Source organism: Pseudomonas abietaniphila, assembly GCF_900100795.1.
GTDB lineage: Bacteria > Pseudomonadota > Gammaproteobacteria > Pseudomonadales > Pseudomonadaceae > Aquipseudomonas > Aquipseudomonas abietaniphila.
Window position 1 is genome coordinate 622,202 of record NZ_FNCO01000002.1, and the last position, 115,343, is coordinate 737,544.

The window sequence follows — 115,343 nt, forward strand, 5'->3', positions numbered from 1 at the left end:
CGCTTGGGAGGCCGACGAGACGTTGGCGACACACAGAATGATTTCGCTCTTGCCGTCAGGGCCGGTGTACTCACGGGTGTACGCCAGAATCCGGCGGTTGCTCGGCGAAAGCATTTTCAGCGTGCCACGGCCAAAGGCCTTCTGCTGCTTGCGCACGGCAAGCATGCGACGCGTCCAGTTCAGCAACGAATGCGGGTCGTGGTCCTGCGCTTCGACGTTGACCGACTGAAACCCGTAGAGCGGGTCCATGATCGGCGGGAGCACCAGGCTCGCGGGATTGGCGCGCGAAAACCCGCCGTTGCGGTCGATGGACCACTGCATGGGCGTGCGCACACCGTCACGGTCGCCCAGGTAAATGTTGTCACCCATGCCGATTTCGTCACCGTAATACAGGGTCGGTGTACCTGGCATGGACAACAACATGCTGTTGAGGAGCTCTACGCGACGACGGTCGCGTTCCAGCAAAGGCGCCAGACGGCGCCGGATGCCGAGGTTGATCCGCGCGCGGCGATCGGAGGCGTAGTAGTTCCACAGATAGTCACGCTCACGGTCGGTGACCATTTCGAGGGTCAGCTCATCGTGGTTGCGCAGGAAAATCGCCCACTGGCAGTTTTCCGGGATTTCCGGGGTCTGACGCAGGATGTCGGTGATCGGGAAACGGTCCTCCTGGGCCACGGCCATGTACATCCGAGGCATCAAGGGGAAGTGAAACGCCATGTGGCATTCATCGCCGTCCTTGCCCTTGCGATCACCGAAATACAGCTGGGTGTCCTCAGGCCACTGATTGGCCTCAGCCAGCAGCATGCGGTCAGGGTAATTGGCATCGATTTCGGCACGAATCTGCTTGAGCACGTTGTGCGTCTCTTGCAGGTTTTCGTTGTTCGTCCCGTCACGCTCGATCAGGTAAGGGATCGCGTCCAGCCGCAGACCATCAATGCCCATGTCCAGCCAGTAGCGCATCACTTCGAGCACCGCTTTCATGACCTGCGGATTGTCGAAGTTCAGGTCCGGCTGGTGGGAGTAAAAACGGTGCCAGAAATACTGACCGGCCACGGGATCCCAGGTCCAGTTGGATTTCTCGGTGTCGAGAAAGATGATTCGCGTGCCGTCGTACTTTTGATCGTCATCGGACCAGACATAAAAATCGCGAGCCTTGGAGCCTTTCTTTGCATGGCGGGCGCGCTGAAACCACGGATGCTGGTCGGAGGTGTGGTTGATGACCAGTTCGGTGATCACCCGCAACCCACGGTCGTGCGCTTCGGCGATGAATTTCTTCGCGTCGGCCATGGTTCCGTAATCGGTGTGCACGCCGCGGTAGTCGGCAATGTCATAGCCGTCATCGCGGCGCGGTGACGGGTAAAACGGCAGCAGCCAGATGGTGTTGACGCCCAATTGGGCGATGTAATCCAGTTTGGCAATCAGGCCCGGGAAATCGCCGATGCCATCGTCGTTGGAATCGAAATACGACTTCACATGAACCTGGTAGATCACCGCATCCTTGTACCAGAGCGGGTCATCGATAAAGGCAGCGTTGCGAGGCTTTTTTGCCATGACCACATCCTTCGAATTATGGGTTTGTGGTTCTGATCCGCCAGATACCAAACGGCTGGTAGGACGGATCGATGCGCATAAACTGCGTCTTGCCGTACCAGGTCCAGCTGTGCCCGGTCATCAGATCTTCGCCCAGTGTCGCGGCATCGTCTGGCAGGCCCATTTCCCACAGTGGCAACTCGAAACTCGCTTCCTGAACGTTGTGCGGATCGAGGCTGACGGCAACCAACACGAAGTTGCTGCCATCGGCGGTGCGTTTGCCGAAATACAGGATGTTGTCGTTCCACGCGTTATAGATGCGCAGGCCCAGATGGGTCTGCAAGGCCGGGTTTTGCCGACGGATCCGGTTCAACTGCGCGATCTCGGCGATGATGTTGCCCGGTTGGGTGAAATCACGCGGACGAATCTCGTATTTCTCCGAATCCAGGTATTCCTCCTTGCCAGGCACAGGCGCCGACTCGCAGAGCTCGAAGCCCGAATACATGCCCCACAACCCCGAACCCATGGTCGCCAAGGCAGCCCGAATCAGAAAACCGGCACGGCCCGAGTCGTGCAGGAAATGCGGATTGATGTCGGGTGTGTTGACGAAGAAGTTCGGCCGGTAGCAGTCGCGCCATGGTGTCTGGTTGAGCTGGGTGAAGTACTCAGCCAGTTCTGCCTTGGTGTTGCGCCAGGTGAAGTAGGTGTAGCTCTGCGAATAACCGACCTTGCCCAATCGGGCCATCATGGCCGGTTTGGTGAACGCCTCGGCGAGGAACATCACGTCGGGATGCTGAGCGCGGACATCAGCGATCATCCACTGCCAGAACGGCAGAGGTTTGGTGTGTGGGTTGTCGACGCGAAAGATCTTCACACCCTCCTCGACCCAGCCCAGCACCACATCGCGCAGTTCCAGCCACAGGCTGGGAATGGCGTCCGGCGCGTAGAAATCGACGTTGACGATGTCCTGATATTTCTTCGGCGGGTTTTCCGCGTAACGAATGGTGCCGTCCGGCCGCCAAGAGAACCAGCCCGGGTGCTCTTTGAGCCACAAGTGGTCCTGGGAGCACTGAATGGCGAAGTCCAGGGCGATTTCCAGCCCATGCTCGGCCGCAGCAGCCACCAGGTTACGGAAATCTTCACGGGTGCCCAACTGCGGGTGAATGGCATCGTGACCGCCCTCAGCGCTGCCGATGGCATAAGGGCTGCCCGGATCGTCGGGCCCTGCCGTCAGCGAGTTGTTCGGGCCTTTACGGTGCGCGCGACCGATAGGGTGAATCGGCGGGAAATACAGCACGTCAAAGCCCATGTCGCGAATCATCGGCAAGCGGCTGTGGACGTCATTGAAGGTGCCATGACGGCTCTTGTCGTCGGTGATCGAGCGCGGGAACAGTTCGTACCAGCTGGCGAACTGAGCCCGTTCACGCTCGACATCCAACGGGTATTCGAAGCTGCGACTCAGGAATGCGTGATTATCGGCGTGCGACATGATCGTCGCCGTCTCGCTGCTCAAGAGCAACGCCACCTGTGGCTCATGCTCCGTGTTCTGACCCAGGCGCTGCAGCACGCTGTCGATCTGCCCGCGAAGCTCATGCTGACTGCGCTCGGACGCGTGAACGAGATGAAGACGCCCTTCTTCCAGCTCAAGGCCAATGTCGACCCCGGCGGCGTATTTCTTTTCGAGCTCGTAGCGATAACTGGCGAACTGGTCGATCCAGGCTTCAAGGCGGAAAACATAGCGGCTCACCGACGTCGGCGTGAACTCGCCGATCCAGCTGTCGTTACCCAGGTCGCGCATGGGCGCCTTGTGCCATTGCTGCTCGTCGGCAGCGCGATAGCAAATGCGCACGGCCATCTTGTCGTGGCCGTCCGCGAACACCTTGCTGGTGACCGTCACTGGCTGCTCGATGATGGCCTTGGCCGCAAGCTGCCCGCCCTCGATCACCGGTTGCGTGTCTTCGATGACAATACGCGGCAATTGCAAGGCTTGAGTGAGGGGTAAAGGTTGGCTTGGGTGCGGTACATCGGTGGCCAGGGAATCAGGGCCGTATGGCTGATCAGCAGTCACATTCATCGAGCATCACTCCTCACGCCCCAGGGACGCTCCTTGTTGAGCGTCCGTTGCAAAACGTCTTATCCATAAAAAAGGGAGCCACCGGACTGAACATATCCCGACGTGGCCGCATAGGTTCCGAAGGCTAGCGCACACAAAAGTTCAAAGATTTGTTGGTTCGGTTTACTAGGTTGCCTACACCAACGGTCAAGTCAACGCAAAACGTGGGCGACATGGCGGATTCGCGGCGCCTGACAATTGATCGATCCGCAGATGCGTAAAACTACAGATTTTGCTAAAAAACTCACATTCTGGCCTCGTCAGGAAATGCCCTACATGACAATCAGATGATTGGCGATGGTGTCTTACAGACATTTCAACCACCAGAATAATTTATTTGATTTAAACAACATCTACGGAACTCTCCTACATATATAAAGGAAAACAAATGTAGGATGCGAATTGCAATTTCAAGCCCGTCACTACTCGCCACCCATAAGTAACCTCCGCAATCAAGAGATCAGGGACTCATGCGATTGACGGGAAAACTTACTAGGACTAAAAGATAACTACCGCAATGTCTTCGGCTTATGAAAATGAACTAAACATGAACCTGAATGACCTTGGTGAAGTACTTGTAACCTTTGAAGGTGACTATGGCGTCGATACTAACCCTCTAGCGACCGGCGGTTCGGGTGGTTGTGGCGGTTGCGGTGGCAGCGGTGGATGTGGCGGTGGTGGAGGCTGCAGTGGAGGTAGCGGAGGACATAGCAGCGTTAAAGACTTCGAAGAATATTAACAACTAAAAATAAGGCGTGTCTTTATCCTTGATAAAGACACGCCTTACAAGGAGCTAAAAATGACCATCAGAATTTGCAACTACGAAATAATGAGTTTTACAGATAGTACGATATTGATTTCAGAAAAAGGCATGAGCTCCATTAAATCACCTCCACTTGCCGAGGCCCTGGAAGAACTCAAGCCTCTAATAGGCAAAGACATTCCAGAAAGCACACTAAAAAAATATTGAAAGGGAAAAAGATTGACGCAGCTGACGGACTGACTTTTCTCGACGGCACGCTTAATATAATTAAGCGACCGAAAGCCTTGCCATATGAAAAAGTAATTATCATTCACGATCATCTTGAGACAGCATTCTTAAAGATAATTAGAAGCGAGGTGGCGCGCGAAACGGAGATCATAAATGCACACGACTTTTCCGAGCGAACAATTACTCAAAAGAGAAACTTTATCGTCCTGATGTGCGAAAACTACGATTATCCCGTATTGAAAGCCCTTTACTATAAAATTGCAAATTCGGCGCCGCAGAGCGGAATTGTTGTGGCACACCATATGCCTGATGCCTATTACTTCAGCCAGCCTTTTTTCGCGGAGATCGGGAATCCTTGCCACTTCTGCCACGCCGATAGATTGCTAAGCTATGAAGAGAAAAAAAACAGCAAATGCAACTGGGCTCAGCTGCTGAAGTTTTCTAAGCAGAGAGGCGTAAAAATTCCGAGGACCAACAATAATCTGAGTTTGCTACACGAGTCAATGATCGCAGATTTCCTGACAAGTAGAATTAAGCTATTTACATGCAATACTGGCGCGAAGCGCCATCAAGATGCTGCACTTTCCTCAGCGAGCATCAATCCAATTACAGGAAAAATAGAAGAAGAAATAGTACCACACTGGACTTTGTGCCAATGTTTGAGGACAGTCACATGACGACATTACCCCATGATTATTATTTGAAATTCGTTGATAGCGAGATGTTGCAGCAAATCACAGATTTTCACGCAAAAACGAATTACACCATACATGAATGTGTAGAACACCTTTCATACCTCCATAGATTCTCGGCTGAAATGCTTAAGACGATGGCAGGCAATGAGCTGCTTCTTTACCCAGATATGAACCTGACACTGTTAGACAACCCTATTCAGACAGGAGATCGCGCCAGCCCAGTAGGTCGCGACGAATCCTGTGAACGCTTCGTAGACATTGACCTTCCATTTAAATTAGTTGAGTCGCCATTTTCACCAACGACAACACTAGAAGACACCTCGCACAAGCGCGGATATGCAAGCGCAGGTGCGCTGTACCCAATTGAACTTTTTGCGTGCTCGCTTTCATCCTCAAACTCTAACTGGCCCTGCGAAGAGAAGGTTCTGCACATACTTCCAAAATCCAGAAAATTTGAGATTGCTCAGAATACAAGTGACCTGTCGACGTTGAAACGAGCATTATTGCCGCCAGGAAGTGATATAGGAAGCCCCAATCTAGCGGTAATTTATATGGCGTATCTGCCTAAAGTTATATTTAAATACCGGTTTAGGGGGTATCGAATGGCACATATGGAAACTGGATCTTTATCCATGTTGCTAGACCTGCCCGCGAAGAACTTAGGATTGAGAAATAGAGTTTGGTCGGGATATTGCGACAATATGGTGTCCAAAAGCCTTGGGCTAAATCCAGCACTGTTTAATCCTCTTTGCGTCCAATTCTTCGGGGGAGCAGAATGAATATTTTACCTTCCACTCAGTCTGGCGCCCTGCCCAGCTACCTATTTCATCAGCCGCCATGTGCAAAACCATTCCCACATGTTGTGGAGGTGGGTGATGCTTGGGGAAAAATCGGATCGGGAATAGGCAACGAGTGCTCTTCGGAGCTGACTGCCTTAGGAGAGTATTTTGAACGCCGCCATTTTTATATGGAGGTGTCTTCGGACAATCGCGGGCGACTCGCTGACGCCTTGGGCGCAACTGAATCCTTAGCATTTAAAGACGCTTTCCTTCAGACTGCCCAAGGAATGGCTAGTCCGTCGGAGCTGGATGAGCATATATTCGCGCTTACAACGGCAAATCGAATATCCGATTTCTCGTCTTGCCAAATCCCAACGATCACACTGAATCTAACGCACAGCAAAGTTGACCCTGATAACCGTTTCTATCCTGAGAGAGACACCTGTGGTTGCAGCTTCCACATTTCAAGCCAATCTTCAATTTTTGGTGCGATCAAAGAGAGTTTGGAGCGCCAGTTTTTAACACGTTTCTGGCTAACCAAACAATGCAACAGAAAATGGCAGGCCTCAGAACTTAGAGCGCTGTTACATGGTCGATCAACCCTGGGACTGTTAGAACTTCTATCTAAAGCAGGAAAAGTACATGCTTTTGATATTTCTGACCAAAGATTCCCCGGAAGATGCGTTATTTTAATTTATGGCAATGAGAATATATCAAGTCATGTAAAGTATTGCGCAGGCATGTCTTACGCCTCCACTCTTGCAGACTCAATAGAGAAATCATTACATGAACTGTGGCAAACATTTAGATTTATGCAACTCTTTGGCGCATTAAAAAGAAGCCCTAGGGACATCGAAGATCCTTATCTTCGGCACTTTTTAAACGCCAACAGTATTGATACTTTCAATGAGATTTCAAATATCTCCACAGGCTCACCTAACTTAAACCCTCTCTCGCCCTACAAAAACAACATGACCATTGACGGGCTTATTTCCACGCTCAAATGCCTAAAAATAGAGGGTTATTTGTATACAAAAAAAATAAATTTCTTCGGAAACTATTATACGTTTAGCAAATTTTTATCACCCTCGTTATTTTTACATATGAATAATTCGAAGAACATCAATATCAGAAACCTTTATTCCAGTACTTTCCTTGATAAAATAATTCCATCACGACAATCCGTGATGGTTCCATTTCCATAAGCGAGGCTTCTATGCAATCAACAACCGTGAAGGTGTTTGAGCTTTCCATCATCTTAATTAAAGAACAACTCAAGGAGCCTATTGCGTTTATTTGGATTTTGTTGTCACCAAGCCTAATGTTTTATTTTATTTTTTTAACAAAGGGACTGAACGAAAAACCTACCATTGACTACCTTGACCATTCCGCTTACTACTACTCATACGTAGCTTCATCCGTCGCTTTCTTTGGTTTTGCATTTTATCTCGTGGGCCGTAGAGAAAGTGGATTCATCCGCTCGTTTGCCTATTCACTAAAAGCAAGGGGTATTTTGTTAACAGCGCAATTACTTTCCTACTCGATAATTTCCCTGACATATTGCACGTTTCTTTACTTGCTTACCCGACCATTGTTCGGAGAGTACCAATTACTAGAATTCACTGCACTCCTCTTGCGATTCTACATCTGCTTTTTAATGTTTTGTTGCGGAGGCTTGCTGCTTTCTCAATTGAGGCTAAGCTTTCAAAATGCAAACACCTTATTCTCCGCATTATTGTTCATGATGTTAATGATGCTGATCGCGGCTCGAGTCACCACCTCCACCATTATCAGATTCATCAACGACATTAACCCGATGACATTAGGCAGCAGCATCATGCTGATGAATGATTTGCAGCTTGCGCGCGCAAGTTTAATTATTGGCGCCTTATTGCTTTCAATTACTTTTATGACCATAAAACTGATGCCTATTAATCCTGTATGGAGCCGCTATTGATGCTGAGCTTAGACGTCACCAATATGAGCTTTTCGTACGGATCGACCGTTATTTTTGAAAACACCTCTATGACTGTTGCTCCTTCCAAAGTCACAGGGATCCTCGGAGGCAACGGATCAGGAAAAACCACTCTTTTCGATTTAATATGTGAGCTTCATCTCCCCACATCAGGAACGATTCAATGCACCTCCAAAAACTTACTCTATCTTTCTCAGATTTTGAATATTCCAGCAGTGCTAACTATGCGCGATATAGCGAAAATGACTATCGCATTAGCAGCCTTTAAAACTGCAAAGTTTGATGATATCCTCAACAAAATATCCGATTGGGGCGCTGCTACCCTAGAGCGCTACTCCAGACTACTAAAAAAGAAAGCATCATTGTGTAGTTACGGGGAGAAGCGTTGGTTTTTTACGCTTACTTTGCTCGCGTTAGAACCAGACATCCTGATTCTAGATGAGCCTACAGCGGGTGTTGATCCCGAGAATCGTTATTATATTTGGAACGCGTTACGGAGTGCTGCATCGAAAGGGACAGCAGTTATCGTTTCCTCCCATGACACTAGTGAAATTGCACAATATTGCCATCAGTTCTACATGATAAGTCAATTTAAGCTGGTTCGATTTGAATCGGGAGAAGAATATATGAAATCTTATAACGCCCAGAGTTTAGACCAAGCGTTTATACGCGCGGTTAGAAAATAATTAGGAATCTTTCAAACCGCCTCGCTGTCGAAGCCTGCGAGCGCGTTGAAATGCGGCACTAATGCCTGTTCGAACCTGCGCTGAAGGAAGGTGAAGCAATGAACATTCCCATTCCCGCAGAAACGCCCGATCCGAATATCGACGACCCGGAATTGCCGGTCCCCAAACCCGAAGAGCCGCCTCCACCGACCATGCCGCCGGTGATTGAGCCACCCAAGGGCGACCCGCCTTCACAGGAACCACCGGCCATTCTCGGTGAGGATTTTCCTGAGTAACCATGCCGAGCAGTGACCATGGACGAAATGGGCGCGCCGAGGGTATCGGCGTGCTCAGGGTGGGTGCGAGTCGCCTCCGGTGTTGCGCTCCGGGTCTTTTTCCTTTTCTTGCGGTGAATCGAAACGTTCGACGATCAATGGCACGAGGCTGAAAATTCCGAGCGCCAGAATCGTACTGAGTACGGCGGTCGTTTCCCGTCCCATTCCTGCCGCAATACCGATCGCGGCGGTCATCCACAATCCCGCTGCCGTGGTCAGTCCTTTGACTTGATGGGTACTGAGCTTGTCGCCTTTGAGGATGGTGCCTGCACCGAGAAAGCCGATTCCCGCAACGATCCCCTGCACCACCCGGCTCAACGCCGCATCGTCGGCGCCTGCCAGTCGCGGAACCAGCACAAACAATGCCGCGCCCATGCACACCAGCATGTGCGTCCGCACCCCGGCCGCCTTGCCTTTGTGCTCGCGCTCGAACCCCAGGATGCCACCCAGCACTGCCGCAATGACCAAACGAACGGTCACCCGGGTCAATTGGGAGGCATCGGTGATGTCTGAAAATTCTGAGCGCAGGGTCTCGACGACTTCTTGCCACCAGGCATTCATTGGCAGTTCCTATAGGCTCAGTGCCTCTTCGCGGGCACATCGTTCAATGGACCGCACGGCCGTCGGCTCGTTCGCCGTAGCCCCGCCTTGTTCGGCTTGCTCGTGAAGGCGGCAGGTCAGACACGGCAGCTGTGGCTGACCCACCGCATTCGCTGCCGTCGTAACCTCCGACGTCTCCTACAGGTTTTTGGGCGTCACTCGGATTCGTGGCTGACACAGACTCTGTAGGAGCCGGCTTGCTGGCGAAGGCGTCAGGCCAGTCGACATCACCATTGGCTAACCTATCGCATTCGCTGCCGTCGTAACTCCGACGTCTCCTACAGGTTTTTCGGCGTCGCTCAGATTCGTGGCTGACACAGACTTTGTAGGAGCCGGCTTGCTGGCGAATGCGTCAGGCCAGCCGACGTCACCCTTGGCCGACCCACCGCATTCGCTGCCGTCGTAACTCCGACGTCTCCTACAGGTTTTTCGGCGTCGCTCAGATTCGTGGCTGACACAGACTCTGTAGGAGCCGGCTTGCTGGCGAAGGCGTCAGGCCAGTCGACATCACCATTGGCTGACCCATCGCATTCGCTGCCGTCGTAACCTCCGACGTCTCCTACAGTTTATTTGGCGTCACTCGGATTCGCGCCTGACACAGACTCTGTAGGAGCCGGCTTGCTGGCGAATGCGGTGGGTCATCTGACGTGTTCATCACTGACCCACCGCATTCACGGCCGTCGTAAACTCCGACGGCTCCTGCAGAGCTTTCAGCGCTCTTGAGGTTTGCGCAGGCTCGCCACAGGCCTACCCACTGTCGGAACGGGGAAACGATTCGCTTGTCTTCGCAGTCACAGCTTCACACCCCGTGAAGGAGTACGACCATGCCTCTGGAATTCGACAGCAGCCATCAACACTGCTCAGCGATGGTGGACGGCACGACCTGCCGCAGCGCTGTCATCGACGTGGTGATCACCACCAATGACGCGACCCATATGTCCGAAGCGGACATCGGCGGCCGGAAGGTCCCGATCACCGAAGCAGAAGCCGATGCCTTGACCGTCTATAAGGCAAAGGACATGCGTCATCACACCATTGGCGTAGAACCCGGTGAAGACTCTCCGGTGATCTGATCTGCTGTTTATGGAAAAATCTGCACCTGTACTGAAACGGCATTCGCGCGCATAGTCCGGTCATTCCCGCCCGGTGGAGCATTGCTGCACCGCAGGCCTGACCGTCCAGCCGCGAGCCCCTTAATGAAGCGTTATGAAAAGTTTGCCGACGATATCGCCGAGCTGATCCGCTCGGGTGTGCTTGCGGCGGGTCAACGCGTGCCGTCAGTGCGCTACGCGAGTCAGACCCACGGCATCAGCCCTTCCACTGTTTTTCAAGCCTATTACCTGCTCGAGCGGCGCGGCCTGATCCGGGCCCGCCCGAGGTCAGGCTATTTCGTCAATGACAGCTTCGCCAGCGAGACCTTCGCTGCGCAGCGCTTCGAGCTTGCCCCCGTCCTCGAACCGTCGCAGGAACCACAGGTCAGCGAGTCCACGGAAGTCGATGTCAGTGAACTGGTGTTCTCGGTATTGGAGTCCATCAAGGACCCCAATACGGTGCCGTTTGGTTCGGCGTTCCCCAGCGCTGGCCTGTTCCCGCTGCAACGCCTGGCGCGCTCATTGGCCAGTGCCACCCGCGACATGGACCCGAGGATGGTGGTCAGCGACCTGTCCCCGGGCAACCCGACGCTGCGCCGACAAATTGCCTTGCGTTACATGGTGGCGGGTCAGATGCTGCCCATGGACGAACTGCTGATCACCAATGGCGCACTGGAAGCCCTGAATCTGTGCCTGCAGGCCGTGACCGAGCCCGGCGATCTGGTGGCCATCGAAGCGCCCGCGTTCTACGCCTGCCTGCAGGTGCTGGAACGGCTGAAACTCAAGGCGGTTGAAATACCGGTGCACCCGCAAACCGGCATCGACCTGGCCGTCCTTGAGCAAACGCTGGAACGTTATCCGGTCAAGGCCTGCTGGAGCATGACCAGCTTTCAGAACCCGACCGGGGCGACGGTTTCGGAATCACGCAAGCGCGAACTTGTCGAACTGCTGCGCAAGCATGACGTGCCGCTGATCGAAGACGACGTCTACGCCGAGCTGTATTACGGGCAGCATGCCCCAAAACCGGCGAAGGCATTCGATACGGAAGGGCTGGTTTTGCACTGCGGCTCCTTTGCCAAGAGCCTGGCACCGGGTTACCGCGTGGGCTGGGTGGCGGCGGGACGCTACGCGCAGAAAGTCGAGCGACTGAAACTGATGACATCGCTGTGCGCATCAATGCCCGCACAAGCCGCCATCGCCGACTACCTGCAGCACGGCGGCTATGACCGTCATCTGCGTAAACTGCGCAACAGCCTGGAAGACCAGTTGCGGGCCATGCTGGGCGCGGTCGCGCGTTATTTCCCCCCGCAGACCCGCGTCAGCCAGCCGTCAGGCGGTTACTTCCTGTGGCTGGAGCTGCCTGAGCAGATCGATTCGTTGAAGGTGTTTAACGTGGCGCTTGCCCAAGGTATCAGCATTGCGCCAGGCCCGATGTTCTCGCCCACCCGACGCTTCAAGAACTGCATCCGCCTCAACTACGGCAGCCCATGGAGCGACACTTCGGAACGGGCGATGGAGACGCTGGGGAAGATCATTCGCTCGATGCTGGGTTAGCCGATGGTGGTTGCAGCGCCGATGTCTGGATCGGGTCGAAGGCCGAGCGTTTCTCAACCCGGGAAATGCAGACATCCGCACAACCGGCCTGTCAGCGACCGCCGCCCAAATCAATGAACGAACCCGTCGAATACGAGGCCTTGTCCGACAGCAGCCACAAAATCGCCTCAGCCACTTCATCGGCCAATCCGCCGCGCCCCATCGGAATGGTCGGTTCGAGCTTGCTCACGCGCTGGGGATCCCCGCTCAACGCATGGAACTCGGTGAAGATGTAACCCGGACGCACGGCATTCACACGAACACCCTCGCCCGCGACTTCCTTGGCCAAGCCAATGGTGAAAGTGTCCAGCGCGCCTTTGGAGGCGGCGTAATCGACGTATTCACCCGGCGAACCCAGTCGCGCGGCCACCGATGACACGTTGACGATGCTGCCACCGTGGCCGCCGTGTCGCGGCAACATGCGCAGCAATGCGTGCTTGCTGCACAGCATCGGCCCCACCACGTTGCTCATCATGATCTTGAGCATACGGAATTCGGACATGGCGTCGACCCGCGAGGCCTCGCCCACTGTCCCGGCATTGTTGACCAAGGCAGTCAGACGCCCCATTTCAGAATCCACGCGGGAAAACAGTCGAATGATTTCGTCTTCGTTGCTGACATCGGCCTGAACCGCGATGGCGTAACCGCCCGCCTCGCGAATCTGCCCGCAGATGCGCTCGGCCGAAGCATGGTCAGAAAGATAATTGATGCAGACGCGATATCCCTGCGATGCCGCCAGAACTGCCGTGGCTGCGCCAATACCTCTGGAGCCGCCAGTGATGAGGAGGTTTTTATCCATGGGTGTTTCCGACTCTATGCTCTTGCTTTTAGTGTTGTGCAAAGCGTGAAACGTCAAAGCGTGCTCTCGGATACGCGGTTCTGCGCCGCGCTAATATCCGCCATGAAGCGGTCCGCTGGCAATGGATGCCCCAGTAGATAACCCTGCAACGAGTCGCAGCCCAAGTGGGTCAGGAAACTTTGCTGACTGCTGGTCTCCACGCCCTCTGCCACGATGCGCAAATTCAGCGCCTGCCCCAGCGCCACGATGGCCGAGACAATGGCGGCATCGTCGCTGTCATTCTCCAGATCGCGGACAAACCCACGGTCGATTTTCAGTTCATTGGCGGGCAAGCGCTTGAGGTACATCAGGCTGGAGTAACCGGTGCCAAAATCGTCGATCGACAAATCCACGCCCATGTCCGACAGCTGCTGGAGCACCATCATGCTCGCATCGGCATCGCTCATGGCCGTGGTTTCAGTAATCTCCAACGTGAGGCAATTGGCGGGCAAACCATGCGCCGCAAGCGATTGCGCGACGTTTTTCACCAGCCCTGCGTGGGAGAACTGCAACGCCGACAGGTTCACTGCAATGCGCCAGTGCGTGTAGCCGGCGTCGAACCAGACGCGCATTTGTCGACAGGCTTCGTTGAGCACCCACTCGCCGAGGTTGATAATCAGACCGGTCTTTTCCGCCAGCCCGATGAATTTATCTGGCATCAACAGGCCGTGCTCCGGGTGATTCCAGCGCACCAGCGCCTCTGCACCGACGGGCTCTCCCGTACCGGCGGCGAACTTGGGCTGGTAGTGCAGGCAGAACTGGCCTTCACGCAGCCCGACGCGAAGGTCCTGAAGCAATTGCAACTGGTTACGCGCGTTGGTGTTCATCGACGCATCAAAGAAGCTGTAGCCGTTCTTGCCGGCACTTTTGGCGTGGTACATCGCCGCATCCGCGTTCATCAACAGCTCCTGCTGTGTACGCCCGTTGCCAGGATACAGACTGATGCCGATGCTGACCGTCACCTGGAGATCATGGTCCTGGACGGTGAACGGCTTGCCCACCAAGGCGACTTGACGCGAAGCGACGGTCGTTGCATCGTCGATCTCCTCGAGTTCGACCAGCAAGACGAATTCGTCGCCGCCGATGCGCGCCAGGGTGTCATGGCGATGGAAGTTATCGCGCATGCGCAACGCGACTTCCCGCAGCAGTTGATCCCCGACATGGTGGCCGAAGGCATCGTTGACCGGTTTGAAGCCGTCCAGGTCCATGAACATCAAGGCGAACAGGCCGCCTTGGGAATCGACCTTGCGCATCGCTTGTTCGATACGGTCGGCCAGCAGAATCCGGTTGGGCAATCCGGTCAGGGTGTCGTGCAAGGCCAGTTGGGTCAGCTCCCTATTCGCCTCGCTCAGCGACTCCGCCAGTTGCGCGGTGCGGGCTTCCAGGCGGGCGTCCAGAACCGACGTGAGCAAGGTGATGGTCAGCACGGCAAGGGTGGTGACCAGGACCAGTTTATCCAGCCCGTCCGTGCGCAGGCCGTTCACGGCGGCACCGCAGAAGCTGCCTTGAGGGAAATTCGCGGCGGCCATGCCGGTGTAATGCATGCCGACGATGGCGAACCCCATGATCACCGCAGCCCCGCCACGGGCCAGCCGCACGTACGGCGTTTCCTTGCGCAGACGCAACGCGATACACAGCGCCGCGGCCGACGCCGTGACCGCGATGACCAGGGACAGACCAAACAGCGTCGGGTCGTAATCAATACCCGGTTGCATGCGCAGTGCAGCCATGCCGGTGTAATGCATGGTGCTGATGCCCGTGCCCATCGCGAAAGCGCCGAACAGGACATGCAGCAAAGGGACATGTCGGTGGCTGACCAGCCACAGGGCGAAGCCTGATGACAGAATGGCAACTGCCAGCGACATCAGCGTGAGGCTGAGATCGAAACCGAGGTCAATGGGTAACTTGAACGCCAGCATGCCGATGAAGTGCATGGACCAGATGCCAATGCCCATCGACAGCGCGCCGCCGCAGATCCACATGATCTTCGCCCGGCCGAGGGCCGTGGCCACTCTTCCCGCCAGATCAAGCGCGGTGTAGGAAGCAAGCATGGCCACCAGAATGGAAACCAGGACCAGCGACAACGTGTAGTGTCCAATCAGCATGGGGCGCGACTCATGACTCAACCAGATAAGGCTTCACAGCCCTGGAATAGGGCGGCGATTGTACCCAATCCGCCAAGAATGTTCGCGGCAGCCCGTCGAAATTATGGCAAATAGCCTTTATTCATGATCAGCGTCTGGATATCTCGGGTTCATGCGTCAGGCCGGTTTCGGCATTCCAGCCACCCCCCAATGCCGCGATCAACTGAACGCTGGCAATCAGCCGGCTTTGCAGCAATGTCAGCACACTGCGCTCATTACTCAACGCTGTGGTTTGCACGTTGACGACATCTAGATAGCCAATCAAACCGGCCTTGTACTGATTACTGGTCAGACGCAGGGAATCGCGGGCGGCGTCCAGTGCCTCTTTGCGCACCCCGGCTTCCTGCTCATAGACGCGCAATTGCGCCATGTAGTCTTCCACTTCCTTGAAACCGTCCAGGACGGTCTGACGGTATTGCGCAACGGTTTGGTCATAGAACGCTTCGGTGCGATCCACTTCGGCCGCGCGCTGACCGCCATCGAACAGGGTCATGGCCAGTTGCGGCCCAACCGACCAGAACCGGTTCGGCAGGCTGATCCAGTTGCTGAAGGTACTGCTGCTGTAACCACCATTCATGCTCAGCGTCAGGTCCGGGTAATACGCCGCTTTCGCCACGCCGATATTGGCATTTGCGGCCATCACCGACCGCTCTGCTGCTGCAATGTCCGGACGGCGCTCAAGCAACTGCGAGGGCAACTGCACCGGAATCTGCGGCAAGGCCGGGACGCTGGTGGTGGGCGCCAGACTGAAGTCGGCAGGCGCCTGCCCCATCAGCACCGCAATCGCGCTTTCAAACTGCGCGCGCTGCCACGCCAGGTCGATCAGGTCGGCTTGCGTGCTTTTCAACTGGGTTTGCGCCTGAGCCACCGCATCGCGCCCGGAAACGCCCGCCCGGTACTGGTTTTGGGTCAATTTGAGCGAGCGCTCATAGGTATCGACCGTGGCTTCCAGCAAACGCTTTTGCTCGTCGATGACACGCAGTTGCAAGTAGTTTTGCACCAGTTGCGATTGCAGACTCAGCTGCATCGAGGCGAGGTCCGCCAGGCTTGCCTGAGCACTGGCCTTGTCCGCCTCCAGTCCGCGTCGCAGCTTGCCCCAGATGTCCGCCTCCCAGCTGACGCCCAGTTGCGCGTTGTAGGTGTCACGAATCCCGCTGCTGGAGCTGCTGAGGCTGGAACTGCTGCTGCCGGTGCCCTGGCTTGAGCGATTCTTGCTGGTGGTCAGGTCCAGCGTCGGGAAGAACGCGCCCCGTGCACTGCGCACCAGCGCCGCCGCCTGACGGTATTGCGCTTCGTACTGCGCGACCGTCTGGTTTGAGGTGTTGAGTTTCTCCACCAGACCGTTCAGTTGCGCATCGCCATAGATCTCCCACCACGCGCCGCGTGCAATCGCGTCACTCGGATTGGCCTGGGTCCAGCCTTCGGCTTGCTTGAAGTGCGCGGGCGTCGGCATGTCCGGCTTTTTATAGTCCGGGCCCACCGCACACGCGCTGAGCAGCAGCGCGCACAAGGCCACCGCGAAGGTGCGCTGCAAAGGCAGCAATCGCTGGGGTACAGAAACGTTCGGACGATGGGTCATAGCGGAGTTTCCAGGGCAGCATCCGTTCGCACGCCGCGCCATTTATTGACGCGATGCCGCAAACGGTCGAGATAAAGGTAAACCACAGGCGTGGTGTAGAGCGTCAGAATCTGGCTGAGGATCAAGCCGCCGATGATGGTCAGGCCCAGAGGACGGCGCATTTCCGCGCCTTCGGCACTGCTCAGCAGCAATGGCACGGCACCGAGGATCGCCGCCAGCGTGGTCATCAGAATCGGCCGCAGCCGCTGCAGGCAGGCATTGCGGATGGATTCCAGTGGCGACATGCCGCTGCCTCGCTCCAGCTGCAAGGCCAGGTCGATCATCAGAATGGCGTTCTTTTTCACCACGCCGATCAGCAGAAACAGGCCCAACAGCGAGATCAGGCTGAACTGCCCGCCGGTAAGATAGATGCTTAGCAGCGCACCGACCCCGGCCGACGGCAGCGTCGACAGAATGGTCAGCGGGTGCACATAGCTCTCGTAAAGAATGCCAAGGACCAGGTAGACCGCCACCAATGCCCCGAGGATCATCCACGGCTGGCTTTTCTGCGTGGCGGCAAAGGCATCGGCGGTGCCCGCCATTTTCGCAATCACATCTTCGGGCAACCCTACCGCAGCCACGGCACGCTCGATGGCCGCCGTGGCTTGATCCAGCGTCACGCCATCGGCGAGGTCGAAGGAGATGTTGTCCGAGGCGAACTGCCCGTCGTGGTTGACCCGGTCATCCTCAAGACTGCGTTCGTAGTGGGCGATGGTCGACAGCGGTACGCGCGCGCCGTCTGCGGTGATCACCTGAACCTGCTCCAGCGTGACCGGGTCGAGCGCGTACTTGGGATTGACCTCCATCACCACCTGATACTGGTTCAGCGGGTCATAGATGGTGGACACCTGACGCTGGCTGTAGGCGTTGTTCAGCACCGTGGTGACCATGTTCATGTCGATGCCCAAGCGCTTGGCTGCGTCGCGGTCGACCATCAATGTCACCTGCTGCGTACCGCCGCCGTCATGGGCATCAATGGCCGTCAGTTCCTTGAGCGACTTCAATGCGGTGACCACTTTCGGGTACCACAGGCGTAGGCTCTCCAGATCGCCGCTCTGCAGGATGTATTGGTACTGCGAAGAGGTCTGCTCGCGCCCGCCGCCCAGTTGCAAGTCCTGGTCCGGCTGCAGGAACAGGCGTCCGCCCGGAACCTGAGGCATCTCCTTGCGCAGACGCTCGACCACTTGCTCGGCGCCGATCTTGCGCTCGGCGATCGGCTTCAGCCGCACGATGATGAACGCATTGCCCGTGCCGCCGTTGCCGCCGATGAAACCGGCGACGCTTTCCACCGCCGGGTCCTTGAGGATCGCGTTGCGAAACACATCCATTTTTGGCTGCATGACCGAAAACGACAGGCCGTCGTCTCCGCGCACGAAGCCCATCAACTGGCCGGTGTCCTGCTGCGGCAGAAATGTCTTCGGCACGACCACGTACAACACGATGTTCACGCCGATGGTAAGCAGCAGGGTCAGCAGGGTCAGGCGGCGATGACGCAGCGCCCAGCCGAGGCTGCGGTCGTAGCCGGCGACCATGCGATCGTTGACGCGCTGGCTCCAGCGCTGCAAGCGGTTTTCCGTGCCGGGCACATGGGGCTTGAGCCAGCGGGCGCAGAGCATGGGCGTCAGGGTCAGCGAGACGATCAGCGACACCACGATCGACGCTGACAGCGTGATCGAGAACTCACGGAACAGGCTTTCCACCAAGCCGCCCATAAACAGAATCGAGATGAACACCGCCACCAGCGACACGTTCATCGACAGCAGCGTAAAACCGACTTCCTGCGCGCCGAGGTACGCCGCTTTCATGGGCGGCACGCCCTCGTCGATGTGGCGGGAGATGTTCTCCAGCACCACGATGGCATCGTCCACCACCAAGCCCGTGGCGAGGATCAGCGCCATCAGCGACAGGTTGTTCAGCGAAAAGCCGCACAGGTACATGATCGCGAACGTGCCGACCAGGGACACCGGTACGGCCAGCGTCGGAATCAGCGACGCGCGGAAGTTACCCAGGAACAGGAACACCACGATGATCACCAGCACCACGGCAATGAGCAGCGTCATTTCGGCTTCGTGCAACGTGGCCTTGATCACCGGTGAGCGGTCCATGGCCAGGTCCAGCTTGACGCTGGACGGCAGCACCGCCTGCAACGCGGGCAACTGAGCCTTGATCGCTGCGACGGTCTCGATGATGTTGGCACCCGCCTGACGGTTGATGACCAGCAGCACCGCCGAATTTTTGTTGAAGAAGCCGCTGTTGTAACGGTCCTCGACCGAATCCTTGACCTTCGCCACGTCTTTGAGCCGCAGTGCGGCACCGTTCTGATAGCGAATGATCAGCGGCTCGTAATCCTTGGCTTTTTCCAGCTGATCGTTGGCCTGCACCTGCCAGTTATGGTCGGCGTTCTCGACGAACCCTTTGGGCCGACGCACATTGGAGCCGGAAATCGTCGTGCGCACCTCGTCCAGCGATACGCCGTACTGATCGAGCAACTTGGGTTCGAGCTCGACCCGCACCGCGGGCAACGAACTGCCGCCAATCTGCACTTCGCCGACGCCGTTCACCTGCGATAGGCTCTGCGACAGAATCGTCGATGCCAGGTCATACAGCTGGCCTTTCTCCAGCACGTCCGAGGTCAACGACAGCACCATGATCGGCGCCTGGGACGGGTTGACCTTTTTGTAGGTCGGCATGCTGCGCATCCCGCTCGGCAGCAGGTTGCGCGAGGCATTGATTGCCGCCTGCACTTCACGGGCCGCACCGTTGATGTCGCGGTCCATGTCAAATTGCAGAATCACCCGCGTTGTGCCCTGACTCGACCGGCTGCTCATGGTGTTGACCCCGGCAATGGTGCCCAGGGATCGCTCCAACGGTGTCGCCACGCTGGACGCCATGATTTCCGGGCTGGCACCGGGCAACGATGCCGTGACCACGATCACCGGAAAGTCCATGTTCGGCAGCGGCGACACCGGCAGCAGCCCGAAACTCATGCCGCCCAGCAGCATGATCGCCAGGCTCAGCAACATCGTCGCCACCGGCCTGCGGATGAAAGGGGCCGAGAGGTTCATGAGCGACCGTTCCAGGCCGCAAGCTTCAAGCTGCAAGCAAGAGCAAACGCCCACGCGTGCGCAGTTCTGCGTCTCGCTTGCTGCTTGACGTTTGAAACGTGCAACCGACCGGTCATACCGCCACCTCGGTCTTGCCCGAACGGCGGAACCGGCGCCCCATGCGATCGAAGTACAGGTAAATGACCGGCGTGGTGAACAGCGTCAGCACCTGACTGACCAGCAAGCCACCGACCATAACCAGGCCCAGGGGCTGGCGCAACTCGGCACCGGACCCGGTGGCGAACATCAGTGGAATCGCGCCGAACAGCGCTGCCAAGGTGGTCATCAGGATCGGCCGGAATCGCAGCAGGGCCGCTTCGTAAATGGCGGTCTGCGGATCAACGCCGCGGTTGCGCTCAGCGTCCAGCGCAAAGTCGATCATCATGATCGCGTTTTTCTTCACGATGCCGATCAACAGGATGATGCCGATGATCGCGATCATGCCCAAATCATTGCCGCTGAGGATCAACGCCAGCAAGGCACCAATCGCCGCCGACGGCAGGGTCGAGAGAATGGTGATCGGATGGATGTAGCTCTCGTACAGCACGCCCAGCACGATGTACATGGTCACCACGGCGGCCAGCACCAGCAACAAGGTGCTGGACAGCGAGGCCTGGAAGGCTTCGGCAGCACCCTGGAATTCAGTCTGCACGCCGATCGGCATGCCGATGTCTTTCTGCACCTGCTCGATCACCTCAACCGCCTGCCCCAGCGCCACGCCGGGCGCCAGGTTGAACGACATCATCACCGCCGGGAACTGGCCGATGTGAGTGATGGCGAGCTGCGCCTGACGCTGCTCGACCTTCGCCAGGCTCGACAGTTTGACCTGCCCCCCATCGGTGGTCTTGACGTGGATCTGGTCCAGCGCCTGCGGACCCAGGTCGCTCGCTGCAGCGGCCTGCAGCACGACACGGTACTGGCTAGCCTGGGTGTAGATGGTGGAGATCTGCCGCTGGCCGAACGCGTCGTACAACGCGTCGGTGATGTTGGCCACCGTCACGCCCAGACGACTGGCGGCGTCACGGTCGATGTTCAGGTACACCTGCAAGCCCTTGTCCTGAAGGTCACTGGCGACATCTGTCAGTTCGGTACGCGCGGCCAGCGCCTCCACCAGCTTGTTGCTCCAGAGACTCAGCAGTTCGGCGTCCGGCGACGACATGCTGAACTGATACTGCGTACGACTGACGCGGTCCTCGATCGTCAGGTCCTGCACCGGCTGCATGAACAAGCGGATGTCGGACAATTGATCGACCTGCGGCTGAATGCGTTGAATCACCTGGGTGGCGGTCAGGTCGCGCTGATTGTGAGGCTTGAGGTTGATCAGCATGCGACCGCTGTTCAGCGTTGCGTTATCGCCGTCGACCCCGATGTAAGAAGACAGGCTCGCCACCGCCGGGTCTTGCAGGATGATGTTCGCCAGCGCTTGCTGCCGCTCGCTCATGGAAGCAAACGACACCGATTGCGGCGCCTCGGAAATCCCCTGAATGACGCCCGTGTCCTGCACCGGAAAGAAGCCCTTCGGCACGGCCAGGTACAGCAACACGGTAATGCCCAGGGTGGCGATGGCGACCAGCAGGGTCAGCGGTTGATGCTTGAGCACCCATTGCAACTTGCGACCGTAGGCGCCGATCAGCCAGTCGATCCAGACACCGCTGGCGCGATAGAACCGTCCCTGCTCCTCTTCCCTGGGTTCACGCTTGAGCAGCCGGGCACACATCATCGGCGTCAGCGTCAGCGAAACCACCAGCGAAATCAGGATCGCTACCGCCAGGGTGATGGCGAACTCACGGAACAACCGCCCGACCACATCCGCCATGAACAACAACGGGATCAAAACCGCGATCAAGGAGATGGTCAGCGAAATCAAGGTAAACCCGATCTGCCGCGCGCCTTTGAGCGCCGCCTGCAACGGGGTTTCACCCTCCTCCAGGTGCCGGGAAATGTTTTCCAGCATCACGATGGCATCGTCGACCACGAAACCGGTGGCGACGGTCATGGCCATCAAGGTCAGGTTGTTGACCGAAAAACCGGCGAGGTACATGACGCCGAAGGTGCCCACCAGCGACAGCGGCACGGCCACGGAAGGAATGATGGTGGCGCTCAGGCGCCGCAGAAACAGGAAGGTGACCAGCACGACCAGAACGATGGAAATCAGCAGTTCGTGCTGCACATCGCTGACCGAGGCGCGGATGGTTTGGGTACGGTCGGTCAACACCACCACGTCCAGCCCGGCAGGCAGGTTATCGGTGATGCTCGGCAACAAGGCCTTGATCCGGTCGACCACTTCAATCACGTTGGCGCCGGGCTGACGCTGGATATTGAGCAGGACCGCCTGATTCTGGTTTGCCCACGCGGCAAGCCGTTCGTTTTCCGCGCCGTCGACAATCTGTGCGACGTCCTTGAGCCGCAGCGGGCCGCCGTTGTTGTAGGCCAGGATCAGGTTGGCGTATTCCTCGGGGGATTTGAGCTGGTCGTTGGCATCGAGCATCGACACCCGGGTCGGACCATCGAAATTACCTTTGGGCGTATTGACGTTGGACGCCGTGACCAGCGTGCGCACGTCCGACAGGTTCAGACCGTTGGCCGCCAAGGCATCCGGGTTGACCTTGATCCGCACCGCCTGACGCTGGCCGCCGGCGATGCTGACCATGCCGACGCCGCTGATCTGCGCGATCTTCTGCGCCATGCGCGTATCGACCAGATCATTGAGTTTGGGCAGCAGCATGGTTTTGGAGGTAATCGCCAGGGTGAGCACGGGCGTGTCGGCCGGGTTGACCTTGTTATAGGTCGGCGGTGCCGGTAAATCGTTCGGCAACAGGTTGGTGGCACCGTTGATGGCGGCCTGCACTTCCTGCTCGGCGACATCCATGTTGATGTCCAGGCTGAAGCGCAAGGTAATCACCGAAGCCCCGCCGGAACTGGTGGACGCCATCTGCGTGAGGCCTGGCATCTGCCCGAACTGGCGCTCCAACGGCGCGGTCACGGCACTGGTCATCACCTGCGGGCTGGCGCCGGGATACAACGTCATCACCCGGATGGTCGGATAGTCCACCTGGGGCAACGCCGACACCGGCAGCAAGGTGTAAGCGATCAGGCCGGCCAGCACGATGGCCAGCATGCTCAGCGTGGTCGCGACGGGCCTGAGAATGAACAGGCGTGACAGGTTCATACGTTGCCTTTTTTCGCGGTCGCGGCGTTGGCCGACTCACCGGACGCCTTGTCCTTGGACGGCTGGCCCTGCAGTTTCTGCCCAGGCGTCACCGGCACGTCCTTGCTGTCGTTGACCACGTCCACGTCGCTGCCGTCCTTCAGGCGGTCGGTACCTTCCAGCACCACGCGATCGCCAGCGACCAGGCCTTCGGTCACGACCGTGGTGTTTTCATCGCTTGGCCCGGTTTTCAGCGAGCGAATGCGGACTTTCTTGTCGCCCTCCATCACGTACACGAAGGTGCCGTTGACGCCGAACTGAACCGCTGCCGAAGGCACCAGCACCACGTTTTTCAGGGTGGTCGCCAGCAGCCGCGCGTTGACGAACTGATTAGGGAACAGCGCTTCGTTGTCGTTATCAAAGCGCGCCTTGAACTTCAGCGTGCCGGTGGTGATATCGATCTGGTTGTCGATGCTTGCCAGCACACCCTTGGCCTGCAATTTCACGTCACCACGGTCCCACGCCTCGACAGGCAGCTTGTCGCCGCTGCGGTAATGGCCGATCACGTCCGCGAGGTCTTTCTCCGGCAACGTGAAGTTGACGGTGATGGGCTTGGTTTGGGTGATGACCGCCAGGGCGGTGGTGTCGTTGGCGGCGACCAGGTTACCGACGTCCAGCTGACGGAGACCGATGCGGCCCGAGATCGGCGCCCGGATTTGCGTGAAGTCGAGGTTAAGCTTGGCGTCACCCACAGCCGCCTGATTGGTCTTGATGGTGCCTTGGTACTGTCCGACCAAGGACTCCGCGGTGTCGAGGGTCTGCTTGGCAATGCTGTCTTCTTTGTACAGGTCCCGATAACGCTGTACGTCGATTTGAGCATTCTTCAGCAACGCCTGGTTCTGCATCAGCGTGCCTTCGGCCTGTTGCAACGCAATCTGGTAGCTGCGTGGATCGATCACTGCCAGCAGATCCCCCGCTTTGACCTGCTGACCTTCCTGGAAGTTGATCTTCATCAACTCACCGGCGACCCGACTGCGCACGTTGATGGTGTTCATCGCAGTCACGGTGCCCAGGGCCTTGTAGTAGATCGGGAAGTCACCGGTCGTTGCCGGCGCCACGCGGACCGGAACCGGGCCGGTGGAGCCGCCGAAACCCGGGCGCTGGCCCGTCACTTTCCCCGCGCCGCCACTGCGGCTGGCGCCCTTGTGGGCCTGACCGGATTGCTGCGCGCTGGCATCCGTCTTGGCTGACGAGCCCGGCCAGTACCGCCAACAGACGCCTGCGACAATCAATAGGACCAGCAGGCTGATCAGCCAGCGGCGGGAGTTACGGGAACCAGACGATTGCATGAATAAGTCAACCAGTGTGCGCGTGAGCGTCTTCGGGAGGCTGAACAATAAGCATAGTTAGGTGCCAAGCAAAGGGCCTTTACCGGCAATTTACCGAGTGCTTACTTAGGTAAGGTGTTGACCTGCAAATAAAAACGGCCTGATCGAGTCAGGCCGCTTTGTGTTGCGAAGTATTGCCGTGTGTTATCCGGCAATACGCAACGAACGACTTACTTGAGCACGGCCAGTGCGGCGTCGTAGTTCGGCTCCTGACCGATCTCTGGCACCAGTTCGCTGTGCAGGACGTTGTCGTTTTCGTCCAGCACAACGACAGCGCGGGTGGTCAGGCCAACCATCGGGCCGTCAGCGATTGCCACACCGTAGGCTTGCATGAAGTCAGCGCCCCGCATGGTGGACAGGTTTTTAACGTTTTCCAGGCCTTCGGCACCGCAGAAACGCGCTTGCGCGAAGGGCAGGTCGGCCGAGATGCACAGCACCACAGCGTTGTTCAGTTGGTTTGCCTGGGCGTTGAACTTGCGCACCGAGGTGGCACAGGTCGGCGTGTCGACGCTTGGGAAGATGTTCAGCACTTTGCGCTTGCCGGCAAAGGTTTCCAGGGTCACATCAGACAGATCGCCACCGACCAGTTTGAAAGCAGGCGCCTTGCTGCCGACCTTTGGCAGTTCGCCGCTGATCTGAACCGGGGAGCCTCTACGAGTCACTTGAGCCATGAGCTGAGTCCTTATTTTGAGGTTGCGGGAAAGACAGGAAGTTAACCACGATTCGGCCTGACGACCTACTGGCAGGCATCACTTTGTTGTCGTTGATGCCTTCGCCCTTTAAAAATCCCGTTTATAGAAAATATCCAGCGAACTGGCGACACCGCTCGCCGCCTCCACGTACACCTTCTTGCTCAACAGGTAGCGCAGGGCGATCGTGTTCGCCGGTTCGAACACCCCTACCCCGTACCGCAAACTGAGTTTGTCGGTGATCTTGCCGCTGGCAACCACCGCGGTGGTGTCGCCGCTGCCGGAGGTGTCCAGATCGAAGTCTTTGATCCCGAGATCGGAGGCCAGTTTGCCCGCTGTCGACGAACTGCCGGCCAACCCAAGGGCCAGCGCGGCCTGAGCCATCAGGTTGTTGTCTTCGCCATTGGTGGCCAACGGGCGGCCGAGCACCAGATAGGACAACGCCTGTTCCTGGCTCATCGCAGGCTCGGAAAATACCGTGGTCGTTGGCTGTTCGGCGCTGCCACTCAGGCGAATACCGGCAATCACGTCATCGGTCTGGCGGATCGCTTCGATGTCCAGATACGGTTGATCCACCGGCCCCGCGAACAACAGCCGCGCTTTGCGAATGGTCAGGCGCTGGCCATAGGCGCGATAACGGCCATCATTGAGGTTCAGTTCGCCGCGGGTGTCCAGGTTGTCGCCAATGTGCACGTGTCCCGCAAGGTTGGCCGTCAGACCAAAACCGGTGAAGCTCAACTTCTCCTGACCGACTTCGACGTTGATGTCCATGGCGATGGCCATCGGCGGTTTGCCCGCTTCGGTCTGCGCGCCAACGATCACCGTATCATCGGACACTTTGACAGTGGATGGCGGCAGTTGGCGCACGGTGATCTCGCCTTTGGGGATCAGTACCTTGCCTGACACCGCCAGCCGATCGCCCTGCAGGCTGATCTTCAGATCGGGTGTCGCTTCGAGCTTGGCGTAGGGCTCGACGGTGATGGGCAGACGCGAACCCTGCAGGTTGACATTCACGTCCAGCGCGTCAGCCCAGGCGATGTGCCCGCCAAGGCTGCCTTGACCTGTCGCACCGCTGCGCCAGTTGCCCTTCAACTGAACGTTTTCGCCCGCGATCAAGGCTTGCACGTTGAGTTTTTCAAGGGTGATCGGCAATTCCGGCCCGGACACCTCGCCGTCGCTCAGCACCACACTGCCGTTGACCTGCGGTGCCAACAGACCACCCGAGATGCGTCCGCTGCCGTTCAGCTTGCCGTTGAGCTTTTCAACCATTGTGACGAAGGGCCGCGCCACGGACACATCCAGCCCCGTCAGATTGAACTCGCCATTGACTGGTTTGTTCTTCGCAACGGGATCAATGCTCAAGCGTGCCAGCAGGTCACCCAGCTTGCCTCCCCGAAAATCCAGCGTCGTGTCGACTTTCTTGGGCGTCAGGCTGCTCGTAAGCCTAAGCGTCTGGTAAGGAAAATCCAGCCACTGGTTTTTTTCCTTGACGCGCAACGTGCCGCCACTGGCGTCGATCACCACCTGACCGTTGGGCCCGGACGCCGGCAGGTCCAGTTGGACATCGGCGTTCAAGGCACCTTTCCACGCAAAGTCCTTGGGCAACCACTGCGCCAGACTGTCCAGCGGGAACTGTTTGAGGTGATAGCGCAAGCGCGGATCAGGCATCAGGCGCTGATCTTCGCCACAGAGGCTGGCAGGGCCCGACAGCCAGCAATGCGCACCAAAATTGATTTTGCCGTCAGCCAGACGCTCAAGTTTCGCCGGTTGCTGGAGCTTCCAGTCCTGCCCGCCCGTTTGCACATCACCACTGGCAAGGCGGCCCCGCCAATTGCCTTGGTCGAGCGTGCCGTCCAGCCCCAACGCGAGCTTGAGCAATGGCCCTTGCAGGTCAAGCTTGACCTGTTGACGCTTGATGTCGCCCTGGCCGTTCACAACGAGCGTGCCCAGTGCGGTGTCACCCACCTGAATGCCGCTGGTTTTCAGATCGAGGGTTGCGCGTTGCGTAGCGTCCAGCTTCGCCGACAGGTTCAGGCTTTGCAGCTTGCTATCCTCGTACGCCAGTTGCGTACCTTGCAAACCCAGTTGGCCCTGCGGCGCCTGTAGCGTGCCAGCCAGATCGACCCGGCCCTTGACCTGCCCCTGCAAACGCGGCCAGAGCTGACCGAGGCGCGGCAAGTTCAGGTCCAGTTGCGCGCTCAGCTTCTGTTGCAGGCTACCGGTGCCCTGAATACGGTTGTCACCCAGGCGAATGTCCAACGCGCTGACGTTCCACCTGTCCCCTGCTCCGTCCGCCTTGGCCTGCATCACCGCAGGCTGCCCGCGCAGGCGCCCCTTGAGGTCAAGGTCGGCATTCAGAGTCAGCCGCTCATCCCTGAAGGATCCCTTGCTGCGCAGCGGACCCGCCAGGGATCCCGGCAGCTGCGCCACCCAGAACGAAGGGTCGATGGCGCTCAAATCGAGAGCCGTGTCCCAGGCGACTCCGTCGGCGAACTGCACGTCAAGGTGACCATTGGCCTTGCCTTGCCCCGCCACCAACTCAAGCTGCGGCAGGAAAATCTGCTGTAGATCACCGCTGAACGGACTTTTCAGGCTGAAAGGACCCGCCGGGCCTTTGAAGTCACCGACGAAGTTGCCCAAGTACTTGCCGTCGGTGTAGGAAATCTCGCCATTAAAGGTATGAACACTGACTTGTGGCTCGTCGATCACCGGATACAGGCGGTGCCAGGGGAAATCCAGCCAGTCGACCTTTGCGTCTGCACTCAAGCCCTTCTGCCAATCCAGCGATCCGCTGAGCTTCAGCCGCTGCTCGTCACTGGCGGTCAGGTCCAGGGTATTGATTTGCGCACCTTTGGCATCGACCCGTCCCTGCAATGCCAGCGTCACCGGTCCCTGCTCGGCAGGCAGGCTCGCATTGCCGACAATGGCGTACCCCTGCGCCAGATCACCCTTGGCGTTGAGCGTCACCTGGTTGAGTTGCAGCGTATCGGGCAAATCTTTGCTGGCTTTGAAACCGTCACTGGTGATCGCCACGTCCGCCGGCAGATTCTCCACCAGCGGTTGCAACTGCCCCACCAGCTTCGCCTCGATGTAGCCGCTCGTCTGGGCGTTCACATTGAGGGTTTTGAGCAGGTCGCCGGCCACATTCAACGCCAACGACAGTGGCTGACCACTGACAGCAGGCAGCTTGATTTGGCCTTGTGCAGTCAGCGGCCAGTCACCCATGGGTTTCAGCAAACCCGTGAGGTCCAGCACGATGTCGTCGCGCTGCGCGTGCACGGAATCGATCTTCAGACCGTCTGCCGTCCAATGGGCGGCGAGCTGGACGTCGCGCACCTGCTCGGTGCCGTCCAGGTGCAGGCTGCCGATCTGAACCTCGCCCAGTTCGATGGCCACCGGCAACTTGAGCGAAGGCAGCGTCATCGGGCCGCTGCTGCCTTCGTCGTTGGAGGGTGCAAAGTGCAGGCGGATATCCGCGGTCTTCAGGGTGTCGATGCACAAGGTCATTCGCATCAGACACGACGGCGACCAGTCGAACGCCGGCGCGTCGACCTCGACCTTGCTCTCGCCTTGCTGCCAGACCAGCGAGTCGGCCTGCCACGCGCCACCCAGGTGGCCGGAGAAATGCTGGACCTGCAAGCCCGGCACCCACGTCAACACCCAACGACTTCCGGCTTGTGTCCCAAGCAACAGCCCCAATGCGCTCACGACCAGAACCATCAGGGTCAGAACACTTGCCACGAAAATAAGTGAAACACGCTTCAACAGTGCCGCCTTTGTCACAGTTCAGGCCCCATCGAGAAATGCAGGCGAATGCCGCCGTCATCATCCAGCGCGTGCGCGAGATCCAGACGCAGCGGTCCTACCGGTGAAACCCAACGAATACCGATACCGACACCGGTTTTGAGGCTCGGTAAATCCAGCGAGTTGAACGAGTTGCCCTGGTCGACAAAGGCCGCAATGCGCCACTTTTCAGCGATGGAGTACTGGTATTCGGCACTGCCGGCAATCATGTAGCGGCCGCCGATCTTGTCGCCGTCGGAGTTTTCCGGGGACAGTGACTGATAGTCGTAACCCCGAACGCTCTGGTCGCCACCGGCAAAGAATCGCAACGAAGGCGGAATGGACTTGTAACCGTTGGTGGCTGTACCGCCCACTTGTACGCGGCCCAAAAATCGGTGGTTCTGCGCAACCGTGGTCAGCCCTTTGATCAGTGCCGTGCCGTGCAGCACGTTGGCGTCCGAGCCCAGGCCTTCCTTCGCCACCTCGGTTTCGAACTGCAGACGGTAACCATTGTGCGGGTCAATCCGGTTATCGCTGCGCAGATAGGAATAGCTGATGCCGGGCATCAACAAGGTGCTCAATCCTTCATCGTTGCCCAGACGGTACTCTTCACGCTGCCATTTGAGGGAAATGACCCGTTCCCAGCCGCTGGGCAATTTGCTGTGCCACTCAGGACCTACCGTCAGCAGTTTGCTGAGGCTGTCGGTGTCGGCGATTTCTTCGTATTGATAGCCGCCGGCGAATCGCAGTTTATCGGTCAGCGGCGGATCCAGCGGGATGTCATAAAACAGACCGACGTTCTGGCGTGGCGCCGACAATTCGGATTCGAAGCCGTAGCTGTGGCCCTGCGCATTGGCCCAGTGACGGGTCCAGTTGGCTTTTACCCGTGGCCCGACGTCAGTCGAATAGCCCACACCCAGCCCCAGGGTGCGAGGCTTGCGGGTCTGCAACTGGACATCGACCGGGATCACCCGACCTTGTGCATCGGTGGGTGAAGCATCGACACGAACGCCTTCGAAGTATCCGCTCGATTGCATGGCCTGGTTGAGCTCGGCGATCAACTCGGAATCGTACGGCGTGTCCTCCTTGAAGGGCACCATGCGTTTGAGCAGGTCTTCATCGAACGGCGCATCACCGCTGAACGTCACTTTACCCAGCGAGAACCGGGGTCCGCTGTCGTAAACCAGCTCGATGTCGGCAACACCCGCCCGCGGGTCAACGGACAGGCGCTGAACCACAAATCGCCCCTTGAAAAAACCGTAACGGGCGGCCTGATTCTGGATCAGACGCTTGGCGTCTTCGTAACGACCATGGTTGAGCACGGCCCCCGACCTGAGCGCTTCGCTCTTGGGGACTTTGAAGGCCTTGAGCTGACGCGCGTCGCCTTCGATCCGAACCGTGACGTTACGCAAGTGCACCGGCTCGCCGGGCTCTACCGTGAGAACAAGGTGCAGGTCCTTATCGGTCCGCTTGACCTCGGTGTCGATCTGCGCCTGGTAATAACCCAGCGCCTGGGCCGCTTTCTGCGCCTGCTCGACAGCGCCCACGCTGAACCGCTCGAGCGCCTGTTCATCACGCTCGCCGAGGCTGCCCACGTACCCTTCAATGTTGGATTTGAGCTCGGAATTGGACGGTTTGATCCGCACATCCAGCTGAGCATCGGCGAACGCCGCACAGCTGGAAAACATCAGGATAAAACCACTGGTGAATCGACCGGGAAACTTCATAGGCGCGGATGCTAACACGAGCGGCGGGTGCTTCTGGAACCCGCAGGGGTGAACAAAAGATCCGCGGTCAGACCATGGAACCCATTGAAACCTGAGGACTTGGGTGAAAAAAGACGTGCTCTCGGATGGGTCCTACAGCCACCTCTCCAATCTCCTCATAACCCTGTCGTTTATAGAACTCCAGATAATGCTCATTGCCGGTGTCCAGCACGATGCCTTTTGAATGATCGTCCACGGCGCACCAGTCGTGCAGCGCTTGCAGCAACTGCTCACCGTAGTGTTTGCCCTGAAAATCGGGATGGATGCCCAGCAGCGGAAGGACGTGGACTTGATCGGAAGGCAGGCACGCCAATACGGCCTGGTAATACTCCAGATACCGTTGGGTACAACGAAGTCCGGTGCTCATCACCATGCGCAACCGCCACGCCCAGCTTTCGGTAATGCCCAAACGCCGTTGCGGCGGCGCGATAAGGGCAACGCCCACCAGCCGGTCCTCGACAAACAGCCCAAGCGCCGGCATGTCTTGCAGGAAGTGCTGCTTCACTAGTTCGCGAACCGTTGCGCGTACTCGATGCTCATAACCGGACCGGCCCGACTCGAACAAATAGCCGAAGCTCGGCTCATGCCGATACGCCTGGTACAGCAACGACCGAGCTTCGCGGGAGTAACCGCTGTCCAGTTGACGGATGTCGGCCGGTGCATTCGCTGATTCAGGCATGTGATCGTGTCCCTTTCGATAACCCGACTCGTTCGGACGGGTTGATGGTGTCAAGCGTTCGAGTGGCGGGCCTTGACGACAGTTCCGATGAGTTTCCCAAGCATTTCCCACAGCGTAGCAGCCGGTCGATGACCGAGATTGCCCTTGAGGCTGGCCGTTGGCAGGAAGGTCGGCTAGCATCGCGGTTTGTTTTTGCCAGGACTGCCGTCTATGAAAATTGTGTCTTTCAACATCAACGGCCTGCGCGCCCGCCCGCATCAATTGGCGGCGCTGATTGAAAAACACCAGCCTGACGTCATCGGCCTTCAGGAAACCAAGGTCTCGGACGAACAGTTCCCGCAGGCTGAAATCGAAGCGCTGGGCTATCACGTGCACTTCCACGGGCAGAAAGGTCACTACGGCGTTGCCCTACTCTCTCGCCAGGCACCACTTTCGCTGCACAAAGGCTTTGACAGCGACGACGAAGAGGCTCAGCGGCGGTTTATCTGGGGCACCTTTGCCGACCGCAATGGCCTGCCGGTCACGATCATGAACGGCTACTTCCCGCAAGGCGAAAGTCGTGACCACCCCACCAAATTCCCGGCCAAAACCAAGTTCTACGCCGACCTTCAGCAACTGTTGGAAACCCGGTTCTCCAACGACCAGCCGTTGGTGGTCATGGGCGACGTCAACATTTCGCCGGAAGACAGCGACATCGGCATCGGTCCGGACAACGCCAAGCGCTGGCTGAAAACCGGCAAGTGCAGCTTCCTTCCGGAAGAGCGCGAGTGGATGGCCAAACTCAAGAACTGGGGGCTGGTGGACAGCTTCCGTCATCTGTACCCGGAAGTGGTTGATCAGTTCAGCTGGTTCGATTACCGCAGCCGCGGCTTCGAAGACCAGCCCAAACGCGGCCTGCGCATCGACCTGATCCTGACCTCCCATGGTCTGCAGCCAAGCATCCTCGCTGCGGGCGTGGATTACGATCTGCGCGGGATGGAAAAGCCCTCGGATCACGCGCCGATCTGGCTTGAATTGAGCTGATCCACGGCGGCTGCGCTGCCGCCAGCTGCCATTGTGAACAGCCACTGACGAACCCCTGTGGCTGTCACATCGCCGTCATGCATCTGTCTTATTCTCCGGCATCTCTCGCCCATAAGAAGATGCCGCACATGCAGCGCACTCGCTTTTTTTTACACGCCATCGCGGTCTGCCTGCTGCCAGCGCTTGTGCTCCACGCGCGCGCGTCCACCCTGCCCGTCCCTGCAGATGGCACGCCCGCGCTGCGCATTCAGGGCTCCAACACCATCGGCGCGCAACTGGGCCCTGCGTTGGTCATCGGGCTGCTCAACCAGCAAGGCGCGCAGGCCATCCAGCAGCAACCCGGGATCAGACCCAACGAATCGCGGATTGTCGGCCAACTGCCTTCAGGCCAGGCGGTCGCTATTGATATCGCTGCTCATGGCTCAAGCACGGGATTCACCGCTCTCAAAAACGGTCAGGCGGACCTCGCCGCTTCCTCACGTCCCATCAAGGACGCTGAATTCAACGAGCTGTCCGGCCTCGGCGATCTGCGCAGTCATGATGCCGAACAGGTGATCGCCATCGACGGCGTTGCGGTCATACTGCACCCGGCCAATCCGTTGCGCGAACTGAGCACTGCGCAACTGGCGAAAGTCTTCTCCGGCGAGATTCATGACTGGGAGCAACTGGGCAGCACCGGCGGCCCCATCCATGTGTACGCCCGAGACCAGCAATCCGGTACCTTCGATACCTTCAATGAGCTGATACTGGCGAAATTCGGTAAGACACTGGCGCGTGACACCCGGCGTTTCGAATCCAGCGAAGCGCTGTCCGACGAGGTCAGTCATGACCGGCAAGGGATCGGCTTTATCGGCCTGCCCTATGTCCGGCAGGCCAAGGTGGTGGCGATCAGCGACGGGACGTCGAAGCCCATGCTGCCCAGCATCAGTCTGATCGCGACCGAGGACTACCCGTTGTCACGCCGGTTGTATTTCTACCTGCCGCCCGACGCCAGGCAGCGATGGGCCAAAGCGCTGGTGCGTTTCGCTCAAAGTCCGCAGGGGCAGTCCATCGTCGCGCAGAACGGTTTTGTCGCGCAGACCGTGCAGGCGGTGAAAGTACGGGCCACTTCGGAAATGCCCGCGGAGTACCAGAATCTGACCCGTGAAGCGGAACGGCTGTCGGTTAATTTCCGCTTCGCGCAGGGCAGCGCGACCCTCGACAACAAGGCTCGCCTGGACCTGAAACGGGTCGCCGACTACCTGAAAGTCCACGACCTGCTCAACCAGAAGGTCACGCTGGTCGGGTTTGGCGACTCAAAGAGCGACCCGGTACGGGCCCAGTTGCTCTCCAGACTCAGGGCCATGGCAGTGCGCCGGGAGTTGCTGAAAAGCGGCGTGATCCTGCGCGATGTGCGCGGTTTCGGCGACGAAATGCCCGTCGCTGCAAATGACGCCGATGAAGGCCGGATCAAGAACCGCCGCGTTGAGGTGTGGGTCGAGTGAACCGATCCTGAGGCGGGATCCCTGGATTACCACGCGAGCCGATGCTTGCGCAGGTTCCATGGAGAGGATCGGGTGCACCGCAGCCTTGGCGAACAGGCTGCTGGTGCTCAAGCGCTCCCTGGATCATCGAGTCTGAACACTCAGCGCTGCTCGCTGCGCATCATCTCTTTGGGCACGTACTTGCCCACTTCGTATTTGCCGATGGCTGCGCGGTGCACTTCATCCGGGCCGTCGGCCAATCGCAGGGTGCGCTGCATCGCGTACATGTAGGCCAGCGGAAAATCGCCGGAAACCCCTGCTCCGCCGTGGATCTGGATCGCCCGATCGATGACCCGCAACGCCACGTTCGGCGCGACCACCTTGATCTGCGCGATTTCGCTTTTGGCCACCTTATTGCCGACCGTGTCCATCATGTACGCCGCTTTCAGCGTCAGCAGGCGTGCCATGTCGATTTCCATGCGCGAGTCGGCAATCTTGTCGATGTTACCGCCCAGGCGCGCCAAAGGTCGGCCGAACGCAGTGCGCTGTACCGAACGCTTGCACATCAGCTCCAGCGCACGCTCCGCCATCCCGATCGAACGCATGCAGTGGTGGATACGGCCAGGGCCAAGACGCCCTTGCGCGATCTCGAAACCACGGCCTTCGCCCAGGAGTACGTTTTCGTAGGGCACGCGTACGTTATCGAACAGCACTTCAGCGTGACCGTGAGGGGCATCGTCGTAGCCAAATACCGGCAGCGGCCGCACGATCTTAACGCCCGGCGCGTCGGTCGGCACCAGGATCATTGAGTGCTGTTGGTGACGCGGTCCGTCAGGGTTGCTCAAGCCCATGAAGATCATGATTTTGCAGCGCGGGTCACAGGCGCCTGACGTCCACCATTTGCGGCCATTGATGACCCACTCATCGCCACCGCGCACCGCACGGGCAGCCATGTTGGTGGCGTCCGATGAGGCGACGTCCGGCTCGGTCATCGCGAAGGCAGAACGGATTTCGCCGCGCAGCAAAGGCTCCAGCCATTGCTGCTTCTGCGCTTCGCTGGCATAGCGCACCAACACTTCCATGTTGCCGGTATCGGGCGCCGAACAGTTGAACGGCTCCGGCCCTAACAAGGAGCGGCCCATGATTTCCGCCAGCGGCGCGTATTCGAGGTTGGTCAGGCCGGCGCCGAGCTCCGATTCGGGCAGAAACAGGTTCCACAATCCCTCGGCTTTGGCCCGCGCCTTGAGTTCCTCCATGATCGCCGTCGGCTGCCAACGATCCCCCTCTGCCACCTGCCGCTCAAACACGGGTTCGGCCGGGTACACGTAAGCATCCATGAACGCGGTCACGCGCTCGCGCAGTTCCTGGACCTTGGGGGAGTAAGCGAAATCCATGGGCAGCTACCTTCTGATGAGGTGGTTTCAAGTCATGGCACGATGCTAGAACAGGCCTTTCCATTTATCTAACCTATTCTCGGCGTGTATTAACATTCATAACCGATATATGATCAGGCCAGTTCCTGAACGACAGTACCAAGTCGGGCCGGACAACAGCCCTAATAACAAAAGCAGCGTGAGGCGCACAGCAATGAACCTGAGCAAGGTCGATCTCAATCTCTTTATTGTGTTTGACGCCATCTACACGGAAGCCAACCTGACCCGCGCCGGTCAGATCGTCGGCATCACCCAACCTGCGGTCTCCAACGCGCTGGCCCGTCTGCGGGAAACCTTCAACGACCCGCTGTTTGTCCGCACGGCTCAAGGCATGGTGCCCACGCCGATGGCGCAGAACATCATCGGCCCGGTGCGTAACGCACTCTCGCTGTTGCGCGTCTCGGTGCAGGAGAGTCGGATTTTCAACCCGCTCCAGGCCAACAAGAACTACCGCATCAGCATGACCGACCTGACCGAGGCCATTATTTTGCCGGCGCTGTTTCAACGGCTTCGCCGACTGGCGCCGGCAGTGACCATCGAAAGCTTCCTGTCCAAACGCAGGGAAACCACTAAAGAGCTGGCCGCTGGGCGGCTTGATTTTGCCGTGGACGCGCCGCTCAACACCGACCCTCAAGTGCGGCACGTGAAGTTGATGGAAGACAACTACGTGTGCGCCATGCGCCGGGGCCATCCGCTCGCCAACAAAGCCGCCATCAGCCTGGACGACTATTTGTCAGTGGCTCACATTCATATCTCCAGCCGCCGCAGCGGTTTGGGTTATGTGGACCTGGCGCTGGGGAAAATGGGCATTCAACGTAAAATCGCCCTGCGCTCGCAGCATTACCTGATGGCTTCACAAGTGCTGCAGCAGACCGACATGGTCATGACCGTCCCGGAACGCTTCGCGCGCCGCAACGACCTGCATTTCGTGTACCTGCCTGTCAACGATGTCCCCACCGTGGAGACCCACCTGTATTGGCATGAAAGCACCGACCAGGATCCAGCCAATCGCTGGATGCGCGAGCAGATCATTGAGCTCTGCCAACTGGTCACCGCTCAAGAACGCAAACTTGAGAAAGAACTTGAAGCGGCGGTTAAGTAATACAGATCAATAGGTTGTAACCCATCATTAAGACCGATTCGAGAAGATTGACGGTGGGAATTGCCTGGCTCGCGAATGCGTCAGATCAGTGAGGTCAACGGTCCAGACCTGACGCCTGCGCCAGCCAATCGGCTCCTGCAGATCGAAGCGCGTCGCTCAGGCCAGCTTGACGTTTACGTCAAGGTCGCCGTACGTTAGCTCGACGCCTTCTCGCACGAGCCTTTTCATGACGAATCCGACTTACAGTATTTCCGACCTCGCACGCGAGCTGGACATCACCACGCGCACCATCCGCTTTTACGAAGAGCAAGGCATGCTGTGTCCTGAGCGTCGCGGCCTGGAGCGTGTCTATTCGGCCCGGGACAAAGTCACCCTCAAGCTGATCCTGCGCGGCAAGCGCATCGGCTTTTCCTTGGCTGAGTGCCGGGACTTGATCGGCCTTTACGACCCGACCGGTGATAACCAGAAACAACTCACCACGATGCTTACGAAGATTGCAGAGCGCCGCGCGCAGCTCGATCAACAGCTGCTGGACATCGAGCAAATGCAACTGGAGCTCGATACGGCTGAAGAGCGTTGCAAGGCTGCGCTGAGCAAATCCCTTTGATGACAGTGTGTTAAACGCTGTTTCTAGAAACTCGTTGATACAGGAATGCCTGCCATGTCCCTCCCCCAACGCGTACGCCTGGTAGAAGTCGGCCCACGAGACGGCCTGCAGAACGAAGCCCGCCCGATTGACGTTGCTGATAAAATCCGCCTGGTGGATGACTTAACCCACGCTGGCTTGGGCTACATCGAGGTCGGCAGCTTCGTCTCCCCCAAATGGGTGCCGCAAATGGCAGGTTCGGCAGAAGTGTTCGCCGGCATCCAGCGTAAGAAGGGTGTCACCTACGCGGCACTCGCGCCGAACCTTCGCGGCTTTGAAGACGCCTTGACCGCCGGGGTCAAGGAGGTCGCGGTGTTCGCCGCCGCTTCGGAATCGTTTTCCCAACGCAATATCAATTGCTCGATCAGCGAGAGCCTTGACCGGTTCCTGCCGATCATGGAGGCCGCTCGCCTGCACGGCATCCAGGTGCGCGGGTATGTCTCCTGTGTGCTGGGTTGCCCGTATGAAGGCGCGGTGTCGCCCAAACAGGTGGCGGCAGTGGCCAATGAACTGTTCGCCATGGGCTGTTACGAAGTGTCATTCGGCGACACCATCGGCACGGGCACGCCTGGCGCGACGCGCGAATTGTTCAATGAGGTGGCTGGCCAGATACCGCGCAGCAAACTGGCCGGGCACTTCCACGACACCTACGGCCAGGCGTTGGCCAATATCTATGCGGGCCTGCTGGAAGGCATCCAGGTCTTCGACAGCTCGGTCGCCGGGCTGGGTGGCTGCCCTTATGCCAAAGGCGCGACGGGCAATGTCGCCACTGAAGATGTGCTCTACATGCTGATGGGCCTTGGCATCGACACCGGCGTGGATCTGGACGCGTTGGTTGCCGCCGGGCAACGCATCAGCGATGTGCTCGGCCGGGCCAACGGCTCGCGAGTGGCAAAAGCACGTTTGTCGGGCTAATGTGCGACAACTTGTCACACAGTGTTACCCTCACCGGCATTGAGACACAGAAAACGGGTAACACGGAAACACCGAGTCACGATTTTCATGACCCCTTGTTTTCAAGCTTTTCTGCGAAGCCCCGTTTTTCGCGGGCCTGCGCAAGATTCGAAAAAGTTGGCATGGCTTCTGCTATGTCTTACGTACAACAAAAATAACAAATAGCAGCAAACCAATAAAAACAAGACGTAACGGCTCTGACATAACAAGAACAACACGGACAGAGGCGTAGCTAACTGATTTTTTTGGAGTGGATCGCTTTGTGAGGCTTGTCCTCTCGACCGTACAGAGAACAATAAAACTACCTTCAGGTAGCGACCGAACGGGTTGAATCGCAAGATCGAAGCAGTATCAGCGCTCAAAAAAATACGTTTGCTCTTGACCCCGTATGGGGGTCGCTCAAAAAAGCAAAAAAGGTCTGGCCACCAAAAACAACAACAGGCCGCCTAAAAACAAAAAAGAGCATGCAACTGAACTTGGAGGGGAGCCTAGGCTCCCCTTCGTGCTGTCTGGCGTTTGAAAAACGCCCTGCCCCCTATCTCGCTAAGGCTCCTACTGAAACCTGAAGCCCTTCATCAGCCGCGTTGACATCGGCCTACCCAGAGGTTTACGTTAACGTAAAGGTGATACTGAATATTGCTATCTGACAGCCCCTCCAAAGACAGCCCCTCCAAAAACAATAAGGGAACGCAGGCTCATGAATTACCCCACGCTCAATTTCGGCCTCGGCGAGACGCTGGACATGCTGCGCGATCAGGTGCAGGCATTCGTTGCCGCAGAACTCTCGCCTCGCGCCGCCCAGATCGACAAAGACAACCTGTTCCCGGCCGACATGTGGCGCAAGTTCGGAGACATGGGCCTGCTCGGCATCACCGTCGATGAACAGTACGGCGGCGCCGGACTGGGTTACCTGGCTCACGTCATTGCCATGGAAGAAATCAGCCGCGGCTCTGCGTCCGTCGCTCTTTCCTACGGCGCGCATTCGAATCTGTGCGTCAATCAGATCAATCGCAACGGCAATTCCGAACAGAAGGCCCGTTATCTTCCCAAGTTGATCAGCGGCGAACACATCGGCGCGCTCGCAATGAGCGAGCCCAACGCCGGTTCCGATGTGGTGTCGATGAAGCTGCGTGCCGACAAACGCGGCGATCGCTTCGTGCTCAACGGCAGCAAGACCTGGATCACCAACGGCCCGGACGCCAACACGTACGTGATTTACGCCAAGACCGACCTTGAGAAAGGGGCGCATGGCATCAGCGCCTTCATCGTCGAGCGCGACTGGAAAGGTTTCTCTCGCAGCAACAAGTTCGACAAATTGGGCATGCGCGGTTCTAACACCTGCGAGCTGTTCTTCGACGACGTCGAAGTACCGGAAGAAAACCTGCTGGGTGCACTGAACGGTGGCGTCAAAGTGCTCATGAGCGGACTGGATTACGAGCGCGTCGTGCTCTCCGGCGGCCCGACAGGGATCATGCAGGCGTGCATGGATGTGGTGCTGCCTTACATCCATGACCGCAAACAGTTTGGCCAGAGCATCGGCGAGTTCCAGTTGATTCAAGGCAAGGTCGCCGATATGTACACCCAACTCAACGCCAGCCGCGCGTACCTGTACGCCGTGGCCCAGGCGTGTGAACGCGGGGAAACCACGCGCAAGGACGCTGCCGGGGTGATTCTCTACAGCGCGGAGCGCGCCACACAGATGGCGCTGGACACGATTCAGATCCTCGGGGGGAACGGCTACATCAACGAATTCCCCGCCGGTCGCCTGCTGCGTGACGCCAAGCTGTACGAAATCGGCGCCGGGACCAGCGAGATCCGTCGAATGCTGATCGGTCGCGAATTGTTCAACGAAACCCGCTGACAGCGCCGGAGGCAGCATGGCAATCCTGCACACCCGCATCAATCCGCGCTCGGCAGAGTTTTCCGCTAACCGCACGAGCCTGCAAAAACAGGTCGACGACTTGCGCCAGTTGCTGGCGCAGGTCCACGAAGGCGGTGGCGCCAAAGCGCAAGAGCGTCATACCTCACGGGGCAAGCTGTTGCCCCGCGACCGCATCGACCGACTGCTGGACACCGGCTCGGCGTTTCTTGAGATCAGCCAACTGGCCGCGTACGACGTCTACGGCGAAGAGGTGCCTTGCGCAGGCGTGATCGCTGGCATCGGCCGTGTCGAAGGCGTCGAGTGCATGATCATCGCCAACGACGCGACGGTCAAAGGCGGCTCGTACTACCCGCTGACCGTCAAAAAACACCTGCGAGCACAGGCCATCGCCCAGCAGAACCGTTTGCCGTGCATCTATCTGGTCGATTCCGGTGGCGCCAACCTGCCCCGCCAGGACGAAGTGTTCCCGGACCGCGAGCATTTCGGCCGTATCTTCTTCAATCAGGCCAACATGAGCGCCCAGGGAATCCCGCAGATCGCGGTGGTTATGGGTTCCTGTACCGCTGGCGGCGCGTACGTACCCGCCATGGCCGATGAAGCCATCATGGTTCGCCAACAGGCGACCATCTTTCTGGCGGGACCACCGCTGGTGAAAGCGGCCACCGGCGAAGTGGTGAGCGCCGAAGACCTGGGCGGTGCCGACGTGCACTGCAAGGTCTCCGGCGTCGCGGATCACTATGCCGACAGCGATGAACACGCGCTGGAACTGGCGCGCCGCAGCATCGCTCACCTCAACTGGCGCAAACAGGGTGACCTGCAACGGCAAACGCCACTGGCGCCGCTGTATGCCGGTGACGAACTGTACGGCGTGATTTCCGCCGATCCCAAACAGCCATTCGACGTGCGTGAAGTGATCGCCAGACTGGTCGACGGCTCGGTGTTCGATGAGTTCAAGGCCCTGTTCGGCACCACGCTGGTCTGTGGTTTCGCACACTTGAATGGCTACCCGATCGCGATTCTTGCCAACAACGGCATTCTGTTCGCCGAAGCGGCGCAGAAAGGCGCGCACTTCATCGAACTGGCCTGCCAACGCGGCATTCCCCTGCTCTTCCTGCAGAACATCACCGGATTCATGGTCGGCCAGAAATACGAAGCGGGCGGCATCGCCAAGCACGGGGCCAAGCTGGTCACGGCAGTAGCGTGCGCCAGGGTCCCCAAGTTCACCGTCATCATCGGCGGCAGCTTCGGCGCCGGGAACTACGGCATGTGCGGTCGTGCCTACGACCCGCGTTTCCTGTGGATGTGGCCCAACGCGCGGATCGGCGTCATGGGTGGCGAACAGGCCGCGGGCGTCCTGGTGCAGGTCAAGCGAGAGCAGGCGCAGCGCAGTGGCCAGACGTTCAGCGCCGAGCAGGAAGCCGAGTTGAAACAACCGATTCTTGACCAGTACGAACATCAGGGACACCCCTACTACTCCAGCGCCCGACTGTGGGACGACGGCGTGATCGATCCGGCGCAAACCCGCGAGATTCTGGCCCTGGCGATCAGCGCTGCACTCAACGCACCCATCGAGGCCACACGCTTCGGCGTGTTCCGCATGTGACCGAGGATGACGCCTTCCATGAACGTCAATGATTTCGACACGCTGGAACTTGAATTCGACCCCCGGGGTTTCGCCATGCTGTGGCTCAATCGGCCGGAAAAGAACAATGCCTTTAACGCGCAGATGATTCGCGAGCTGATCATCGCGCTCGAGCGGGTGCAGGGTGATGCCAGCGTGCGCTTCCTGGTGCTGCGGGCGCGGGGCAAACACTTCAGCGCCGGGGCTGACCTTGCCTGGATGCAGGAATCCGCCAACCTGGACTACAACACCAACCTGGGGGACGCCCGCGAACTCGGCGAGCTGATGTACAACCTGGCCAAGTTGAAACTGCCGTCGTTGGCCGTGGTGCAAGGCGCAGCCTATGGCGGGGCCCTGGGCCTGATCAGTTGCTGTGACATGGCAATCGGTGCCGATGATGCCCAGTTTTGCCTGTCGGAAGTGAAAATCGGCCTGGCGCCTGCGGTCATCAGCCCGTTTGTGATTCAAGCCATCGGTGAACGCCACGCCCGTCGCTACGCACTCACCGCCGAACGCTTCGACGGTTTGCGCGCGCGCGAGATCGGGCTCCTCGCCGAATCTTATCCTGCGTCAGAACTCGAACAGCAGGTTCAGCGCTGGATCGACAACCTGCTGCTCAACAGCCCACAGGCCATGCGCGTCAGCAAGGACCTGCTTCGCGAAGTCGGTCATGGTGAGCTAACGCCAGCACTGCGCCGTTACTGCGAAAACGCTATCGCCAGAATCAGGGTCAGCCCGGAGGGCCAGGAAGGCCTGCGCGCCTTCCTGCAAAAGCGTGAGCCTGCCTGGCGCGATGACAACAATAAGAACGGAGAGTCACGCTGATGGACGCAAATAAACGCATCGCTTTGACCTCGGTGCTGGTCGCCAATCGGGGTGAAATTGCCTGCCGGATCATGCGCACCGCCAAGGCCATGGGCTTGACCACGGTCGCGGTTCACAGCGAGATCGACCGTCTTGCCCGGCATGTGCGTGAAGCCGACGTTGCCGTGAACCTGGGCGGCAGCAAAGCAGCCGACAGCTACCTGCAGATCGACGCGTTGATTGCGGCAGCCAGAAGCAGCGGCGCGCAAGCGATACACCCCGGTTATGGATTCCTCTCGGAAAACGCAGGGTTTGCGCGCGCTGTCGAGCAGGCCGGCCTGGTGTTTCTGGGACCGCCGGCGTCGGCCATCGATGCCATGGGCAGCAAATCAGCGGCTAAATCGCTGATGGAAGCCGCAGGCGTTCCCCTCGTCCCCGGCTATCACGGCGAAGCACAAGACGCGGCAACCTTCCGCGAAGCGGCCGCACGCATCGGCTACCCCGTGCTGCTCAAAGCCACGGCGGGGGGCGGCGGTAAAGGCATGAAGGTCGTGGAGCGTGACGAAGACCTGGCCGACGCACTGGCGTCCGCGCAACGAGAGGCACAATCGTCGTTTGGCGACTCGCGCATGCTGGTGGAGAAATATGTACTCCAGCCTCGCCATGTCGAAATCCAGGTGTTTGCCGATCAGCACGGTCACTGCCTGTACCTCAACGAACGGGATTGCTCGATCCAGCGCCGCCACCAAAAGGTGGTCGAAGAAGCGCCTGCGCCGGGACTCAGCCCGGCATTGCGGCGCGCGATGGGGCAAGCCGCCGTGCGGGCCGCGCAGGCCATCGGGTATGTCGGGGCTGGCACGGTGGAATTCCTGCTCGACGCCCGTGGCGAGTTCTTCTTCATGGAGATGAACACCCGTTTGCAGGTCGAGCACCCGGTGACCGAAGCCATCACGGGGCTGGACCTGGTTGCCTGGCAGCTCCGCGTCGCCCAAGGCGAGCCGCTGCCCATGACGCAGGATCAGGTGCCGTTGAATGGACATGCGATCGAGGTACGGCTGTACGCCGAAGACCCGGCCAATGACTTTCTTCCCGCCACCGGCACGCTGACGCTGTACCGGGAATCGGCGCCAGGTCCGGGACGCCGCGTGGACAGCGGCGTCAGCGAAGGCGATGACGTATCGCCCTTCTACGACCCGATGCTGGGCAAACTGATTGCCTGGGGCGAGGACCGCGAACAGGCGCGCTTGCGGCTGTTGTCGATGCTTGACGCGTTTGCCGTCGGCGGGGTACGCACCAACCTCGCGTTTCTGCGCCGGATCATTGCGCACCCGGCATTCGCCGACGCTGAACTGGACACCGGCTTCATTCCCCGCTACCAGACCGACCTGTTGCCACCTTCGGAGCCGTTGTCAGCCGAGTTCTGGCAAGCCGCCGCGCTTGCCTGGCACCTCAGCACGCCGGCCAGGGTGCGCCATGACGATCCGGATTCGCCTTGGTCGGGCGCAAGCGGCCTGCGTCTGGGGCTGCCCAGCGCGGTGGTCCTGCACCTGAGCTGCGCCGCAGAACACCGCGTGATTCGCCTGCGGGACGATGACCTGTGCAACGTTCAGTGGCTCGGCGAGCAACTCGTCAGCGAACAGCATGGCCTGCGGCGTCAAACGCGCGCGATCCGTCGCGACGACACGCTGTACCTCAGCTGGCAAGGCGAGCTGCACGCGATCAGACGCTACGATCCCATCGCAGCCGTGGAAGCCAGCCACACCCATCAAGGCGGGCTGACCGCCCCCATGAACGGCAGTATCGTTCGGGTCCTGGTCGAGGTCGGTCAGGCGGTCGAGGCAGGGACACCTCTGGTGGTGCTCGAAGCCATGAAAATGGAACACAGCATCCGTGCGAGCACGGCCGGAACGGTATCGGCGTTGTACTGCACAGAGGGTGAAATGGTCAGCGAAGGGACGGTGCTGGTGGCGTTGACCGAGGTGACAGCCGTCACTGCCAAGGCGTCTTGAATCCCTTCGGGGATTGCCGCCTGAACACAAAATGCCGGTGGGAGCACAGGTATTGGCTCCCACCGGCATGGATGCTTCATCACCAAAGCAGCGCGGGCAAATGCCCCGCGCCACCCTGATTCCTTATGCCGCGACTTCAAACAGCTTCGGTAACTCCACTTCCCCGCTGATCAGGCTTTGACGCATCCGCGCAGCCTGCAACGCCGCTGCTTTCATCGCGGCCTCCTTGACGTGACCATACCCACGAATACGCTCGGGGAGACGCGCCAGGCTCAACGCCGTGTGGCGATTCCCGGCATTCAAATGCGTCAGAATCAATTCAACGTCGCTCACATAGTGGTCGATCAATTCCCGCTCCTGACGACGCTCCACGCTGCGACCGAACGGATCAAACGCGGTGCCCCGCAGGAATTTGAACGTCGCCAGCACCTCGAACGCTTTCAACATCCAGGGCCCGAAGCTGCGCTTGCGCGGCGCCCCGCTGTTGGGGTCGCGTTTGGCAAGCCACGACGGTGCCAGATGAAACTCCAGCCGGTAGTCGCCTTCGAATTGCGCCTGCAATTGCCGCGTGAACTCGCCATTGCTGTAAAGCCGTGCGACTTCGTATTCGTCTTTGTAGGCCAACAGTTTGAAGTAATTGAACGCAACGGCTTCGGTCAGCACAGGAGGCTCACCCGGGAACAACCGCGCTTCGGTGTCACGCACCTTGTGGACCAACGCCAGATAGCGCTCCCCATAGGCACGGTTCTGGTAGTCGCCCAAGGTCTTCGCGTGATTGGCCAGGCGCTCGTCCAGACTCAACGCTTCCGGCGCCTGAACCGGCGCAACGTCCGGGTTGGCCGCCGACCGCACTGCGGGCAGATCGAACGCGGCACGACGGCCCCACAGGAACGCCTGCTGGTTCAAATTGACCGCCACACCGTTCAGCTCGATGGCTTTTTCAATGGCCGCAGAGGTCAGCGGAATCAGACCCAGCTGGAACGCATACCCCAGCATGAACAGGTTGCTGGCAATGCTGTCGCCCATCAGTTTGGTGGCCAGATCCGTTGCCTGAACAAAATGGGTTTTCCCTTCACCCACGGCTTCGATGATGGTCTGCATCATGGCGTCGGCCGGGAATTCGGCGTCCGGGTTGCGGGTGAATTCGGCCGTCGGCGTCTGCTGACTGTTGACCACCGCGTAGGACTTGGCGCTGTTGAGTTTGGCAATCGCATCAGGCCCCGACGACACCAGCAGATCGCACCCGAGCAACAGATTGGCTTCACCGGCGGCGATACGCACGGCGAACAGGTCTTCCTGCCGCGCCGCGATACGGATATGACTGACCACGGGCCCGAATTTCTGCGCCAGGCCGGCCTGGTCGAGCACGCTGCAGCCCTTGCCTTCCAGGTTGGCCGCGTAACCGAGCATCGCACCCACAGTGGTGACGCCCGTGCCGCCGACACCCGGCAACAGGATGTTGAACGGCTGATCGAGGCTCGGCAGCGTCGGCTCAGGGAGCTCGGCAAACGCCTGCGCCTGCTTGGGCAGTTGTGGCTTGCGCAACTTGCCACCATGGACCGTTACGAAGCTTGGGCAAAAGCCTTCCACGCAGCTGAAATCCTTGTTACATGCGCTCTGATCGATCTCGCGCTTGCGCCCTTCGGCGGTTTCCTTCGGCAGAATCGACAGACAACCCGACTTCGCACCGCAATCGCCACAGCCTTCGCAGACGGCAGGGTTGATGATGGCGCGCTTGTCCAGGTCCAGCATCGTGCCACGCTTGCGACGACGACGTTTCTCGGTCGCGCAGGTCTGGTCGTAAATGATCACCGAAACCCCTTTGAATTCGCGCAACTCCCGCTGCACGCTGTCCAGGTCGCGGCGATGGTGAAAGGTGGTGATCGGCGCGAACTGTTCACGGCTCGGGTATTTGTCCGGATCGTCCGACACCAGCGCAATGCGTTGCACGCCTTCGTTGAACACCTGACGGCTGAGCTGATCGACGCGCAGCACGCCATCGATCGGTTGGCCGCCGGTCATGGCCACGGCGTCGTTGTAGAGAATCTTGTAGGTGATGTTGACCTTGGAAGCCACCGCCGCACGCAGTGCCAGATGCCCCGAATGAAAATAGGTGCCATCGCCCAGGTTCTGGAACACGTGCGGGGTTTCAGTGAACGGCGCCTGACCGATCCAGGTTACGCCCTCACCGCCCATCTGGGTAAAGGTGTCGGTTTCGCGGTCCATCCAGATGGTCATGTAATGGCAGCCAATGCCCGCCAGTGCGCGGCTGCCTTCGGGGACCTTGGTGGAGGTGTTGTGCGGGCAACCCGAGCAGAAATGCGGTGTGCGCTGGGTTTTGAACAACGGCGCGGCCAACGCTTTTTCCTTGTCTTGCAGAAACTGCAGGCGCGCTTCAATTTTTGGGCTGCTGTAGATCGGCGCGAGCCGTTTGGCGATGACACGGGCAATCATCGCCGGAGTCAATTCAGCCAGGTTTGGTAGCAGTGAGCGCCCTTCTTCGTCGAATTCGCCCACCACGCGCGGCCGCTGATCCACGGGCCAGTTGTACAACTGACCGGTCAGTTGGTCTTCGATCACGCTGCGTTTTTCTTCGACAACCAGAATCTCGTCGAGCCCTTCGGCGAAGTCATGCACCGACACCGGCTCCAGCGGCCAGCTCATGCCGACCTTGAGTACCCGAATGCCGACCGAGGCACACAGCGCCTCGTCGATGCCCAGCTCCTCAAGAGCCTGACGAACGTCCAGGTAGGACTTGCCCGTGGTGATGATGCCCAGACGCGGCTGTGGCGAATCAATCACCACTTTGTTCAGGTGATTGGCGCGGGCGAAAGCGCGTGCTGCATAAATCTTGTAGGTGTTCAGGCGGGCTTCCTGCGCCAGTGGTGGGTCCGGCCAGCGGATGTGCAAACCGTCCTTGGGCAACTGGAAATCGTCGGGGATACGGGTCTGGATGCGCAGCGGATCGACTTCCACCACGGCAGAAGAATCAACGTTTTCAGCGATGGTTTTCATCGCCACCCAGCACCCGCTGTAGCGTGACAGCTCCCAGCCGATAATGCCGTAGTCGAGAATTTCCTGAACGTTGCTGGGGTTGAGCACCGGAATCATCGAGGCGATAAACGCATGCTCGCTCTGGTGGGCGATGGTTGACGATTTGCAACCGTGATCGTCGCCCGCGAGGATCAGCACCCCGCCATTTTCCGCCACGCCGGCCGAGTTACCGTGCTTGAACACGTCACCACAGCGGTCGACACCCGGGCCCTTTCCGTACCAGAGCGCGAACACGCCGGCGTACTTGCCATGGGGGAACAGATTGACCTGCTGACTGCCCCACACCGCAGTGGCGGCCAGTTCTTCGTTGACGCCGGGCTGGAAGTGAATGGCGTTTTGCTGAAGATAATCCTTCGCGTCCCACAGGCTTTTGTCCAGATTCCCCAGCGGCGAGCCGCGGTATCCGGAAATGAACCCTGCGGTGTTCAAGCCGCGGGCCTCATCACGTTGCTTTTGCAGCATGGGCAGACGGGTCAACGCCTGGGTTCCGGTCAGGTACAGATTGCCGGTTGCGAGTCGGTATTTATCATCCAGACGAATATCAGCCAAAGACATTCAGGCACTCCTTTGTTTTTATTAGTGCGTTTTGAATGTGGCGAGCAATGGCATCAGCGGCCTCGTGAGCCAAGGGCCAACTGCTCGGTCGTCGGGACGGTTCAACCCGACGCTCACACGCCAAATACTGCCTGTGCCGCGCAGGCTTTTTCTTTCTAAATTGGCTGAAATCTGCTCATATCCTGCATGCCTGTTTCATTTAAAGAATAAAAAAGGGTCAATTCATGCAGGTCAAACTCAGCCCCATCGATCGCAAAATTCTTCGCCTGTTGCAACATGATGCCGACCTCTCCGCCGCCGAGATTGCCGAGCGGGTGGAGTTGTCGCAGTCGCCGTGCTGGCGCCGGATCAACCGTCTGGAGGAGGAAGGCGTGATCGAGCGCAAGGTCGCCCTGCTCAACCCGGCCAAACTCGGGTTAACGATGACAGTGTTCGTCGACGTGAAATTGTCCGGGCATGGTCGGCGTTATCTGACCGAGTTCGAAGGGGCAATCATCGGTTACCCCGAGGTACTGGAGTGCTACACAATGGCGGGCGACATGGATTTCATGCTCAAGGTGGTGGTGCAGGACATCGCCAGCTACGAGCGTTTTCTGCGCGATCACCTGTTGCAGAGCCCACACGTTCAGGAGGCGCACTCGAACATCGCCATGAGCGTGGTCAAGCGCACAACCGAGTTGCCGATTGACTAGGGAATAGCAGGCGAACAGAAAAACTTCGCGAGAATGCGAAATAACATTTGACGTGCGAATGATAATGATTATTATTGAGCGCAACCGGTCGCGAGACCGGTGGGTAACCCAGAAGCCTTAGGTCGGCTTCCGGATTATCTCCTCATCAGGCTAATCACGGTTTTTGACCCGGCTTTTTGCCGGGTCTTTTTTTTCTTGCCCTTGAAGGGTCTGGTTCGGTCGGGTGTTGCGTCTTCAGGCTAATGAAGAGGGTGTCCCGTGTTCGAGACTTGATGATGGCGCGCATCATACCAAAACAGAATGAGCGTAGGCCACGCTGCGCGGTCAAATGCGACACATTTGGTAAAAAACATCGCAAGACCCACTTAATAATTGAGAATGAATCTCACAAGCACTAACATCGAGCGGCATCATGGAGGATGCCCCCACTCCTTCCTCAAAGGACCACACGGATGACTCGCGAGTGAACATGCCATGACGAATCAGCTCACGTCTCTATTCTCGCTTTCGATGCGCCAACCCGACGAACCTGTCAGCCAGGAAACCGACGGATACCGCCGTCGCATCCAGAAGCTGCCACGCAGAACTCAACAAATCTTTTTGCTCAGCCGCCTCGACCAGATGAACTACGCCGATATCGCGCAGTTACTCGAACTCGAGGTCAAGGCCGTCGAACGTTGCATGGTCCGTCTTCTCGACCAATGTAGTGAGGGTCTTGTGGACTCGCAGGCGATGAATGCGGTCAACCTGCAAGCGCACCGCTGGTACGTTCATTTGCAAAGCCCTCAGGCCACGGCAAGCCAGCGTATTGAGTTCCGCCACTGGCTCGACGCCGATGCTAACCACCTCCGCGCATTCCAGGAGACCGAGCGACTCTGGTGTCGCCTCCAAGCCCCGGCAGCCATTCTGGGTGCCAACGGCTGGCATCGTCGCAAACGTCGGGTCTATCTGGGCTGGCTTTTGCTGACGGCTTTTCTGTGCAGCGTGCTGGTGACAGCCGAAGCCTTTACCTGAAGACCTGCGTCCCGCTGAGCATGGCCCAAAGACAGAACAATCTGTCGCTGTCCGCGCACCTGATCCGTGTAAAGTACCTGTCATAACAGCCCAGCGCGGCCGTCGGGTTTGCCCGCGACTGCCGCCCGATGGCCTCGAGTTGGCATTAACGTACGCAGGACTTCTCCGTGACTCAGACCGCCCTTTCCATCACCTCTGATTTCGACAGCGGCAACATCGTCGTGCTCGACGCGAGCAACCCACAGAACGTGCAACTGGCTATCCGCCCCGATACCCGAAGCCCGCATTTTCAATGGTTCCACTTCAAGGTCGATGGCATGCAGCCTGGGCAGCCACACGCGTTCAGCCTGAACAACGCCAGTGAATCCAGCTACAACCGCGCGTGGACCGGTTATAACGCCGCGGCGTCTTACGATCAGAAAACCTGGTTCCGCGTGCCCAGCAGCTTTGACGGCAAGGCACTGAACTTCAGCCTGTCGCCTGAACACCCACAGATCTGGTTCGCCTATTTCGAACCCTACAGCCGCGAACGGCATGACTGGCTGATCGATCGAGCGCTGAACAAGGCCGGGACCGAATTGCTGGCCATGGGGAAAAGCGTCGAAGGTCGAGACATTCCACTGCTGCGCAAAGGTGACGGTGCGCAGGGCAAGCGCAAGATCTGGGTCATCGCGCAGCAGCATCCCGGGGAGCACATGGCCGAATGGTTCATGGAAGGTGTGATCGAGCGCCTGCAAGCCAACGATGCCGAGTTGCAAGCGCTCCTCGCCTCGGCCGACCTCTATCTGGTGCCGCACATGAACCCGGACGGTTCGTTCCACGGCCACCTGCGCACCAACGCACAAGGCAAGGACCTCAACCGTGCCTGGCAGGACTCCACGCCGGAGTTGAGCCCCGAAGTGTTCTTCGTCAAGGAGCAGATGGATAAGTACGGCGTGGACATGTTTCTTGACGTGCACGGCGACGAGGAAATTCCTTACGTGTTCACGGCGGCGTGCGAAGGCAACCCTGGGTACACCGATAAACAAAAGGAACTGGAAACTGACTTCCGCGCCCGGTTGAGCGGCATGACCCAGGATTTCCAGACCCGCTACGGCTACCCGAAAGCGGCACCGGGCCAGGCCAATATGAATCTGGCGTGCAACAGCGTCGGCGAGCGTTACAAATGCCTGGCATTGACACTGGAAATGCCGTTCAAGGATAACGACGACGCACCGGACGCCCTCACCGGCTGGTCGGGCAAGCGCTCCATGCAACTGGCGCACGATGTCCTGACGACGTTGGGGCAGATGGTGTCGGTGCTGCGCTGATTAATAGATAAAACCTGATCGGCTGGTTCACCGCCGATGGACCGCAACGGATGCGGTGAGTCAATGACGATTGAGGTCAGGACCCACCGCATCCCCTTCAGCTATTTGCCCCGCAGCATGCTGTCCAGCACCTCGTCCCTTCTGACCCATCCATGAAACAGTGCCGCCGCCAGGTGCATGAGAATGGTCAGGAAAAACAGATACGCTAGATACCGATGCGCCTTGCGCAAGAACGCGAAGGTTTCTGCGTGCGCGGCCACAATCGACGGCAGGCGCACTGAACTGCCGAGCATTACCGGATCCCCTGCCGCGGAAATCATCGCCCAGCCAATCAACGGCATCGCCAGCATCAAGGCGTACAGCAGATAGTGCGAGAGCTTGGCCGCGAGCGCCTGCCAACCCGGCAGATCCGCTGGCAACGGCGGCGTCTGTGTGCTGAAACGCACGATCAATCGCACGATGACCAACACAAGGATCGCAATGCCCAGCGGTTTATGCAGGTTCAACAACCATTCGTGCCGCTCAGAGATTGAGGCGACCATGCCAGCGCCGATGAACAGCATCGCGATGACCATCACCGCCATCAACCAGTGAAGCGCGCGGGCCAGAGGCGCGAAATGGGAAGTGGGCGTACTCATGGCTGTTTCTCCTGTGCGGGCGCTGCTTTCAACTGATCGACTTCACTGGTGCGACGCATGTACGAAGACGCGTACGCCGCCGAGCGTGCGGCCAGCAAGGGATCGTCGGAGCCTTCTATGCCGCTGGGCAGGATCAATGGGTCGAAGTTGATGTCCCGACAGTTGCCATCGAGCTGCGAGCTGTCGCCGTCAATGACCAGAGTCCCCGCATTGACCGTCTTGTGATCGCCTGTCCAGGCTTTCGAGGCGTCGTTGGTCGGGTCTTGAGCGTTAGCCAGCGTCAACACCAGATTCCAGCGCTGAGGACCGCTCGCCAGTTTCTGACTCAGGTCCTGTTGCAGATAGTCCTTGGCATCCGGCGCGGGTGCATCGCCCTTGGCCTCCGGCACCAGGCTCCAACGCACTGCCTGACGCTTGCCGGCGGCGTCCACCAGCACGAACGCGTTCACGCTGTTGTAGGTTTCGGTCACAAAGCTCGCCGACGGTTTTGCTGTCTTGACCCACGCCAGGAAGGGTTGGGCTTCGGGGTGAGCGGCGAAAAATGCCGGAGGCTTCGCGGGATCCGGCTTGCCGGTCTTCGGATCGGGCGAGGTGGCTTTCAACAGATCGACAAAGGCCTCAGGCGTGCCCACCGGAAACACCGGCATGCTGTTCATGCCGGTGCGCCATTGCTGGCCATCGGGCTGCGTGAACTGCACGGCGAAACTGCGAATGGGTGCCGCGCTGTCCGGCGAATAGGGATTGCCGGTGGGCAGCGCCAGACGGCCGATCACCGGCGTGCGGCCACTGGCGAAGACCTGCGCTCTGGACAGCGCGGCCGCTGCGCCATTGCTTTCAAAGTAACCCGCGACGCAAACCCCTTTTGGGTGGTTGCGGCGATAACCCGGGTGTACGCCATTGCTCTGTTCGAACACGTTAACGACGCGAGCCGGGGTCAGGCGCTGGGGATCCAGGCTGCCATTGACGTAGGCAAACGCGCCAGCGGCGATCAACACCACGAGGCCGATACCGGCCATGCGGGCGAGTTTCTCGGCGTTGCTCAATGGTGGTTTTCGGGGATACGGTGGCTCACGGTCAATCATCGGTCACACTCCGGGCCTTGGGCCTCTATAAATTGCAGATGGACAAGCGGTACGGTCCGACGCATCTGGCGCGGGTTTATTCCACAGAACAATATTTATTTTTCAGGCAGTGGAATAACCTGCACTGGCATGCGTCTGTCTGGTCACACGATCTGAAACGATCCCGCTGATCGATCTGGAAGCCCCCCATGAATGATGTCGACGACCAATTACGAGAGTTGCTGCCGCGAATGCGTCGATTTGCGGTGTCGCTGACCCGTGATTACAGCAGCGCTGATGACCTCGTGCAGTCAACGCTGGAAAAGGCCCTGTCGGCCTGGTCCAGCAAACGACCAGAGGGCGACCTGCGCGCCTGGCTGTTCTCCATTCTTTATAGGCAATTTTTGGACGCTCATCGACGTTCGCGTCGCTACAGCCGAATGCTTGAACTGTTCACCGGTGGGAAAGAGGATCACTTCGAACCTTCCGTGGAGCGCACAGTGGTGGCGCAAACCACCTTGCAGTCGTTCGAACGCCTGAATCCCGAGCAACGCGCCTTGCTGCTGTGGGTGTCGGTCGAGGGCCTGAGTTACAACGAAGTGGCGGCCATTCTCGATGTCCCCGTGGGCACCGTCATGTCCCGCTTGTCGCGCGCGCGTCAGGCTTTACGCCTGCTCAGCGAAGGCGAAATCACCACCCCTGCCTTGCGGATACTGAAATGATTACCTTGCCTCCCAGCGAACGTGATGTACACGCCTACGTCGACGGCCAGCTCAACGACGCCGATCAGCAGACGATGGAAACCTATCTGGCCGCCAACCCTGAACTGGCAAAACAGGTGCTGGCCTGGCAACTTGACGTGCAGAACCTGCGCGCCGGTCTGAGCGGCGATCTGCACCGCCCCATGAACCCGGAACTGGACCCTGCTTATGTTCGCCAGCGTCTGCGCCGTAACCGCACCCGTCATTTCGCGACCGCAGCGGTGTTGCTGATTGCCGTCAGCATCGGTGGTCTGAGCGGTTGGCAAGCCCGCGAGATGACCCTGGCCAGCGGCGCACCCCCGATGGCTGACGCCGTCCAGGCTTACCGGATGTTTGCGGTCAACGACAACATGGCCAGCGACTGGAACACTGGCAAACCGAATAACGTACAAGTGTGGCTGGACAAGAACTTTGCCCAGGCCAATCGCCTGCCGGACCTCGAATCCGCCGGGTTCAAACCGGTCAGCGGCCGTTTGACCAGCACCGAACAGGGCGCTGCGGCCATGGTGGTGTACAAGGATGAGCAGGGACGCACCCTGAGTTTCTATATCCGGCCACCGGCCGAGCGCAATCATCTGCTGCCACGCGGCACCCGCCGTGACGGCGAATTGCAGGCCGATTACTGGTCAGGCGCGGGTTACAACTACGCCATGGTCGGCCCGGCAGACGACCCGGCGGCGCAGGCAGCACGACAGGCGTTGAAGCAGCCCATTTGAGCCTGGGCTCGATTGGGACGCCTCGGTTGCTCGCGAATGTGGTGGGTCAGCGACATCAATGCTGAATGACACGCCGCATTCGCTGCCCTCGTAACCTCGGACGTCTTACAGGGATCGAGTCAATACGCACATCGAGGGGCAATCCCATCTGTAGGCGAGAGCTTGGTCTGGGCGGCATTCCGACGAATTTGGTGGGACAGCGACATCGAGGGTGAATGTGATTCTGCATTCGTCAGCAAGCTGAGTCCCACCGGTTTTATGTTCAGCCAGCCAGGGTTGTGTTGAACCCAACAAAACCTGTAGGAGCGAGCTTGCTCGCGAATGCGGTGGGTCAGCGACATCAATGCTGAATGACACGCCGCGTTCGCTGCCCTCGCAACCTCGGACGTCTCTTACACCGACCGAGTCAATGCGCACATCGAGGGGCAGTTCAATCTGTAGGCGCGAGCTCGGTCTGGGCGGCATTCCGACGAATGCGGTGGGTCAGCGACATCGAAGTCGAATGACACTCCGCATTCGTTAGCAAGCTGACGCCCGCAGGATTCAGGCCAAGCCGGCCAAAACTGTCAGCTTCTCAGCCTGGCCGGATCGCTTTGCAGCAACACTTTGTCCTGAATGCTGGACAGCGTGTCTTTCAGCCAGGAAACGCCGCGGCCCAGCTTCGCTTGCTTGTCCTGCTGCAGTGCCTGATTCAGTGTGCCGAGCAAATTCTGCGTTTTGGAGGATTTGAGCGGTGTGGTTTTGTCCTCTTCCAGATGACCCAGCACGTATTTGGAAATGCGCGTGGACTGGCTCGCCGACTGGCTGATCGACGCGTTAACCAGTGCGCCCTTCTCATACCCGATGCTGGTCTTGCTGCTTGCCTGATCATTGACCTGGTAATACTGGTAATTCTGCGATTTCGGGTCAGTCGTCAGGTCCAGCTTCTGGCCTGCGTTCAAGGGCTTGTGGTAGCTGGCGACCAGGTGCGATTGCTGGTCCTGCACGAGGGTGCGGTTGAGCGGGTCGCGGCCTTTGGATTGTGTCGACTGCGACACGTCATACGCGAAAGAATCCAGTTCGCCCGGACGCGCCGGGTTGCCTTCCTTGCTTTTCTCGCTGACCGACGCACTGAAATCGGCAAGGCCGGTGAGCAGGCTGTGGTCGGTGTCAGTCAGTTTGATTGAATTGACGGTCTCGGGTGCCATCGCCGCGCGCGCCCCGGGATAGTGACTGTGTAGCGTTGTGAAGGCGTCCTCGAACAGTGACAGCAATTGCTGATCGCCGTCGCCGCGTTTGCGCGCCGCTTCGATCTGGTTCATGTAATTCTTGAGTGCCTTGGCCTGCTGATTGCTGTCGCCAAGGATCGCCGCGTTCTTGAGGTCGACGGACATGTTCAGATCGCCTGCCGCGCCGCTCATGCGCACCGAGCGCCCGTCGGCGTCGGCGTGCAGCTCCAGGGTCTGCGTGCTGTCATCATTGAGCTTCAGACGCGTGCTCAGGTCGACCGAAGCAAATACGTTGGAGTCGAACTGGGTCAGGGCGTCGAGTTTGAGTGTTGGCGGGTTCTGGGTCAGGCCGTCGATCGCAGATTGAAAACCGTCGGCCATCTTGCCAAGCGCCGCAAGTTCATCATTGCTGAGCTCACCACCGCTTACCTGCGCCTGCACCGCGAGCCCGTTGTCCTGACTGGTCAGGGTCAGCTGCACGGTTTTCCCACTGGCGGTTTTCAGCGTCAGGCTGATCGAGTTGTCCGCCGCGGTGCTGTGCAGTTTCGCCTGCGCCGCCGCCAATGCAGCGGGTTCGAGGGCCCGGCCGGTGGTCGATCGGATCACTGACTGGGAAATGCCCTGGTTGGTCTGCGCCAACTGATTCAGCAGCGATGCGCCCAAGCCCTGAAAACGACTGGCACTGGAGGAACTGCCGAAATTGCCCGTCATGTTCAGCGACACATTGTCCTGCTGCGTGTATTCCCAGACCGGCGCAATATCAGGGTCGGCAATCAGGCCGCGTGCGGTATAGGTCTGTGCATCGATAACACTCGCGTCTTGCCCCAGCGACACGACCGATGACGGGGAAGACGGGATGTTGATCGAGTCGGCTACGTTGCTGATGGCCTGTGTGCTGGTCACCGCTTTGGCAACCACCAGCGGCTGCGTGGCCGAAACCGAAGAAATCGCTGTCATGGCAGCTCCATGCTCAAGTGGGTCATAGTGTCCTACCACCTGTGTCGGCTGCCGCAATTGTAACTTTAGCGATACAAAGCAGAGCACCCTCACGGCGCCCTGCCCTTATGCCTCCTATCGACTTTTGTTCAGCTCAGCCTTTCAGCAATTTCAGCCAGAATCGAGGGATCATCAATGGTCGCCGGCATGCTGTAGGGCTCGGCATCGGCAATCTTGCGTAACACCGCGCGCAAGGTTTTGCCGGAGCGGGTCTTGGGCAGGCGTTTGACCACCACCACTCGATTGAAACAGGCCAATGCGCCGATGTGCTCACGAACGCGCGCGATCAATTCGCGCTGAACCTGTTCAGTGCCTTGCTGAACCCCGTCCTTGAGGACGACGAGTGCCAGTGGCACCTGTCCTTTGATCTCGTCATGCACACCAATGACCGCACTTTCCGCCACGGCCGGATGCTGGCCGACCAGGTCCTCCATTTCGCCGGTCGACAGTCGATGACCGGACACGTTAATCACGTCGTCCGTACGACCCATGATGTAAACGAAGCCCTCCTCGTCGACATAACCGCCGTCGCCGGTGTTGTAGTAGCCGGGAAAGGTCTGCAGATACGCCTGCAGGTAACGCCCGTGATCGCCCCACAAGGTCTGGCTGCACCCCGGCGGCAGCGGCAACGCGATCACAATCGAACCCTGCTCGCCGGGTTTGAGCAGATGCCCTTCTTCGTCCATGACATGGACCGCATAACCGGGAACGCCGCGATTACTTGAACCTGGCGCGGGATGATGACCCGCAAGCCCCAGGCACGGCGCGGTGACCGGCCAACCGGTCTCGGTCTGCCACCAGTGGTCAAGCACCGGTTTGCCGGTCAGGCGTTCCAGCCACTGGTGGGTACTGGAATCGAGTTTTTCGCCCGCCAGAAACAACTGCCGGATAGAGCTCAGGTCGCGGCCCTTCAGCAGCAGGCCTTCAGGGTCTTCCTTGCGAATCGCGCGGATGGCCGTCGGGGCGCAAAACAGCGCATTCACCCGGTATTGCTCGACGATACGCCAGTACGCCCCGGCGTCGGGTGTCCGAATCGGCTTGCCTTCATAGAACACCGTCGTGCACCCGGCCATCAGCGGGCCGTAGACGATGAGCGTGTGCCCCACCACCCAACCGACATCGGAAATACCCCACCACACATCGCCTGCCCGCATGCCATACACCTGATTCATGGTGTAAAGCATTGCCACGGCATGGCCACCGTTTTCTCGAACGATGCCCTTGGGTTTTCCGGTCGTGCCGGAGGTGTAGAGGATATAAAGCGGATCAAGGCTCGACACCGGGACCGGCTCGACCGCCTCAACACCTTGCAGCGCGACCTCCCAGTCCAGATCGCGCCCTTCGTGCAGCGACGCGACCGCCTGCGGCCGTTGCCAGACCAGCACCTGCTCGGGCTGGTGTTGAGCCAGCGCGAGGGCTTTGTCCACCAAGGGTTTGTAGGGAATGACCCGGTCGAACTCCAGGCCGCAAGACGCCGTCAGCAGCAGCCTTGGCTTCACGTCGTCGATCCGCAACGCCAGCTCGTGGGGCGCGAAGCCCCCGAAGACCACCGAATGCACCGCGCCGATCCGCGCGCAGGCCAGCATCGCCATGGCCGCTTGCGGGACCATCGGCATGTAAATGATCACGCCATCGCCCTTCCTGACATCCAACTGGCGCAGCAAGCCGGCGAGGCGAGCCACCTCGTCACGCAACTGATTGAAGGTGTAGATCGCCTGTTGGCCTGTGACGGGAGAATCGTAAATCAGCGCTCGTTGCTCGCCCCGTCCCCGTTCAATCTGGTAATCCAGCGCCAGATAACAGGTATTGAGCTGGCCATCGGCAAACCAGCGGTGGGTGCCGTCGGACAAGGTTTGAAGCGCGTTTTCCGGCGGGCGAAACCAGGCCACCTGTTGCGCCTGCTCCGCCCAATACTGCGCAGGTTCGGCGATGGAACGCCGATGATGTTCGGTGTAGTGCGCACTCGCGCAGCTGCCTTGACTGTCATTCATCCGTGGATCCCTGTGATTGTTCTTATGAGGGCTGACACACAGGAATGAAATTAGCAGAAGCGCGAAGGGTCGCCATCAGGGCCTACGCTCCCACGGGATAAAACACGTCAGGCCGCGTTGGCTTTACCCGCCCGCTGTACTAAAAGCCCCGCCAGCGCCAGCAATGCGAGCACCACCACCATCGAGCCGTATACATTCGTGGTGACGATCAGGCCCTCGGTTTTGACCGCAAGCCCCGCAATCAACGACGGCACGCAGAACGCCAGGTAACTGAGGGCGAGAAAGGCCGACATCAAACCTGCCCGCTCATGGGCGTGGGCCAACGGCAGCAACAAACGTAAGGCGCCGAGAAAACTCGCACCGAAGCCAATGCCCGCCACCACGGCACCGGTGAAAAACAGCCAGAGCCAGCCCAGGTTCACCGCGAGCAAAATGACCGACACGCCCACCGCCAGGAAGCTGCAACCCACCAGCAACGCCAGCTGAGGCGCTCTCAAGCGCAGGTTCAGAATTGAAACCGCACCGCTGATGGTCAATGCAGCCACCGCCAGCCCGCCGTTGATCACCGACGTTGATCCGGTGGCCGCCGCCAGCAGCGACGGCGCCAGTGACAGGAAAAACCCGCCCAGCGCCCACGCCGCGATGTCCGCCGGCAATACCAGCAGCAACGTCCCGCGCGCTCGCTGAGGCACAAACAACGTCGGCCTGAGCGTCTTGAGCACACCCGGCTGCGGCGTCACCGTTTCCCCGACACGCAGCAAATACACCGCCTGAGCCACGAATGCCGCGAGCAGCAGCGCGTACGCCAATAACAGCGGCATCGGCGCGAATTCGACCAGCACACTGGTTCCCAACGCTCCCAGCGCCATGCCAAATATTGGCGCGATACTGTTGATCAGGGGGCCTTGATTCTGGTTGGTGTCGAGCATGGCGGCACCCAGCGCACTGGTGGCGATACCGGTCGCGATGCCCTGTAGTATTCGCGCGGCGATCAGCCAGCCGACATCACCGGCGCCCATGAACAGCAGCATCGACACACTTTCCAGCAGCAACGCGACGAAGATCACCGGGCGACGCCCGAGGTAGTCCGACAGCGAGCCAAACACCAGCAGTGTGCCGAGCAAACTCAGGGCATACACGGCAAAAATCAGCGTCAGCAACGCGGAGGAAAACCCCCAGGCTTGCTGATACACGTGGTACAGCGGCGTCGGCGCGCTGGACGCGGCGAAAAAGCACAGCATCACAAAGGCGAGGTAACCCAAGTGTCCCTGCTTCCGACCATCGACTTGCGGGTTCTGCAAAGAATCAGACACGGGTACACTCTCCCCAAAAAGCACGCCACAAAAGCTACGAGTTAGCGTTAGTGAGTGTGCGAGCAGAATCCGCTTAAAGCAAATACTTTGTGTTAAGGTCCGCTCCATGGCTATCAAAGAAGGCATTCGCACCGGCGGCCGCAGTGCCCGGGTGCAGACATCGATTCACGCAGCGGTTCGCGACCTGCTGCAAGAACAGGAACGCTCTGCGCTGAGCGTGCCGATGATCGCAGCACGCGCCGGTGTCACACCCTCGACCATCTACCGTCGCTGGGGCGACCTCACGTCCCTGCTGGCTGACGCTGCGGTGGAGCGTTTGCGCCCGGATGAGCCCGTAGACTGCGGCAACCTGCGTGACGATCTGCGCACGTGGGTCGAGGTCTATCTGGAGGAAACCAACTCGGCCCCCGGTCGCGAGATGATGCGCGACGTGGTCGCCAGCAGCGCGACGCTATGCTCCGGCAAATGCCTGAACATCGTGCGCGATCAGTTGCAGATCATCATTGATCGTGCGCAGGCTCGCGGCGAACGTAGCCCCGATGCGGACGAACTGATCGACGCGGTCGTCGCACCGATGGTCTATCGCATCCTCTACGCCGAATCAGCGCCGACCCTTGCACGCATGCATCAATTGCTGGATCGCTGTCTGGGATAAGCATCCCGCGCGGCAAATCGTTATGATGGCGGGCCCTCGGTCATTGGTGTCTTACCTCCATGCACACTCTTGCAGACCTGCGCGCCGGCAAGCTGGCGGGCATCAAGCGGCTGGACCTCAGCTGCGGCCTCACTGAATTTCCCGATGACATTTTCAGCCTCAGCAATTCGCTTGAGGTGCTGAACCTCTCCGGCAACCAGTTGAGCGAGCTGCCAGCGGACCTGTACCGACTCAAGCACCTGAAAATCCTGTTCTGCTCCGACAACCTCTTCACCCGGTTGCCCGAAGCACTGGGTCAGTGCCAGCAGTTGTTCTTCGTGGGTTTCAAAGCCTGTCGCATTCGCGACGTGGCGCCACGTTCGTTGCCCCCTCACCTGCGTTCGCTGGTGCTGACCGGCAACTGCATCGAGTCGTTGCCCGAGGAACTGGGCCAGCATCCGCACCTGCAAAAGCTGATGCTGGCCGGCAATCGCCTGCAAAGCCTGCCTGCCTCGCTGGCGGCGTGCCAGCGCCTGGAACTGGTGCGTCTGGCCGCCAACGACCTTCACCAGCTGCCCGCGTGGCTGCTGCAGATGCCCAAACTGGCATGGCTGGCCTTTTCCGGAAATCCACTGAGCGACATCCATGTCGAGGAACCGATCCGCCCGATTCCATGGCACCAGTTGACGCTGCATCACGTGCTGGGCGAAGGCGCATCGGGGGTGATCCAGCAGGCTGAATGGCGCGATGAAGACGGGACCGTCCACGATGTCGCGGTCAAACTGTACAAAGGCGACTTGACCAGCGATGGCTCGCCGCTGAAAGAAATGGCGGCCTGTATCGCGGCAGGCCAGCACCCCAACCTGATTCCCGTGCTGGGGCAGATCTGCGGTCATCCGCAGCAGGCACACGGGCTGGTAATGAAGCTGATCTCCCCGCGTTTCAGCACCCTCGCCCGCCCGCCGAGCCTTGAATCCTGCACCCGCGACGTCTACAACGGAACGCGACTGGCCTTGAATACCCTGACGCGCATGGCGGCTGGCATCGCCTCTGCGTGCCGCCACTTGCACGCCCGCGGGATCAACCACGGCGACCTGTACGCGCATAACATCCTCTGGGACGAAGACGGCAACAGTTTGCTGGGCGACTTTGGCGCTGCCGCGTTTTATCCGGACGAACGGACCGGCGATCGGCTCGAACGCATCGAAGTTCAGGCCTTCGGGATATTACTCGGGGAGTTATTGGCACGTTGCGATGCGGGGGCTGAACACACCGCCGAATTGAGCGCACTGCAAATGCGTTGTGTACAGACCGAGCTGAGCCTTCGCCCTGATTTTGCAGAAATCGAGCGATGCCTTCAGGCCTGAGGATTCATCCGGGTGTGAGTCAGCCCTCATTCAAGCCTGCGGGAGCGGAGCCGTTCGCGATACAGCATTTCAAACGACACGAGATATCGCCTGAAATACCCTCTCGCGAATGAATTCGCTCACACACGCGTCAGAGGCAAATCGATAATTAACCCGCCAACCCGACGTACACGTTCTGCACGTCGTCATGGCTGTCGATCGCTTCCAGGAACGCTTCGACTTCTGCCATTTGCTCGTCGCTCAGGCCTTCCACCGGGTTTTTCGGGCGATAGCCGATCTTCGCCGACTCGACGGTGAAACCGTATTCCGGAAGCTTCTTGCACACGGCGTCCAGGTCGGTCGGCTCGGTGTAGAACAGGGTGACGCCTTCATCGCCGGCCTCGACGTCCTGCGCATCCGCCTCGATGGCGGCCTCTTCAGGGTCGGCCTTGCCATCGCCCGCGGCCTCAATCATGCCCAGATGATCGAAGTCCCAGGTGATCGAACCTGCAGCGCCCATCTGGCCTTTGCGAAAAAGTACACGGATCTCGGCGACGGTGCGGTTGACGTTGTCGGTCAGGCATTCGACGATCACCGGCACCTTGTGCGGTGCGAAACCTTCGTACGTCACCTTCTCGAAATGCACGTGTTCACCGGTCAGACCGGCGCCTTTCTTGATCGCGCGCTCAAGGGTTTCACGGGGCATCGAGGCTTTTTTCGCCTGCTCGACGACCAGGCGCAACCGGGCGTTCATCTCGGGATCAGCGCCGGAACGCGCGGCAATCATGATTTCCTTGGACAGCTTGCCGAAAATACGCCCTTTGGCGTTGGCTGCTGCTTCTTTGTGTTTGACCTTCCACTGTGCGCCCATGATTGCTCTCTTGTTCCGATGGCGATTGACCGTCGCGGTCAGCCCGGCATGGCACGCCGGACCGATAACGGTCAATGCTGAAAAGGGTGACCGATGATGACACGCCGATGCAGGAGCATGGCGACCGGCGCATTTTATACGCGATGGCGACAGATGAAACCCCCGGCGTGCTGCTGTCGATCAAACCAGGGTCAATAAGTTTCAGAGAAAACACCACTACATTCCTCAGGATATTCAAGCGCGGCGTGTAGTCCGCTTCCGAAAATTTGGAAGCCGCCCTGCAGTCACCCTATTGTTCTGCCTGTTTTCGTACCCTCTGCACCTCGAATTTTCAAGGTGACACAGCCGATGCGCGAAGACCCGCACGTGACAATGACCCTGGCCATCGCCAATGGCCCGAGCAATCTGCAGGTCATCGGCGTCAACGGTCGGGACCGGTTGAATGGCCCTTTCTGCTTTGATGTCGACGTGGTCAGCCCTGATCCCGGACTCGACTGCACCGCCCTCCTGCAGAACGACGCCTGGTTGCAACTCGGCCTGATCGCGGGTAATTCCCACGGTGTACACGGGCAGATTCACACGGCTCACCCTCTTTATCGGGGCCAGGCCCTCAGCCTGTATCGCCTGCGCTTGATGCCCGCCATCCAGCGGCTTGAACGCGCAGTCCGTCGCCGGACGTTCAACGGTTTGACCGTGCCGCAGATCATTGCCCGCATACTGGGGAGCCATGGTCTAGGGGACGACCACAGCCGTTTCGATCACCTGCTTGGCGTCTACCCCACCCGCGAGCACTGCGTGCAATACGACGAGAGCGACCTGCACCTCCTGCGCAGGCTCTGCGAGGAAGAAGGCATCAGCTTTCGCTTCGAGCACCACCCGCAGGGGCATAACGTTGTGTTTTCCGATGACCCGGCCGGCTTCCCCGAGTGGCCACGGGCAGTCGAGATCGATGACCTGGCCGAGCAACTGTCCGTGCGCACGTGTTACAGCAGCCAGGCTGGCGAGCTTTACGTCCCTCAAACCTTTCCCGGCGCTGGCGGCCCCATCCAGGCCGACAACCAACCCCTGTGGATGCCCTTCGAGTCAGCCGTATTCCACGGGCAAATCCAGCAGCTCAGTGGCCGCCAACTGGAGCGTGTGCGCTGTGAGCGGCGGGAAATCATGGGGAGCAGTCGTCACCCGTGGTTGCGCAGCGGCGGTGTCATGAGAGTCGATGGGCAGGCAGAAGCCATGCTCAACGACCAATGGTTGATCACGGACGTGCAGCATTCAGGCAAACAGCTGGCCCCTCTGCAGCATTGCCCGACCGGCAACGTCATCCAGATCCTTCATGCCGTCGCCGCCGCGCAGTCTTGCGCCCCCATCAGCGCAGCCCGGATGCGTGAGACAGCCCTGGAGCAGCCGGCGCTCGCCCGGTATTTCAACGCGTTTCAGGTAATTCCCTGGGCCATGCCGTTTCGCCCCTCGCTGGAGCATGACAAACCCTGCCTGATGGGCGCACACCCTGCCACGCAGACCATGGACGGTGCCGACAGGATGGGTCGCGTCAAGGTTCGCTATGACTGGCAACCCAGTGACGTAAAACAGGGCGGCGAGGACAGCTGGGCGCGCATCACCCACGACCTCGGGCTTCTTGCGGCGGGTACGCGGCTGAACGTCATGTTTTTCGACGGCGACCCGGATCAGCCCGTGGTGTGCAGCACCCTCGCCGCTGCCTCACCCGAAACGCAGTTGACCCGAACGCTGCTGTTGGACGGCATCGGCTGTGACAGGCCCGATTCGGTCGTTCAGCTGCGTGCCGATCAACACCTACGGGTTAGCAGTCAAACCTCGCTCATCCTGCGAAGCTCGCACGCGACACTCAGCCTCTCCGAAGCCGGTATCCACCTTGTGCCCCTTGCCGCGACCGATGTCTCGCCCCCGTCCACGTCCGAGGAGCAGATTGAAGTGACCCACGATCTGCGACTGGTGGAGCCCGCCGACCCGATGCGTCCGTTGCCGCACTGTCAGTGGTACATCGTGCGAATGCCGACGCCGGATCTGGCGCACCTGGCACGCATTGCCCCCGAAGACATCCTCTTCGAAGGCACCACCGACCTGAACGGCTGGCTGGGCTTGAGTCCGACCGAGTTCTCGCGCCTGCTGGACCTCTATGGTCAGGCGGACACACCGCTGTGTCTGGTTCATCCAGGGCATTGCCGAACGCTGCGCAGTTGCTTTCATCTAACGCCCACTGCGCAGACGAGCGACGCGGCGCAGGGTCACTCGTAGGGCGTTGCTGGGTCCGTGCTCAGCCGAGAGCCGTTTGACCGTCAGCGATGCTTGAACGTCGGCTCACGTTTTTCAATGAACGCCGCCATGCCTTCCTTCTGATCCTCGCTGGCAAAGGCGGCGTGGAACACCCGCCGCTCGAAGCGAATGCCTTCGGCCAGACTGACTTCAAAGGCGCGGTTTACGCTTTCCTTGACCATCATCGCCACCGGCAATGACTTGGCGGCGATGGTCTGGGCGGCCTTCAATGCCTCTTCGAGCAGTTGCGCTTGCGGCACGATGCGCGCCACCAGCCCTGCACGTTCGGCTTCAACGGCGTCGATCAAACGCCCCGTGAGGCACATCTCCATGGCTTTCGCTTTGCCGACCGCGCGGGTCAGCCGCTGAGTACCGCCCATGCCCGGCAGGACGCCCAACTTGATTTCAGGCTGACCAAACCGAGCATTGTCGGCCGCCAGGATGAAGTCGCACATCAATGCCAGCTCACAGCCCCCACCCAGCGCAAAACCCGCAACGGCCGCGATGATCGGCTTGCGTCGATTGGCCACGCGGTCACTGTCACTGAACAGGTCGTCGAGGTAAATCTGCGGGTATTTGAGCTCGGCCATTTCCTTGATATCAGCGCCCGCCGCGAATGCCTTGGCAGAACCTGTGAGGACAATGCAGCCGATATCCCGGTTGCTCTCCAGCTCGTCCAGCGCATGGTTAAGTTCGCTGATCAACGTTGAATTCAGGGCATTCAACGCCTCAGGGCGGTTAAGCGTGATGAGCGCGACCCGACCTTGAATCTCTTTGAGGATAGCTGTGTAACTCATTGTTATTAATCCACTTTATTATTTTTTCGGGAGCTCGAATCAACCTCATCGAACTTTAAGTATCTTCTACAGGCTATTGATAAATAACGGTTTTATACGATTTCAACCGCCATCGCCGTGGCCTCTCCACCGCCGATGCAAATCGCGGCAACACCGCGCTGCAATCCCCGCTGTTTCAATGCATTAAGCAGCGTCACGAGGATCCTCGCGCCCGAAGCACCGATGGGGTGACCCAATGCACAGGCGCCGCCATTAACGTTGACCTTTTCGTGGGGCAACTCAAGTTTGCTCATGGTGACCAACGCCACCACGGCGAAGGCTTCGTTGATCTCGAACAGATCGACCTCCCCCAATGACCATCCGGTTTTGCTCATGAGCGCTTCAATGGCCCCGATCGGCGCCGTCGGAAACAGTCCCGGCTGGTTCGCGTAACCGGAATGCCCACGGATCACCGCCAACGGCTTCAAGCCCCGGCGCGTGGCTTCAGACTGGCGCATCAGGGTCAACGCCGCTGCGCCATCGGAAATCGAACTGGAGTTGGCGGCAGTGACGGTGCCGCCTTCGCGGAAGGCCGGTTTCAGTTCAGGAATCTTGTCGAGTCGTGCCTTGGGCGGCTGCTCGTCCTGGCTGATGGTCTTCTGCTCTTTGCCGACCGTGACCTGGACGGGAACGATCTCCGCCTCAAAGCGGCCCTGCTTCATGGCGTCCTGAGCGCGCGTCAACGACGCGACGGCAAACGCATCCTGCGCCTGGCGGCTGAACCCTTCGAACGACGCGCACGCTTCGGCGAAGGTGCCCATCAGCCGTCCACGCTCATAGGCGTCTTCGAGGCCGTCGAAAAACATGTGATCGATAATCTGGCCGTGGCCCATGCGGTAGCCGCTTCGGGCTTTGTCCAACAGATACGGCGCGTTGGACATGCTTTCCATGCCGCCTGCGACCACCACGTCGGCGCTGCCCGCGAGCAACAGGTCATGGGCCATGATTGCGGCCTGCATCCCGGACCCGCACATCTTGTTCAGTGTCGTACACAGCGTTCCGTTGCCCAGGCCCGCGCCCAATGCCGCTTGCCTGGCCGGTGCCTGTCCCAGCCCTGCGGGCAACACGCAACCGAAGAGCACCTGCTCGACGTCCGCTGCGCCGATCCCGGCCCGCTCGACCGCCGCGCGGATCGCGGCCGAACCCAGCTGCGGCGCAGTGCGGCTCTTCAAATCACCCTGGAAACCGCCCATGGGCGTACGAACGGCACTGACGATGACCACCGGGTCTTCGATCAGCGTCTGGCGTTTGTTCAGTGACATGGGATATCTCCTCGATTAGCGCGCCGCCATACGCAGGGCGCCGTCAAGACGGATCACCTCGCCATTGAGCATGCTGTTTTCGATGATGTGACGGGCGAGCGCAGCGTATTCATCCGGCCGACCCAGTCGTGGCGGGAATGGAACACCGGCCGACAGGCTTTCACGCACTTGTGGGGTCATGCCCGCCATCATCGGGGTTTCAAAAATACCGGGCGCGATGGTCATGACCCGGATGCCAAACCTCGCCAGTTCCCGCGCGGCGGGCAGTGTCAGGCTGGCGATGGCGCCTTTGGAGGCCGCGTACGCGGCCTGGCCGATCTGCCCGTCGTAGGCCGCCACCGACGCCGTATTGATGATGACGCCGCGTTCTGCCCCCTCGTCAGGAGTGCCTTCGGCAATGGCTGCCGCCGTGAGGCGCAAGAGATTGAAGCTACCGATGAGGTTGACGTTGATGACACGGCTGAAACTGTCGAGACCGTGAGGGCCTTCCTTGCCGAGGATTTTTTCCGCACCGACAATGCCGGCGCAATTGATCAGGCCGTTGACCTGACCGAATTCAGCCATGGCGTTATCGACCGCCGCTTTGGCGGCGCTTTCCTGAGTAATGTCGGTGACACTGGCGCGCGCATTGGCACCCAGTTTCTGGATCTGGCTGTCGAGCGCCTGGGCGTTGATGTCGACCAGCATGACCCTGGCGCCTGCGTCGATCAGCATCTGTGCCGAGGCCGCGCCCAAGCCGGATGCGCCGCCGCTGACCAGAAATACCTTGCCTTCGATCTGCATGATGGTGTCTTCCCTACACTGTTTTTATTTTGGTTTTTAGCCGGAGCAGGGAAATACTCCGCTCTGTCGCCCCGATGGGCAATAGTCAAAGCGCGCAACGGCGGTGGTGCTTTTAGACAGTCGTCCGTGCCGCGCTATGCCTTGCGCTGCAGTACCGCAGCGCCGGACTGTGCCGACAAACGCCGGTTGTCCAGCAATGCCAACAGCGCAATTATCGCCACCCCGATAAAGGTCAGTTGGAAATCCGGCGTGTGCGCCTGCCCTTCGTTCCCGTGCAGGTACATCGCGCCGCGCAGCAACAGTGCGGCAATCGCGACGCCCAAGCCCATGCTCAGCTGAAAGAACATGCTGAACATCGTCGAGGCGTCGCTCATCTGTGCTTTGGGCACGTCGGCAAACCCCAAGGTGTTGAACGCGGTGAACTGCATGGACCGCGACAGCCCGCCCACGAACAGGATCAGCAGGATCAACGGCCAACCCATGTGTTCATCGAGCAGCGCGCAGGCAGCGATGGCCAACACGCCGATCACGCCGTTGATCATCAGCACAGGCCGGAATCCCCAACGCTGCATGATCGCCGTGGTAAACGGCTTCATCGCCAGGTTACCCGCGAACACGCCCAACACCAGCAGGCCGGAATCAAAGGCCGACAAGCCAAACCCGAGCTGAAACATCAGGGGCAGCAGAAACGGCAACGTGCTGATGGCGATGCGGAACAGCGAGCCGCCGAACAGGCTGACGCTGAACGTGCGGATGCCGATCACCGAGACGTTCATCAGCGGTTGTTCGCGCTTGCGCATATGGGCCCACGCTAAAGCGCCGCTGGTGAGCCCCAACGCGGTCACGAGCAGTCCCGGCCATTGGCTGGAACGTCCTTGGCCGAGCATTTCCATACCGTACAGCAAGGCCGTACAGGCGACGCCCAACAACACAAAACCACCGACATCGAAGGTGCGCTGGCTGACCTCGTTGCGCCGGGGAATCAGCACCCACGTGGCGATCAAGGCAAGCACGCCCAGCGGCAGGTTCAGGTAAAAGATCCATGGCCAGGACGCATGGGTCACGATGAAACCGCCCAGCGGCGGACCCAGCACGGGCGCCACCAGACCCGGCCAGGTAATGAGTGAAATGACCCGCACCAGGTCCTTCTTTTCGGTCGCGCGCATTACCGCGAGGCGTCCAACTGGCACCATCATGGCGCCACTGATGCCCTGCAACACGCGCGCCGCGACGAAGCTTTCCAGACCGGTGCTGATGCCGCACAGCAGCGACGACACCGTAAACAACACGATCGCACCACCAAACACCCGTCGGGACCCGAAGCGGTCGGCCAGCCACCCACTGATCGGGATGAATGCGGCAATGGCGAGCATGTAGGCGCTCATGCCGATATTGAGGTCCACCGCCGCTACGCCAAAGGTCCTGGCCATTTCCGGCAACGCGGTGGCGATGACGGTGGCGTCGAGGTTTTCCATGAAAAACGTGACCGCCACCAGCAGAGCGATCAGCGTCGATTGGCGTTGAGACATCAATACGGTCCTCGAATAGCGAAGGCAGGCGGCACCTTAGAGTATCTGCTTCGCCGGCTTTCGCGCAGACCGAAATGACCTTAGATCGACATCACCTCAGACCGTCACGAATCGGTATTGGGCGATTATCGAACGCATTGCTGTGCATGGGACTGTTCAGCACTTCTGCAAAAGTAACTATCTGGTACATTTCGCGTACGCACGCGTCTTCTGACGCACAGCCAATAACAAGAGCGGACTGTCATGACCCCGAACGCTAAACACCCTTCCATCCTCGCAGGCCTCATCGGGGCTGGTATCCAGGCGTCGCGCACGCCGTCGCTGCACGAATGCGAAGGCGATGCGCAAGGCATGCGTTATCTGTACCGGCTTATCGATCTGGACGCACTCGGACTGGACATCACGGCCTTGCCCGAACTGTTGACCGGGGCTCAGCGCAGCGGGTTCACCGGGCTCAACATCACGTTCCCGTGCAAGCAGGCGGTCATACCGTTGCTCGACGCCTTGTCGGACGAAGCGCGCTGCATCGGCGCGGTGAACACCGTGGTGTTCCGCGACGGCCAGCGGATCGGCCACAACACAGACTGCTCAGGATTTGCCGAGGGGTTTCGGCGCGGGTTAGGTGACGTCGAACGGGACTGCGTCGTGCAAATGGGCGCGGGTGGCGCCGGGGCAGCCGTTGCTCATGCACTGTTGAGTGAAGGCGTCCGGCAATTGCGCCTCTTCGATGTGGACCCCGAACGCGCTCAAAGCCTGGTCGATAACCTCACCGCGCATTTTGGTGCCGGGCGCGCACGCGTCGGGCATGACCTGCCCAGCGCCATGGCGCAGGCCGATGGCCTGGTCAACACGACCCCCGTCGGCATGGCCAAGCTGCCGGGCACGCCACTGCCGCTGCAATGGCTGCGCGCAGAACAATGGGTCGCGGAGATCATCTATTTCCCGCTGGAAACCGAGCTGCTGGCTTACGCTCGACGCCTGGGTTGCCGCACGCTGGACGGAAGCGCCATGGCCGTGTTTCAGGCGGTCAAGGCGTTCGAGTTGTTCACCGGCCAGACCGCCGACGTAGGTCGCATGCAAACGGCTTTTCGCTCGCTTGACGCCTGACCCCGCCGCAGCGTCGCGCCCCGACACCTGCTTACGGCATCAGATAACGCGTCACCGAGTCACTGATCATCGCTTTGTGTCGCGCCTTGACGTCCTGATCTTCCAGCTCGATCTGGAAGATCTCCGAAAACGTATGGCGGTTGGACACCCGATAGAAACAGAACGAACTGATCAGCATGTGCAGGTCCACCGCCTGCACGCCTTTGCGGAAAACCCCTTCCTGCTCGCCCCGACGCAGCGTTTCATCCAGCGCCTGCAACACGTGCTGGCTCAACGCACGAATCGTCGATGACTGCTTGACGTTGTCGCCATTGTGAATGTTCTCGATGCACACGATGCGCACGAAGTCGACGTTACGATCATGGTGATCGAAGGTGAATTCCACCAGACGCTGGATCGCCGCCATGGGCTCCAGCACGTCGAGCTCCAGGCTGCTCTCGGTAAGACGGATGTCGCCGTACAGTTTCTCCAATACTTCGGTGTACAGCTGTTCCTTGCTGTTGAAGTAGTAGTAGATCATGCGTTTTGAGGTTTGCGTCCGTTCGGCGATGGCATCAACCCGAGCGCCCGAAAGTCCTTGGGCCACAAACTCGGCGACGGCCGCCTGAAGGATGCCGTCGCGGGTTTTTTCCGGATTGTTTTTGCGGCTCTTGCGTGGGGCCTCTACGGGCGCTTCGGCAAGGATGTCGTCGACAGTTTTCATGCTTGGCTCACGACCACGGTGGAATCGCGCGATTATGAGCCGCACCGCCGCGTTACGGAAGTGGCATATGCCAGCATGCCATCCGAACCCTCACAACCGCGCCTGCCGTGCGCTGCTGCTGCGCGACTTGGCCATGGCCGCCAACCGCACGGCCACGTTGGCTGCGCCGTAACCGACATAGCCGTTTTTGCGTTGCAGGATTTCGAAGAAAAACCGGTCGTCGAACGCCTCGGTGTAGACGTGGAACAGCTCGCCACCGTTGGCATCCCGGTCATAGAGGACGTTGTAGTAGGCCAGTTCGCTCAGGAACTCGTCGTCGAAATCGAAACGGGCCGCCAGATCGTCGTAATAGTTGAGCGGAATGTCCAGCAACTGCACGCCCGCCTCTTTGGCCCGCGCAACCTGCGCAAAGATGTCGTCGCAGGCGAAAGCAATGTGATGCACGCCAGAGCCTCGGTAGCTGGACAGCGCGTGAGAAATCGCGGTGTTGCGATTCTCCGAAATGTTCAACGGCAAGCGCACGCTGCTGCAACGGCTGCGCAACGCGCGGCTCTTCACCAGACCGTACGGGTCAGGCAGCACCACTTCGTCGTCGGCTTCGAAATCCAGCAGGGTTTTATAGAACAGCACCCAGCTGTCGAGGCTGTCGGCGGGCAACGCCATCGCCATGTGATCGATGCGTTGCAGACCGCCTTCGCCCGCTGCCTGGGCGTCGATATTGAAGTCACTGTCGTAGATCGACTGCCCGGCTGCGGCAGGTTCCACCAGATAGATCAGACTGCCGTCCGGTGCGCGCACCGCCGGGATTTCCCGCTCGTTAGGCCCGACCAGACCACGATACGGCTGGCCTTTATACTGCCGCGCGCGTTCGAGCGCCCCATGCCCGTTCTCGACCCGCAAGGCCGTGGCGCACAACGACGGACCATGGGATTCGAAGAAACTGTGCGCGAACGAATAGGGTTCGGCATTCAACACGATCTTGATATCGCCCTGCCCCAGCAAGCTCACCGCTTTGGACCGATGCTGGCCAAGCCTGGCAAAACCGAGCTTTTCCAACCAAACGGCAAGGCGCGCGCCCTGCGCGTCGTCAACGGCGAATTCGAGAAACTCGACACCGTCATACCGGCCAGCCTCAGGCGGACTGAACAACAATTGCGGCGCAACCGGTCGAGCCTCCCGGTCCAGCAACTCACGGGTTTTCTCTTCCAGATACAACAGCGAACGCAGGCCGTCGGCAGCGTTGGCGCGCGGCGGCGCAGCGCGAAAACCGTCGTTGAAAATCTCCAGCGACAGCGGGCCGGTGTAACCACTTTTCAAAATCGGCGCAAGGAACCCCGGCAAGTCGAATTCACCTTGCCCCGGGAAACAGCGGAAGTGGCGACTCCACTCCAGCACGTCCATCGCCAGCACAGGCGCGTCAGCCATCTGCACAAAGAAGATTTTGTCGCCGGGAATCTCGGCGATACCCGCCGGATCGCCCTTGAGCGAGAGCGTATGAAAGCTGTCGAGCAATACGCCGAGGGCGGGATGATCGACCTGACGCACCAGATTCCACACCTGTTGCCAGGTGTTGACGTGACGCCCCCAAGCCAGGGCCTCGTAACCGATTCGCAGGTCGCGGGCGCCAGCGCGATCGGCCAGCAGCGCCAGGTCGTCCAGCAGCATGCGCTCATCGCCCAGCGAATCACTGGCGGTGTTACTGCACACCAGCACCAGGTCGGTGCCGAGCTCTTGCATCAGGTCGAATTTGCGCTCTGCCCGGTCGACGTTACGTTGCAGGCGGTCGCGGCGGCAGCCTTCAAAGTCGCGAAACGGTTGAAACAGCGTGATCGCAATGCCCAGATCAGCGCACATCTGGCGCACGTTGCGCGGGCTGCCGTCGTAGTACAGAAGGTCGTTTTCGAATATCTCAACACCGTCGAAACCCGCGGCGGCAATGGCTTCGAGCTTTTCTGGCAGGGTTCCGCTCAAAGAAACGGTGGCAATCGAGCGCTGCATGTTCTGACTCCTCGGTTATTTCACCTGACGGTCAGTTCTCCAGCCGGTGTTCAGGTGTTAAACCGATTATTCTCCCGGTATCCTGTTACGGCAATTTAAATGTACGGACTGGTTAGTTTTGTGTTCGATAATCGCCCAAAAGAGCCCTCAGTCAATTGACGCTCCTGCCCATGCGCTCCACCATCATCTCCACATTGTCGGACAAGGTTCAGCTTCAACCGATGCCGCGTCACTGCTCTGCCTTGCATCGGCTCAGCGTCACCCAGACAAAACCATAACAATTCCAAGACAGGTTAAATGCTCATGCGCTCATACCCTGCTTCCCCTGCGCCGGTCGCAGCCACACCCGTGCATCCTCATGCCGGGATCGGAGAAAAGATCCGCGGCGCGCTCGCGATTGGCAAAACACGCTGGGGCATGCTGGCCCTGGTCTTCTTCGCAACGACCCTGAATTACATCGACCGCGCGGCGCTCGGGGTCATGCAACCGATCCTGGCCAAACAGATGAGCTGGACGGCGATGGATTACGCCAACATCAACTTCTGGTTCCAGGTCGGTTACGCGATTGGCTTTTTGCTTCAAGGACGGTTCATCGACCGGGTGGGCGTCAAGCGAGCGTTCTTTCTTGCGGTATTGCTCTGGAGCTTCGCGACCGGCGCCCATGGCCTTGCCACTTCCGCTGCGGGCTTCATGGTGTGTCGCTTCATTCTCGGCATGACGGAAGCCGCCAACTACCCGGCGTGCGTCAAGACCACCCGGTTGTGGTTCCCGGCCGGCGAACGCGCGGTCGCCACCGGCATCTTCAATGCCGGCACCAATGTCGGGGCAATGGTCACTCCCGCCCTGTTGCCCCTGATCCTCACCGTGTGGGGCTGGCAGGTGGCGTTTATCTGCATGGGCGCACTGGGGTTGACCTGGGTCGTGATCTGGCGCTTGAAGTACTTCAACCCTGAAGACCACCCCACCGTTCGCCAAAGCGAACTGGATTACATCTGCCAAGGCAGTGAAGCTGAACCCGTTCCCGCCAAAGTGCCTTTCTCGCAGATTCTGAAAATGCGCGGCACCTGGGCGTTCGCGCTGGCCTATGCGCTGACAGCACCGGTGTTCTGGTTTTACCTGTACTGGCTGCCGCCGTTCCTGAATCAGCAATACAACCTGGGCATCAACGTCACCCAGATGGGCATTCCGCTGATCCTCATCTGGCTGACGGCCGACTTCGGCAGCATCGGTGGCGGCATCCTGTCATCGTGGTTGATCGGCCGTGGCATGCGCCCGACGACGTCGCGCCTGCTGTCGATGCTGGTGTTCGCACTGACGATCATCAGTGTGGTGTTCGCTGCCAACGCCAGCGGGTTGTGGGTGGCGGTTCTGGCCATCGCGCTGGCGGTCGGCGCGCATCAGGCCTGGACCGCGAACATCTGGAGCCTGGTGATGGACTACACGCCGAAACACATGATGAGCACGGTGTTTGGCTTTGGCGGCATGTGCGCGGCAATTGGCGGGATGTTCATGACCCAGATCGTCGGCGCCGTGCTGACGGCCACGCACAACAACTACAACGTGCTGTTCACGATGATCCCGGCGATGTATTTCATTGCGCTGGTGTGGATGTACTTCATGGCGCCTCGCACGGTTGAGAACGCGTAGGTTTGGCCTAACGGCCAACTGTTCCGCCTTCGGCGGGTTACTTAAAGACACCAGGTAACCAAGTGTTTTGCTCCTGGTTTGGCCCTCCTGCGTCGGGTTCATTCACTTCGGCGACGCTCCGTGGGCCGAGCGGCATGGATGCCGCGAGAGCGCTGCCAGGACATGGATGTCCGTTCAGCGCGGGCCCAAGGAGCGTCGCCGGAGTGAAGGTACGACGACGAAGGAGTCGCCAAACCAGGAGCACACCCTTGGTTACTTGGGGATGGTGCGGCAACCCGACTTTTCCAAGTAACCCGCCGATGAACGGAACAGTTTGGCCGTTAGGCCGAACCCAAACGTCGGCGCCGACACCTTCTAACGGCCATACGCCCTAACGCAGTGCCCCACCAAAAAAGCTACCCGCCCTTCTTACGCTGCTGCCACGCTGCCGCCAACCCACTCAGACAGATGATCGCGATCCCCGCCTGGGCGGTCAGTGACGGCGCATGGTTGAACACGATAAAGCCCCACAACCCGGCAAACACGATCTGGCAATACCCGAACGGCGCCAGCAAAGCAGGCGCCGCGAAGCGGAACGCCTGGGTCAGCATCAGGTGCGCAACCATCCCGCACGTGCCCAATGCCAGCATGAACGGAATGTGCTTCCACTCCGGCGACTGCCAGAAGAACGGCACGATGGCGCTCATCAACAGGCTGTTGAACAACCCGGCGAAGAAGTTACTGGTGGTCGGGCTGTCATGCGCCGCCACCAGCCGCGTAAGCAACTGGTAGCAGGCAAAGCACAACGCAGACCCCAGCGGCAGCAGCACGGCAGGCGTAAACAATTCCCCGCCGGGGTGCACGATCACCATGACCCCGCTGAAGCCCACCAGCACCGCAATCCACTGTCCGCGGCTGACCTGCTCCTTGAGCAACGGTACCGACAACGCCGTGACCAGCAGCGGCGCAAGAAAGTTGACCGCGGTCGCTTCAGCGATCGGGATGAACATTAACCCACTGGTGAACAACAAACTGGTTCCCAGCAAACAGGCCGCGCGCAGCGCCTGTAAGCCGGGACGCTTGGTGCGCAAGACCCGCAGGCCCGAGGACGGCATGAAGATGCAGGCCATCAGCGCGGTGTGCACCACATAACGCACCCAGACCACCATCATGATCGGGTAAATGCCGGAAAGATATTTGGACAAGGTGTCGTGACTGGAAAACAGGAAAGTCGCCAGGAGAATCAGTGCGATGCCCTTGAGCGGCTGGTTGACGCCGGAGAGCGGCGTGCTGGTGGTACTCATCAGCTTTCCTTTGGCCTTGCGTGAATGCGTGGTCGCGCCGTTGCTGTTCAGAGCATCGGGGTAGACGAGGAAAGAATATAGAAGGCGTCGTCAGATAACCAAACATTCATGAACATTCAGTTGTTTTTTTGAATACGTAGTCGCGTCTGATCCTACGGTGGACGTCAGATGCGTTGAAGGGAAAAACAGCATGACGAATCCGGCGGGCGCCGGACTCGTTTCTCAAAGGCATTTGAGACGCTTCGCAGCTCAGTCCTGCAACGACTCAACGCCCAACTCGCTCCACACCTCTTCCGCCAGGTGAAACGACGCGTTGGCGGCGGGGATGCCGCAGTAGATCGCGCTCTGCATCAGCACTTCCTTGATCTCGTCGCGTGTCACGCCGTTGTTTCTCGCGGCACGCAGGTGCAGGCGCAGTTCGCCTTCGCGGTTCATGCCGATAAGCATGGCGATGGTGATCAGGCTGCGGGTGTGGCGCGGCAAACCCGGCCGGGTCCAGATGTCGCCCCAGGCGTGGCGGGTGATCATTTCCTGAAACTCGCCGTTGAAGGGCGTGAGTTTTTCCAGGCTGCGGTCGACATGCGCGTCGCCCAGCACGGCGCGACGGACGTTCATGCCCGCCTCGTAACGTTGTTTTTCGTCCATTTTGCTCTCGTCGGATTTAACGAAGATTGAAGGCCTGATGCTCAGCCACCGCGCGTTTGACCCAGCGCTTCGATTGCCCCAGGGATTGCGCGGGATTCATCAGATTGTCCAGTGCCTGTGCCGACAGCTGCGCTGTGACCTCAGGTTCGTCGCCCAAGACTGCCCGCAGGTGCCTGCCCTGCTCGACAGCGCGGCGGCAGCAGTGCTCGATCAGATGGTGGGCTGCGTCGCGACCGATCCGCTGTGCGAGCGCAATGCTCACCGCTTCGGCCAGCACCAGCCCGTGGGTCAGGTTCAGGTTCTGGCGCATGCGCCCGGCGTCGACTTCAAGGCCGGGAATCACCGCCAGTGCCTGCTGCAACGACCCCGACACCAGGCAGCACAGCTCCGGCAGGGTTTCCCATTCCGCATGCCACAAGCCCAGGCTGCGTTCGTGCTCCTGTGGCATGGCGCTGAACATGGTGGCGACCAGACCCGGCGCCCGGGTGGCGGCGCCGATCATCACGGCGGCCCCGACCGGATTGCGCTTGTGCGGCATGGTCGATGAACCGCCCTTGCCCGCCGCTGCGGGCTCGAACACCTCACCGGCTTCAGTCTGCATCATCAAGCTGATGTCTCGACCGATCTTGCCCAGCCCTCCGGCCACCAGGCCCAGCCAACTGGCGAACTCCACCAGTCGGTCGCGCTGGGTGTGCCACGGCTGGTCCGGCAGGTTCAGTTTCAACTCCCGCGCCAGCGCTTCGGCAATCGGAAACGCCATTTCACCCAGCGCCGCCAGGCTGCCCGACGCGCCACCGAACTGCAGGCACAGCAGACGAGGCTTGAGTTCCCTGAGCCGTTGCCGATGCCGAGTGATTGCGCCCAGCCACCCGGCGATTTTCGCGCCGAGGGTAATCGGAGTCGCCTGCTGCAACCAGGTGCGGCCCGGCATGGGCACACCGGCATGCCGCTGAGCCTGCTGCGCCAGCGCATCGGCCAGATGCTCCAGGTCCCTGTCCAACAGGGTGATCGCGCTGCGCAGTTGCACCACCAGCCCACTGTCCATGGCGTCCTGGCTGGTCGCGCCCATATGGACGTATCGCTCGGCTTTCTCGTTGCGCGAGGCGATCTGTCGACCGAGGGCCTTGACCAAGGGGATCGCCGAATTGCCGGCATTGCCAATGGCAACCGCCAGCGCATCGAAGTCGTAAAGCGACGCGTCGCATGCCGCGACGATGTCGTTCACCACCTCGGCCGGGATCGCGCCGATGGAAGCCTCGGCACGCGCCAAGGCGGCTTCGAAATCCAGCATGCCCTGCACGCGTCCTCGGTCAGAGAACACCTCCCGCATGCCCTCTTGAGTGAAATAGTGGTCGAAAAGTTGATTGCCGGGTCTGTTCAACGTACTGCTCCTGACGGATCGTCCATACCGCTGATGTCACCGCGATCAGAAATCGAAGAACACGGTTTCGTCTTCGCCCTGTACGCGGATGTCAAAACGATAGGCTAACTGGCCGTCGACGCTGCACCGTTTGGCGATCAATGTCTGGCGCCGCTGCGGTTGCTCGATCAGATTGAGCACCGGATCCGCTGCGTTACTCGGGGCTTCGTCATCAAAGTACAGACGCGTCTGCAGATGGATGTTGATGCCCCTGGCGAACAGGGAAACGTTGACGTGGGGCGCCATCGGTACGCCTGCAGCGTTCAGGACAACGCCAGGTTTAACGGTCTTGACCTGCCATTCACCCTCATCGGTGGTGGCTGTGCGGCCAAAGCTGTTGAACGTTTTGCTCAGGTCGTAATCGCTGTGGTAACGCCCCTCGGCATCGGCCTGCCACAGTTCCAGAAACGAGTCCCGAATCAGGTGGCCATTGCCGTCGTAGACGTGCCCCAGCAACACAATGTGCTCGCCGGTCGCGCCCGGACGGGCCATTTCGTTCCAGATTTCCTGTTCCCGTGCCGGGTTGCCTGCGGCTTCGAGTGCCAGACCGATGTGCACGTAGGGCCCTGCAGTCTGTGATGGGGTTTCCGGCAATATTTGAACGGGCATGGGCAACCCTCCTCAGACGTTTTCGAAGTGTGTCTTGCGCTGACCGCGCAGGACGATATCAAAGCGGTAGGCCAGGCAATCCATCGGATTGGCCATGCTCATGTCGAGTTTGGCAATCAGGCTCTGCACCGCGTCCGCATTGGCGATGGACTTGACGATCGGACACATCCCGATCAGCGGGTCGCCTTCGAAATACAGTTGCGTAATCAGCCGGGTCGAGATCGATGGACCGCTGACGGACACATGGATGTGCGCGGGGCGCCAATCGTTCGGGCCGTTACGCCATGGGTACGGGCCGGGCTTCACGGTGCGAAAGCTGTAGTTGCCCTCGCGGTCGGTCAGGCAGCGACCTACGCCACCGAAATTGGGGTCCAGCGGCGCCAGATACGCGTCTTTTTTGTGCCGATAACGGCCGCCGGCATTGGCTTGCCACATTTCCACCAGCGTGTGAGGCACTGGCTTGCCGTACTGATCGACGACCCGGCCAGCCACGATGATGCGTTCACCGATCGGTAAACCACCGTTGTTGAAATTCAACAACAGGTCCGCGTCATGACGGCCGAATTGCAGGTGGGAGAAATCGGGGCCGCTGGTTTCGGAAATCGATTGCGGAATACTGACCAGAGCCTGGCGTGGCGAACGCAGGATCGAGGTCTTGTAATCAGGGGTCAGGGCTTTCGGGTGCCAATTACGGTCGCGGATGGCGAAGCGGCTGTCGAGTGCGTCGGACATGCCAGTCTCCTGTTTCTAGTTATTGGAGGTCTGCGCCTGCTCGTGCCCACCGGTAAACGGTGCGGCCATGCAGGCGATGACGCAGTGTCCCGCGCCATCGACCTCGGCAACACTGAAAATAACGCCGACATCCATAACCAAAAGGTTATGGATAGGTCCCTTCGCGATAGGCCTGCCCGACTTCCCGCAACGTCTCGACACACCACTGCGCGGGAATCGACAGCGGTAACGCCGGGTTACTGCACAGGCCCACCGAGCCGCCCGGCTCGCGAATTCCGAGCTCGAGCTCGACCAATTCACCCGCTTGCAGATCCTGGCGCACCGCATCGTATGGCGCGATCCAGACCGCATCACTGCATTGCACGTAGCGGCGGCTGAGGGTCAGGGACAGCGTTTCAAGCCGCTGGCGTGGAGGATCGATACCGTGCTGGACAAACAGGCTGTCGGCAAACTGGCGGATGGTGGTCCCCGCCAGCGGCAACACGACCGGGAAGTCTTCAAGCGTCAGCGAACCCTCGCCTGTGGTCAGCAACGGATGCCCCTCGCGCACCACCCACGTCATCGATTCGCTGTACAGGTGCTCGAAACTCAAGCCGAGGATCTGTGGGCTGTCGGTCATGCGCCCCACCACCAGATCCAGTTCGCCCAAGCGCAACTGCGACAGCAGATACGCGCTCGGACCTGTCGCGACGCTGACCACCAATGCCGGGTGTCTGGCATGTAAGCGACAGATGACCTCGGGCACCAGCAGGCTCTCCACGGTCGACAACACCCCGAGTCGCACCGCCACCGGCGCATGCTCCCCCGAACGCAGACTGTTCACCCCTTCGCGCAACGCCTGGACGCAGGGCCCGGCGTACCGCATGAAGGCCACGCCCGACTCGGTGAGTGCCGCCCCGCGCTTGCTGCGCACGAACAGGCTGGCGTTGAGCAGGCCTTCCAGCTCCTTCAGGGTTTTGGACAATGCCGGCTGACTGATCGCCAGTTTGTCCGAGGCTTTGGCCAGGCTGCCTTGGCGCGCCACTTCAAGGAAACACACCAAGTGTCGGAATTTGATCCGCGTATCGATGTTCACGAAGGTTTTGCCACCGGCACGGTAAAACGGAACACGCTGCCCACGCCCAACGCACTGGACGCGGTCAACTCACCGCCATGGGCTTTGACGATCCCCTGCGAGATGTACAGCCCCAAGCCGGTGCCGCTCGGATTGCCTTCCCGTATGCGCCAGTAACGCTCGAAGACATGAGGCAGTTGATCCGGGGCAATGCCAGCACCGGAGTCGACGATGCTCACGGCGACGAAATCGCCCTCCAGGGTCGCCGTCACGCTGATCAATCCTTCCTTTGGGGTGAACTTGATGGCGTTCCCCACCAGATTGGACAGCACCTGAAACATCCGCTCAGGGTCGGCCATGACCTTTAGCTCAGGCTCGCCTGAGAACGTCAAGTCGATGAACTTGTTCAGCGCCAGCGGCGTCAGCAGCGACCAGGCGTCCTCGAAGAGCTGGCTGATCTCCACTGCCTGCGGAGCGATGGAATAACGGCCAGCCTCGATCTTCGCGGTGTCGAGCAGGTCCTCCAGCAGGTTGGTCATGCGCGCCGTGGCTCGCTGCAACGTATCGATTGCCGAGTTCAAGCGTTTGGACGCCGGGCTCACATCGGCAGCGATCAACCGCTGCATCATCCCGCACTGCATGACAATCGCCGTCAACGGACTGCGCAAATCGTGGGACACCACCGCCACCAGTTCGTCCCGGGCGCGCACGGCGTCTTTCTCGCGCAATACCTGCCGCGACAAATCCGATTCCAGTGCAGACCGCCGCAAGTCGGACACCGCATAAACGTCGCCGACATCCCACTGCCGGGCTGTGCCATCGACCTGTTGCTTCCAGACTTCAAACGATTCACGCGGCTGCAAGCGGTTGCCTACCACGACCTTCGACATGTCCGGGTTGCCGCTCCACTGCACGCTTTCCTTCTGCTCGGGGCGAAACCACAAAACCGCGTTGTCCACCGGCTTTGGCAAACTGAACGCCAGCAGACCGCTGGCAACCCGCGAGTACGCCCGGGCAGGCTCATAAAGCGCACCCAGACTGTCCGTGGTCACAACGCTGTCCGACGCCTGCACCCAGGTTTGCAGTGCCTTCACTTGTTCAGCCGATGGGCATTGACCAAACAGATGCACCTGATCCTCGATGACGACCGCCAGGCCACCGGCGTCGACGAGGGCCAGGACGTCTTCAGCTTGCTCGATCAAGCCGTGATACACATCCCCGTCCGCTTCGGCCATCGCGTTGGCGAGCAGGTTGAGCAGACCGCCCTTCGCCTGACGCTGGCGCTGTGCGTTCAGTTCTTCGAGCGCGCTGATCTGCATCGAGAGCACTTGGCCGATGGTCTCGCAGGCCACCCGCAAGGCAGGCGGCACTCGCAACGGCTGGCGATTGCCGCAGCTGATCAGGCCCCACAGCCGATCATCCTTGAGCAGCGAAATGCTCATGGACGAACGCACGTCCATGTTCTGCATGTACTGACAATGGATTGGCGACACGCTGCGCAACACTGCGTACGCCATGTCCAGCGGCTGGCCCGTGTCTGGCCGCAGCGCTGGCACCATGGGCACAGGGACGTAAGCGGCATCGGGAATGATCCGCAGCCAGTTCAGGCGATACAGTTCGCGCGCCTGCTCGGGAATGTCGCTGGCAGGGAAAAACAGGCCTTGATAGGCGTCCAGTTCAGAGGTGGCGGACTCGGCGATGACCTGACCGTGGCCCGCCTCCTGAAAACGGTAGATCAGCACGCGGTCGTAGCCGGTCAGCGCACGAATCTCGGTGACGCTGATCTCGTAGAGTGCCGACAGGGTTTTCGCCGATTGAAGGCGTCGCAGCGTGCGGGTGAGGCGTTGATCAAGCGAGCGCCCGACAGCGGCAGGGTCGGCCTGAACCGGCTCAAGCTCGATGAACAGCAGGCCGTCGTGGCGATGGATCAGCCCGTCGACCGTCTGGTCGCCGATCCGCAGCGACATGGGGTTGATCTCGTCCAGTGACTCGGATAGCAAGCGTTCCCGCAAGCGCTCGGAGGGTTCGTTGCCGAGCCAGCCGGACAGCGGCTGGCCTGACTGCGGCGCGGGAGCATCGGCCAGCAACGATTGAGCGTTGGCGCTGACTTGCTGAACCGTCCACGTGGCTTCGTCCACTGTCAGCAACACGCCATGGGGCTGAATCGCGCCCGGAATCCGGATCGGCTCGTCAGCGCAGTTCTTCAGCAACGTCTGCAAATCGTGTTCAGAGGTCATCGCAGCACTCCTTTGCATTCCAGCCAGCAGGCGAACGAAGCAAACGTGGCGCAGGCCGAATCCACCACTTGCTGGTTGTCGTCGGGATGATCGAAGCCTGCCAACTGTTTGAGGAACGCCTTCCACAAGCGTCCTGTGTCCCGGCCGTAGACATCAAGGAATTCGCCGCCGCTGTCGGCGCCGATCGACAGTCGCTCGGCGATGATGCGGCGCAGGACTTGCCCACCCAGCGTGGCGCCTTCCATGACGTACATCACGCCGAGCAGATCGGCCTCGCCGTTAATAGGCGGCAGGTCGGCGCACAACGGCAACGCCTCGATCTGAGCGTCGTTCAGCCCCAGTGCACGCAGGTCTTTCACCAACGCCGGGACCTTTTGCCGATCGGGCTGAACGAGGTGCGGGGCATGAAACCGCTCGATTTGCCCTTGCAGCGGCGCATGAAAACCGTAATACGCCTGGATAATGCGCTGATAGGCATCCCGATCAAGGTCGGGGTGCGTCAGCGGCAATCGGGCCTCCAGCGCCTTGTGTTGCGCCGCAGTGGCGGCACGCAGCATCTGCAGCACGCAAGGTGCCTGGGTTGCAGCGCTGGAGAGCGTTAATTCGGGGGTAGCTTCAACCAAGGGCGGTGGCGTCCAGTCAGGATGGAAATGGCTTGGAGTACAGCGACATCCGCAGGTTCAAGGCAGATGGCTACCGCGCACACTAAGGGGCGCGGCGCCAAGGTGCAAACCTCTCGATCAAAAGATGTAATCAGTGGTCAGGAAGCTTGATTCGCGGTTGTGAATGATGTCGCTGATCAGTGCCTTGTTACTCTCCTGGAACTTGGTGGCCACCAAGGTCCGGATCGAGAACACACGCAGTGCGTCATGGACCGACAAGGTGCCTTCTGCCGAGTTCTTGCGGCCGTTGAACGGGAAGCTGTCAGGGCCACGCTGGCATTGGGCGTTGATGTTGATCCGGCCGACCTGATTGGCGAACGCATCGACCAGACGTCCGACCTGCTTGGAGTCGTTGCCGAAAATACTCAGTTGCTGGCCGAAGTCCGAGTCGAGCACGTATTCGATGACCGTTTCCAGATCACGGTACGCCACCACGGGCACCACCGGTCCGAACTGCTCTTCGTGGTAAACGCGCATGTCCGGGGTCACCGGGTAGAGCACAGCCGGGTAGAAGAACTGCTGATGGGTCTCGCCACCGCCTTCGTTGACCACTTTTGCGCCTTTGCTCACGGCGTCGTCGACCAGGCCCTGCAGGTAGTCGGTCTTGCCGGGTTCTGGCAGCGGTGTCAGCGAAACGCCCGGTTCCCACGGCATGCCCGGTTTGAGCTGCGCCAGCTTCTCTTCGAATTTCTCGAGGAAGCTGCCAACGACGTTCTCATGCACGAACAGGATCTTCAGCGCGGTGCAGCGCTGGCCGTTGAATGACAGCGAGCCGGTGATGGCTTCACTGACCGCATTGTCCAGGTTGACATCGGGTAAGACGATGCCCGGGTTCTTGGCGTCCAGACCCAAGGCTGCGCGCAGACGGTGAGGTTTTGGGTGCAGCTTCTTCAAGGCGCTGGCGGCCTTGTTGGTGCCGATGAACGCAAACACGTCGATCTTGCCGCTGGCCATCAGCGCGCTCACGGTTTCACGGCCGCTGCCGTAAATCACGTTGATGACGCCCGCCGGGAAGCTGTCGCGGAAGGCTTCGAGCAGCGGACGGATCAGCAATACCCCGAACTTGGCGGGCTTGAACACCACGGTGTTGCCCATGATCAGCGCGGGAATCAGCGTGGTGAAGGTTTCGTTCAACGGGTAGTTGTAGGGACCCATGCACAAGGTGACGCCCAGCGGAACGCGACGGATCTGGCCCAGCGTGTCCTGTTCGAGCTCGAAACGGCTGGAACGGCGGTCCAGCTCCTTCAGTGCGTTGATGGTGTCGACGATGTAATCGCAGGTGCGGTCGAACTCTTTCTGCGAGTCCTTGAGGTTCTTGCCGATCTCCCACATCAGCAGGGTGACCACGGCATCGCGCTGTTCGCGCATGCGCTTGAGGAAGGTTTCGACATGATGGATGCGGTCAACGACGCGCATCGTCGGCCAGGCGCCCTGCCCGCGATCATAGGCTTTGACGGCAGCGTCCAGCGCGGTCATCGAGGTGTCCGCGTCCATCAGCGGTGTGCTGCCCAGCACCACGGACTCAAGGCCCGCGTCGGTTTTCAACGACACCGGACTGAGCACCGGTGCCAGCGGTCCTTGCCACTGACGCAGCTCGCCATCCACCAGGTACTCACGCTGCTCGATGGCAGGCCCTGCGCGGAACTGCTCAGGAATCTCATCGGCCCTTGGGTACAGGTTGTCCAGGCGATTTTGCAGGGTCATCTCTCTCTACCTCTTCCAGTCGGTAATCGTGCGAAACACACTACGCCACAGGTCGAAGGGAATGAAAAGACTTGCGACGAATGTCACGGTGGCGTGACAGAGGATGCGACCTTTAGAAACAGCCGTTCATCCGCGGACGGGGCTTGCCAGAGCTGGTATCGCAGCGTCAGAGCAAAGTGCGTCAGACACCGTACTGGTGGGAGCCGGCTTGGTGCGGGCCGCGTTCGCTGCCCTCGTAACCTCGGACGTCTCCTACCGGTATGGTGGCGTCGGAGGAAAGTGCGTCAGACACCGTATGGGTGGGAACCGGGTTGGTGCGGGCCGCGTTCGGACGAATGCGGTGGGTCCTCTGACATTTACGCCACTGACCCACTCGGACGTCTCCTACCGGTATGGCGGCGGTTCAGGCCACCGCGGTCTGGTTCCGACCCTGCGCCTTGGCCCGGAACAATGCTTTATCAGCATCGTTGAGCAGCATGTTCACGTCACGGTCAGCGCCGTTCATCGAAGCGACCCCGATGCTGGCGGTGATGCCTTCGACGTGCTCGCATGCCAGCTTCGCGATGGCCTGACGCAGCTGCTCGGCCGTGGCCTCGGCGTCGTCGATTGAGGTGTCGGTGAGCAGTATCGCGAACTCTTCGCCGCCCAGTCGACCGCAGAGGTCGACATCGCGGATGGACTCGCAAATGACGCCGCCGATCTGTCGCAGCACCTTGTCGCCCGCCTGATGGCCGTACGAGTCGTTGATGCGTTTGAAATGATCGATGTCCAACATCAATACCGACAGCGGCACCCGGTTGCGCTTGCAGTGCTCGTAGGTCTGCTCGGCCTGTCTGAAGAACGCCCGACGGTTCTTCAACCCGGTCAGTTCATCGGTTTGCGCGGCATGGTTGGCGATGCTGTGCGCGTATTCCATTTCCCGCGTCAGACGAAACGCCGTTTCCATGGCCTCGGACAGTTTGCGGGTTGCGCTGATCACGAACGAGACAAACACCAGTGTGGCAGCGGCCATACCAATCTGCGTCGGCGCGGGCTGGAACAGCAGCCAAAACGAACAGGGCAACAACACCAGCGAGATCGACACGATGGTCATCGAACGGTAAGCGGAATAGCAGGACACTGCGCTCACTGACATCCCCACCGTAAACAGCAACACCAGACTCTGCGTCACCAGGTCATTCAGATGCATCAGTGCCAGCGCGCCACCACCCCAGATGGCAGCCGACAGTGCCAGTGTCAGCCAGTAGCGGCGCTCCCAGCGTTGCGGCGTGCGGGTTTCGACCGGGCTTCGAAAATACGTCACCAACAACACGATGCGCAGCGAGGTCGACGCACACAGCAGGCCCAGCCAGACCAGAATCACCTCGTGACCGACACGATTCCAACACAGCCAGCTCAACATCAGCGCAGCCAGAAAGCTTCCCAACACAGAGAAAAACGTCTGGCGAAACAATAAGTGCAGACGATCGGTTCGCACCTGCGCCCGTATCAGGGCATCGCGTTCGTGCTGATGCTCAAAGAGGTACATCGGATGTGCCTGCCCAACCCACGGTGACATGGCCGGATTGTGGCACCCGGCCATGAGGCAGCACAACTCACGCTCGCCTAAACGGTGGAGAATTCCAGCCTGCGCACTGAAAAACAGTGGGCATTGACCAAAACGGCCAGTCCAGAGCCGTTAATCGGTCCGGGACCGAACGTTCAGTTCCAGTCAACGAATCGGTTTGCCGACCGTGACACCCGACATGGAGCCTGAGAGGTCGCTCGCCTGATCGGGCGATTCGGCAGGACGATCAAGCGGGTGTGCTTGCATGGCCCGACGACCCGCGAGCACACTGGGCGCGAGATCGATATCAACGCACTGTTTTAAACAGGAAGGATGAATAATGACCACGCACACCGAAACCGCTCTGCTGGCTGGCGGCTGCTTCTGGGGCATGCAGGATCTGCTGCGCCGCTACCCTGGCGTCCTGTCCACGCGCGTGGGCTACTCGGGCGGCGACGTTGAGAACGCCACGTACCGCAACCATGGCACCCATGCCGAAGCCATCGAAATCGTGTTCGATCCGAATGTGATCAGCTATCGGCAGATCCTGGAATTCTTTTTCCAGATCCACGACCCGTCCACGGCCAATCGCCAGGGCAATGACATCGGCGCGAGTTACCGCTCCGCGATCTTCTACCTTAGCGAAGAACAGAAACGCGTCGCGCTGGACACCGTCGAGGACGTCAACGCGTCGGGTCTCTGGCCGGGCAAAGTGGTCACTGAGCTGGCGCCGGCTGGCGCGTTCTGGGAGGCAGAACCAGAGCACCAGGATTATCTCGAGCGCATTCCCAACGGTTACACCTGCCACTTCATCCGCCCGGACTGGAAGCTCCCGAAACGCGCTTGAGGCTCAGTGACAGCCCCGTGGGCTTGCTCACGAAGAGGCCGGCATGAACGCCACCGATCCGCTGGATTCGCCGACGCCTTCGTGAGCAAGCTCACTGCCACAAAGAACTCCTTAAAACGCGCGGCTCAGCGGAGACGACCACGCGGTGAAACAGGCCGTGGATTCGGCGTGGCGTGAGCGTGTTACCGCGCCTCATCGCGCCCCGTGCTTCCGGGCGCGATGGGTTTGCGCAAGCGTTTGAGCTGCCGCGTCAGGGCGGAGCGGAATGTGACGGCCATCCGGGTGCCCGATTCTGCCAAAGCAGGCCCTCTGCGGTTGTGCGCCGGTCTGGCTGCGTATACTCCGGGCAGCGACAAAGCGGCAGGCTTTGAATCCGGAGGCCCCATGTCAGAAAAACGTCTTACTCAGCGCCGGTCCGGCACGTACGAGGCTTCGGACCCGGCATGGTCCCACCACTACGACATGTCGCTGCTGCGGCGCGACGTCGATGCGACCTACCGTCTGCTGCCCGACCCGGCCAGCGGCGTCACCATCAGCCCTCTTCTCCCGCCTGCTCCTGCGCACCGGCTCGCCATGCTTGAACTCTGGGCGCCGAGCATCACGCCCGCGTCTCAAAGCGTCATCACCCAACATACGCCGCCAAACGATCCGCAAGCCGACTTTGCCAGCAACGCTCACTTGCAGGTCATGGGCGAGCTGACGGCCTCCATCGCCCACGAAATCTGCCAGCCGCTCTTGGCTATCGCCTCTAACGCCGCAGCATGCCTGCGTTGGCTGCAACGGGAAAAACCAGTGGTGAGTGAAGCGATTGAAGGGCTCAGGGATATTCGCGCCGAGTGCGAGCGCGCTGCCAATATCGTCGCTGCCCTGCGTGCACTGACCCGGCAGTCGCCCTGCAATCCGCAACGTGTGAACGTCAATGACGTGATCCTTGAAGCGGTGAGGCTTCACGGGCCCGCGCTGGCGGCGGGCAATGTCGCGTTGGTGATCGACTTGCGCGCCGATCAGCCTGTGAATGCCGATCCTGTGCAGGTTCAGCAACTGGTGTTCAATCTGATTGCCAATGCCATGGAAGCGATGGCCGGCGTGGAATCGCCGGGCCCGATTGTGCGGCTGTCGTCCAATACGCTGCAGGATGGTGTGCGGGTGTCGGTGGAGGACAATGGTCCGGGGATACCGGTTGAGGACAGGCAGCGGATTTTCGAGGCGTTTCACACCACCAAGGAAAGCGGGCTGGGGATGGGGCTGACCATTTGCCGTTCGGTGGTGGAGGCGCATAAGGGTAATTTGTATGCCGAGGGCTCGGAGTTGGGGGGTGCGATGATTCGGTTTCAATTGCCGACGGGGTGCAGGAATCACTGATTTCCTGCACGGAGGTCGGGTTGGGTTGGGTTGGGTTGGGTTGGGTTGGGGTGTATATCCGTTTCTTGCGGCGGCCCTGCTAGAGTCTGGCTAACGCCAGACCTGTTTCGCCTCCGGCGAGTTACTTGAAAAGACCCCAAGTAACCAAGGTCCAGCACCCGGTTGGGCCCGACTTCGTCGGGTTCCTTCTCTCCGGCGACGCTCCGTGGGCCCGCCGCCATCGGCCATCCATGGCCGGGGGCGGCTCTCGCGGCATCCATGCCGCTCGGCCCACTACGCGCCACCTGCGTTCAGCCTGCACCCAAGTCGCGATGTGTGGTGTCTGAAGTGTCGAGGCAGGAAAATCAAAAGCAAAAGCAGTCGCAAAATAAGTGTTTTGGATTTCCGCTGTGCTTTTGATTCTGCCAAAGGCGTAGGAGCGACCGGGGTGGCGAATGGAGTGATGCAGGGGGGGATCTGATCCGGTGACCCGTGAGTCAGCTGTACCGGAAATTCCTTGAATTGGCCTAAACTGCCGCCTTGAAAAGCTGGTACCCCGTTGGCATCCGCCGATGGGGTCGCGATGAAGGCGGTTGAGGCATGCAAGACCCTAATGTTCATAAAACCGTGGTGATGGTGCTGTTCAACGACGTGCTGATGCTCGACGTGACCGGCCCAATGGACGTTTTTTCGATTTCAAATCGCCTGTTGCCCAAGGAGAAACAGTACCGTCTCCTCACGGTGTCGGACCGGTCCGGGCTGGTGCGCAGTTCTTGCGGTCTCAAGGTCCACGCCGATCTGCGACTGCAAGACTGTCCCGCTGACGTTGACCTGCTGCTGGTTCCCGGTGGCCCGGGCGCTTACGGCTTCACCCACCCGGAATTGACCGCCTGGTTGCCGGCTGCCGCAAAAAGCGCTCGACGCTTCGGCGCGATCTGTACGGGGATCTTCCTGCTCGGCGAGGCCGGTTTGATTGACGGCTATCGCTGTACCACCCACTGGAACTATGTCGAGCGCCTGGCTCAGCGTTTTCCCGAGGCGCGGGTGGAAACCGAGCAGATTTACGTCATCGACCGCAATTTGATCACCTCAGGCGGTATTACGGCGGGTATCGACATGGCGCTGGCCGTGGTCGCCGAAGATCACGGCAAGGACATCGCGCTGGAAGTCGCCAAAGTGCTGCTGGTGGTGATGAAACGCCAGGGCGGTCAAACCCCTTATGGTCCACTGCTGGCTGCGGTACCCCGTGACGGCGGTGCCATCGCCAAGGTCCAGGCGCACGTCGTGGATCATATCGAGGCGCCCTACACCATTGATCGAATGGCCGAAATCGCGGCCATGAGCCCGCGCAATTTCGCCCGTGCGTTCCAGCGCGACGTCGGCATGACGCCCATGCAGTACGTGCAAAACGCGCGCATCGATCACGCCCGCAAGCTTCTGGAATCCTGCGACGTCCCGCTTAAGGTGCTGGCCTCGCGCTGCGGTTTCGGCAGTGCGCGACACATGCGCAAAGTGTTCAGCGAGCGTATTGGACTGTCGCCGAATCAGTACCGGCAGCAGTTCGGCGGCGAATGACCGAGGGCCGGTTTTGTATCACTGTGTATCTGGATCGCGCCGGGATACGCAGGCATTCATCCGCCGGGTGATTCGACACACGGCAGATACGTCGTCGCGTTGAAATGCACGCACGGTTTGAAGGGACCCCGCCGGGTTCCCTGGCCATGAACGTGTATGGAGACATCCCCATGAAGCTGGCATTGCAGAACACCACCACCGGCCGTCTGTTCACCGCATCCCTGCTCGCGGCAAGCCTGTTTGGCGTGCTGGGCACGGCCCAGGCGCAGGACACTGCCACGACGTCCGCCAATGCTGTCAGCCATGCGGCGCCCTCGCCGTTCGGCCCACTCAAGCACGTCAAGGCTGGCCTGCTGGATGTGGCGTATGCCGAAACCGGCCCGGCAGACGGGCAAGTGGTGATTCTCCTGCACGGCTGGCCGTACGATATTCACAGCTATGACGACGTCGCGCCTCTGCTCGCTGCAAAAGGCTATCGCGTGCTGATGCCGTATGCCCGTGGCTATGGCGATACGCATTTCCTGTCCGACAAAACCCTGCGTAACGGCCAGCCGGCTGCGCTGGCCAGCGATGTCATCGACTTCATGGATGCGCTCAAGATCAAGCAGGCCGTGCTCGGCGGTTATGACTGGGGCGCGCGCTCCGCTGACATCGTCTCCGCACTGTGGCCGGAACGCGTGAAAGCGCTGGTGTCGGTCAGCGGCTACCTGATCGGCAACCAGGCAGCCGGCAAGAACCCACTGCCACCCAAGGCCGAACTGCAATGGTGGTATCAGTTCTATTTCGCCACCGACCGCGGCCGTGCCGGCTATGAAAAGAACACCCACGATTTCGCCAAACTGATCTGGCAGACCGCTTCGCCGAAATGGGCATTCGACGACGCCACCTATGATCGCAGTGCCAAGGCGCTGGAAAACCCCGACCATGTCGACATCACCGTGTTCAACTACCGCTGGCGGCTGGGCCTAGTTGCCGGTGAGTCACGCTACGAGGCGCTGGAACAGAAACTCGCCACGGCCCCGTCCATCGGCGTGCCGACCATCACCCTGGAAGGCGACGCAAACGGCGCCCCTCACCCGGCACCCGAGGATTACGCCAAGCGCTTCACAGGCAAATACGAATTCCGGCTGATCAACGGCGGCATCGGTCACAACCTGCCGCAAGAAGCGCCGCAGGCGTTCGCGCAAGCGGTGATCGATGCGGATCATTTGTAATGCTTGACGATTGACGTCGGCAAGGTGTGGCGAGGTGAGGATCGGGCCGGTAGGCTTGGCATCAGGCAGCCAGACCGATCCAGTGCTGGCGACCGGGCAGATGCCCAGGGTCGTCAGCGCTTGAAAGACCTGCTCCCGGCAAGGCTGACTGCCCAGAGACTCCAGGTAACGGTCATTTGCCTGAGCGATCATCAAACCTCAAAGGTGGCCACAATGCATGAACTTGATTCCCTGACCCAGGGCCGGCCCATTGCAATCGTCGGCGCGGGTCTGGTCGGCGCGGGCTGGGCACTGGTCTTCGCCCGGGCAGGACTCGCCGTACGGATCTATGACGCAAACCCGGCGATCTCGAACGCCTCGATCCCGCTAATCGAACGGCAGATCGCAGACCTCACCGAATTCGGGCTTTTATCGGAATCTGCCGAGTCCATCCTTGCGCGCCTCACGGTGTGCGACACGCTGCAACAGGCCGTCAACGGTGCAGCGTATGTTCAGGAATCGATTCTGGAGCGCACCGATGTCAAACGGGCGCTCATGCTCGAACTGGACGCCATCGCCGGCCCCGACCTGATCATCGGCAGCTCCACGTCAGGCATCCCCGCCTCGGCGTTTGCATCGGAGTTGAGCATTTCGTCGCGCGTCATCATTGCTCATCCGGTGAACCCGCCGTACCTCGTTCCCGTGGTTGAAATCGTGCCCTCGCCGGACACCTCGTCCTCGGTCATTGCTTTTACGGCGGCACTGATGGAGGCCGTGGGTCAAAGCGTTGTACACGTGCGTAAAGAAGTGCCCGGCTTCGTGCTCAATCGCCTTCAGGCCGTGCTGTTGCGCGAAGCGTGGGCGTTGGTGGAAGAAGGCGTCGCGACCTGTGAGGACATCGACAAAACCGTGCGCGACGGGCTGGGTTGGCGGTGGTCGTTCATGGGGCCGTTCGAGACGATCGATCTCAATGCCGTCGGCGGTGTGGCTGATTATGCGCAACGTCTCGGGCCGCTCTATCGCGGCATTGCCGACTCGCGCTCCCACACCGAAGAATGGAGCCCGGAGCTGATCAAAACCGTAGAAGACCAGCGCCGCGGGTTCCTGGCGTTCGATGAACTGGAAAAACGCCGTGCATGGCGCGACCGTCAGCTCATGGCCTTCAGCGCGCAGCGGCGCAAGGACGATCAGCGCTGATCAACTGACCCTCTAAAAGGCGGCCCTCACCTGAGGGCCGCTTCGGTTATTGCGCTGTCCAGCCACCGTCGATCTTCAACGCGGTGCCGGTGACCATCCTTGCAGCAGGCCCTGCGAGGTAAAGCGCCCCGCCGACGATGTCTTCCATCGTCGCCATGTGCCCCATCGGAATCTTCGACACCAGAAAGGCTTCCTTCTCAGGCGTGTCGACGATCTTGCGCACCAGCGGCGTATCAACGAACGTCGGGCACAGCGTGTTGACCCGAATGCCCTGCCCGGCCAGTTCGACCGCCATCGCTTTGGTCAGGCCTTCGATGGCGTGCTTGGTCATGCAATACACCGTGCGATTGGGTGAACCGACATGCCCCATCTGGGAAGACACATTAATGATGACGCCGATGTCAGGCCCGGTATTGGTCAGCATCTTCTGCACCGCCGCTTGCGCGGTGACGAAGCAGGCCCGTACGTTCAGGTTGAGCATTGAGTCCAAGTGTTCATCCGTGACCTCAACCATAGGCTCGGGGTAATTGATGCCTGCGTTATTCACCAGGATGTCCAGCTGTGGAAGATCATCGATCACCGCACGAATGGCGGCGCTGTCGGTGACATCGCAAACCACCGTGCTAACGCTGCCGCCTCGCCCGCGAATCACGTCGGCGACCTGATCCAGATTGGGTTGGGTGCGGGCGACCAGCACCACATCAGCTCCTGCGGCACTGAACGCCAGTGCGACGCCCGCGCCAATGCCGGATCCGCCGCCCGTGATCAGGGCGACCTTGCCATCCAGTCGAAAAGAAGGCATCCCCAAGGTGTCGTATTCGCCTGCCAAGTCACTCTCCTCTAGCGGTATCAGATTTCGTTCGCACATCCGGGCTTGCGTCTAACGGCGTCGCCGGCATCCCGTCATGCGTGCTGGCCTATGCCTCACTGGCCGCGTAAGCCACCCTGCGGTTGCATACGCATGCATCGCCATCATAGAAGACCGCAAAGGGTTTTCAAAGCCGAGAACACGAACATGTCTGAGCTGATCTCAGGCACGTCAGCGACCTTCAGCCAATCACCTCGGCGTAGACGTTTCGATCAATGTTGGCACCTGACAGGATGACGCCAACGTTCTTGCCTTTCATCGCCTCACGCTCCTGCATCAACGCCGCCAACGCTGCAGCGCCTGCGCCTTCTGCCAGGTTGTGGGTGTCGGCGTAGTACACGCGCATGGCCTCGGCAATCTCCTCATCGGCGACGGAGACGATCCGTTGCGCACCTTCTTTGTAGATAGCAAACGCTTCCGGAATCGGACCGCGAACCGCCAACCCGTCGGCAAACGTATTGGCCGACGCCGTCTCGCGTAACACCCCCGCTTCGAACGATTGCCTGGCAGCGTCCGCTTCAGTGGACACCACGCCGACCACCTGGGTGTTCAGTTGCAATGCGTCGCGCACGGCGATCACCCCGCAAATGCCCGACCCGCAACCAATGGGCACATAGACGGTGTGCAGGTCAGGCGCGGCGGTGAACAATTCCAGCGCATAGCTCGCCACGCCTTTGACCAACGCCGGGTGGTAAGGCGGAACCAGAAAAAGGCCATGGGTTTTCGCCAGCCGCGCGGCTTCGCCACGGGCTTCGTCGAAGTCCCGGCCGTACTCCACGACTTCGCTACCAAAACCGCGCATGGCGTTGTTCTTCTCCACGGAGTTGCCAACCGGCACCACGATCAACGCCCGCATACCCGCTGCACGGGCCGCCATCGCGAGGCTCTGCCCGTGGTTGCCGCGAGTGGCCGTGACGATGCCCTCGACGTCCGGGTGCGCGTTTTTCAGCCACTGCATGAAGGTGATACCGCCGCGCACCTTGAAAGCACCCGTGGGCGTGTGATTTTCGTGCTTGACCCACACGGTGCAACCCAGTCGCTCAGCGAGCAAAGGCCACGCATATTGGGGCGTTGCAGGCATCACGCGGTACACCTGCCGGGCGGCGTCTTCGAGGTCTTCGCGAGTCAGTCGGTGCATGGTTTCCTCCAGCGTTCTGTTTGGTCGCAGTCTAGGCACCGAGCGGTGTCGCTGGCTTTCAAAAAACCCACCTGACCTTTTGCCTGATTCTTGAGTACTATCGCGCTCATGAGCCGTCCACACCGCGTCACCTCATCGCCCGTTACCGAGCCGGTCCGCCGCGCCGATGCAGGGCCGTGGACGATCGAATTGCTGCCCGCGTCCCCTTACGAAGCGCGCTATGTCGCCACGCAGTCCAGCGTCGGCTTTGCGTTCGACAGCCAGCGGGGTACTCACGCCATTGGCAGCGATCGCCTGCGTCCTTTCGCTGCCGTGCCCAACGGGCTGGCGTTTGTGCCCGCGGGCTGCGACGTGTTTTCAGCGTCTCCCGACGGCGGTGAATACCTGTTGCTCAAACGCAACGACGGGGGTTCGTTGAATGGCGAGCGAGCGTTCAACAACCTGATCGACGCTCAGGCCATTCGCCTCGCACACCGCATGCGCAACGCATTGCTGCGTGCATCGGTCAACGATGACTGGGAGGCCTGGGCCATTGCTCTTGCCGAACGGACGGCTCAATCGCCCCTGCACTCGGCCCGTTCAAGCACCTCAATGACCAGCAAGCGATTACGTTTACTCGATGAGTACATCGACGCGCGCCTGGATCGCCCTTTAAGCGTTCAAACGATGGCGAATCTGCTGGAACTGTCAGAAGGCTACTTCATGCGCGCCTTCACCCACGCGACCGGGAAAACCCCACACAGCTACCTCATCGACCGACGCGTGGCCCGCGCCCGCGCACTGCTGCGCGACGCCCGCGTCAGTGTCGCGGACGTCGCTCAGGCATGTGGTTTCTCGTCCCAGGCGCACCTGGCGACGACCTTCAGGCAGCGGCTGGGTGTGAGTCCGTCGCAATTGCGGGGGTAAGCGCTCTGCGCCAGCGCCATTTCAAACAAGGAGGCTTTATGACAATGACAGTCGAATCGCTGCTCAGCATCGCCCTGTCCAACCCGGTCAATGCTCAGATTATTGCCCGTCTGCCGTCGCTGGGCCTTAACCAATGCATGCTCACGGCAGGTTGCCTTTTTCAGGCAGTCTGGAATCAACGCAGCGGCCAGCCTGCCGCTTGGGGCGTGAATGACTATGACGTGTTTTACTTCGATGAAGATCGCTCATGGGAGGCCGAAAACGACGTCATCAACGCTACCCGGATTCTGTTTCAAGACCTGGGGGTGAATGTCGAGGTTCGGAATCAGGCGCGGGTGCATCTATGGTTCAGTGAGCGCTTCGGTCATCCTTATCCGGCGCTCAGCTCAGCCAAGCAGGGCGTTGATCGATTTCTGGTGGCATCGACCTGCATCGGCGTCGAGATTGAGACGAACGAGGTTTACGCGCCCTACGGGCTGGCTGAGCTAGAGCAAGGCATTCTGCGCATCAACCCCCACTTTAAACAGCCGGACCTGTTTCGAAAAAAATCCAGGGACTATCAGGCCCGCTGGCCGTGGCTGACCATTCACGAACCCAGAGAGCCCTTGGAACCTGGTCAGGACGTGTAGCTGTATAGCCAGGTTCCGCGCGGTCAGCTGCGCTGTAACCATTGCTCCCGGCTCAGCTCCCAGACCTCCTTGCCCAGCGCGCCGCTAACGAAATGCCCTTCGGTGACCTCAATCAACCGCATGCCTTCGCGTTCGGATACCCGTCGGGAGGCTGCGTTTCCAATCGCCTTGGGGACCTGCATCAGAGGACGATCCAAGGTTTCGAACCAGTATCGGTTGATGACCTTGCAGGCCTCCTGCATGTAACCCTTTCCCTGCCAGGCCGGTGAAAGCCAGAAGCCTCGATGGTTGCCCGGCTGGTCATACAGGCTGATGCTGCCGATGCATTGCTCGGGTGTCTGATTGAGACGAATCATCCAGTGCCACTCGTTTCCGGCGGCTATCGCGGGCAAGGCATGACCGCGCACGTATTGCTCCGCGCCGTTGTCCGGGTAAGGCCAAGGCACGCGACGGTCGAGGTAGCGAACCACCTCCCAATGGGGAAACAGATGCTGAATGGCCGGAATGTCCGTCTCGGCAAGCGGGGTGAGAAGGAGTCGATCAGTTCGAAAAACGGGGACGCTGTCCATGGCAGGCACTCGCTGTCAGTCGACGGGCATCGTATCAAACAGGTGACGGAGCCCGCACAGCTCCGTCACTGCAGGCGTAAGCTTGCTCTGGGCTGCACAGGCAATGGCGATGTGGCTACCTGCACCGGCCTGTTGGTGAGCACGCTCACTCCCACACTCCGAATCTCGCCGGGCGCCTATCGCAAACAACACGACGGGCGCTGATCCGGCTTTCTCACCCTTACCGCGCCAGGTGACGCTCAAGCACCACTTCCAGCGGATGACGCAGCTGTCGATCAGCCAGACGCTTCACCTGGCTGCGACATGAATACCCCGTCGCCAAGGCTTCGCCCTGTTTGTCCAGTTTGGTCGCCCAGGATTGCTCGAAGATGGTCCGGGAGGTGGCCTGATTGCGCGCCTCGTGGCCGTAGGTGCCGGACATGCCGCAGCAGCCAGTGGCTTCGGTGACCAGCGTGAGGCCCATGCGCGCGAAGACTTTTTCCCATTGGGACGTGCTGGCCGGGACGTTGGTTTTCTCGGTGCAGTGCGCCATCAAACGGTATGCCTGGGTCGCCGGCTGCGGATTTTCCGGCAGCACGTCGATCAGCCATTCCTGTGGCAACAACACCTTCGGGCAATCGCTTAGCCCCGGCACCTTCTGGTATTCCTGGCGATAGACGAGGGTCATCGCGGGGTCCAGACCCATCAGCGGTACGCCGCAATCGGCCAGTGCCTTGAGCTGAGTGCCATTGCGCACCGCCGCCTTGGCGAAGGCGCCGAGAAAACCTTGCACATGCAGCGGCTTGCCATTGGCGCTGTATGGCGCCAGGAACACGCGATAACCCAGTTGATGCACCAACTGAATGAGCGACGCCAGCAACGGGGTTTCGAAGTATCGGGTGAAGGCGTCCTGCACCAGCACCACGCTGCGTTCCCGCTGCGCCGGGGTCAGTTCACGCAGCGCCGGGACGCTGGCAACCTCGACTTTGCAGGCGCGCAGCGTCGATTGCAGGTTGTAGCGATGGATCAACGGGCTGTCGAGCATGCCCACATGACGCTCCAGCAAACCACTGACCCACTTGGAGCCCATCACCGCGTTGTACAGGCCTGGCGCATACGCCATGTAGGGAATGGTGAATTCCAGCGATCCAATCAGGTAGTCACGCAGTGGACGCTGGTACCGGCCGTGGTACAGCTCCAGAAAACGCGAGCGGAAATCCGGCACGTTGACCTTGATCGGGCATTGCCCCGCGCAGGATTTACACGCCAGGCAACCGGCCATGGCGTCATAGACCTCGTGAGAGAAGTCCGGCTCGCCACGCTGGCGCGACAGGTTGTTACGCAGGCGTTCAGGCAGGCCCTTGATCCACGACATCTTGCCTCGCGCCGCTTGCAGCACATCAATGTTGGCTGCACCTTGCAGACGTAGCCATTCGCGAATCAACGACGCACGCCCTTTCGGCGAGTGCTGACGCTCACGGGTGGCTTTCCACGAGGGGCACATCGCGTCGTTCGGGTCGAAGTTGTAGCAGGCGCCGTTACCGTTGCAATGCACCGCGCTGCCGAAACTCTGCCAGACGCGCTCGTCGATGGTGCGGTCCAGATCGCCACGCAGCGTGACTTCGTTGACCTTGAGCAAGCCATCGGTGGCGTCGGGCGGCGTGCAGATCTTGCCCGGGTTGAGCTGGTTGTGGGGATCGAACGCGCCTTTGAGTGATTGCAGCGCCGGGTATAGCTCACCAAAGAACGCCGGGACGTATTCCGAGCGCAGGCCCTTGCCATGCTCGCCCCATAACAGGCCGCCATAGCGTTGCGTCAGTTCAGCGACGGCGTCGGAAATCGGCTTGACCAGCGCGGCCTGTGCCGGGTCTTTCATGTCCAGCGCAGGCCGTACATGCAGGACGCCGGCATCGACGTGGCCGAACATCCCGTACGCCAGGCCATGCCCGTCCAGCAGCGCGCGGAATTCGGCGATGTAGTCAGCGAGTTTCTCAGGCGGCACGGCCGTGTCTTCCACGAACGGCTGCGGACGAATCTCGCCCTCGACGTTACCCAGCAACCCCACTGAACGCTTGCGCATGGTGTACACCCGCGTCACTGCCTCGGCGCCTTCGGCCAGCGTGTGACCCAGGCGTTCGATGGTGGTGTCGGCTTGCAGGTGTTCGACGAACGCCGCGACCCGCGCATTGACCTCATCGATTTCTTCCCCGCTGAACTCCACCAGGTTAATGCCCAGCGTCGGGCGCTCGGCATCGGCGGGAAAATATTCAGCGACGCTGTGCCAGACGATGTCTTTCATCGCCAGCATCAGGACTTTGGAGTCCACGGTTTCGATGGACAGCGGCTTCTTCGCAAGCAAGGCATTGGCATCGCGCAAGGCGTCCATGAAGCTGCTGTAGCGCACGTTCACCAGCACCGAGTATTTCGGAATCGGCAACACATTGAGCTTGGCTTCGACGATGTAACCCAGTGAGCCTTCAGCGCCGCACAGCACGCTGTTCAAGTTGAACCGCCCTTGCTCGTCACGCAGGTGCGCCAGGTCGTAACCGGTCAGGCACCGGTTGAGCTTGGGGAAGATCGACTCGATCAGGTCGCCCTGAGTCTCCTGAATCTGCCGTGCGGTGCGATACACCACGCCGATACGGCCAGGTTGAGCGCATGCAACCTCCAGGTCCGCATTCGACAATGGGTGGCTGTGAAGACGCTCCCCGCCCAGCAACACGCTGTGCAACTCCAGGACGTGGTCGCGGGTCTTGCCGTAGGTGCAACTGCCCTGCCCGCTGGCATCGGTGTTGATCATCCCGCCAACGGTGGCGCGGTTGGAGGTCGACAGTTCCGGTGCGAAGAACAACCCGTGAGGTTTGAGCGCGGCGTTGAGCTGATCCTTGACCACGCCCGCCTGCACGCGAACCCAGCGCTCGGCGACGTTGATTTCGAGAATGGTGTTCATGTGCCGCGACAGGTCGACGACGATCCCGTCCGTCAGTGACTGGCCGTTGGTGCCGGTGCCGCCGCCGCGCGGTGTCAGCTTGATCTGCCGGAAGCGCGGCTCAGCCATCAACGTCGCAATGCGCGCCACATCATCGGCGTCCACTGGGAACACCGCCGCTTGCGGCAGGCGCTGGTAGATCGAGTTGTCAGTCGCCAGCACCGTGCGGGTGGCGTAGTCGGCACTGAGCTGGCCGCGGAAACCGCTGGCGCGCAGGGCGTCGAGGAATTCAGGGTACTGAGCCGCAGGTAACGCGGTGGGCAGCCGGGCGATCATCGTGGGATGGCCTCTTGTCGGTCTATTCACGGGGAACATCAAAAGACTTGTCGCCTGAGCATTAATCGGTCAGCCTCAGGTCGTTATGCTGCCAATGATCCTGCAGGTTCCAGCGAGACACAAACGCAAATTCCTGCCGCTATCGATGACTTTTGTGAATGAATTACCGTCACCTTACCCCTTCTATGTCACTGCTGCTGGCCTTTGAGGCCGCTGCGCGCCATGAAAGCTACACCCGCGCCGCTGTCGAGTTGTCCCTGACGCAAAGCGCTGTCAGCCGCCAGGTTCAGGCCCTTGAGCAGCAACTCGGCCTGACGCTGTTTCGGCGCGAAGGCCGACAGGTGCAGCTGACCGACGTCGGGCGCCTGTATCAGCGTGAAATGAGCGAAGCCCTGGGCCGCATTCGCAGCGCCACCTTGCAGGCCATGGCGTATCAGTCCGGTGGCGGTACGCTTCGGCTGGCCACCTTGCCGACCTTTGGTTCGAAGTGGTTACTGCCGCGTCTGCATGATTTCTACAAGACTCACCCCGGCATGCTGGTGCACATCAACTCGCGCATCGACGCCATCGACTTCGAAACCAGCGGCATCGACGCGGCCATCGTGGTCGGCACCCGCGATCTGCCGGGCCTGATCAGCCACCGCCTGCACGCCGAAGAACTGATGGTGATCGTCTCTGCCCACGTTGCCGACACCCATGCCATCTGGACACCCACGCTGATTGCCGAACAGCGGCTGCTCACGGTCGCCAATAACCCCAACGTCTGGGGCGACTGGTTCAGCCATCACCATCTGCCCCATCGCATGATGCGCCTGGGCGCCAGCTTCGAGCTGACGTCACACCTGATTCAGGCGGTCAGGGCGGGCATCGGCATGGGCCTGGTGCCACGCATTCTGGTTGCAGAAGAGCTGGCGAGTGGGGAGCTGATCAGCCTGGACTTGCCCTTCGCCAGCCAGCGCAACTACTACCTGACGTACCCGCCACGCAACGAGATGCTGCCTTCTCTGCAGGCGTTTCGCGCGTGGCTCTTGGAGCAGATCTGAGTGGGTGAGAGATACGTAACGACGCGCTCTACCCGCTACTGCCAGCGATTAAGCCATAGCGCCCCGAACCAGTCTGCCGTCAGTAACTTTTGTACGGCAAAAACTTGCCCGACAAGACGACATTGACCCGGTCGCCCTTCGGGTCCTGTTCGCGCTGGATATCCATCGAAAAGTCGATCGCACTCATGATGCCGTCACCGAACTCTTCGTGGATCAGCTCCTTGATCGTGGTGCCATAGACGTTGACCATCTCGTACCAGCGATAGATCAGCGGGTCGGTTGGCACCGCAGTCGGCAAAGAGCCCTTGTAGGGAACGACCTGCAACCAGGCCACCGCCTCATCCGAAAGCTCAAACACCTTACCGAGTGTCTCGGCCTGCGCTTTGTCGAACTTCATCTGCCCCAGGCAACCGGCAGTCGTCCACTCTTTGGACAGGCCGATGGTCTCTGCAACGTCACACCACTTCAGGCCCTTGCGAACCTTGGCGGCGAGGATCAATTGGGTGACTTGGTCGCGATTGGAAATCATGGAAAACCTCTCTGATTGAGTTGTGCAGCTAAAGGGTTAAACGGTGCTCAGGCGACAATTCGCAGTTTCGAATCCGACGGGTTATCAGGCCCTGGAGGCGGACTGTCGTCGGGCAAGCCGGGATAAACGATCAATGGGTCAGTCAACGTACCGGATTGCGCGTTTTGCTCCTGAATCGTTTTGGAACGACGCACTAGGAAATCCACCAGGTGGTTACGGATGCGATAGAACTGCGGGTCATGGTGGATGGTTTCGCGTGAGCGATCACGTGGAAGGGTATTGACCACGATCTCCGCGATACGGGCGTGAGGGCCATTGCTCATGAGCATGATCTTGTCGGCCAGAAGAATCGCCTCGTCCACATCATGGGTGATCATGTAAACGGTCTGCTGGGTAGCCGAACAGATGCTCAGCAATTCGTCCTGAATGACACCGCGGGTCAACGCATCAAGGGCGCCGAAGGGCTCATCGAGCAGCAGCATCTGGGGTTCGACCGAGAACGCACGGGCAATGCCGACACGCTGCTTCATGCCACCCGACAGTTCGCTGGGCTTCTTCTGCCCTGCCCCTTTAAGCCCGACCATCTCCAGGAAGCGTTTGCCATGTTCAGCCACCTGGGCCTTGGACCAATCGGGATGACGGGAGCGCACGGCGAACGCAATGTTCTGATCCACGGTCATCCAGGGCAGCAGCGCGTGATTCTGAAACACTACGCCGCGGTCCAGGCTGGGGCCGAAAATCTCGCGACCGCCCATCACCACGGTGCCGCTGCTGGCCTCATCAAGGCCGGCGAGGATGTTCAGGATGGTGCTCTTGCCGCAGCCGGAGTGGCCGATCACACAGACGAACTCGCCACGCTGGATCGAGAAACTGATGTCTTCGAACACCGGGGGAAGGTCAGGCCGATAACGCTTGGTGAGCCCTTCGACCTTGACGAACGCAGGCGTGCGGCTGGTGGTTTCATTCAGCATAAGTCACCTTCTTTTGCAGGGTGGCGAACAGCAAATCCAGGAGCATGCCCATCACCCCGATCATGAGGACCGCGAAGATCACGTTGGACAGCGACAGGTTGTTCCACTCGTTCCAGACGAAGTAGCCGATGCCAGTGCCACCGATCAGCATCTCGGCGGCGACGATCACCAGCCACGCAATGCCCATGGAAATCCGCATGCCGGTGATGATCGTCGGCGCGGCGGCAGGCAGCACGACCATGAAGGCTTTTCTGAGCGGGCTGACTTCCAGGGTGCGCGCCACGTTGAGCCAGTCCTTGCGCACCGCTGCCACGCCGAATGCGGTGTTGATCAACATCGGCCAGACCGAGCAGATGAAAATCACGAAGATGGCCGAGATCGACGAGTCCTTGATCGTGTAAAGGGCGATGGGCATCCAGGCCAGCGGCGAGATCGGCTTGAGCACTTGTATGAACGGGTCGAGCGCGCGATACAGCAGTGGCGACATACCGATGGCAAAGCCCAGCGGTATCGCCACGAGCAGAGCAATCAGATAACCCACCGCCACCCGTCCCAGCGAATAGGCCAGTTGAATACCAATACCCTTCTCGTTAGGGCCTCGGTCATAGAACGGATCGCTCAGTTGCTTGAACGCCAGCGTCGAAAACTGCACAGGCGTCGGAAACCCGCTGACTTTGCGCTGCTCGCTGCTGACGCTTTTGCCCATCAGCACAGCGTATTCTTCATCCATCGCCACCTTTGCCGACTTGGCCACCGGCAACGTTGCCATCTGCCAGACCAGTACCAACATCGCGAGCATCGCCAGTGACAACAGAGCAGCCCTGAACCTTAGTGTTTTCATCGAAAGCTCCTCTTACGCGCGCTTGATGGCGAAACCATCGAGATAGGCCTTGGGTTGAGTAGGATCGAACGGGCGGCCCATGACCGAAAACGCCTTGTAGCCCGACAACGGTTCGGCGCTGGCCTCTCGCATATCCAGCTCGTGCATCTGGCGGCGAGCGTCAGTCATCAGGAACACCTGCTCGGCGATGCCGTTGAAATCCATATCGCCCTTGATATAGCCCCAGCGCTTGAGCTGGGTGAGCATCCAGGTCGCCATCGAATACCAGGGCATCGGATCGAAGTCAGAGCGCCGCGGATCGTCCTGCACCACACCCAGCCCATCGGCAAATCGACCGGTGAGCCCTTGGCGAATGACGATTTCTGGCTGGTTCAGGTAATTCGGCGTGGAGATGGTTTGCGCGATCATCGTGCGATTGGCCGGGTCGCGTGCCGTCGCAGCAGCGTTGAGAATGGCCCGGTACAAGGCAGCAAAGGTGTTTGGGTTCTCTTCAATGAATTTCTGTGACGTGCCAAACGAGCAGCAAGGGTGACCGTCCCAGATTTCTTTCGAGAGGATGTGGATGAAGCCGATCTCGTCGTACACCGCCCGCTGATTGAAAGGGTCGGGGCCCAGAAATCCATCGATATTGCCGGCCCGCAAATTGGCGATCATTTCCGCAGGCGGAGTGACTCGAAGCTGCACGTCGCGGTCAGGATCGAGGCCATGTTCGGCCAGGTAATAGCGCAACAGGAAGTTGTGCATCGAGAACTCGAACGGAATGGCAAACTTGAAACCCTTCCAGTTACGCGGATCGCGGTTGTCCTTGTGTTTGAGCGCCAGGGTGATCGCCTGACCGTTGGTGTTCTGAATGCTCGCAACGCGCATCGGTTGAGCGTTGGAGCCAAGACCGAGCGAGATGGTCAGCGGCATCGGTGCGAGGAAGTGCGAGGCGTCCAATTCACCGTTGAGCATGTTGTCGCGAACCAGCGCCCAGCCTGCGGTTTTTTGCAGCGTGACGTTGAGGCCCTGCGCCTTATACAAGCCCAGCGGGTCAGCCATGATCAGCGGCGTCGCGCAGTTGATCGGGATAAAGCCGATCTTCAGGTTTTTCTTTTCCAGCGCGCCGGGCTTGTCTTCTGCCATGGCCTGCATTGCTTGAATCGGCAACAGACTGTTGATGGCTGCCATTGCTGCGCCGATGCCCACGGCCTTCAGAAATCGGCGACGGGCGTTGTCGTTGGGAAACAAGGCGCGGATCGCGGCGGCCTCAACGAAATCCCGAGACAAGGCTTCTGCATCTTGCCCGCGTGCCATGCGGGCACTTTCGGCACCGGCATCGTGCGCCTGTTGGCTGGCGTGCTGTCCGCAGGTGCAGCCCGACAAGGTCGAATCGGTGCCGTACGGGCGGTAAAAGTTGTCGTCGCTCATGCCCAGTGTCCTTGTGGAAAGTGAGGGTCAGGCCGCTGCCTGTCCAACTTGCAATGTGGAGGCCATGAGGCCGTCGAGGTCCTGCTCCATCCGAAGATGCCCCTCGCCTTGCTCGACGACACGCCACGTCCCGGCAGCTGACGGCAGGCCGCGCAGTACGATGGGCAAAGAACGTGTTTTCAGACGGATCACCGGTTGCACGTGGACGTAGCCCGCGTGTGCCTTACCCAGCAGCGCATGGGCAATTACGTTGGCCTGCAATGAAATCGGCTCCACGAATCGGCACGGCAGACCCGCCAGGCTGATGCAATCGCCCAAAGCGTGAATATCAGGATCGCTGGTCATCAGGGTGGTTGGATCGACCTGAATGCCCCGGTCGAATGCCAGTCCGGCGTTGTGTGCCAACCGGCCATCAGTGATCAAGCCCGTCGCAGCCACTACCTGATCGAATTCGAATTGGCGACCGCACTCCGTTGCCAGCCTCTTCACACCGTTCGATGTGCCCTCGATACCTGCCACTTGCACACTGCCGACGAACATGATGCCCAGGCGTTGCTGGCTGCTCAGCAACAGCTCCGCGGCGAGGTCAGGCAACAGCCCTGTCAGTGGCAACGGATTGCGATCGATCAGGGTAACGCTGTGCCCTGCCCGGGCGAAATCTTCCGCCAGTTCACACCCCACCATGCCGGCGCCGACGATGGCAACACGCTGAGAACGCTGGCTCAAAAGGGTCTGCAATCCCGACCATTCGTTGAGGCTGTTGACGCGCCAGCACAAGCTTGGTGGCAAGGCGGCCGGCAGTGCCGGGCGAGCGCCCTGCGCCAACACCAGCTTGGTGTAATTGAGGGTGCCGCGGGTGGTGCGCAACTGATGCAACGCGGGTGTAAGCCCCACCACCGACGTTTCGGTGTACAACCGCACGCCCAGCCGAGCGGCAGCGTCATGGGCGGTCTCACGCACCAGGGATTGCGCGGTCTGGCCACGACTGACCGCCAGTGACAGCTCCGGCTTGTGATAACGGTTGCCGTTGCAGGCGCTGATCAGAGTAACGGGCACCGAACCGTCCAGTTCGCGAATGGCCTCGACCATCGCCCAGCCCGACAGACCGCCGCCGACCACGACAATCCCGGTGCCGCGATGGGCGCTCGGAACGTGGCTCACTGCCTCGACTTCACGTTTGACGAACAGCTCAAAATCAGTCTTGGTCACGCCACACAGCGGACATTCCCAATCGTCCGGTATGTCTTCGAAACGGGTGCCCGGCGGCAGGCCGCTGTCCGGATCACCCAGTTCCTCGTCGTAGATCAGCCCGCAGGCGCGGCAGATGAATTGCAGCCAGGGTTTGGTCAGCGCGCTCATGCTGGCAGCTCCTCTTTCATCAACCGCGCCATTTCCCAGCGCAGGTGCTTGATGGCGGGCGTGACGATGGCGACGAAATGGGCTTCACGGATTCTGCGCTGCGGGGCGGCACTCATCCGGTAGCCACGAGCGCCCTGGTGCAGCAAGGCCGACTGCGAGGCCTTGAGGGCCAGCTCAGCGCCTTGCACCCGCGCATCGAGTACGTCGAGCAAATAATCCTTGCTGGTTTCGTACGGCGTCCGGCATAGCTTCAGCACCCGGCTGTTGAGATCGTCGAGTTCAAACTGCAACTCGTCCGGGCCGTTGTGCAGGAACTGATTGACGTGGCCAAGCGTCGATTCGACCTCACGTATCGAGTCGATGCTGCCTTGGGTCACGCCGGTGGCCATCCCTGACTGAAGCAGGATGAACGCGCCACGGATGCGCTGAATGAAAGGTCGCGCAGGATCGGCAATCAGGTTGTCCTGCGCAACAAAGTAATCGACCAGCCGGATACCAAAGGTGCTGGTGCCTTCCATGCCGGAAAACTCCGGGCAGGTCTTGAGTTCGACACGCTCATCGATGTCGAGCATGAACATGATCTCGTGGGAGATCGAACCGTCGTCTCGTTCCACACCCGCGATAGCGCCGCAGTATTGGCCACGGTTGATGTGACTGACCCACGGCAAGGCGCCGTTCACCACATAACCCCCAGCGACTTTGCGGGCCCGCAGGATGAGGGTTTCGATACCCGCCAGGGCCTTCATGGGATTGGAGAGCGCCGTACCACCGAAAGTGAGGCCTTCGGTATGCGCCTCCAGGCGGCCACGAAGCGCTGTGTTGTCCGACTGATCCATGTACAGGCCGCAAACGTCATGGCACCACATCAGAAACCCAGTCGAGCCGCAGCTGCGACTGGCCTCGTGCATGCTGCCAATGGCGACGTCGAAGCGATTGCCTTGCTGCTTCAGATGCGCCGCAAACGCGCCTGCCTGTCCGAGGGTTGCCATGATATCCGCCGGGTAATGACCTTCATCGATCCGGTGTGCCGCCTGCGCCAGCGGGCCAGCCGCAATGCGACTGACTTCACTAAGCACCTGTGCGTCGTCGCTCCAGTCTGCGGTGCGTCCCGCAGCGGCGAAAGCAACAGCAATGTTGTTCATGGCAACTCCTCCCTCAGTGGTGTACGTCAACCGTGGTGCGCTTGATCCAATAGCCGACGATCACTCAGCCAGGCTGATGCTGAACGGAATCGGATTGCGCAAGGTGTTGGCCATTGGCGAGGCGAGGTTCGCCAGGCGGACGATTTCATCGAGGGTTTCGCGGGAAGCATCGCCTTCCACCAGCACTTTCACGCGGATGTCCTGGAAGCCCATTTCCAGCGGCTGTTTTTCCGCACCACCGGCACCCCACGCGGAGGGGTTGCCGATGTCGCCTTCCAGAAACACTTCGAGTTTGCTGAGTTTGACGTTCATCCAGGTGGCAACAGCGGTGATGCCCACGGCGAGGCAACCGCCGAGGCCGGACAAGATGATTTCGCCAGGCGCCGGCGCCGTGTTTTCGCCAAACAGATGCAGCGGCTCATCGACCACGACGGGGGTGTGATCGCCCACATAGCTGAGGGTGCGGAACATGCCTTGAGTGACCGTATGAACCTTGTTGGTGCCACGCATCTGAGGATTGTTGCGGCCCTTCTCCGCGAAAGCCTCAAGGCCTGTGCGATCGATTGGCTTCAGGTAGGTGGTGACGGTTTGGGCGGTTGCAGTGGACATGTTTGATCTCCATTGGACTTGAACAGTGAGCCTGCCGGGAACGCAGTGCTCTTTCGCCAATGGACTATCGCAACGGCTGTGCCAATGCTCGGCAGCGCAATTAAAATAAATTATTTATTTTATAAATCATGAGCTTGAAGTTGATCAATTATTTAACTGGCGCAGATGAAGTCTTTAAAAGCCAACTTCAATCCACCTACAAATTGTCGACATTGTTAACAATGTCGACAATTTGTAGGCCGGGCTCGCTTCTAGAAACCCGCTCTTTTCCAGCGGTAATTGAATTGCCGGGCGGTCATCCCCAGCACTTGCGCCGCGCGGGATTTATTCCCGCCACAACGCTCGACGGCCTTGCGCAGCTCATCGGGCGAGTGGGAACTGGCGGACACATAAGGCCGTATCAGATCATGCTGATGAGGCGCGTTCGGCGGACCGCTTGCGTCACCCGGAGAGGAACTGACCTGTTCGAGCGTCGGCAGAAAACGCTCCACATCCGCTGCGCTCAATACAGCCCTGTCGGCCAGCAACACCATGCGTTCGATCAGGTTCGAAAGCTCGCGAATATTGCCTGGCCAGTCGTGTAGCTGCAGACGCTCAATGGCCGTGGCATCGAAGCTAACGTTCCGTTGATTGGCCTGATTTATCCGGTTGAGGAACTGCAACGCCAGCGCGGGGATGTCGCCTCGCCGACCGGCCAGGGTCGGCAGCAGAATGGGGATAACGTTGAGGCGATAGTACAAATCCTGTCGAAAAACGCCTTGGCTCACCTCGATGGCCAGGTCGCGGTTGGTCGCGGCCACCAGCCTTACGTTGACCTTGACCTCTCGTTTTCCACCCAGGCGGGTGATCGTGCCTTCCTGAAGTGTGCGCAGCAGCTTGGACTGCATCGACAACGGCAACTCTCCGATCTCATCCAGAAAAATCGTGCCGCCGTCCGCCTGTTCAAACCACCCGGCTCGGGCACTGTTCGCGCCCGTGAAGGCTCCGCGTTCGTAGCCAAACAACTCGGATTCGAAAAGCGTGTCGGGTATGGCCGCGCAATTGATCTTGATGAACGGTTTGTCCTGCCGGGGGCTTGCGAGATGCAAGGCCCGCGCAAACAGCTCTTTGCCTGTGCCCGACTCGCCCAGCAGCAACACACTGGCGGTCGAGTTAGACACGCGTTCCAACTCCGAAACGGCCCTGAGAAGCTCAGGGGAAGTCCCGACAATGCCGTATCGATTGGTACGGATTTCCAGAGCGCGCGCCAGTTGTTGATTGCGCATCTCCAGGGCCTCGGTTTTCTCTTTGACGTAGGTCCGAAGATGCAGAATCTGCCCGGCCATGGTCGCCAGGATTCGCAGAATGCTTAGATCATCGGTTAGCGGTCTTGCACGCATACGGATCCGGTGCGTGGCCAAAACGCCTATCACCTTCTGCCCGATCATGATCGGCAGTGCAATGTAGGAAACAGGGCCCGGTGGCAGCTTCGAGCGCTCGACCACACGGCCAAGGAAAGACGGTTCTTTGTCGATGTCCTGCACGATGATCAACTGCCCACGCGCCAGTACGCGCCCGGTGATCCCTTCCTCCAGCGCGTAAACCCCTCGCTTGATTTCATCGCGCGTCAATCCGTAGGCATAGCGAATGCACGCCTGCCCCGCCGCTTCGTCAAAGAGCACGATACGGCCGCGATTCAGGCCCAGAAGTTCGGAGAGCAGGTGCAGCATTTCGTTGAGCACTGTGTCAGACGCCAGCTCCTTGCCCATCAACCCCGTGACCTGTTGCAGCAGGAGCATTTCCTGTGAACGCCAGAACGACGGTGATGCTTCGAAGTCCTGCTCAGCAGTGGCGTTGTCCAATCACGTATCCCCGATTTCGGCCTTCATCTGCGTCGATGATGACGCCGAATATCGCATCTGACCATGGCAGATTTATCAGGCTCGTTGCTTCGCCAGCCAACATCCTCTCCCCGTCAGTCTCATCGCCCGCCAGTAACGACAGCGATCGAGAACGTGAATGAGCCCTTCAGCAACACTGAGAAGGGCTCGTGGTGGCTCAGCGTTTGATAAACGCCAGGAGATCCTCGTTGATGACCTCAGGATGAGTGGTGCACATCCCGTGGGGATACCCTTTGTAAACCTTGAGTGTCCCGTTTTTGACCAGCTTGATGGACAGCTCGGCAGAGTCGGCGATGGGGACGATCTGATCGTCATCGCCGTGAAGGATCAGTACCGGCACGGTGATCTTCTTCAAGTCTTCGGTGAAGTCGGTTTCCGAAAACGCCTTGATGCAGTCATATTGGGCTTTCGCTCCACCGATCATTCCCTGGCGCCACCAGTTGCCTTTCACCCCTTCCGAAACCTTGGCACCCTCGCGGTTGTAGCCATAAAACGGTATCGGCACCTCCGTGTAGAACTGGGCGCGATTGGCGGCCAGCGCTGAGCGAAAGCCATCGAACACTTCCATCGGCAGACCGCCAGGGTTTGCAGCCGACTTGACCATGATCGGAGGCACTGCGCCGATTAACACCGCTTTCGCCACGCGGCCAGCACCGTGCCGGGCGACATAACGCGCCACCTCGCCACCGCCGGTGGAATGACCGATGTGCACGGCGTTGGTCAGCTTCAGATGAGCCACCAACTCAGCCACGTCCACAGCGTAAGTGTCCATGTCATTACCGGTGGCGGTTTGCGTGGAGCGCCCATGCCCTCTGCGGTCATGGGCGATCACACGGTAGCCCTTGGAGACGAAAAACAGCATCTGGGCATCCCAGTCGTCGGCACTGAGCGGCCAGCCATGGTGAAACACGATCGGCTGACCCGAACCCCAATCCTTGTAGAAAATTTTAGTGCCGTCAGTCGTGGTAAAGCTTGTCATGTCGGTGGGTTCTCCAGCGGTGTGCGGGGCTGTTGCGGCTTGAGCGACACTGCCGCCCACCACCATTCCAGAAAGCGAGCTCGCGGCCAGTACGGTCGCACTCACCTTCAACATTTGTCGGCGTGAACTCGATGGCGTTTCATGGGTGTCAGACACACTACCTCCCTCTTTCGGCGATGCACGAAAGTCAGACTAAGAATGCGGGTTCTAGAAAAAGGTGTCGAAGGCGGCGTGATTCGGCTTGTCTTCAAACACACCAGCCGTACGTTCGTCCTGGCACACGCGAATGGATAAAAGCGCGTTGCTGGCAATCAACCCATCGAACAAAGGCTGAAATACCCGCTCGACGCTCATGCGCATGGAGTCCTCGCTCAGCCACACGCCCTGAATGATCCAGCGACCCAGCCCGGGGGCGTCGCTGTGAAGCTGACAGTCCACGCAGCCAGCGTCGTCGTTTGCCAGGTCTACCGAGTCTCTGAGCAGCTGGCCGCAATCGGCCAGGAGGTGTTCATGCGTGTGAACCAGAACGACTCGGGATGCGGATTGAACGTTCATAGAGCTCTCCAGGTAACGGCTGCGCTTCCACCGACTGCTGAGCGGCGTGTGGATGTGATTGGCCTGCTGGGTATCATCGGTCGCCCGGTCGGTGGCCGCTATCGTCGATTCGGATACCGGGTCTAAACCTTCGTATGACGCACAGGCGCTCGTTCCCGCTCGGGAAAGGCGATGGCGCGGGAGATTTCGGGATCAGGAGAGGCCGGCACAGCGCATGAACGGCTGGCTGACAGAAACAAAAAAGGCCAGCGCAATGCGCTGGCCTTTTCAGTGTTTCGTTTGGCTCCACGACCTGGACTCGAACCAGGGACCCAGTGATTAACAGTCACTTGCTCTACCAACTGAGCTATCGCGGAATGCCGGCTATCTTACTGTCTGAAAAACAGATGTCAAGCAACGAAGTGAAAAAATTAGCAGGATAATCAGGTGTTTAATGGATCAAGCGCCTGTCAGACGAAGACGCCCCGTGCGGCACTCACCGCACGGGGCGATCATTCATCGGATCAGTCCGGCTTAACGACGATCCAGCCAAACGGTCTGCGCGTTGCAGAATTCGCGGATGCCGAAGTGCGACAACTCGCGACCGAAACCGCTTTTCTTCACGCCGCCAATCGGCACGCGGGCATCGGACGCTGTGTAGCCGTTGATGAACACGCCGCCGGTTTCCAGGCGAGAGGCGATGTCGCGCGCTTTTTGCTCGTCCGCGGTCCAGACGCTGCCCGCCAGGCCGAACTCACTGTCATTGGCCAGTTCAACCGCATGCTCGGCGTCCTGGGCGACGATCAGCGACGCGACCGGGCCGAACAACTCTTCCTTGAAGGACGTCATGTCGGGGGTCACATTTGCCAGGATGGTCGGCGCGTAATAGTTGCCCTCACCTGCCAGCTTTTCGCCGCCGAACAACAAGGTCGCGCCTTCGCTCACGGTTTTCTGTACCTGCGCGTGGAGCTCATCACGCAGGTCATAACGGGCCATCGGTCCGATGTAATGTGCTTCGACCAACGGATCGCCGACCTTCAATGCCTTGACCGCCGCCACGAATTTCTCGGTGAACGCTGGCAATACGCTCTCTTCAACGATGATGCGCTTGGCGGCCACGCAAATCTGACCGCTGTTCTGATAACGCCCGACCGTTGCCGCTTTGACGGCCTCGTCGAGGTCCGCATCGGCCAGCACGATGAACGGATCGGAGCCGCCCAGTTCCAGTACGCACTTCTTCAGCGCTGCGCCCGCCTGAGCGGCGATCGCAGAGCCTGCACGCACGCTGCCGGTGACCGCGACCGCCGCAATGCGCGGGTCGGCAATGGCCGTGGACACGCCTTCGTTGGTGACGTTGATGACCTCAAAGACACCTTCCGGCAGTCCGGCTTCCACCCAGGCATCGCGCAACAGGTACGCACAGCCCATCACGTTCGGCGCGTGCTTGAGCACGTAGGTGTTGCCTGCAAGGATCATCGGAATCGCGCCCCGCAGCACTTGCCAGATCGGGAAGTTCCACGGCATCACGGTCAGGATGGGGCCCAGCGGCAGATAGTCGATGTACGCCTTGTCATTTTCCACCGGGGTCTTTTCCGGCGTCAGCATCGCGGGGCCGTTTTCGGCGTACCACTCGCAGGTGACGGCGCACTTTTCGACTTCACCACGGGCCTGACTGATTGGCTTGCCCATTTCGGCGGTGATCATCTGTGCCATTGCCTCGGCGTTGTGACGCAGGGCCGTGGCCATCTTGCGCAAGTGTTCGGCGCGCACGCTGACTGCCTGCTTGCGCCAGAATTTGAAACCTGCAGCGCTGCGCGCCAAGGACTGCTCGAGCTCGGCGGCTGTTTCGAACGGGTATTGGGCAAAGACCACACCCGTGGCAGGGTTCAGCGAAATGGCGTGGGTCGCAGAGGCGTGTTTGGACATAACGAAATCCTGTTGAATGGGCGTGATCTTCACCGTCAGGCGAGCACCCGTTGCTGAAGTCTTGAGGCCACGATAGGCTTTCGACCAAATTTCCGATAATGAATAATTATCAAAAATACATTCTCGATTTGAGAAAGACTGAGGCTTCTCTTATGGACCTGACCCAACTCGAGCTGTTCAAGGCCATCGCCGAAGAAGGCAGCATCACCGCCGCCGCGCAGCGTTTGCACCGCGTGCCTTCGAACCTGACCACGCGCATCAAGCAACTGGAGCAGGAACTGGGCGTCGATCTGTTCATTCGAGAGAAGCTGCGCTTGCGGCTCTCGCCCACCGGCTGGACGTTTCTCGATTACGCGCGGCGCATTCTGGAACTGGTCGACGAAGCCAGACAGGCGACCTCAGGTTCGGAGCCGCAAGGTGTGTTTTCGCTGGGTTCGATGGAAAGTACGGCAGCGGTGCGTATCCCTTCCCTGCTGGCTGAGTTTCATCAGCGTTATCCGAAGGTCGAACTGGACCTGTCGACCGGACCTTCAGGCGACATGATCGACGGCGTGCTGTCAGGTCGGCTCAGCGCGGCGTTCGTCGACGGACCGTTGCGGCATCCGGAGCTGGAAGGAATCGAATTGTTCGAGGAGGAAATGCTGCTGATCACGGCCGCAAGCCATGAACCGGTGACGCGTGCGCGGGATGTGAGCAGCAAGACGGTCTATGCGTTTCGCCAGAACTGCTCCTACAGACGCCATTTCGAAGCCTGGTTCAAAGCGGACCTGGCAACACCGGGCAAGATCTTCGAGATGGAGTCCTATCACGGCATGCTCGCCTGCGTGACCGCCGGCGCCGGTGTGGCGATGATCCCGCGCAGCATGCTGGAAAGCATGCCGGGCAGCCGCAATGTGAACGCGTACCCGTTAAGCGAAGCGTTTCGTTACCTGAATATCTGGCTGACGTGGAGGCGCGGCGTACGCTCACCCGCATTGAATGCCTTCATCGATCTGGTGCAGACGGCCGTACACGAAACATCACCGCCCGTCCCTCCATCAATCCCGGCTTGACGTCCGGTCCTCAGCAGCAACGCGCATTGCATTGGCGCTGACTGTAACGGGCCTTCTCGCGTTCACGGAAGAACGCTTCGTAAGCCATCACGGGCTCATCCGGGTGATGCGTGGCCATGAACGCAAGGTACCCGTCGTAGTCGGGCATGCCCAACATCAAACGCGCAGCGCGACTGACACGTGCAACGGCAGCAAAGGTTTTAGTGAACATGGGGAGACCTCGTGAAAGCGATGCCACCAGAATGCGCTCGATCACGGGATTTTGCACGGAGCAGAACGCACTCATCTTCGCCGTATCAGAACGCAGCAGCCTCTGCACGCTGCCTACCGGTAATCGCGACGGCTTATCGCCATATAGCCTAACGGACTGTCATTTTTGACAGGTTCGCCCTTCAGTGATCAGGGGTAGGCTGAATCACGGACTGGAATGACGCGAGGAAGCGGACGATGAAGCTGAAGACAATGCTGGGGGCTTTTGGCATGGGGCTATCCTTTTCGGCCACGGCCTTCGCGCTCGACGTGAATGAGGAAACACCGATTCTCGAAAGCGGTGCCGACCACTACGATTATCTTGTCTACGCCATGACCTGGCAGCCAACCTACTGCCTGCTAAATGCCTGCAAGACGACACCCAGGTCCGAGTTTTACACACACGGCATCTGGCCTTATCTGAAGACAACCCCTTCCAGCCAGAACCGACATCCAGATTCATGTACCCAATCAATCGGCTGTACGCAAGACACAGCCTGCGCACTCACAGAGGCGAACATTGCCGACGCGAAAGCTATTCCGGGATTCACTCAAATCGTGACTGACAACCCGGAAGGATTGATGAAGCACGAATGGCAGAAACACGGCACTTGCTATGGAGGTTCCTCGCTGGACTACTTTAAA

The 115,343-nt window shown here is 59.8% G+C and carries 93 protein-coding genes and 1 tRNA gene (2 of these 94 running past the window's edge); 40 read left to right on the forward strand and 54 right to left on the reverse strand.

The genetic code is table 11. From position 1 onward, the window contains the following. Window positions 1-1,551 carry the 5' end (the start) of a maltose alpha-D-glucosyltransferase gene (treS, locus tag BLS87_RS06290; RefSeq protein WP_074751132.1) on the reverse strand. 1,770 nt of this gene lie to the left of the window's left edge, so 1,551 of the gene's 3,321 nt are visible here — the first part of the coding sequence; its start codon is at window positions 1,549-1,551; its stop codon lies off the left edge, out of view. 16 nt (window positions 1,552-1,567) lie between these two features. Further along, the gene (locus BLS87_RS06295) at window positions 1,568-3,604 is read right to left on the reverse strand and encodes an alpha-1,4-glucan--maltose-1-phosphate maltosyltransferase (protein WP_074751134.1); all 2,037 of its coding nucleotides are present in this window, start codon (window positions 3,602-3,604) and stop codon (window positions 1,568-1,570) included. Between the two features lie 838 nt (window positions 3,605-4,442). On the opposite strand from BLS87_RS06295, the gene BLS87_RS34125 reads away from it, so the two are divergent. The 7 genes from BLS87_RS34125 to BLS87_RS34130 all read left to right on the forward strand — a co-directional run bounded on the left by BLS87_RS34125 (window position 4,443) and on the right by BLS87_RS34130 (window position 9,044). After that, window positions 4,443-4,613, forward strand: coding sequence for a hypothetical protein (locus tag BLS87_RS34125; RefSeq protein ID WP_167362034.1), 171 nt, complete (start codon window positions 4,443-4,445; stop codon window positions 4,611-4,613). Beyond that, window positions 4,610-5,311 carry an McbB family protein gene (locus BLS87_RS06300; RefSeq protein WP_074751136.1) on the forward strand — a complete coding sequence of 234 codons (702 nt, stop codon included), beginning with the start codon at window positions 4,610-4,612 and terminating at the stop codon, window positions 5,309-5,311. Before BLS87_RS34125 ends, BLS87_RS06300 begins: the two co-directional genes overlap by 4 nt. After that, the gene (locus tag BLS87_RS06305; RefSeq protein ID WP_074751138.1) at window positions 5,308-6,108 is read left to right on the forward strand and encodes a nitroreductase family protein; all 801 of its coding nucleotides are present in this window, start codon (window positions 5,308-5,310) and stop codon (window positions 6,106-6,108) included. The genes BLS87_RS06300 and BLS87_RS06305 overlap by 4 nt, the downstream gene beginning before the upstream one ends. Continuing rightward, window positions 6,105-7,313, forward strand: coding sequence for a YcaO-like family protein (locus tag BLS87_RS06310; RefSeq protein WP_074751140.1), 1,209 nt, complete (start codon window positions 6,105-6,107; stop codon window positions 7,311-7,313). Before BLS87_RS06305 ends, BLS87_RS06310 begins: the two co-directional genes overlap by 4 nt. Before the next feature lie 11 nt (window positions 7,314-7,324). Further along, window positions 7,325-8,065, forward strand: a complete 741-nt coding sequence (locus BLS87_RS06315; protein WP_074751141.1) for a hypothetical protein — start codon at window positions 7,325-7,327, stop codon at window positions 8,063-8,065. Then, window positions 8,065-8,769 carry an ATP-binding cassette domain-containing protein gene (locus BLS87_RS06320; protein ID WP_074751143.1) on the forward strand — a complete coding sequence of 235 codons (705 nt, stop codon included), beginning with the start codon at window positions 8,065-8,067 and terminating at the stop codon, window positions 8,767-8,769. Before BLS87_RS06315 ends, BLS87_RS06320 begins: the two co-directional genes overlap by 1 nt. 98 nt (window positions 8,770-8,867) lie before the next feature. Further along, the gene (locus tag BLS87_RS34130; RefSeq protein ID WP_167362035.1) at window positions 8,868-9,044 is read left to right on the forward strand and encodes a hypothetical protein; all 177 of its coding nucleotides are present in this window, start codon (window positions 8,868-8,870) and stop codon (window positions 9,042-9,044) included. Window positions 9,045-9,098: 54 nt separating this feature from the next. Here the strand turns inward: BLS87_RS34130 and BLS87_RS06325 are convergent, their stop codons facing one another. Continuing rightward, window positions 9,099-9,644 (reverse strand): MgtC/SapB family protein, encoded by a 546-nt coding sequence (locus BLS87_RS06325; RefSeq protein WP_074751145.1) that lies wholly within the window; start codon window positions 9,642-9,644, stop codon window positions 9,099-9,101. An 863-nt stretch (window positions 9,645-10,507) separates the two neighbouring features. On the opposite strand from BLS87_RS06325, the gene BLS87_RS06330 reads away from it, so the two are divergent. Further along, window positions 10,508-10,756, forward strand: coding sequence for a DUF3203 family protein (locus BLS87_RS06330; protein ID WP_074751147.1), 249 nt, complete (start codon window positions 10,508-10,510; stop codon window positions 10,754-10,756). Window positions 10,757-10,879: 123 nt separating this feature from the next. Then, window positions 10,880-12,328, forward strand: coding sequence for a GntR family transcriptional regulator MpaR (mapR, locus tag BLS87_RS06335; RefSeq protein WP_074751149.1), 1,449 nt, complete (start codon window positions 10,880-10,882; stop codon window positions 12,326-12,328). A 91-nt stretch (window positions 12,329-12,419) separates the two neighbouring features. Here the strand turns inward: mapR and BLS87_RS06340 are convergent, their stop codons facing one another. The 10 genes from BLS87_RS06340 to BLS87_RS06385 form a co-directional block, all read right to left on the reverse strand. Further along, on the reverse strand, window positions 12,420-13,166 hold the full coding sequence (locus BLS87_RS06340; RefSeq protein WP_074751151.1) for an SDR family oxidoreductase: 747 nt from the start codon (window positions 13,164-13,166) through the stop codon (window positions 12,420-12,422). Window positions 13,167-13,219: 53 nt separating this feature from the next. Further along, window positions 13,220-15,310: a putative bifunctional diguanylate cyclase/phosphodiesterase gene (locus BLS87_RS06345; protein ID WP_074751153.1), complete on the reverse strand. Its 2,091-nt coding sequence runs from the start codon at window positions 15,308-15,310 to the stop codon at window positions 13,220-13,222. A gap of 127 nt (window positions 15,311-15,437) precedes the next feature. Further along, on the reverse strand, window positions 15,438-16,928 hold the full coding sequence (locus BLS87_RS06350) for an efflux transporter outer membrane subunit (RefSeq protein WP_074751155.1): 1,491 nt from the start codon (window positions 16,926-16,928) through the stop codon (window positions 15,438-15,440). Then, a complete protein-coding gene (locus BLS87_RS06355) occupies window positions 16,925-20,032 on the reverse strand; it encodes an efflux RND transporter permease subunit (protein WP_074751157.1) in 3,108 nt (1,035 codons plus the stop codon). The genes BLS87_RS06350 and BLS87_RS06355 overlap by 4 nt, the downstream gene beginning before the upstream one ends. A 112-nt stretch (window positions 20,033-20,144) precedes the next feature. After that, the gene (locus tag BLS87_RS06360) at window positions 20,145-23,240 is read right to left on the reverse strand and encodes an MdtB/MuxB family multidrug efflux RND transporter permease subunit (protein ID WP_074751159.1); all 3,096 of its coding nucleotides are present in this window, start codon (window positions 23,238-23,240) and stop codon (window positions 20,145-20,147) included. Beyond that, window positions 23,237-24,583 (reverse strand): MdtA/MuxA family multidrug efflux RND transporter periplasmic adaptor subunit, encoded by a 1,347-nt coding sequence (locus tag BLS87_RS06365; protein WP_074751407.1) that lies wholly within the window; start codon window positions 24,581-24,583, stop codon window positions 23,237-23,239. The genes BLS87_RS06360 and BLS87_RS06365 overlap by 4 nt, the downstream gene beginning before the upstream one ends. 194 nt (window positions 24,584-24,777) lie before the next feature. After that, on the reverse strand, window positions 24,778-25,278 hold the full coding sequence (gene tpx / locus BLS87_RS06370) for a thiol peroxidase (protein WP_074751161.1): 501 nt from the start codon (window positions 25,276-25,278) through the stop codon (window positions 24,778-24,780). A gap of 108 nt (window positions 25,279-25,386) precedes the next feature. Beyond that, window positions 25,387-29,016: a translocation/assembly module TamB domain-containing protein gene (locus BLS87_RS06375; protein ID WP_143024323.1), complete on the reverse strand. Its 3,630-nt coding sequence runs from the start codon at window positions 29,014-29,016 to the stop codon at window positions 25,387-25,389. A 59-nt stretch (window positions 29,017-29,075) separates the two neighbouring features. Continuing rightward, window positions 29,076-30,806: an autotransporter assembly complex protein TamA gene (locus BLS87_RS06380; protein ID WP_074751162.1), complete on the reverse strand. Its 1,731-nt coding sequence runs from the start codon at window positions 30,804-30,806 to the stop codon at window positions 29,076-29,078. Between the two features lie 67 nt (window positions 30,807-30,873). Further along, entirely contained in the window at window positions 30,874-31,524 is a 651-nt protein-coding gene (locus BLS87_RS06385) for a GNAT family N-acetyltransferase (RefSeq protein WP_074751164.1), read from the reverse strand. A 210-nt stretch (window positions 31,525-31,734) separates the two neighbouring features. Here BLS87_RS06385 and xthA point away from each other — a divergent pair, with 210 nt between their 5' ends. After that, window positions 31,735-32,547, forward strand: a complete 813-nt coding sequence (gene xthA / locus BLS87_RS06390) for an exodeoxyribonuclease III (RefSeq protein WP_074751166.1) — start codon at window positions 31,735-31,737, stop codon at window positions 32,545-32,547. Window positions 32,548-32,675: 128 nt separating this feature from the next. Continuing rightward, window positions 32,676-34,031 carry a substrate-binding domain-containing protein gene (locus tag BLS87_RS06395; RefSeq protein ID WP_074751168.1) on the forward strand — a complete coding sequence of 452 codons (1,356 nt, stop codon included), beginning with the start codon at window positions 32,676-32,678 and terminating at the stop codon, window positions 34,029-34,031. A 140-nt stretch (window positions 34,032-34,171) separates the two neighbouring features. Here BLS87_RS06395 and BLS87_RS06400 read toward each other — a convergent pair whose 3' ends face one another. Further along, window positions 34,172-35,404: an acyl-CoA dehydrogenase gene (locus BLS87_RS06400; RefSeq protein WP_074751170.1), complete on the reverse strand. Its 1,233-nt coding sequence runs from the start codon at window positions 35,402-35,404 to the stop codon at window positions 34,172-34,174. 193 nt (window positions 35,405-35,597) lie between these two features. Between BLS87_RS06400 and BLS87_RS06405 the strand changes: the two genes are divergently transcribed. The 8 genes from BLS87_RS06405 to BLS87_RS06435 all read left to right on the forward strand — a co-directional run bounded on the left by BLS87_RS06405 (window position 35,598) and on the right by BLS87_RS06435 (window position 44,461). Further along, on the forward strand, window positions 35,598-36,545 hold the full coding sequence (locus BLS87_RS06405; RefSeq protein ID WP_074751172.1) for a LysR family transcriptional regulator: 948 nt from the start codon (window positions 35,598-35,600) through the stop codon (window positions 36,543-36,545). Between the two features lie 75 nt (window positions 36,546-36,620). Further along, complete coding sequence (locus BLS87_RS34895) at window positions 36,621-36,743, forward strand: hypothetical protein (protein ID WP_279616204.1); 123 nt, start codon at window positions 36,621-36,623, stop codon at window positions 36,741-36,743. Between the two features lie 28 nt (window positions 36,744-36,771). After that, window positions 36,772-37,152 carry a MerR family transcriptional regulator gene (locus BLS87_RS06410; protein ID WP_074751174.1) on the forward strand — a complete coding sequence of 127 codons (381 nt, stop codon included), beginning with the start codon at window positions 36,772-36,774 and terminating at the stop codon, window positions 37,150-37,152. 54 nt (window positions 37,153-37,206) lie between these two features. Continuing rightward, entirely contained in the window at window positions 37,207-38,106 is a 900-nt protein-coding gene (locus tag BLS87_RS06415; protein ID WP_074751175.1) for a hydroxymethylglutaryl-CoA lyase, read from the forward strand. 736 nt (window positions 38,107-38,842) lie between these two features. Next, window positions 38,843-40,006: an isovaleryl-CoA dehydrogenase gene (locus BLS87_RS06420; protein ID WP_074751176.1), complete on the forward strand. Its 1,164-nt coding sequence runs from the start codon at window positions 38,843-38,845 to the stop codon at window positions 40,004-40,006. 16 nt (window positions 40,007-40,022) lie between these two features. Beyond that, on the forward strand, window positions 40,023-41,630 hold the full coding sequence (locus tag BLS87_RS06425) for a carboxyl transferase domain-containing protein (RefSeq protein WP_074751178.1): 1,608 nt from the start codon (window positions 40,023-40,025) through the stop codon (window positions 41,628-41,630). A gap of 18 nt (window positions 41,631-41,648) precedes the next feature. Further along, window positions 41,649-42,473 (forward strand): gamma-carboxygeranoyl-CoA hydratase, encoded by an 825-nt coding sequence (locus BLS87_RS06430; protein WP_074751180.1) that lies wholly within the window; start codon window positions 41,649-41,651, stop codon window positions 42,471-42,473. Further along, window positions 42,473-44,461, forward strand: coding sequence for an acetyl/propionyl/methylcrotonyl-CoA carboxylase subunit alpha (locus BLS87_RS06435; protein WP_074751182.1), 1,989 nt, complete (start codon window positions 42,473-42,475; stop codon window positions 44,459-44,461). Before BLS87_RS06430 ends, BLS87_RS06435 begins: the two co-directional genes overlap by 1 nt. Window positions 44,462-44,584: 123 nt before the next feature. On the opposite strand, the gene BLS87_RS06440 is transcribed toward BLS87_RS06435, so the two are convergent. Continuing rightward, window positions 44,585-48,070: an indolepyruvate ferredoxin oxidoreductase family protein gene (locus BLS87_RS06440; RefSeq protein WP_074751184.1), complete on the reverse strand. Its 3,486-nt coding sequence runs from the start codon at window positions 48,068-48,070 to the stop codon at window positions 44,585-44,587. 224 nt (window positions 48,071-48,294) lie between these two features. Between BLS87_RS06440 and BLS87_RS06445 the strand changes: the two genes are divergently transcribed. The 3 genes from BLS87_RS06445 to BLS87_RS06455 all read left to right on the forward strand — a co-directional run bounded on the left by BLS87_RS06445 (window position 48,295) and on the right by BLS87_RS06455 (window position 51,086). Then, the gene (locus BLS87_RS06445) at window positions 48,295-48,762 is read left to right on the forward strand and encodes an Lrp/AsnC family transcriptional regulator (protein ID WP_074751186.1); all 468 of its coding nucleotides are present in this window, start codon (window positions 48,295-48,297) and stop codon (window positions 48,760-48,762) included. A 474-nt stretch (window positions 48,763-49,236) separates the two neighbouring features. Further along, window positions 49,237-49,776 (forward strand): DUF4880 domain-containing protein, encoded by a 540-nt coding sequence (locus BLS87_RS06450; protein ID WP_074751188.1) that lies wholly within the window; start codon window positions 49,237-49,239, stop codon window positions 49,774-49,776. Between the two features lie 167 nt (window positions 49,777-49,943). Beyond that, window positions 49,944-51,086, forward strand: a complete 1,143-nt coding sequence (locus tag BLS87_RS06455) for a M14 family metallopeptidase (RefSeq protein WP_074751190.1) — start codon at window positions 49,944-49,946, stop codon at window positions 51,084-51,086. A gap of 101 nt (window positions 51,087-51,187) precedes the next feature. On the opposite strand, the gene BLS87_RS06460 is transcribed toward BLS87_RS06455, so the two are convergent. Together BLS87_RS06460 and BLS87_RS06465 are read right to left on the reverse strand one after the other, a co-directional pair. Continuing rightward, window positions 51,188-51,724, reverse strand: coding sequence for a cytochrome b (locus BLS87_RS06460; RefSeq protein WP_074751192.1), 537 nt, complete (start codon window positions 51,722-51,724; stop codon window positions 51,188-51,190). After that, on the reverse strand, window positions 51,721-52,806 hold the full coding sequence (locus tag BLS87_RS06465) for a catalase family peroxidase (RefSeq protein WP_074751194.1): 1,086 nt from the start codon (window positions 52,804-52,806) through the stop codon (window positions 51,721-51,723). The genes BLS87_RS06460 and BLS87_RS06465 overlap by 4 nt, the downstream gene beginning before the upstream one ends. 188 nt (window positions 52,807-52,994) lie before the next feature. Here BLS87_RS06465 and BLS87_RS06470 point away from each other — a divergent pair, with 188 nt between their 5' ends. Beyond that, window positions 52,995-53,507 (forward strand): RNA polymerase sigma factor, encoded by a 513-nt coding sequence (locus BLS87_RS06470; protein WP_074751196.1) that lies wholly within the window; start codon window positions 52,995-52,997, stop codon window positions 53,505-53,507. Next, window positions 53,504-54,262 carry an anti-sigma factor family protein gene (locus BLS87_RS06475; RefSeq protein ID WP_074751198.1) on the forward strand — a complete coding sequence of 253 codons (759 nt, stop codon included), beginning with the start codon at window positions 53,504-53,506 and terminating at the stop codon, window positions 54,260-54,262. Before BLS87_RS06470 ends, BLS87_RS06475 begins: the two co-directional genes overlap by 4 nt. 566 nt (window positions 54,263-54,828) lie before the next feature. Here BLS87_RS06475 and BLS87_RS06480 read toward each other — a convergent pair. From BLS87_RS06480 to BLS87_RS06490, 3 genes are all read right to left on the reverse strand, one after another. Beyond that, window positions 54,829-56,427: a hypothetical protein gene (locus BLS87_RS06480; RefSeq protein ID WP_083370616.1), complete on the reverse strand. Its 1,599-nt coding sequence runs from the start codon at window positions 56,425-56,427 to the stop codon at window positions 54,829-54,831. 128 nt (window positions 56,428-56,555) lie between these two features. Further along, on the reverse strand, window positions 56,556-58,457 hold the full coding sequence (locus BLS87_RS06485; protein WP_074751200.1) for a propionyl-CoA synthetase: 1,902 nt from the start codon (window positions 58,455-58,457) through the stop codon (window positions 56,556-56,558). Between the two features lie 107 nt (window positions 58,458-58,564). Continuing rightward, on the reverse strand, window positions 58,565-59,698 hold the full coding sequence (locus BLS87_RS06490) for an MFS transporter (protein WP_143024324.1): 1,134 nt from the start codon (window positions 59,696-59,698) through the stop codon (window positions 58,565-58,567). Between the two features lie 178 nt (window positions 59,699-59,876). Here BLS87_RS06490 and BLS87_RS06495 point away from each other — a divergent pair, with 178 nt between their 5' ends. Then, window positions 59,877-60,425 carry a TetR/AcrR family transcriptional regulator gene (locus tag BLS87_RS06495; protein WP_074751204.1) on the forward strand — a complete coding sequence of 183 codons (549 nt, stop codon included), beginning with the start codon at window positions 59,877-59,879 and terminating at the stop codon, window positions 60,423-60,425. 59 nt (window positions 60,426-60,484) lie between these two features. After that, window positions 60,485-61,771 (forward strand): leucine-rich repeat-containing protein kinase family protein, encoded by a 1,287-nt coding sequence (locus BLS87_RS06500; protein WP_074751206.1) that lies wholly within the window; start codon window positions 60,485-60,487, stop codon window positions 61,769-61,771. Between the two features lie 148 nt (window positions 61,772-61,919). Here BLS87_RS06500 and BLS87_RS06505 read toward each other — a convergent pair whose 3' ends face one another. Next, window positions 61,920-62,621: a YebC/PmpR family DNA-binding transcriptional regulator gene (locus tag BLS87_RS06505; RefSeq protein WP_074751208.1), complete on the reverse strand. Its 702-nt coding sequence runs from the start codon at window positions 62,619-62,621 to the stop codon at window positions 61,920-61,922. Window positions 62,622-62,707: 86 nt separating this feature from the next. Between BLS87_RS06505 and BLS87_RS34135 the strand changes: the two genes are divergently transcribed. Beyond that, a complete protein-coding gene (locus tag BLS87_RS34135; RefSeq protein WP_167362036.1) occupies window positions 62,708-62,872 on the forward strand; it encodes a hypothetical protein in 165 nt (54 codons plus the stop codon). Window positions 62,873-62,969: 97 nt separating this feature from the next. Continuing rightward, on the forward strand, window positions 62,970-64,892 hold the full coding sequence (locus BLS87_RS06510; RefSeq protein ID WP_074751210.1) for a type VI secretion system Vgr family protein: 1,923 nt from the start codon (window positions 62,970-62,972) through the stop codon (window positions 64,890-64,892). A 41-nt stretch (window positions 64,893-64,933) separates the two neighbouring features. On the opposite strand, the gene BLS87_RS06515 is transcribed toward BLS87_RS06510, so the two are convergent. The 4 genes from BLS87_RS06515 to BLS87_RS06530 all read right to left on the reverse strand — a co-directional run bounded on the left by BLS87_RS06515 (window position 64,934) and on the right by BLS87_RS06530 (window position 69,320). Next, a complete protein-coding gene (locus tag BLS87_RS06515) occupies window positions 64,934-65,707 on the reverse strand; it encodes an enoyl-CoA hydratase (RefSeq protein ID WP_074751212.1) in 774 nt (257 codons plus the stop codon). Between the two features lie 92 nt (window positions 65,708-65,799). Beyond that, the gene (locus BLS87_RS06520; RefSeq protein ID WP_208605149.1) at window positions 65,800-66,981 is read right to left on the reverse strand and encodes an acetyl-CoA C-acyltransferase; all 1,182 of its coding nucleotides are present in this window, start codon (window positions 66,979-66,981) and stop codon (window positions 65,800-65,802) included. Between the two features lie 42 nt (window positions 66,982-67,023). Continuing rightward, window positions 67,024-67,791, reverse strand: coding sequence for a 3-hydroxyacyl-CoA dehydrogenase (locus BLS87_RS06525; protein WP_074751216.1), 768 nt, complete (start codon window positions 67,789-67,791; stop codon window positions 67,024-67,026). Between the two features lie 134 nt (window positions 67,792-67,925). Further along, the gene (locus BLS87_RS06530) at window positions 67,926-69,320 is read right to left on the reverse strand and encodes a DHA2 family efflux MFS transporter permease subunit (RefSeq protein WP_074751218.1); all 1,395 of its coding nucleotides are present in this window, start codon (window positions 69,318-69,320) and stop codon (window positions 67,926-67,928) included. 243 nt (window positions 69,321-69,563) lie between these two features. On the opposite strand from BLS87_RS06530, the gene BLS87_RS06535 reads away from it, so the two are divergent. Then, window positions 69,564-70,427 carry a shikimate dehydrogenase gene (locus BLS87_RS06535; RefSeq protein ID WP_074751220.1) on the forward strand — a complete coding sequence of 288 codons (864 nt, stop codon included), beginning with the start codon at window positions 69,564-69,566 and terminating at the stop codon, window positions 70,425-70,427. 31 nt (window positions 70,428-70,458) lie between these two features. On the opposite strand, the gene BLS87_RS06540 is transcribed toward BLS87_RS06535, so the two are convergent. Next, entirely contained in the window at window positions 70,459-71,130 is a 672-nt protein-coding gene (locus BLS87_RS06540) for a TetR/AcrR family transcriptional regulator (protein WP_074751222.1), read from the reverse strand. A 90-nt stretch (window positions 71,131-71,220) separates the two neighbouring features. Beyond that, entirely contained in the window at window positions 71,221-73,128 is a 1,908-nt protein-coding gene (gene quiC / locus BLS87_RS06545) for a 3-dehydroshikimate dehydratase QuiC (protein ID WP_074751224.1), read from the reverse strand. Window positions 73,129-73,431: 303 nt separating this feature from the next. On the opposite strand from quiC, the gene BLS87_RS06550 reads away from it, so the two are divergent. Beyond that, the gene (locus BLS87_RS06550; protein WP_074751413.1) at window positions 73,432-74,775 is read left to right on the forward strand and encodes an MFS transporter; all 1,344 of its coding nucleotides are present in this window, start codon (window positions 73,432-73,434) and stop codon (window positions 74,773-74,775) included. 395 nt (window positions 74,776-75,170) lie between these two features. On the opposite strand, the gene BLS87_RS06555 is transcribed toward BLS87_RS06550, so the two are convergent. From BLS87_RS06555 to BLS87_RS06600, 10 genes are all read right to left on the reverse strand, one after another. After that, complete coding sequence (locus BLS87_RS06555; protein WP_074751226.1) at window positions 75,171-76,058, reverse strand: DMT family transporter; 888 nt, start codon at window positions 76,056-76,058, stop codon at window positions 75,171-75,173. A 249-nt stretch (window positions 76,059-76,307) separates the two neighbouring features. Then, a complete protein-coding gene (gene pcaC / locus BLS87_RS06560; RefSeq protein WP_074751228.1) occupies window positions 76,308-76,703 on the reverse strand; it encodes a 4-carboxymuconolactone decarboxylase in 396 nt (131 codons plus the stop codon). 16 nt (window positions 76,704-76,719) lie between these two features. Beyond that, window positions 76,720-78,084: a 3-carboxy-cis,cis-muconate cycloisomerase gene (locus BLS87_RS06565; protein WP_074751230.1), complete on the reverse strand. Its 1,365-nt coding sequence runs from the start codon at window positions 78,082-78,084 to the stop codon at window positions 76,720-76,722. A 45-nt stretch (window positions 78,085-78,129) separates the two neighbouring features. Then, window positions 78,130-78,732, reverse strand: a complete 603-nt coding sequence (pcaG, locus tag BLS87_RS06570; protein WP_074751232.1) for a protocatechuate 3,4-dioxygenase subunit alpha — start codon at window positions 78,730-78,732, stop codon at window positions 78,130-78,132. 12 nt (window positions 78,733-78,744) lie between these two features. After that, window positions 78,745-79,464 (reverse strand): protocatechuate 3,4-dioxygenase subunit beta, encoded by a 720-nt coding sequence (pcaH, locus tag BLS87_RS06575; protein WP_074751234.1) that lies wholly within the window; start codon window positions 79,462-79,464, stop codon window positions 78,745-78,747. A gap of 145 nt (window positions 79,465-79,609) precedes the next feature. Beyond that, window positions 79,610-80,539 carry a pca operon transcription factor PcaQ gene (gene pcaQ, locus BLS87_RS06580; protein ID WP_074751236.1) on the reverse strand — a complete coding sequence of 310 codons (930 nt, stop codon included), beginning with the start codon at window positions 80,537-80,539 and terminating at the stop codon, window positions 79,610-79,612. After that, on the reverse strand, window positions 80,536-82,755 hold the full coding sequence (locus tag BLS87_RS06585) for an ATP-binding protein (RefSeq protein ID WP_074751238.1): 2,220 nt from the start codon (window positions 82,753-82,755) through the stop codon (window positions 80,536-80,538). Before BLS87_RS06585 ends, pcaQ begins: the two co-directional genes overlap by 4 nt. After that, window positions 82,752-83,312 (reverse strand): biliverdin-producing heme oxygenase, encoded by a 561-nt coding sequence (locus BLS87_RS06590; RefSeq protein WP_074751415.1) that lies wholly within the window; start codon window positions 83,310-83,312, stop codon window positions 82,752-82,754. The genes BLS87_RS06585 and BLS87_RS06590 overlap by 4 nt, the downstream gene beginning before the upstream one ends. A gap of 183 nt (window positions 83,313-83,495) precedes the next feature. Then, window positions 83,496-85,121, reverse strand: coding sequence for an NADP-dependent glyceraldehyde-3-phosphate dehydrogenase (locus tag BLS87_RS06595; protein WP_074751240.1), 1,626 nt, complete (start codon window positions 85,119-85,121; stop codon window positions 83,496-83,498). 403 nt (window positions 85,122-85,524) lie between these two features. Further along, window positions 85,525-86,679 (reverse strand): GGDEF domain-containing protein, encoded by a 1,155-nt coding sequence (locus BLS87_RS06600; protein ID WP_074751417.1) that lies wholly within the window; start codon window positions 86,677-86,679, stop codon window positions 85,525-85,527. Window positions 86,680-87,007: 328 nt separating this feature from the next. On the opposite strand from BLS87_RS06600, the gene msrA reads away from it, so the two are divergent. The 5 genes from msrA to BLS87_RS06625 all read left to right on the forward strand — a co-directional run bounded on the left by msrA (window position 87,008) and on the right by BLS87_RS06625 (window position 92,820). Then, window positions 87,008-87,514: a peptide-methionine (S)-S-oxide reductase MsrA gene (gene msrA / locus BLS87_RS06605; RefSeq protein WP_074751242.1), complete on the forward strand. Its 507-nt coding sequence runs from the start codon at window positions 87,008-87,010 to the stop codon at window positions 87,512-87,514. Window positions 87,515-87,898: 384 nt separating this feature from the next. Continuing rightward, window positions 87,899-88,876 (forward strand): sensor histidine kinase, encoded by a 978-nt coding sequence (locus BLS87_RS06610; RefSeq protein WP_074751243.1) that lies wholly within the window; start codon window positions 87,899-87,901, stop codon window positions 88,874-88,876. Between the two features lie 579 nt (window positions 88,877-89,455). After that, window positions 89,456-90,430, forward strand: coding sequence for a GlxA family transcriptional regulator (locus BLS87_RS06615; protein WP_074751246.1), 975 nt, complete (start codon window positions 89,456-89,458; stop codon window positions 90,428-90,430). 170 nt (window positions 90,431-90,600) lie between these two features. Then, window positions 90,601-91,644 (forward strand): alpha/beta fold hydrolase, encoded by a 1,044-nt coding sequence (locus BLS87_RS06620; RefSeq protein ID WP_074751248.1) that lies wholly within the window; start codon window positions 90,601-90,603, stop codon window positions 91,642-91,644. A 213-nt stretch (window positions 91,645-91,857) separates the two neighbouring features. Beyond that, window positions 91,858-92,820, forward strand: coding sequence for a 3-hydroxyacyl-CoA dehydrogenase (locus BLS87_RS06625; protein ID WP_074751249.1), 963 nt, complete (start codon window positions 91,858-91,860; stop codon window positions 92,818-92,820). A 46-nt stretch (window positions 92,821-92,866) separates the two neighbouring features. Here the strand turns inward: BLS87_RS06625 and BLS87_RS06630 are convergent, their stop codons facing one another. Beyond that, a complete protein-coding gene (locus BLS87_RS06630) occupies window positions 92,867-93,649 on the reverse strand; it encodes an SDR family NAD(P)-dependent oxidoreductase (RefSeq protein WP_208605140.1) in 783 nt (260 codons plus the stop codon). 220 nt (window positions 93,650-93,869) lie between these two features. Next, the gene (locus BLS87_RS06635; protein WP_074751251.1) at window positions 93,870-94,826 is read right to left on the reverse strand and encodes a threonine dehydratase; all 957 of its coding nucleotides are present in this window, start codon (window positions 94,824-94,826) and stop codon (window positions 93,870-93,872) included. Between the two features lie 108 nt (window positions 94,827-94,934). Here BLS87_RS06635 and BLS87_RS06640 point away from each other — a divergent pair, with 108 nt between their 5' ends. Both BLS87_RS06640 and BLS87_RS06645 read left to right on the forward strand, forming a co-directional pair. Continuing rightward, on the forward strand, window positions 94,935-95,732 hold the full coding sequence (locus tag BLS87_RS06640; RefSeq protein WP_074751253.1) for an AraC family transcriptional regulator: 798 nt from the start codon (window positions 94,935-94,937) through the stop codon (window positions 95,730-95,732). A 38-nt stretch (window positions 95,733-95,770) separates the two neighbouring features. Then, window positions 95,771-96,361: a nucleotidyltransferase family protein gene (locus BLS87_RS06645; RefSeq protein ID WP_074751255.1), complete on the forward strand. Its 591-nt coding sequence runs from the start codon at window positions 95,771-95,773 to the stop codon at window positions 96,359-96,361. Between the two features lie 23 nt (window positions 96,362-96,384). Here BLS87_RS06645 and BLS87_RS06650 read toward each other — a convergent pair whose 3' ends face one another. After that, complete coding sequence (locus tag BLS87_RS06650; RefSeq protein ID WP_074751257.1) at window positions 96,385-96,930, reverse strand: GNAT family N-acetyltransferase; 546 nt, start codon at window positions 96,928-96,930, stop codon at window positions 96,385-96,387. 220 nt (window positions 96,931-97,150) lie between these two features. After that, window positions 97,151-100,174, reverse strand: coding sequence for a D-2-hydroxyglutarate dehydrogenase YdiJ (gene ydiJ, locus BLS87_RS06655; protein ID WP_074751259.1), 3,024 nt, complete (start codon window positions 100,172-100,174; stop codon window positions 97,151-97,153). Between the two features lie 158 nt (window positions 100,175-100,332). On the opposite strand from ydiJ, the gene BLS87_RS06660 reads away from it, so the two are divergent. Further along, window positions 100,333-101,217: a LysR substrate-binding domain-containing protein gene (locus BLS87_RS06660; protein ID WP_074751261.1), complete on the forward strand. Its 885-nt coding sequence runs from the start codon at window positions 100,333-100,335 to the stop codon at window positions 101,215-101,217. 79 nt (window positions 101,218-101,296) lie between these two features. Here the strand turns inward: BLS87_RS06660 and cynS are convergent, their stop codons facing one another. The 12 genes from cynS to BLS87_RS06720 all read right to left on the reverse strand — a co-directional run bounded on the left by cynS (window position 101,297) and on the right by BLS87_RS06720 (window position 113,397). After that, the gene (cynS, locus tag BLS87_RS06665) at window positions 101,297-101,746 is read right to left on the reverse strand and encodes a cyanase (protein ID WP_074751263.1); all 450 of its coding nucleotides are present in this window, start codon (window positions 101,744-101,746) and stop codon (window positions 101,297-101,299) included. 47 nt (window positions 101,747-101,793) lie between these two features. Continuing rightward, the gene (locus BLS87_RS06670) at window positions 101,794-102,717 is read right to left on the reverse strand and encodes an ABC transporter ATP-binding protein (RefSeq protein WP_074751265.1); all 924 of its coding nucleotides are present in this window, start codon (window positions 102,715-102,717) and stop codon (window positions 101,794-101,796) included. Next, entirely contained in the window at window positions 102,707-103,558 is an 852-nt protein-coding gene (gene ntrB, locus BLS87_RS06675) for a nitrate ABC transporter permease (RefSeq protein ID WP_074751267.1), read from the reverse strand. The genes BLS87_RS06670 and ntrB overlap by 11 nt, the downstream gene beginning before the upstream one ends. Window positions 103,559-103,570: 12 nt before the next feature. Beyond that, window positions 103,571-104,968, reverse strand: a complete 1,398-nt coding sequence (locus BLS87_RS06680) for a CmpA/NrtA family ABC transporter substrate-binding protein (RefSeq protein ID WP_074751269.1) — start codon at window positions 104,966-104,968, stop codon at window positions 103,571-103,573. 27 nt (window positions 104,969-104,995) lie between these two features. After that, window positions 104,996-106,327 carry an FAD-dependent oxidoreductase gene (locus BLS87_RS06685; protein WP_074751271.1) on the reverse strand — a complete coding sequence of 444 codons (1,332 nt, stop codon included), beginning with the start codon at window positions 106,325-106,327 and terminating at the stop codon, window positions 104,996-104,998. Further along, window positions 106,324-107,469: an acyl-CoA dehydrogenase family protein gene (locus BLS87_RS06690; RefSeq protein WP_074751273.1), complete on the reverse strand. Its 1,146-nt coding sequence runs from the start codon at window positions 107,467-107,469 to the stop codon at window positions 106,324-106,326. The genes BLS87_RS06685 and BLS87_RS06690 overlap by 4 nt, the downstream gene beginning before the upstream one ends. 60 nt (window positions 107,470-107,529) lie before the next feature. Beyond that, window positions 107,530-108,078: an OsmC family protein gene (locus tag BLS87_RS06695; protein ID WP_074751275.1), complete on the reverse strand. Its 549-nt coding sequence runs from the start codon at window positions 108,076-108,078 to the stop codon at window positions 107,530-107,532. Window positions 108,079-108,329: 251 nt separating this feature from the next. Continuing rightward, window positions 108,330-109,919, reverse strand: a complete 1,590-nt coding sequence (locus tag BLS87_RS06700; RefSeq protein ID WP_074751277.1) for a sigma-54 interaction domain-containing protein — start codon at window positions 109,917-109,919, stop codon at window positions 108,330-108,332. A 196-nt stretch (window positions 109,920-110,115) separates the two neighbouring features. Continuing rightward, window positions 110,116-110,937, reverse strand: a complete 822-nt coding sequence (locus BLS87_RS06705) for an alpha/beta fold hydrolase (RefSeq protein WP_074751421.1) — start codon at window positions 110,935-110,937, stop codon at window positions 110,116-110,118. A 207-nt stretch (window positions 110,938-111,144) separates the two neighbouring features. Beyond that, on the reverse strand, window positions 111,145-111,492 hold the full coding sequence (locus BLS87_RS06710) for a hypothetical protein (RefSeq protein WP_074751279.1): 348 nt from the start codon (window positions 111,490-111,492) through the stop codon (window positions 111,145-111,147). A gap of 280 nt (window positions 111,493-111,772) precedes the next feature. Next, a tRNA-Asn gene (locus BLS87_RS06715) sits at window positions 111,773-111,848 on the reverse strand. Between the two features lie 157 nt (window positions 111,849-112,005). Then, on the reverse strand, window positions 112,006-113,397 hold the full coding sequence (locus BLS87_RS06720) for an aldehyde dehydrogenase family protein (RefSeq protein WP_074751281.1): 1,392 nt from the start codon (window positions 113,395-113,397) through the stop codon (window positions 112,006-112,008). Window positions 113,398-113,549: 152 nt separating this feature from the next. Here BLS87_RS06720 and ptrR point away from each other — a divergent pair, with 152 nt between their 5' ends. Continuing rightward, the gene (ptrR, locus tag BLS87_RS06725; RefSeq protein WP_074751284.1) at window positions 113,550-114,449 is read left to right on the forward strand and encodes a putrescine utilization regulator PtrR; all 900 of its coding nucleotides are present in this window, start codon (window positions 113,550-113,552) and stop codon (window positions 114,447-114,449) included. A 10-nt stretch (window positions 114,450-114,459) separates the two neighbouring features. Here the strand turns inward: ptrR and BLS87_RS06730 are convergent, their stop codons facing one another. Next, window positions 114,460-114,660, reverse strand: a complete 201-nt coding sequence (locus tag BLS87_RS06730; RefSeq protein ID WP_074751286.1) for a YbdD/YjiX family protein — start codon at window positions 114,658-114,660, stop codon at window positions 114,460-114,462. A gap of 236 nt (window positions 114,661-114,896) precedes the next feature. On the opposite strand from BLS87_RS06730, the gene BLS87_RS06735 reads away from it, so the two are divergent. Beyond that, window positions 114,897-115,343: the 5' portion of a ribonuclease T2 family protein gene (locus BLS87_RS06735; protein WP_074751289.1), read on the forward strand. 279 nt of this gene lie beyond the right edge of the window; the window shows 447 of its 726 coding nt (coding positions 1-447); its start codon is at window positions 114,897-114,899; its stop codon lies off the right edge, out of view.

Coding starts and splice junctions, on each gene's coding strand:
- BLS87_RS06295 (WP_074751134.1), bottom strand. CDS start 3,604: ATGAATGTGACTGCTGATCAGCCATACGGCCCTGATTCCCTGGCCACC.
- BLS87_RS34125 (WP_167362034.1), top strand. CDS start 4,443: ATGACCATCAGAATTTGCAACTACGAAATAATGAGTTTTACAGATAGT.
- BLS87_RS06305 (WP_074751138.1), top strand. CDS start 5,308: ATGACGACATTACCCCATGATTATTATTTGAAATTCGTTGATAGCGAG.
- BLS87_RS06310 (WP_074751140.1), top strand. CDS start 6,105: ATGAATATTTTACCTTCCACTCAGTCTGGCGCCCTGCCCAGCTACCTA.
- BLS87_RS06315 (WP_074751141.1), top strand. CDS start 7,325: ATGCAATCAACAACCGTGAAGGTGTTTGAGCTTTCCATCATCTTAATT.
- BLS87_RS06320 (WP_074751143.1), top strand. CDS start 8,065: ATGCTGAGCTTAGACGTCACCAATATGAGCTTTTCGTACGGATCGACC.
- BLS87_RS34130 (WP_167362035.1), top strand. CDS start 8,868: ATGAACATTCCCATTCCCGCAGAAACGCCCGATCCGAATATCGACGAC.
- BLS87_RS06325 (WP_074751145.1), bottom strand. CDS start 9,644: ATGAATGCCTGGTGGCAAGAAGTCGTCGAGACCCTGCGCTCAGAATTT.
- BLS87_RS06330 (WP_074751147.1), top strand. CDS start 10,508: ATGCCTCTGGAATTCGACAGCAGCCATCAACACTGCTCAGCGATGGTG.
- mapR (WP_074751149.1), top strand. CDS start 10,880: ATGAAGCGTTATGAAAAGTTTGCCGACGATATCGCCGAGCTGATCCGC.
- BLS87_RS06340 (WP_074751151.1), bottom strand. CDS start 13,166: ATGGATAAAAACCTCCTCATCACTGGCGGCTCCAGAGGTATTGGCGCA.
- BLS87_RS06345 (WP_074751153.1), bottom strand. CDS start 15,310: ATGCTGATTGGACACTACACGTTGTCGCTGGTCCTGGTTTCCATTCTG.
- BLS87_RS06350 (WP_074751155.1), bottom strand. CDS start 16,928: ATGACCCATCGTCCGAACGTTTCTGTACCCCAGCGATTGCTGCCTTTG.
- BLS87_RS06355 (WP_074751157.1), bottom strand. CDS start 20,032: ATGAACCTCTCGGCCCCTTTCATCCGCAGGCCGGTGGCGACGATGTTG.
- BLS87_RS06360 (WP_074751159.1), bottom strand. CDS start 23,240: ATGAACCTGTCACGCCTGTTCATTCTCAGGCCCGTCGCGACCACGCTG.
- tpx (WP_074751161.1), bottom strand. CDS start 25,278: ATGGCTCAAGTGACTCGTAGAGGCTCCCCGGTTCAGATCAGCGGCGAA.
- BLS87_RS06375 (WP_143024323.1), bottom strand. CDS start 29,016: ATGGTTCTGGTCGTGAGCGCATTGGGGCTGTTGCTTGGGACACAAGCC.
- BLS87_RS06380 (WP_074751162.1), bottom strand. CDS start 30,806: ATGAAGTTTCCCGGTCGATTCACCAGTGGTTTTATCCTGATGTTTTCC.
- BLS87_RS06385 (WP_074751164.1), bottom strand. CDS start 31,524: ATGCCTGAATCAGCGAATGCACCGGCCGACATCCGTCAACTGGACAGC.
- xthA (WP_074751166.1), top strand. CDS start 31,735: ATGAAAATTGTGTCTTTCAACATCAACGGCCTGCGCGCCCGCCCGCAT.
- BLS87_RS06395 (WP_074751168.1), top strand. CDS start 32,676: ATGCAGCGCACTCGCTTTTTTTTACACGCCATCGCGGTCTGCCTGCTG.
- BLS87_RS06400 (WP_074751170.1), bottom strand. CDS start 35,404: ATGGATTTCGCTTACTCCCCCAAGGTCCAGGAACTGCGCGAGCGCGTG.
- BLS87_RS06405 (WP_074751172.1), top strand. CDS start 35,598: ATGAACCTGAGCAAGGTCGATCTCAATCTCTTTATTGTGTTTGACGCC.
- BLS87_RS34895 (WP_279616204.1), top strand. CDS start 36,621: ATGCGTCAGATCAGTGAGGTCAACGGTCCAGACCTGACGCCTGCGCCA.
- BLS87_RS06410 (WP_074751174.1), top strand. CDS start 36,772: ATGACGAATCCGACTTACAGTATTTCCGACCTCGCACGCGAGCTGGAC.
- BLS87_RS06415 (WP_074751175.1), top strand. CDS start 37,207: ATGTCCCTCCCCCAACGCGTACGCCTGGTAGAAGTCGGCCCACGAGAC.
- BLS87_RS06420 (WP_074751176.1), top strand. CDS start 38,843: ATGAATTACCCCACGCTCAATTTCGGCCTCGGCGAGACGCTGGACATG.
- BLS87_RS06425 (WP_074751178.1), top strand. CDS start 40,023: ATGGCAATCCTGCACACCCGCATCAATCCGCGCTCGGCAGAGTTTTCC.
- BLS87_RS06430 (WP_074751180.1), top strand. CDS start 41,649: ATGAACGTCAATGATTTCGACACGCTGGAACTTGAATTCGACCCCCGG.
- BLS87_RS06435 (WP_074751182.1), top strand. CDS start 42,473: ATGGACGCAAATAAACGCATCGCTTTGACCTCGGTGCTGGTCGCCAAT.
- BLS87_RS06440 (WP_074751184.1), bottom strand. CDS start 48,070: ATGTCTTTGGCTGATATTCGTCTGGATGATAAATACCGACTCGCAACC.
- BLS87_RS06445 (WP_074751186.1), top strand. CDS start 48,295: ATGCAGGTCAAACTCAGCCCCATCGATCGCAAAATTCTTCGCCTGTTG.
- BLS87_RS06450 (WP_074751188.1), top strand. CDS start 49,237: ATGACGAATCAGCTCACGTCTCTATTCTCGCTTTCGATGCGCCAACCC.
- BLS87_RS06460 (WP_074751192.1), bottom strand. CDS start 51,724: ATGAGTACGCCCACTTCCCATTTCGCGCCTCTGGCCCGCGCGCTTCAC.
- BLS87_RS06465 (WP_074751194.1), bottom strand. CDS start 52,806: ATGATTGACCGTGAGCCACCGTATCCCCGAAAACCACCATTGAGCAAC.
- BLS87_RS06470 (WP_074751196.1), top strand. CDS start 52,995: ATGAATGATGTCGACGACCAATTACGAGAGTTGCTGCCGCGAATGCGT.
- BLS87_RS06475 (WP_074751198.1), top strand. CDS start 53,504: ATGATTACCTTGCCTCCCAGCGAACGTGATGTACACGCCTACGTCGAC.
- BLS87_RS06480 (WP_083370616.1), bottom strand. CDS start 56,427: ATGACAGCGATTTCTTCGGTTTCGGCCACGCAGCCGCTGGTGGTTGCC.
- BLS87_RS06485 (WP_074751200.1), bottom strand. CDS start 58,457: ATGAATGACAGTCAAGGCAGCTGCGCGAGTGCGCACTACACCGAACAT.
- BLS87_RS06490 (WP_143024324.1), bottom strand. CDS start 59,698: ATGCTGTGCTTTTTCGCCGCGTCCAGCGCGCCGACGCCGCTGTACCAC.
- BLS87_RS06495 (WP_074751204.1), top strand. CDS start 59,877: ATGGCTATCAAAGAAGGCATTCGCACCGGCGGCCGCAGTGCCCGGGTG.
- BLS87_RS06500 (WP_074751206.1), top strand. CDS start 60,485: ATGCACACTCTTGCAGACCTGCGCGCCGGCAAGCTGGCGGGCATCAAG.
- BLS87_RS06505 (WP_074751208.1), bottom strand. CDS start 62,621: ATGGGCGCACAGTGGAAGGTCAAACACAAAGAAGCAGCAGCCAACGCC.
- BLS87_RS06510 (WP_074751210.1), top strand. CDS start 62,970: ATGCGCGAAGACCCGCACGTGACAATGACCCTGGCCATCGCCAATGGC.
- BLS87_RS06515 (WP_074751212.1), bottom strand. CDS start 65,707: ATGAGTTACACAGCTATCCTCAAAGAGATTCAAGGTCGGGTCGCGCTC.
- BLS87_RS06525 (WP_074751216.1), bottom strand. CDS start 67,791: ATGCAGATCGAAGGCAAGGTATTTCTGGTCAGCGGCGGCGCATCCGGC.
- BLS87_RS06530 (WP_074751218.1), bottom strand. CDS start 69,320: ATGTCTCAACGCCAATCGACGCTGATCGCTCTGCTGGTGGCGGTCACG.
- BLS87_RS06535 (WP_074751220.1), top strand. CDS start 69,564: ATGACCCCGAACGCTAAACACCCTTCCATCCTCGCAGGCCTCATCGGG.
- BLS87_RS06540 (WP_074751222.1), bottom strand. CDS start 71,130: ATGAAAACTGTCGACGACATCCTTGCCGAAGCGCCCGTAGAGGCCCCA.
- quiC (WP_074751224.1), bottom strand. CDS start 73,128: ATGCAGCGCTCGATTGCCACCGTTTCTTTGAGCGGAACCCTGCCAGAA.
- BLS87_RS06550 (WP_074751413.1), top strand. CDS start 73,432: ATGCGCTCATACCCTGCTTCCCCTGCGCCGGTCGCAGCCACACCCGTG.
- BLS87_RS06555 (WP_074751226.1), bottom strand. CDS start 76,058: ATGAGTACCACCAGCACGCCGCTCTCCGGCGTCAACCAGCCGCTCAAG.
- pcaC (WP_074751228.1), bottom strand. CDS start 76,703: ATGGACGAAAAACAACGTTACGAGGCGGGCATGAACGTCCGTCGCGCC.
- pcaG (WP_074751232.1), bottom strand. CDS start 78,732: ATGCCCGTTCAAATATTGCCGGAAACCCCATCACAGACTGCAGGGCCC.
- pcaH (WP_074751234.1), bottom strand. CDS start 79,464: ATGTCCGACGCACTCGACAGCCGCTTCGCCATCCGCGACCGTAATTGG.
- BLS87_RS06585 (WP_074751238.1), bottom strand. CDS start 82,755: ATGACCTCTGAACACGATTTGCAGACGTTGCTGAAGAACTGCGCTGAC.
- BLS87_RS06590 (WP_074751415.1), bottom strand. CDS start 83,312: ATGCTGCGTGCCGCCACTGCGGCGCAACACAAGGCGCTGGAGGCCCGA.
- BLS87_RS06595 (WP_074751240.1), bottom strand. CDS start 85,121: ATGACCCTGCAAAATCGCCTGGACAACCTGTACCCAAGGGCCGATGAG.
- BLS87_RS06600 (WP_074751417.1), bottom strand. CDS start 86,679: ATGTCACCGTGGGTTGGGCAGGCACATCCGATGTACCTCTTTGAGCAT.
- msrA (WP_074751242.1), top strand. CDS start 87,008: ATGACCACGCACACCGAAACCGCTCTGCTGGCTGGCGGCTGCTTCTGG.
- BLS87_RS06610 (WP_074751243.1), top strand. CDS start 87,899: ATGTCAGAAAAACGTCTTACTCAGCGCCGGTCCGGCACGTACGAGGCT.
- BLS87_RS06615 (WP_074751246.1), top strand. CDS start 89,456: ATGCAAGACCCTAATGTTCATAAAACCGTGGTGATGGTGCTGTTCAAC.
- BLS87_RS06620 (WP_074751248.1), top strand. CDS start 90,601: ATGAAGCTGGCATTGCAGAACACCACCACCGGCCGTCTGTTCACCGCA.
- BLS87_RS06625 (WP_074751249.1), top strand. CDS start 91,858: ATGCATGAACTTGATTCCCTGACCCAGGGCCGGCCCATTGCAATCGTC.
- BLS87_RS06635 (WP_074751251.1), bottom strand. CDS start 94,826: ATGCACCGACTGACTCGCGAAGACCTCGAAGACGCCGCCCGGCAGGTG.
- BLS87_RS06640 (WP_074751253.1), top strand. CDS start 94,935: ATGAGCCGTCCACACCGCGTCACCTCATCGCCCGTTACCGAGCCGGTC.
- BLS87_RS06645 (WP_074751255.1), top strand. CDS start 95,771: ATGACAATGACAGTCGAATCGCTGCTCAGCATCGCCCTGTCCAACCCG.
- BLS87_RS06650 (WP_074751257.1), bottom strand. CDS start 96,930: ATGGACAGCGTCCCCGTTTTTCGAACTGATCGACTCCTTCTCACCCCG.
- ydiJ (WP_074751259.1), bottom strand. CDS start 100,174: ATGATCGCCCGGCTGCCCACCGCGTTACCTGCGGCTCAGTACCCTGAA.
- BLS87_RS06660 (WP_074751261.1), top strand. CDS start 100,333: ATGAATTACCGTCACCTTACCCCTTCTATGTCACTGCTGCTGGCCTTT.
- cynS (WP_074751263.1), bottom strand. CDS start 101,746: ATGATTTCCAATCGCGACCAAGTCACCCAATTGATCCTCGCCGCCAAG.
- BLS87_RS06670 (WP_074751265.1), bottom strand. CDS start 102,717: ATGCTGAATGAAACCACCAGCCGCACGCCTGCGTTCGTCAAGGTCGAA.
- ntrB (WP_074751267.1), bottom strand. CDS start 103,558: ATGAAAACACTAAGGTTCAGGGCTGCTCTGTTGTCACTGGCGATGCTC.
- BLS87_RS06680 (WP_074751269.1), bottom strand. CDS start 104,968: ATGAGCGACGACAACTTTTACCGCCCGTACGGCACCGATTCGACCTTG.
- BLS87_RS06685 (WP_074751271.1), bottom strand. CDS start 106,327: ATGAGCGCGCTGACCAAACCCTGGCTGCAATTCATCTGCCGCGCCTGC.
- BLS87_RS06690 (WP_074751273.1), bottom strand. CDS start 107,469: ATGAACAACATTGCTGTTGCTTTCGCCGCTGCGGGACGCACCGCAGAC.
- BLS87_RS06695 (WP_074751275.1), bottom strand. CDS start 108,078: ATGTCCACTGCAACCGCCCAAACCGTCACCACCTACCTGAAGCCAATC.
- BLS87_RS06705 (WP_074751421.1), bottom strand. CDS start 110,937: ATGACAAGCTTTACCACGACTGACGGCACTAAAATTTTCTACAAGGAT.
- BLS87_RS06710 (WP_074751279.1), bottom strand. CDS start 111,492: ATGAACGTTCAATCCGCATCCCGAGTCGTTCTGGTTCACACGCATGAA.
- BLS87_RS06720 (WP_074751281.1), bottom strand. CDS start 113,397: ATGTCCAAACACGCCTCTGCGACCCACGCCATTTCGCTGAACCCTGCC.
- ptrR (WP_074751284.1), top strand. CDS start 113,550: ATGGACCTGACCCAACTCGAGCTGTTCAAGGCCATCGCCGAAGAAGGC.
- BLS87_RS06730 (WP_074751286.1), bottom strand. CDS start 114,660: ATGTTCACTAAAACCTTTGCTGCCGTTGCACGTGTCAGTCGCGCTGCG.